This window comes from Vibrio coralliilyticus ATCC BAA-450 (genome assembly GCF_000176135.1).
Taxonomy (GTDB): domain Bacteria; phylum Pseudomonadota; class Gammaproteobacteria; order Enterobacterales; family Vibrionaceae; genus Vibrio; species Vibrio coralliilyticus.
Genome location: NZ_ACZN01000016.1, coordinates 346029 through 461371 on the forward strand (window position 1 = coordinate 346029; position 115343 = coordinate 461371).

General features: G+C 46.0%; 98 protein-coding genes and 1 pseudogene. 50 read left to right on the top strand and 49 right to left on the bottom strand.

Annotation, left to right across the window (positions count from 1 at the left end):
• Positions 1 to 355: 355 nt before the first annotated feature.
• Together arfB and VIC_RS12760 are read right to left on the bottom strand one after the other, a co-directional pair.
• Positions 356 to 769 carry an alternative ribosome rescue aminoacyl-tRNA hydrolase ArfB gene (gene arfB, locus VIC_RS12755; protein ID WP_006960314.1) on the bottom strand — a complete coding sequence of 138 codons (414 nt, stop codon included), beginning with the start codon at positions 767 to 769 and terminating at the stop codon, positions 356 to 358.
• Between the two features lie 96 nt (positions 770 to 865).
• Positions 866 to 1294 (bottom strand): PACE efflux transporter, encoded by a 429-nt coding sequence (locus tag VIC_RS12760; protein WP_006960316.1) that lies wholly within the window; start codon positions 1292 to 1294, stop codon positions 866 to 868.
• Between the two features lie 91 nt (positions 1295 to 1385).
• On the opposite strand from VIC_RS12760, the gene VIC_RS12765 reads away from it, so the two are divergent.
• The gene (locus VIC_RS12765; protein ID WP_039951903.1) at positions 1386 to 2267 is read left to right on the top strand and encodes a LysR family transcriptional regulator; all 882 of its coding nucleotides are present in this window, start codon (positions 1386 to 1388) and stop codon (positions 2265 to 2267) included.
• A 6-nt stretch (positions 2268 to 2273) separates the two neighbouring features.
• Here VIC_RS12765 and VIC_RS12770 read toward each other — a convergent pair whose 3' ends face one another.
• Entirely contained in the window at positions 2274 to 2885 is a 612-nt protein-coding gene (locus VIC_RS12770) for a LysE family translocator (RefSeq protein ID WP_006960318.1), read from the bottom strand.
• A 103-nt stretch (positions 2886 to 2988) separates the two neighbouring features.
• Between VIC_RS12770 and VIC_RS12775 the strand changes: the two genes are divergently transcribed.
• A complete protein-coding gene (locus VIC_RS12775) occupies positions 2989 to 3864 on the top strand; it encodes a LysR substrate-binding domain-containing protein (protein ID WP_006960319.1) in 876 nt (291 codons plus the stop codon).
• An 8-nt stretch (positions 3865 to 3872) separates the two neighbouring features.
• Here VIC_RS12775 and VIC_RS12780 read toward each other — a convergent pair whose 3' ends face one another.
• On the bottom strand, positions 3873 to 4433 hold the full coding sequence (locus VIC_RS12780; RefSeq protein WP_006960321.1) for a TetR/AcrR family transcriptional regulator: 561 nt from the start codon (positions 4431 to 4433) through the stop codon (positions 3873 to 3875).
• Between the two features lie 91 nt (positions 4434 to 4524).
• On the opposite strand from VIC_RS12780, the gene VIC_RS12785 reads away from it, so the two are divergent.
• Together VIC_RS12785 and VIC_RS12790 are read left to right on the top strand one after the other, a co-directional pair.
• Entirely contained in the window at positions 4525 to 5055 is a 531-nt protein-coding gene (locus VIC_RS12785; protein ID WP_006960323.1) for a dihydrofolate reductase family protein, read from the top strand.
• A 205-nt stretch (positions 5056 to 5260) separates the two neighbouring features.
• Complete coding sequence (locus VIC_RS12790; protein ID WP_006960325.1) at positions 5261 to 6415, top strand: histidine decarboxylase; 1155 nt, start codon at positions 5261 to 5263, stop codon at positions 6413 to 6415.
• Positions 6416 to 6457: 42 nt separating this feature from the next.
• On the opposite strand, the gene VIC_RS12795 is transcribed toward VIC_RS12790, so the two are convergent.
• Complete coding sequence (locus VIC_RS12795) at positions 6458 to 6781, bottom strand: HdeA/HdeB family chaperone (protein WP_006960328.1); 324 nt, start codon at positions 6779 to 6781, stop codon at positions 6458 to 6460.
• Positions 6782 to 6938: 157 nt separating this feature from the next.
• Here VIC_RS12795 and VIC_RS12800 point away from each other — a divergent pair, with 157 nt between their 5' ends.
• Entirely contained in the window at positions 6939 to 7190 is a 252-nt protein-coding gene (locus VIC_RS12800) for a hypothetical protein (RefSeq protein WP_006960329.1), read from the top strand.
• A gap of 96 nt (positions 7191 to 7286) precedes the next feature.
• Positions 7287 to 8756: a winged helix-turn-helix domain-containing protein gene (locus tag VIC_RS12805; protein WP_006960331.1), complete on the top strand. Its 1470-nt coding sequence runs from the start codon at positions 7287 to 7289 to the stop codon at positions 8754 to 8756.
• 56 nt (positions 8757 to 8812) lie between these two features.
• On the opposite strand, the gene VIC_RS12810 is transcribed toward VIC_RS12805, so the two are convergent.
• Complete coding sequence (locus tag VIC_RS12810; RefSeq protein ID WP_006960333.1) at positions 8813 to 9553, bottom strand: TerC family protein; 741 nt, start codon at positions 9551 to 9553, stop codon at positions 8813 to 8815.
• A gap of 579 nt (positions 9554 to 10132) precedes the next feature.
• On the opposite strand from VIC_RS12810, the gene VIC_RS12815 reads away from it, so the two are divergent.
• The gene (locus tag VIC_RS12815) at positions 10133 to 10669 is read left to right on the top strand and encodes a mechanosensitive ion channel domain-containing protein (protein WP_006960335.1); all 537 of its coding nucleotides are present in this window, start codon (positions 10133 to 10135) and stop codon (positions 10667 to 10669) included.
• A 67-nt stretch (positions 10670 to 10736) separates the two neighbouring features.
• Entirely contained in the window at positions 10737 to 11117 is a 381-nt protein-coding gene (locus VIC_RS12820) for a VOC family protein (protein WP_006960337.1), read from the top strand.
• A gap of 46 nt (positions 11118 to 11163) precedes the next feature.
• On the opposite strand, the gene VIC_RS12825 is transcribed toward VIC_RS12820, so the two are convergent.
• The 5 genes from VIC_RS12825 to VIC_RS12845 all read right to left on the bottom strand — a co-directional run bounded on the left by VIC_RS12825 (position 11164) and on the right by VIC_RS12845 (position 15880).
• Complete coding sequence (locus VIC_RS12825; RefSeq protein WP_006960338.1) at positions 11164 to 11841, bottom strand: hypothetical protein; 678 nt, start codon at positions 11839 to 11841, stop codon at positions 11164 to 11166.
• Complete coding sequence (locus VIC_RS12830) at positions 11828 to 12763, bottom strand: hypothetical protein (RefSeq protein ID WP_006960340.1); 936 nt, start codon at positions 12761 to 12763, stop codon at positions 11828 to 11830. The genes VIC_RS12825 and VIC_RS12830 overlap by 14 nt, the downstream gene beginning before the upstream one ends.
• 7 nt (positions 12764 to 12770) lie before the next feature.
• The gene (locus tag VIC_RS12835; RefSeq protein ID WP_006960342.1) at positions 12771 to 13448 is read right to left on the bottom strand and encodes a hypothetical protein; all 678 of its coding nucleotides are present in this window, start codon (positions 13446 to 13448) and stop codon (positions 12771 to 12773) included.
• Between the two features lie 93 nt (positions 13449 to 13541).
• Positions 13542 to 14843, bottom strand: a complete 1302-nt coding sequence (locus VIC_RS12840) for an alpha/beta fold hydrolase (protein ID WP_006960344.1) — start codon at positions 14841 to 14843, stop codon at positions 13542 to 13544.
• Between the two features lie 92 nt (positions 14844 to 14935).
• The gene (locus VIC_RS12845; protein ID WP_006960346.1) at positions 14936 to 15880 is read right to left on the bottom strand and encodes a LysR substrate-binding domain-containing protein; all 945 of its coding nucleotides are present in this window, start codon (positions 15878 to 15880) and stop codon (positions 14936 to 14938) included.
• Positions 15881 to 16005: 125 nt separating this feature from the next.
• Here VIC_RS12845 and VIC_RS12850 point away from each other — a divergent pair, with 125 nt between their 5' ends.
• The 6 genes from VIC_RS12850 (at position 16006) to VIC_RS12875 (ending at position 23041) form a co-directional block, all read left to right on the top strand.
• Positions 16006 to 17442 (top strand): Mur ligase family protein, encoded by a 1437-nt coding sequence (locus VIC_RS12850; protein WP_006960348.1) that lies wholly within the window; start codon positions 16006 to 16008, stop codon positions 17440 to 17442.
• Positions 17439 to 18623: a D-alanyl-D-alanine carboxypeptidase family protein gene (locus tag VIC_RS12855; RefSeq protein WP_006960350.1), complete on the top strand. Its 1185-nt coding sequence runs from the start codon at positions 17439 to 17441 to the stop codon at positions 18621 to 18623. The genes VIC_RS12850 and VIC_RS12855 overlap by 4 nt, the downstream gene beginning before the upstream one ends.
• The gene (locus VIC_RS12860) at positions 18623 to 19840 is read left to right on the top strand and encodes an MFS transporter (RefSeq protein ID WP_006960352.1); all 1218 of its coding nucleotides are present in this window, start codon (positions 18623 to 18625) and stop codon (positions 19838 to 19840) included. The genes VIC_RS12855 and VIC_RS12860 overlap by 1 nt, the downstream gene beginning before the upstream one ends.
• Before the next feature lie 44 nt (positions 19841 to 19884).
• Positions 19885 to 20520: a type B chloramphenicol O-acetyltransferase gene (gene catB, locus VIC_RS12865; protein ID WP_006960353.1), complete on the top strand. Its 636-nt coding sequence runs from the start codon at positions 19885 to 19887 to the stop codon at positions 20518 to 20520.
• 162 nt (positions 20521 to 20682) lie between these two features.
• The gene (locus VIC_RS12870) at positions 20683 to 21531 is read left to right on the top strand and encodes a pirin family protein (protein WP_006960355.1); all 849 of its coding nucleotides are present in this window, start codon (positions 20683 to 20685) and stop codon (positions 21529 to 21531) included.
• A gap of 277 nt (positions 21532 to 21808) precedes the next feature.
• On the top strand, positions 21809 to 23041 hold the full coding sequence (locus VIC_RS12875) for a hypothetical protein (protein WP_006960357.1): 1233 nt from the start codon (positions 21809 to 21811) through the stop codon (positions 23039 to 23041).
• Positions 23042 to 23083: 42 nt separating this feature from the next.
• Here the strand turns inward: VIC_RS12875 and copI are convergent, their stop codons facing one another.
• The 6 genes from copI to VIC_RS12905 form a co-directional block, all read right to left on the bottom strand.
• Complete coding sequence (gene copI, locus VIC_RS12880) at positions 23084 to 23629, bottom strand: copper-resistant cuproprotein CopI (RefSeq protein ID WP_019275418.1); 546 nt, start codon at positions 23627 to 23629, stop codon at positions 23084 to 23086.
• A gap of 62 nt (positions 23630 to 23691) precedes the next feature.
• Positions 23692 to 26820 carry an efflux RND transporter permease subunit gene (locus tag VIC_RS12885; RefSeq protein ID WP_006960362.1) on the bottom strand — a complete coding sequence of 1043 codons (3129 nt, stop codon included), beginning with the start codon at positions 26818 to 26820 and terminating at the stop codon, positions 23692 to 23694.
• A 2-nt stretch (positions 26821 to 26822) separates the two neighbouring features.
• Positions 26823 to 28529 carry an efflux RND transporter periplasmic adaptor subunit gene (locus VIC_RS12890; protein WP_006960364.1) on the bottom strand — a complete coding sequence of 569 codons (1707 nt, stop codon included), beginning with the start codon at positions 28527 to 28529 and terminating at the stop codon, positions 26823 to 26825.
• A 10-nt stretch (positions 28530 to 28539) separates the two neighbouring features.
• On the bottom strand, positions 28540 to 29931 hold the full coding sequence (locus tag VIC_RS12895; RefSeq protein ID WP_006960366.1) for a TolC family protein: 1392 nt from the start codon (positions 29929 to 29931) through the stop codon (positions 28540 to 28542).
• A gap of 51 nt (positions 29932 to 29982) precedes the next feature.
• Positions 29983 to 30360: a hypothetical protein gene (locus VIC_RS12900; protein ID WP_006960368.1), complete on the bottom strand. Its 378-nt coding sequence runs from the start codon at positions 30358 to 30360 to the stop codon at positions 29983 to 29985.
• A 68-nt stretch (positions 30361 to 30428) separates the two neighbouring features.
• A complete protein-coding gene (locus VIC_RS12905; protein ID WP_006960370.1) occupies positions 30429 to 30866 on the bottom strand; it encodes an acyl-CoA thioesterase in 438 nt (145 codons plus the stop codon).
• Between the two features lie 170 nt (positions 30867 to 31036).
• On the opposite strand from VIC_RS12905, the gene VIC_RS12910 reads away from it, so the two are divergent.
• Positions 31037 to 31801 carry a ferredoxin--NADP reductase gene (locus VIC_RS12910; protein WP_006960372.1) on the top strand — a complete coding sequence of 255 codons (765 nt, stop codon included), beginning with the start codon at positions 31037 to 31039 and terminating at the stop codon, positions 31799 to 31801.
• 3 nt (positions 31802 to 31804) lie between these two features.
• Here VIC_RS12910 and VIC_RS12915 read toward each other — a convergent pair whose 3' ends face one another.
• The 3 genes from VIC_RS12915 to ppsA form a co-directional block, all read right to left on the bottom strand.
• The gene (locus VIC_RS12915; RefSeq protein ID WP_006960374.1) at positions 31805 to 32140 is read right to left on the bottom strand and encodes a hypothetical protein; all 336 of its coding nucleotides are present in this window, start codon (positions 32138 to 32140) and stop codon (positions 31805 to 31807) included.
• A gap of 131 nt (positions 32141 to 32271) precedes the next feature.
• Positions 32272 to 33642 (bottom strand): YjiH family protein, encoded by a 1371-nt coding sequence (locus VIC_RS12920; RefSeq protein ID WP_006960376.1) that lies wholly within the window; start codon positions 33640 to 33642, stop codon positions 32272 to 32274.
• 469 nt (positions 33643 to 34111) lie between these two features.
• Positions 34112 to 36484: a phosphoenolpyruvate synthase gene (gene ppsA / locus VIC_RS12925; protein WP_006960378.1), complete on the bottom strand. Its 2373-nt coding sequence runs from the start codon at positions 36482 to 36484 to the stop codon at positions 34112 to 34114.
• 174 nt (positions 36485 to 36658) lie between these two features.
• Here ppsA and ppsR point away from each other — a divergent pair, with 174 nt between their 5' ends.
• Complete coding sequence (gene ppsR / locus VIC_RS12930; protein ID WP_006960380.1) at positions 36659 to 37492, top strand: posphoenolpyruvate synthetase regulatory kinase/phosphorylase PpsR; 834 nt, start codon at positions 36659 to 36661, stop codon at positions 37490 to 37492.
• A gap of 43 nt (positions 37493 to 37535) precedes the next feature.
• On the opposite strand, the gene VIC_RS12935 is transcribed toward ppsR, so the two are convergent.
• From VIC_RS12935 to VIC_RS12950, 4 genes are all read right to left on the bottom strand, one after another.
• Entirely contained in the window at positions 37536 to 37940 is a 405-nt protein-coding gene (locus VIC_RS12935) for a hypothetical protein (protein ID WP_006960381.1), read from the bottom strand.
• 181 nt (positions 37941 to 38121) lie between these two features.
• A complete protein-coding gene (locus VIC_RS12940; RefSeq protein WP_006960382.1) occupies positions 38122 to 38853 on the bottom strand; it encodes a substrate-binding periplasmic protein in 732 nt (243 codons plus the stop codon).
• Between the two features lie 61 nt (positions 38854 to 38914).
• Positions 38915 to 39814 (bottom strand): DMT family transporter, encoded by a 900-nt coding sequence (locus VIC_RS12945; RefSeq protein WP_006960383.1) that lies wholly within the window; start codon positions 39812 to 39814, stop codon positions 38915 to 38917.
• Between the two features lie 148 nt (positions 39815 to 39962).
• Positions 39963 to 41672 carry a phospho-sugar mutase gene (locus VIC_RS12950; RefSeq protein ID WP_006960384.1) on the bottom strand — a complete coding sequence of 570 codons (1710 nt, stop codon included), beginning with the start codon at positions 41670 to 41672 and terminating at the stop codon, positions 39963 to 39965.
• Positions 41673 to 42068: 396 nt separating this feature from the next.
• On the opposite strand from VIC_RS12950, the gene coxB reads away from it, so the two are divergent.
• From coxB to VIC_RS12975, 4 genes are read left to right on the top strand one after another with little or no spacing between them, the layout of a single operon-like run.
• Complete coding sequence (coxB, locus tag VIC_RS12960) at positions 42069 to 43184, top strand: cytochrome c oxidase subunit II (protein ID WP_409459727.1); 1116 nt, start codon at positions 42069 to 42071, stop codon at positions 43182 to 43184.
• Entirely contained in the window at positions 43181 to 44848 is a 1668-nt protein-coding gene (gene ctaD / locus VIC_RS12965; RefSeq protein WP_006960386.1) for a cytochrome c oxidase subunit I, read from the top strand. Before coxB ends, ctaD begins: the two co-directional genes overlap by 4 nt.
• Before the next feature lie 10 nt (positions 44849 to 44858).
• Positions 44859 to 45461, top strand: a complete 603-nt coding sequence (locus VIC_RS12970) for a cytochrome c oxidase assembly protein (protein WP_006960387.1) — start codon at positions 44859 to 44861, stop codon at positions 45459 to 45461.
• Positions 45458 to 46342: a cytochrome c oxidase subunit 3 gene (locus tag VIC_RS12975; RefSeq protein ID WP_006960388.1), complete on the top strand. Its 885-nt coding sequence runs from the start codon at positions 45458 to 45460 to the stop codon at positions 46340 to 46342. Before VIC_RS12970 ends, VIC_RS12975 begins: the two co-directional genes overlap by 4 nt.
• A gap of 12 nt (positions 46343 to 46354) precedes the next feature.
• Here the strand turns inward: VIC_RS12975 and VIC_RS12980 are convergent, their stop codons facing one another.
• Positions 46355 to 46594: a DUF2909 domain-containing protein gene (locus tag VIC_RS12980; protein ID WP_006960389.1), complete on the bottom strand. Its 240-nt coding sequence runs from the start codon at positions 46592 to 46594 to the stop codon at positions 46355 to 46357.
• On the opposite strand from VIC_RS12980, the gene VIC_RS12985 reads away from it, so the two are divergent.
• From VIC_RS12985 to cyoE, 4 genes are read left to right on the top strand one after another with little or no spacing between them, the layout of a single operon-like run.
• Positions 46584 to 47333 carry an SURF1 family protein gene (locus tag VIC_RS12985; protein WP_039951909.1) on the top strand — a complete coding sequence of 250 codons (750 nt, stop codon included), beginning with the start codon at positions 46584 to 46586 and terminating at the stop codon, positions 47331 to 47333. The genes VIC_RS12980 and VIC_RS12985 overlap by 11 nt on opposite strands.
• Positions 47326 to 47874, top strand: a complete 549-nt coding sequence (locus tag VIC_RS12990) for a hypothetical protein (protein WP_006960391.1) — start codon at positions 47326 to 47328, stop codon at positions 47872 to 47874. The genes VIC_RS12985 and VIC_RS12990 overlap by 8 nt, the downstream gene beginning before the upstream one ends.
• 21 nt (positions 47875 to 47895) lie before the next feature.
• Positions 47896 to 48930, top strand: a complete 1035-nt coding sequence (locus VIC_RS12995) for a COX15/CtaA family protein (protein WP_006960392.1) — start codon at positions 47896 to 47898, stop codon at positions 48928 to 48930.
• Positions 48927 to 49823 carry a heme o synthase gene (gene cyoE, locus VIC_RS13000; protein WP_006960393.1) on the top strand — a complete coding sequence of 299 codons (897 nt, stop codon included), beginning with the start codon at positions 48927 to 48929 and terminating at the stop codon, positions 49821 to 49823. Before VIC_RS12995 ends, cyoE begins: the two co-directional genes overlap by 4 nt.
• A gap of 13 nt (positions 49824 to 49836) precedes the next feature.
• On the opposite strand, the gene VIC_RS13005 is transcribed toward cyoE, so the two are convergent.
• From VIC_RS13005 to VIC_RS13020, 4 genes are read right to left on the bottom strand one after another with little or no spacing between them, the layout of a single operon-like run.
• Complete coding sequence (locus tag VIC_RS13005; RefSeq protein WP_006960394.1) at positions 49837 to 50751, bottom strand: amino acid ABC transporter permease; 915 nt, start codon at positions 50749 to 50751, stop codon at positions 49837 to 49839.
• A 56-nt stretch (positions 50752 to 50807) separates the two neighbouring features.
• The gene (locus tag VIC_RS13010; protein WP_006960395.1) at positions 50808 to 51647 is read right to left on the bottom strand and encodes a transporter substrate-binding domain-containing protein; all 840 of its coding nucleotides are present in this window, start codon (positions 51645 to 51647) and stop codon (positions 50808 to 50810) included.
• 12 nt (positions 51648 to 51659) lie between these two features.
• Positions 51660 to 52457 (bottom strand): amino acid ABC transporter permease, encoded by a 798-nt coding sequence (locus VIC_RS13015; RefSeq protein ID WP_006960396.1) that lies wholly within the window; start codon positions 52455 to 52457, stop codon positions 51660 to 51662.
• Complete coding sequence (locus tag VIC_RS13020) at positions 52454 to 53173, bottom strand: amino acid ABC transporter ATP-binding protein (RefSeq protein WP_006960397.1); 720 nt, start codon at positions 53171 to 53173, stop codon at positions 52454 to 52456. Before VIC_RS13020 ends, VIC_RS13015 begins: the two co-directional genes overlap by 4 nt.
• A 307-nt stretch (positions 53174 to 53480) precedes the next feature.
• Between VIC_RS13020 and aroG the strand changes: the two genes are divergently transcribed.
• Positions 53481 to 54533 (top strand): 3-deoxy-7-phosphoheptulonate synthase AroG, encoded by a 1053-nt coding sequence (gene aroG / locus VIC_RS13025; protein WP_006960398.1) that lies wholly within the window; start codon positions 53481 to 53483, stop codon positions 54531 to 54533.
• A 202-nt stretch (positions 54534 to 54735) separates the two neighbouring features.
• Positions 54736 to 54975, top strand: a complete 240-nt coding sequence (locus tag VIC_RS13030; protein WP_006960399.1) for a hypothetical protein — start codon at positions 54736 to 54738, stop codon at positions 54973 to 54975.
• Positions 54976 to 55021: 46 nt separating this feature from the next.
• Here VIC_RS13030 and VIC_RS13035 read toward each other — a convergent pair whose 3' ends face one another.
• The gene (locus tag VIC_RS13035) at positions 55022 to 57079 is read right to left on the bottom strand and encodes an alpha-amylase (RefSeq protein ID WP_006960400.1); all 2058 of its coding nucleotides are present in this window, start codon (positions 57077 to 57079) and stop codon (positions 55022 to 55024) included.
• A gap of 130 nt (positions 57080 to 57209) precedes the next feature.
• Complete coding sequence (locus tag VIC_RS13040; protein ID WP_172855162.1) at positions 57210 to 57608, bottom strand: helix-turn-helix domain-containing protein; 399 nt, start codon at positions 57606 to 57608, stop codon at positions 57210 to 57212.
• 95 nt (positions 57609 to 57703) lie between these two features.
• On the opposite strand from VIC_RS13040, the gene VIC_RS13045 reads away from it, so the two are divergent.
• Positions 57704 to 58612 carry an aldo/keto reductase gene (locus VIC_RS13045; RefSeq protein ID WP_006960402.1) on the top strand — a complete coding sequence of 303 codons (909 nt, stop codon included), beginning with the start codon at positions 57704 to 57706 and terminating at the stop codon, positions 58610 to 58612.
• A gap of 46 nt (positions 58613 to 58658) precedes the next feature.
• Here the strand turns inward: VIC_RS13045 and VIC_RS13050 are convergent, their stop codons facing one another.
• Positions 58659 to 60248 (bottom strand): EAL domain-containing protein, encoded by a 1590-nt coding sequence (locus VIC_RS13050; protein WP_006960403.1) that lies wholly within the window; start codon positions 60246 to 60248, stop codon positions 58659 to 58661.
• A gap of 350 nt (positions 60249 to 60598) precedes the next feature.
• On the opposite strand from VIC_RS13050, the gene VIC_RS27140 reads away from it, so the two are divergent.
• Both VIC_RS27140 and VIC_RS13060 read left to right on the top strand, forming a co-directional pair.
• Positions 60599 to 60853, top strand: a complete 255-nt coding sequence (locus VIC_RS27140; protein ID WP_006960404.1) for a retention module-containing protein — start codon at positions 60599 to 60601, stop codon at positions 60851 to 60853.
• The gene (locus VIC_RS13060) at positions 60804 to 73829 is read left to right on the top strand and encodes a retention module-containing protein (protein WP_006960405.1); all 13026 of its coding nucleotides are present in this window, start codon (positions 60804 to 60806) and stop codon (positions 73827 to 73829) included. The genes VIC_RS27140 and VIC_RS13060 overlap by 50 nt, the downstream gene beginning before the upstream one ends.
• Positions 73830 to 73898: 69 nt before the next feature.
• On the opposite strand, the gene VIC_RS13065 is transcribed toward VIC_RS13060, so the two are convergent.
• Positions 73899 to 75227 (bottom strand): anaerobic C4-dicarboxylate transporter, encoded by a 1329-nt coding sequence (locus VIC_RS13065; protein WP_006960406.1) that lies wholly within the window; start codon positions 75225 to 75227, stop codon positions 73899 to 73901.
• A 419-nt stretch (positions 75228 to 75646) separates the two neighbouring features.
• Here VIC_RS13065 and VIC_RS13070 point away from each other — a divergent pair, with 419 nt between their 5' ends.
• The 12 genes from VIC_RS13070 to VIC_RS13125 all read left to right on the top strand — a co-directional run bounded on the left by VIC_RS13070 (position 75647) and on the right by VIC_RS13125 (position 88383).
• Positions 75647 to 76111, top strand: a complete 465-nt coding sequence (locus VIC_RS13070) for a low molecular weight protein-tyrosine-phosphatase (RefSeq protein WP_006960407.1) — start codon at positions 75647 to 75649, stop codon at positions 76109 to 76111.
• Between the two features lie 210 nt (positions 76112 to 76321).
• A complete protein-coding gene (gene wecB, locus VIC_RS13075) occupies positions 76322 to 77440 on the top strand; it encodes a non-hydrolyzing UDP-N-acetylglucosamine 2-epimerase (RefSeq protein WP_006960408.1) in 1119 nt (372 codons plus the stop codon).
• Positions 77441 to 77457: 17 nt separating this feature from the next.
• Entirely contained in the window at positions 77458 to 78699 is a 1242-nt protein-coding gene (gene vpsB / locus VIC_RS13080; RefSeq protein ID WP_006960409.1) for a UDP-N-acetyl-D-mannosamine dehydrogenase VpsB, read from the top strand.
• A gap of 65 nt (positions 78700 to 78764) precedes the next feature.
• Positions 78765 to 79898, top strand: coding sequence for a VpsD family glycosyltransferase (locus VIC_RS13085; RefSeq protein ID WP_006960410.1), 1134 nt, complete (start codon positions 78765 to 78767; stop codon positions 79896 to 79898).
• Positions 79895 to 81325, top strand: coding sequence for an oligosaccharide flippase family protein (locus VIC_RS13090; RefSeq protein ID WP_006960411.1), 1431 nt, complete (start codon positions 79895 to 79897; stop codon positions 81323 to 81325). The genes VIC_RS13085 and VIC_RS13090 overlap by 4 nt, the downstream gene beginning before the upstream one ends.
• Complete coding sequence (locus VIC_RS13095; protein WP_006960412.1) at positions 81315 to 82559, top strand: VpsF family polysaccharide biosynthesis protein; 1245 nt, start codon at positions 81315 to 81317, stop codon at positions 82557 to 82559. The genes VIC_RS13090 and VIC_RS13095 overlap by 11 nt, the downstream gene beginning before the upstream one ends.
• On the top strand, positions 82552 to 83052 hold the full coding sequence (locus VIC_RS13100) for a serine O-acetyltransferase (protein WP_006960413.1): 501 nt from the start codon (positions 82552 to 82554) through the stop codon (positions 83050 to 83052). Before VIC_RS13095 ends, VIC_RS13100 begins: the two co-directional genes overlap by 8 nt.
• A gap of 11 nt (positions 83053 to 83063) precedes the next feature.
• Positions 83064 to 84392 (top strand): phenylacetate--CoA ligase family protein, encoded by a 1329-nt coding sequence (locus VIC_RS13105; RefSeq protein WP_039951912.1) that lies wholly within the window; start codon positions 83064 to 83066, stop codon positions 84390 to 84392.
• Positions 84368 to 85477, top strand: a complete 1110-nt coding sequence (locus VIC_RS13110) for a glycosyltransferase family 4 protein (protein ID WP_006960415.1) — start codon at positions 84368 to 84370, stop codon at positions 85475 to 85477. Before VIC_RS13105 ends, VIC_RS13110 begins: the two co-directional genes overlap by 25 nt.
• Entirely contained in the window at positions 85474 to 86640 is a 1167-nt protein-coding gene (locus tag VIC_RS13115) for a hypothetical protein (RefSeq protein WP_006960416.1), read from the top strand. The genes VIC_RS13110 and VIC_RS13115 overlap by 4 nt, the downstream gene beginning before the upstream one ends.
• Positions 86637 to 87368, top strand: a complete 732-nt coding sequence (locus VIC_RS13120) for a WecB/TagA/CpsF family glycosyltransferase (protein WP_006960417.1) — start codon at positions 86637 to 86639, stop codon at positions 87366 to 87368. The genes VIC_RS13115 and VIC_RS13120 overlap by 4 nt, the downstream gene beginning before the upstream one ends.
• Before the next feature lie 196 nt (positions 87369 to 87564).
• Positions 87565 to 88383, top strand: coding sequence for an RbmA family biofilm matrix protein (locus VIC_RS13125; RefSeq protein ID WP_006960418.1), 819 nt, complete (start codon positions 87565 to 87567; stop codon positions 88381 to 88383).
• Between the two features lie 217 nt (positions 88384 to 88600).
• On the opposite strand, the gene VIC_RS13130 is transcribed toward VIC_RS13125, so the two are convergent.
• Positions 88601 to 89815 (bottom strand): glycosyl hydrolase family 28-related protein, encoded by a 1215-nt coding sequence (locus VIC_RS13130; protein ID WP_006960419.1) that lies wholly within the window; start codon positions 89813 to 89815, stop codon positions 88601 to 88603.
• Positions 89816 to 90084: 269 nt separating this feature from the next.
• On the opposite strand from VIC_RS13130, the gene VIC_RS13135 reads away from it, so the two are divergent.
• The 4 genes from VIC_RS13135 to VIC_RS13150 all read left to right on the top strand — a co-directional run bounded on the left by VIC_RS13135 (position 90085) and on the right by VIC_RS13150 (position 96070).
• Positions 90085 to 92934: a beta-prism lectin domain-containing protein gene (locus VIC_RS13135; RefSeq protein ID WP_006960420.1), complete on the top strand. Its 2850-nt coding sequence runs from the start codon at positions 90085 to 90087 to the stop codon at positions 92932 to 92934.
• A 237-nt stretch (positions 92935 to 93171) separates the two neighbouring features.
• The gene (locus VIC_RS13140; protein ID WP_006960421.1) at positions 93172 to 94167 is read left to right on the top strand and encodes a S1 family peptidase; all 996 of its coding nucleotides are present in this window, start codon (positions 93172 to 93174) and stop codon (positions 94165 to 94167) included.
• Positions 94168 to 94234: 67 nt separating this feature from the next.
• Positions 94235 to 95224, top strand: a complete 990-nt coding sequence (locus tag VIC_RS13145) for a S1 family peptidase (RefSeq protein WP_006960422.1) — start codon at positions 94235 to 94237, stop codon at positions 95222 to 95224.
• 177 nt (positions 95225 to 95401) lie between these two features.
• The gene (locus tag VIC_RS13150) at positions 95402 to 96070 is read left to right on the top strand and encodes a LuxR C-terminal-related transcriptional regulator (RefSeq protein WP_031342955.1); all 669 of its coding nucleotides are present in this window, start codon (positions 95402 to 95404) and stop codon (positions 96068 to 96070) included.
• 51 nt (positions 96071 to 96121) lie between these two features.
• Here VIC_RS13150 and nadE read toward each other — a convergent pair whose 3' ends face one another.
• Positions 96122 to 96949, bottom strand: coding sequence for an ammonia-dependent NAD(+) synthetase (gene nadE / locus VIC_RS13155; protein WP_006960425.1), 828 nt, complete (start codon positions 96947 to 96949; stop codon positions 96122 to 96124).
• A 110-nt stretch (positions 96950 to 97059) separates the two neighbouring features.
• Between nadE and VIC_RS13160 the strand changes: the two genes are divergently transcribed.
• The gene (locus VIC_RS13160) at positions 97060 to 97572 is read left to right on the top strand and encodes a nicotinate-nicotinamide nucleotide adenylyltransferase (protein WP_006960427.1); all 513 of its coding nucleotides are present in this window, start codon (positions 97060 to 97062) and stop codon (positions 97570 to 97572) included.
• A gap of 30 nt (positions 97573 to 97602) precedes the next feature.
• Positions 97603 to 98091, top strand: coding sequence for a hypothetical protein (locus VIC_RS13165; RefSeq protein WP_006960429.1), 489 nt, complete (start codon positions 97603 to 97605; stop codon positions 98089 to 98091).
• 34 nt (positions 98092 to 98125) lie between these two features.
• Here the strand turns inward: VIC_RS13165 and VIC_RS13170 are convergent, their stop codons facing one another.
• Both VIC_RS13170 and VIC_RS13175 read right to left on the bottom strand, forming a co-directional pair.
• Positions 98126 to 99985, bottom strand: a complete 1860-nt coding sequence (locus VIC_RS13170) for a putative bifunctional diguanylate cyclase/phosphodiesterase (RefSeq protein ID WP_006960431.1) — start codon at positions 99983 to 99985, stop codon at positions 98126 to 98128.
• Between the two features lie 111 nt (positions 99986 to 100096).
• Positions 100097 to 100990, bottom strand: coding sequence for a LysR family transcriptional regulator (locus VIC_RS13175; RefSeq protein WP_006960433.1), 894 nt, complete (start codon positions 100988 to 100990; stop codon positions 100097 to 100099).
• A gap of 113 nt (positions 100991 to 101103) precedes the next feature.
• Between VIC_RS13175 and VIC_RS13180 the strand changes: the two genes are divergently transcribed.
• Both VIC_RS13180 and VIC_RS13185 read left to right on the top strand, forming a co-directional pair.
• On the top strand, positions 101104 to 102282 hold the full coding sequence (locus VIC_RS13180; RefSeq protein ID WP_006960436.1) for a multidrug effflux MFS transporter: 1179 nt from the start codon (positions 101104 to 101106) through the stop codon (positions 102280 to 102282).
• Between the two features lie 63 nt (positions 102283 to 102345).
• A pseudogene (locus VIC_RS13185) lies at positions 102346 to 102698 on the top strand (hypothetical protein).
• Between the two features lie 55 nt (positions 102699 to 102753).
• Here the strand turns inward: VIC_RS13185 and VIC_RS13190 are convergent.
• The 9 genes from VIC_RS13190 to norR form a co-directional block, all read right to left on the bottom strand.
• Complete coding sequence (locus VIC_RS13190) at positions 102754 to 103377, bottom strand: glutaredoxin domain-containing protein (protein ID WP_006960438.1); 624 nt, start codon at positions 103375 to 103377, stop codon at positions 102754 to 102756.
• 52 nt (positions 103378 to 103429) lie between these two features.
• Positions 103430 to 104320, bottom strand: a complete 891-nt coding sequence (locus VIC_RS13195; protein WP_029236124.1) for a DMT family transporter — start codon at positions 104318 to 104320, stop codon at positions 103430 to 103432.
• A 144-nt stretch (positions 104321 to 104464) separates the two neighbouring features.
• On the bottom strand, positions 104465 to 105388 hold the full coding sequence (locus tag VIC_RS13200) for a DMT family transporter (RefSeq protein WP_006960440.1): 924 nt from the start codon (positions 105386 to 105388) through the stop codon (positions 104465 to 104467).
• Between the two features lie 199 nt (positions 105389 to 105587).
• Positions 105588 to 106922 carry an MATE family efflux transporter gene (locus VIC_RS13205; protein WP_039951913.1) on the bottom strand — a complete coding sequence of 445 codons (1335 nt, stop codon included), beginning with the start codon at positions 106920 to 106922 and terminating at the stop codon, positions 105588 to 105590.
• A gap of 52 nt (positions 106923 to 106974) precedes the next feature.
• Complete coding sequence (locus tag VIC_RS13210; RefSeq protein WP_006960442.1) at positions 106975 to 108894, bottom strand: monovalent cation:proton antiporter-2 (CPA2) family protein; 1920 nt, start codon at positions 108892 to 108894, stop codon at positions 106975 to 106977.
• Complete coding sequence (locus VIC_RS13215; protein WP_019275992.1) at positions 108891 to 109511, bottom strand: NAD(P)H-dependent oxidoreductase; 621 nt, start codon at positions 109509 to 109511, stop codon at positions 108891 to 108893. Before VIC_RS13215 ends, VIC_RS13210 begins: the two co-directional genes overlap by 4 nt.
• A gap of 81 nt (positions 109512 to 109592) precedes the next feature.
• Positions 109593 to 110225 (bottom strand): HAD family hydrolase, encoded by a 633-nt coding sequence (locus VIC_RS13220; RefSeq protein ID WP_006960444.1) that lies wholly within the window; start codon positions 110223 to 110225, stop codon positions 109593 to 109595.
• Between the two features lie 21 nt (positions 110226 to 110246).
• The gene (locus VIC_RS13225) at positions 110247 to 110606 is read right to left on the bottom strand and encodes a glutaredoxin family protein (RefSeq protein ID WP_006960445.1); all 360 of its coding nucleotides are present in this window, start codon (positions 110604 to 110606) and stop codon (positions 110247 to 110249) included.
• 105 nt (positions 110607 to 110711) lie between these two features.
• Positions 110712 to 112301, bottom strand: a complete 1590-nt coding sequence (gene norR / locus VIC_RS13230; protein WP_006960446.1) for a nitric oxide reductase transcriptional regulator NorR — start codon at positions 112299 to 112301, stop codon at positions 110712 to 110714.
• Positions 112302 to 112545: 244 nt separating this feature from the next.
• Between norR and hmpA the strand changes: the two genes are divergently transcribed.
• Entirely contained in the window at positions 112546 to 113718 is a 1173-nt protein-coding gene (gene hmpA / locus VIC_RS13235; protein ID WP_006960447.1) for an NO-inducible flavohemoprotein, read from the top strand.
• A 38-nt stretch (positions 113719 to 113756) separates the two neighbouring features.
• On the opposite strand, the gene VIC_RS13240 is transcribed toward hmpA, so the two are convergent.
• The 3 genes from VIC_RS13240 to VIC_RS13250 form a co-directional block, all read right to left on the bottom strand.
• Positions 113757 to 114293: a hypothetical protein gene (locus tag VIC_RS13240; RefSeq protein WP_039951915.1), complete on the bottom strand. Its 537-nt coding sequence runs from the start codon at positions 114291 to 114293 to the stop codon at positions 113757 to 113759.
• Positions 114286 to 114825 (bottom strand): YaeQ family protein, encoded by a 540-nt coding sequence (locus VIC_RS13245; RefSeq protein WP_006960449.1) that lies wholly within the window; start codon positions 114823 to 114825, stop codon positions 114286 to 114288. Before VIC_RS13245 ends, VIC_RS13240 begins: the two co-directional genes overlap by 8 nt.
• Before the next feature lie 74 nt (positions 114826 to 114899).
• Complete coding sequence (locus tag VIC_RS13250) at positions 114900 to 115109, bottom strand: cold-shock protein (RefSeq protein WP_006960450.1); 210 nt, start codon at positions 115107 to 115109, stop codon at positions 114900 to 114902.
• Between the last annotated feature and the right edge of the window lie 234 nt (positions 115110 to 115343).

Genomic DNA, 115343 nt, shown 5'->3' on the forward strand with positions numbered 1-115343 from the left:
GCTACTGGTTTTATATTTTGGTGAAAGGCAGTAGATCACAAATGATGAATGCAACCAATGTGATATGGAAAATTGAACGGCTTGAAAAGGTGGCTTCACATGAGGAAGTGTGGTGGGAGTTGTTGCGACCTCTCGTTGCACTCTATGCTTCGGTGTTAGCTGAACGAGCAACTCATCACTTAATAAATCGATGAGTTGCTGGCGTAACTATCTTTAATATTTTTAAAGTTAAGGGTTGATGCCTGCTTAACCTTCTGAAGGCAGGTTTCTCCAAACACTAGTTATGTTGGGTAAGTTTGGTTATTTATTTGAGTCTAGTAGGCCGCCCCAATCTTGAAGGGGTATTAAGGATATTTTAGTGGCTCACCTTACCGCGCAAGGATTTAGTTTGTGATTTTATCCCTTTGGCTTTTAGGCGTCTTTCTTTCGAAGCTCTTGTAGGTTTGGTTGCGCGGCGTTTTTTCTGTACAACATTAGCTGAGCGAATCAGTTCGGCGAGCCGATTAAGTGCGTCTTCTTTGTTCTGCTCTTGAGTGCGGTATTGCTGCGCTTTGATGGTGATAACGCCTTCTTTCGAGATTCGTGAATCATTTAAGGCCAGCAAGCGCTCTTTATACACCGCAGGAAGTGTTGAGTGCTTAATATCAAACTGCAGGTGTATCGCAGAAGACACTTTGTTCACATTCTGGCCACCGGCACCTTGAGCGCGGATTGCCGTTAGTTGAATCTCCCATGCCTGAAGCGTGACTGTGTTTGAAATAGTGAGCATTAATGAAGTGGATTTGCGGAGTAATAAGCGAAGTGTAAAGCGAATAGCGGCTAAATACCACGAGCTTTGATAAAACCAAAGCCCGTGAATCTGTGTTTATGCTGAAGTGGCTAGTCGCTGAGCGGTAATACGTTGACGAATAGTGTCGTAAACCCAGTTGAAGCCGATGGAGTAAAGGACGAAAAAAATCACCACGCCAATATCCATGACTAATACTGACCAGAATCCGAGTTGCAATGTCCACATTAGAACTGGGAAAGAGATGATCATCATGCCTAATTCGAATCCGAGCCCGTGCAGAATACGTACTTTGGCGGTTCGCTTACTGCGGTCTGCGCCGAATACTTTGTCGTAACCATAGTTGTAAATGTAGTTCCAACCCATCGCTATCAGCGATAGTGCGATTGCAAGCCCCGCCATTTTGCCCGCGCCGTTTCCAGTGATCAGCGTTGCTAGCGTCGCCATTAAAATCAAGGCAACCAGTTCAAATAGCACCATATGTAGAATGCGTTCTTTATGTGACATTGTTTCTCTCTCACTTATGTACTGATTATTTGCTATAAATAGTATCGATATTTATGATTGTATAAAGATAGTAACTATCACGAATGATGATATGTATAACATTGAGCAACTAAGGATGTTTGTTGAAGCCGTTGAGCAGGGCTCCTTTTCCGCCAGCGCGAGAAAATTGGGCAAAGTGCAGTCAGCGGTGAGTCAGGGAATCAACAATCTAGAGATTGATCTGAATATTCAGCTATTTGATCGTTCGACGCGTAAGCCGACGCTAACCCGTGAAGGGCGTCAATTGTTTAAGCAGGTCAAAGCGATTGTCTTGCAGGTGGAAGAGCTGAACGCCTCTGTGGAATCGATTGAAAACGGCGATGAGGAACTAATTCGCCTTGCCGTGGATGATGCGCTCATGGTGCCGAACTTTCCGAAGATACTTCTCCAGTTTGCTGAGAGATTTCCGGCTACAGAGATTGAACTGATTTCGACCGCCAGTATGGATGTCGTCGAGTCTTTGACTTCACGTCAGGCAGACATTGGCATCATGTTTACTGATTTGGATTTTAGTCAGGACATTCACCCGTGCTTTATTGGGCATTTACCGTTTAAAGCGATCTGCCATCCTGCTCACCCTCTGGCTGAGCTGGATACGGTCACGATCACTGATGCCATCAAATACCGTCAGTTGTTACCGCGTGGTGACCAAGGCGCTACCCTACAGCAATTTCCCGTGCTGGCGTCCAAGGTGTGGTGGTCAAACAGCTTTAGCTCGATCAAGCACACTATTCTGCATGGCAACTTAGGTTGGTCCTATCTGCCTGCTCACATGGTGGATCCTGCTATTGAGTCAGGCGCCTTGGTTGAGTTGCATGTTTCGATTGATCACAAAACTTGGAGCCCACCTGTGGATGTGGCGACCTTGAAAAGTTCAGGTAAGGGGCCGGCACTCTTATGGTTGGAAGAGCAACTCAAGCAACTGCTTGACTGATCCTTATCACGCTTTGGTTGCCAATAAGGCGCCGAAAGAGACAAGCGCAATGCCGCAGGCTTGTTCTAGCCTTTTCTTCAATTTCAGCAAGCGCGTTTGAAGTGTTGGCGAAGTCAACAGGACGGCCACTAAACCAAACCATAGCCCGTGGAGCAGAATCATATAGCCACCGTAAAACAGCGCTAGAGTCATTTCTTCGCCGTTTGGAGAAATGACTTGGCTAAAGATACTGACAAAAAACAACATGGTTTTTGGGTTCAATGCGTTACATAGCCAGCCTTGCAATGCATAGCGCCATTGAGCTTGATGGCTGTCCATGCCTGCTTGTTGCTCTAATTCGTGGCTGCTGGATAAAAATCCTTTTATACCTAGATAAATCAGATACGCAGCGCCGAGATATTTCAGACATTGGAAAAGAAAAAGGTTTTGTGAAATTAAGTAACCAATACCTAGAATAGAGTAGGCGATGTGAACCGTAATCGCGGTACTAATGCCAATGGCTGTCCAAACACCTGCCGCTCTTCCTTGTTGAACACTGTTCCTCAACACTAAGACAAAATCCGCACCGGGACTAATGACAATAAAGAAACCGAGCACGGCTAAACTAACAAATTCCATTGTGAACCTTTGTATATTGTTTATAAGATGCAGCTATTGTAGGAAGCTTTCCTCCTTTCTATAATCGAAACTATCGCCAAAGACTTGTGAGATAATTTCACATATGCGTCACCTTAAAGCGTTTCACGCATTCCACATCGCCGCATCGTCCAGCAGTTATACTCAGGCAGCAGATCAGCTCAATTTGACGCATGGGGCCGTCAGTAAGCAAATCAAGACATTAGAGCAGTATTTGGATAAGCGCCTGTTTCACAAACAAGGCCGCAATGTGGTGCTAACGGAAGAAGGGCAACTGCTCAAGAGCTATACCGAGCAGGCGTTTGGCGCTTTATCGGCAGGTGTTGCCAAGCTAAACAGCCTCGATGCTCACTCTTTGGAAGTGTCTTGTGAGCCCACTCTTACCATGCGCTGGCTGATGCCCAAGCTGGACGAATTCTATTCTCAAACAGGGACAGATGTCCGCTTATCCACGGCAGGCGGCCCAATCAATCTCGTCAATGCGGGGCTGGATGTCGCGATTCGTCGTGATGATTTCCCGATCCCGTCGCACTATCAGATAACTCCTTTGGTGGAAGAGTGGGCGGGGCCAGTGTGTACCAAAGAATACTGGGAGAGCATTCAAGGTGATATACAAAATGCCAAGGTGCTGCATTCTCAAACGCGTTTAACAGCGTGGCAAGAGTGGTTAAACGCTTCGTCTCTCTCAGGAGTCACAACAAAATCCCAGCAAAGCTTTGCTCATTTCTATTTTTGTTTGCAGGCGGCAAGTGACGGGCTTGGGATCGCTATAGGTTCTTACCCACTGGTACACCATGACATTCAGCAAGGGCGGTTAATTGCGCCTTTGGGGTTTTCTCTTACTGGGCACAACTATGTTGCCATCCAGGCTGCCGATCATCATTCGCCACTGAGTGCGCCATTCGTCAACTGGCTTAAATCGGAAATGATTGACTGCTTACCCTGTCACTGCGCAGCATAGCTCCTACGTTATTGACCAGACATTAAAGCTCGGCAATAGAGTGAAAGCGGCCCTGTCATCATGTTTTCATCGAGTTGGTCGGTGTTAGGGTTGCAGTTAAGGGCTAAAGCAAACCCGTGTAGGTAGTCCGCCAAAAGATCAATGGCATTACGCTCTTCCGCTTCGCTTAAAGACAATGGCGCGATAATAGATTTGAAACGCTCAATGAAGACCATCGCTGGGCTGACAGATTCCATGCTGAGCAACGTGGTCAATAATCCTGGATAGCTCTTCAACAACTGGACATAGCTGGTTGCTAACTGCGTGAGCTCATGCTGCCAGTTTTCGTTAGTTTTAGGCAGATAGATGTCTTCAATCAAGGAAACTGTGATGGCTTCCAGCAGCGCATCTTTGTTTTTGAAATAGTAATAGATGGCCATCGCGTCGACATCTAACTCGCTGGCAAGTGCCCGTATGCTGGGAATTTTTCCTTGCTCTTTCATCATTGATTTTGCAACCGAAAGAATACGTTCCTCACCCAATTGAGCTTTTTCTCCTGCTGGTCTTCCGCGTTTCTTCTTGACAGTCATTTTGTTATCTCGTTATAGTATTTTCATTAATTCTACATTGTAGAATTAATGGTGTCGAGTTCGTTTTACCTATCACTATCGGAGCTGTTTTATGTCTAACATCGTGTTTATTGCTACTAGTCTAGACGGGTATATCGCGGATAAAGAAGGTGGCCTTGATTGGCTGCATTCTGTCTCGAACCCAGACAATCATGACATGGGGTTCTCCGCAATCATGGAACGCGTCGATGCACTCGTGATGGGGCGAAATACATTGGATGTGGTTTTAGGCTTTGGCAGCGAGTGGCCTTATTCCAAACCTGTTTTTGTATTGAGCAATACAATGGACAAGGTGCCGGAAGGTTATGAAGACAAGGTCTTTCTGGTCAAAGGTGAGCTGAAGGATGTATTGAATGAATTGAATGCTCAGGGCTACAAAGATCTCTACATTGATGGTGGAAAAACAGTACAAAGCTTCCTTCAGCAAGACCTGATTGATGAGATGGTCCTAACTACTATTCCAGTATTACTTGGTGGTGGCGCGCCGCTGTTTGGTAGCTTAGTGAAACCATTGAATTTCAAGTTGCATAAGAGTGAAACCCATCTAGGTGCTATTGTTCAAAGTCACTATTTAAGGGCCTGAAAAAGCGCAGATACATCAATGTTTTTAACTAGAAATAATTGATATATATAATATTTTAACAACTACTCTCTTAGTCTTTCATCAGCTAAATGTAGTGGTTTTCTATCGCCAGTCACACATCCGAATTTAGCGTTCGATTTATTGTTGTAATTGCTTGTTGAAAAGGGCATTTAGACGTCGATAAATCGGACGTAAAGGATTGAACATGCCACTTTCTTATGATGATACTCAAAGACTTAGGGAGTTTTACAAAGTTTGCCTCGACAGCCAACATCAGATGTTGGGATATCCAGTTGCGACAGATTACGACTATCAGGACCTATCGTCTTTCTTCCAGTTTTCCATTAACAATGTTGGTGACTGGGCGGAAACGTCGAACTACCCAATGAATACCTTTCAGTTTGAGCAGGATGTTGTTGAGTACTTTTGTCAGCTGTTTCATACCAGCACAGAAAAAGCTTGGGGCTATGTCACCAATGGTGGCACTGAAGGCAATATGTACGGATGCTACTTGGCACGTGAACGCTTCCCTGACGGTGTAGTGTACTTCTCTAAGGATACTCACTATTCGGTGATGAAGATTGTTCGCTTTCTCAACGTCGAGCACTGTGTTGTAGAGTCTCAGGCGAATGGCGAAATGGATTATGACGCGCTAGAGTCCGCTCTTAAGGAAAACCCGAATAAACCACCAATTATCTTCGCCAATATTGGCACAACCATGTCCGGAGCAATAGATAACTTAGAGCAGATTCAGGCTCGATTGTATAACGCAGGCTTTAGCCGCGATCAGTACTACTTACATGCGGACGCCGCTTTTCATGGCATGATCATTCCTTACGTAGACAACCCGCCCAAGTTTTCATTCAGAGACGGCATTGACTCAATATCTGTGTCTGGCCATAAGATGCTGGGCTCACCGATTCCGTGTGGCATGGTGCTGGCCCTAAAAGAGCACACCGATAAGATCAGCCATCAGATTGAATACATTGCTGCACCAGATAAAACGCTGACGGGCTCGCGTAATGGCTTAACGCCTTTGTTTCTGTGGAAGTTTATTCGAAGCACCAGCGAACAAGAAAAAAGAGAGCGAATTCAAAGCTGTCTTGAACTGGCAGAAGAAACGGTTCAGGTACTTAACAAGCATAATATTCCAGCCTGGCGAAACGCCAATTCAACCATCGTGGTATTCCCTAAGCCTTCTGAAGCGATTTGGAGAAAGCACCATCTTGCCGTTGCAAATGGTATGGCGCACATCATTATCGCAGGTCAGACAGTGAGAAATCGGAGTAAGCTGAATCAGGTTTTGGATGACTTGATGAGTGAGCAAGCCTATACAGAGATGACACTCTCCGAAGAGTAAAAATGAAAAGGGCCTGAGCGCCCTTTTCTGATAGCGGATAATTTATGAGTGATGCTCGTCGACAACGATATCATGCAACATGATATCTGGTGTGTCTCGGCATTGCTGCGCCAGTTCATCGATATACGCTTCAATTCCGTTGCTTTCAATAATAACGGCGACTTCATCCGTGTTGTAATTCCATGACAAGAGATATTCCATCACGACAGGTTGAGTCTGCAATTCCAGTTCGTTGAACTGCTCACAGGTCATTTTATCGACGGAGAGTATCTCCTGATCCTCGCACTCGGCATAGCTTTTTACGCTGCTGTAGCCAACAACACCAAATACCGCTGCAAGTATGAGAACGGTGAAAGGCTTTTTCACATCTATCTCCTTAGGACTATTTAATTAAGGCAACAGACTAGTGTGTAACAAGATAAAAAAGATAAAACTAAGATAAACAAAACATCCAATTTTCGTCATATCCTTATGAATTATTTAATTATTCTATTTTTATGACATGCGTTAGTGGATGAATAGAATGCTTTCTCTTTTCGGTATTCGTGGAGCCTTGGTTCCGAACTTCGATGGTAATGAGATGCTAAATTTAACCGCTAAAACCTTGTCTGTTGTCGTTCTTGCCTTTGGTGTGAACGATGTTGGGCTGACCAGTGAACAGGATGAATTACTGAAGCTACCAAAACCTATTTATGGACTGGATATAGAAGATCTTCACATAGAATTGATTCGATCAGAGTCTGCTTTTGTGAGCCATTGGGTAGAACGACAATGAAGTCGATAAGAATTGATAATAAATCCAACAAAATCATCTAATTGTATACTATCTTTAATCTGAATTAACGAAATAATAGGGGCGAGATTTCCAAATATGTTAGAGAAAGGTACCTGTTTTATTGTTGATGAATGGCGCTTTGTTCCAAACGAAGGGCAGATTTTTTTTGCTGACGAAACGGTTAATATTGATAGAAGGCTATCTAAGCTACTTGAGTTCTTTTGTCAGTATCCGGGGCAGACACATACTCGTGATGAATTGATCGAGCATGTCTGGAATGGAACAATCCTGACGGATCAGGTCGTGACCCAAGCAGTATTTGAGCTGCGCAAGGTCCTTAAAAACAAAACGGAATCTCACAAAAATTATGTTGTGACTGTGCCAAAGCGCGGTTACAAGTTTGACGCTGAAGTGACAGTCGAAAAGCTGGAAGTATCGTCGCCTTCAACAGCTAGTGACTTGGTAGAATCGGACGATGAAGTTGTGGCACCGACGACTTTCGTCGCTGACAAACCTGCACGCTCCAAGCGTAGCTATCTTACCTGGGCTTTAGGTGTGGTTGTGGTGCTGCAAGCCAGCTTCATCGCCAATCACTGGGCAAACTCCACTTCAGAAGCTGACCACCAACATCAAGCGGTCGATAACATTCAGCACTATGAATCACGTTATGTGGTGCTTAATCTCAGCCCTGAAATTGAAGAATCTCCGGAGCTGTATGGCATGGTGACCAAGTTCATGGAGTATCTCGACTATTACAGCAATATTCGTATTGTGAACGAAGAGCCTCATTCTAAACTGGCTGCGGTTGAGCTGAGCTTCAAGCTCAAGCAAGGCAAGGATGGCAAGCAAAAGCTGGCGATGAAGTATTACAATCGCGTATCTGAGCAAACACATTTAAATCGACGTTATTCCACTGACCTCTCTCTATTTCATGCGACCTTTTTGGCAATGCTGGATGACGTACTGAGCTCGATGTTCATTGAGGTGCCTAAGCGCGATATTTTACTCACGCTAGAGGAAATGCCACGTGACCCACAGACGCTCGAAAATATGATGAATGGCATTGGCTTATTGTACAAAAATTTCGACTTTATGGGGTCTTTGAACCGATTCAGAGCCGCGAAAGAAGCGTCACCTGATAATTCGATGGTGATTGCGGTGAACTACATCGGAGAGGTGATGAATGTGTTCTTTACCGATGAGGAAAATAAGAGTGCAAAGATTGCTCAGCTCAATCAGCTTTATGAACCCGCATTAGTTGAGAGGCTGCAGGAAGGCGCTTCACCAAGAGTTTATGAAGCTAACGCCATTATGGCACTGACTAAAGATGACCCTAGGCTTGCTTCACGTATTTTGTTATCCATGCCTTATCAGCAGCAATCTAATCTGACTTACATTTTGCTGGCAAAAGCAGAAGAAGCGAGAGGAAACATTGGTGGTGCTAAAGAGCTGTACTTAAAAGCGACTCAGAGTAATTCTTCTATGCGGGCGCTCAATCTGGCAGGGCCACTGTTTTTTGACAGTAACTTAGACCCTATTCTCGAAGATATAAGCCCAGAGCAGTAAATGAAAAAACGCCGGAGTGATTCCGGCGTTTTTGTTTCTGTTTGATAGTCGAGGGCTTAGCCCAACTGATTCAAATCATTTGCAGCGTTAACCTGACTGTTGCTCGCTTTACGCTTGCTCAGCAAGATATGGCAACCTTCCAGAATCAATCCGAATGCCATCGCGACGTAGACATAACCTTTGTTGACCACAATACCTACCCCCTCGGCAATCAATAACCCACCAAGAAGCACCAAGAACAGCAGCGCTAAAGTTTTTAGCCCAGGGTACTTCGATATTGCCCCCTGAATTTTATCGGCGAATACCATCATGATTAATGCTGAGATGATGATTGCTGCGATCATGATATTGATGTCGTTAGTCAAGCCTACCGCGGTGATGATTGAGTCGATAGAGAATACGGCATCCACCGCAATGATTTGTAGAATGATGACGGCCACACCAGTGCTTAACGTACGCGAATGGGCTTGGGTCTTCGCCCCCAACCAATGCCACAATTCGTGCAAACTTTTAAGCAGCAAAAACAGCCCACCCAACAGCAATATGAGCGCCTTACCTGTGAAGTCATATTCACTGATGGTGAGCAAAGGTTCTGTCAAAGACATCAACCAGCTGATTGAGAACACCAAGCCGATTCGTGACACCACGGCGAGGCCGATACCAAGGTTTCGCACACGCCTGCGAAGGTGGATCGGGAGTCGTTCACACAAGATGGAAATGAAAACGATGTTGTCGACACCGAGGATAATTTCCAGTGCCAGCAAAGTGCCGAAGATAATGGCAATGTCTAAATTCATAGTGATAACCAGTTAACGATTAGTTAGAGGAGGTAGCAAACGTACGCAGCCCAATCAGAAGCATTACAACGCCAACAACCTAGTTGTTGTTGGCTGTGATATTTAGTTCGGGACGGTACCGATAGGGTCGACGATTGCCCAGAGCATAAGAAGTTGGGTGATCAAAAGGCTGAGCATTGTCGATTAAGCTTGCACGCGGCTAGCTCGATATTTTTTACGTAGCTGTGCGGCAAGAACAAAAAGCAATTTAATAGCGATAAAGGTCATAATAGATTCCTGGTGTAGGTTGAACAGGAGTGTATTATTTCCTAATCCGAACGGGTTTTAATTACCGAATCGTTAGCAATATCTCATCAAGCTATTTGCTGGGAATAAAAATATAAATTCTTATATATCAGTGTTTTGATATTTATTTTATCGGTACTTTATCTGTTTAACTGACCTAAAGGTGGGTGCAGTGAGCTTATGTGGGAGTCTTGTTCCTCTTAGATAGTGATTTTATTAAATGGCTATCCACCGTTGATAAATTTTCAGTGCAGTTCCTGCATGATTGAATCCAGAAATCGAGAGGAGATCATCATGCTGGAAAATGTGGCGAGGTTTTTTGCGGTGCTTAAGGAGTACGATATTCTGCTCGCACTGACATTTATCATTATCTATTGGATCATGGTTCGTTTTACGGACAAAGCGATCACGACGCTGGCGGTTGCTAAGAAAGTTGGCCTAAGTCGTACCCTGTTTATTAAGCGTTGCTTCAGCCTGATCTACTTCGGTTTCCTATTCGCTGTTTATCTAATTGCTAGTGGGATTGGCTATGGAAGTTTTTCAATTTTTCTTTCGTCTGTTTTTACTGTTCTTGGTGTTGGCTTTATTGCTCAGTGGTCAATCTTGAGCAACATTACAGCCAGCTTTCTGATTTTCTTTGTTTTTCCATATCGGATTGGCGATGCGATTAAAATTGCCGACGGGGAAGATATTGAGGGGACCATTCTCGATATACGTATGTTTCATACCCTGATTAAACACCCTGAAGGCAATGTGATTACTTACCCTAACTCCCTCTTGCTGCAAAAGAGCGTCACTAAATGTTTCGATTGTGCGAATGAATCGTCGTAAGTCCACGCTATCAACTGGGATGGTCTACCTTTAACAGACCGGGCGGCGCACAAAAGGAGAACGGACTATGCAAACAAATCCGGTAGGTTGGTTTGAGATTTATGTTGACGACATGGATCGAGCGAAGGCGTTTTATCAAACGGTTTTTGATGTCACGCTGGAGGAGATGAACGATGATGCCAAAATGGGTGTGGAGATGTGGCTATTCCCTGCTGTGATGGAACAGTATGGTGCGGCAGGCGCATTGGCGAAGATGGAAGGTGTTTCAGCAGGCGGCAACAGCACGATGGTGTATTTCTCGTGCCAAGATTGCAGCGTTGAAGAGGCCAGAGTCGCTGACGCTGGTGGGAAAGTTGAACACTCCAAATTCTCTATTGGTCCTCATGGCTTTATCGCCGTGGTGTCGGACACAGAAGGGAATATGATTGGCCTTCACTCAATGGCTTGATAGCCATTCGCTTCCCTCCGTTTTGCTGTGAGGGAAGCAAACCACCTTATTCCCAAGAGTAAGTCGTTTTCTTGTTGGGCTTACGCTTCTTCTCAACCTCTGTCGCACAGAGATAATCTTCACGAAAATCAGGATTGTCTTTCATCTCCAATGGGACAAATAGTCGGATCTTCGTCCCTGCGACGACGACAGTTCGATTTCCCATCACGGCGATATCACCACGATGCAATCTGATACCTTTCATGGTTTTCACCGATGCGCTAGATGAGGAAAGCACCACCGGATAGCCAAACAAGGTCAGTTCTTGATTGGTCAGAGTGACGGTCTCTTTGAATGTCACCTCAAAATACTGTTCTTCAGAACGGATAATACTTTCCAGTTCACGCACTTTATCTTCAACCGACGCGGAAAATACCCACTGGCCGAGAATCGTTTCCCATTTGCCGCCGAGTCGCAGACATTTCTTGTAAAGAAATTGATTTTTACGGCCACTGCTGAGCGTGCAAATGTCGATACTGCTTTGCTCTTCAAGGGGTAGTGTGAGCTTAAAAATGGCTTCGTTGGAGTAGTACTTGTATTTGTTTGAGACTTCTTCAACATGCAGCTCAACTTCACCGAGCGGCAAGTCACGACTGTAATCGTCAATGATGATTTTACAATGCGAACGCCCAGTGGAAGCGAGAAAGAAATCTCGCTCTTTCTTCAGAATATTAAAGGTTCTCATTGTCGCCGTTTGTTTCTCGTAGAATCTGTTCCATCAAAGCTTGTTGCTCACGATCGATCGTGTCTTGTTTAACTGGTTTCGCAGGTTCTGTCACCTCTTCCCATGTCGCTTCCGACGCGTTTTCTGCCGACGTGCTTTCACCCGCCCCACGCAGTTTATCAATACGAGAAAGAATGCTGCCGACTTTTCCGCTAGGCCTTATACCTTGTGTCATTCGGCGCTCAATTTCACGATCAGTTTCTGTTGGCTCCACTTTGAGCACGTTCTGTTCGACGTCTTTTTCTCTTTGGTCGAGTGTCTGATCGAGGTTGTTCTGCACTTCTTGATACGCGTTGATGTATAGCACTTTGAATTCTTCGGCGAGATTTTTCTCAGACAGCGATTTCAGGTAACTGTTTTTACGGTTAAAGATGTACTTTTCAACGCGAGTTTGCGGATCTTTCTTAATTAAAATGCGATGGCGAGCTTCAAGAATTTCGTTGTTGAGCGGAAGGTCTTTCAGCATAGAGAGCAGAGCCAACGCGGGTGGCCACTCTTTACCTGCCACCAAACGCTCACGTAGATGATGAACAATGCGCTCAACATCATCGATGGAAAGCTCAGAGGCAAACGCCGCAAATTCATCATCCGGCTCTGAGCCGTACATGTGAGTGAACTGAGTGGAGAAGTTCTCCTGCATTTTGCCAAAGAAACCCATGATGTGCTTACGTTGTTCTACAGAGTAGGGACGAAGCACATCCTTCAAATCCTGATTGAACTCGCTGCTGACTTGCATCTGGTTCGAAGTAGTTGCAGGCGCGGCAGGCGTTTGAGTTTGCTGAACAACGGGGATGCTAGGTTTGGTAACCTGTTGAGTTGTTTGAGCGGGCTTATCCTGACTTTTTTGCTTCCAAGAAGAGGCGATCTCGTTGATATCTTTCATCTTTTACCTAGTCGTCAAAATCAAAGTTGAAGTTCGCCATCTTTTTCTTGAAGGCTTGGTTGGGTGACATTTTGGTCGCTGCAGGTTTTTTATTACTAAAGCCTTTACCTTGTCCGTAACTCTTTTCCGTGTGCAGGTGGGCGTGAAGGCGACTGTTAAGGTCATCCTGACTCATCAGTGGCTGACCAATGGCCTGAACTTTTTCCACAAAGCTTGCCCAGACGTTGGTCTGATTGGCGAAACCAGTGCGGAACATAATGACTTCTGCCCACGACTCGATCACATTAGGTGACAGTTCAGCAAGGTTGATCATTTTGCCATTGGAAGCCGATGGATTGAGTGGCTTCACCTGCGTTTTATGGAATTGCGGCACTTTGGCGATCGGCTCTGAGGTGGCATACACAGGAATAGAGTGCTGGTTACCAACGTTGATTTTGCACTTGATGTTCCCCTGCTTACGGGTATACGTCTTGCTTAGTGAAATAATGGCTTGTTCAACCGCCAGTTTGCCAAGGACATGGTCAATTGTGGATTCAGAACCGTTGGTCATTTCCTGCAACTCCGCCATGGTGGTAATTACTGCACCGCTGCGATCGGACAATTCTGCCAGAGCGAGCAAGATGAGCTTTTCTTCCATAGTGACACAAGCATGAGACCAAACTCGTTCAATAAATTTTGAAGACATGTTCTGAATCCAGAAATAACAGACTAATAAGGAAATTATACGATTTGACAGGGCGAACACCAACAATTGATCTCAGTGTTCGCCTTGATTTCGTTAAACCAGCGTGAGATTGGCGGCAGTTTGTTCACCCATCTCGAACAGTTTGTCGAAAATACGTTCGCCATCGGCTCTAAGACCGTTGTGCTCGTATTCGTTTGTTATCCACGCTTTAGCATTGGGCATCATTGCCAGAGTTTCGCGGCTGATGTCCATTTCAACAAACATATCATCGGCGTAAACCGCGCAGCTGACCGGTACTTTGTTGTTTGAAAGCTGCTCAGCACTGTATAGCGGTGCCCAGTCTTGCTTTTCTGCCAGTATGTCTGCGGCTTGCTTGAACGGTTTTAACGTTACATATTGGTCAAACATCCAAGGGAATACCATTTCGCCAGTAAAGTAAAATGGCTGCCCCGACTGATAATTAAACGCCTGATGATCTTGACGAACGCGGTGCGCACTCCACTTTGAAGCAAAACCCTGACAGTAGATAGACTCGTGCAAAATGGCATAAATCGGATTGGTCTGGAAGTTTTGTTCCATCAACATACTATTGAGGAATTCATAACGAAGTTGAGGCTTACCATTCACGGTAATGAATGCGTTTTCAAGCAAGTAGTAAGTGGGTAGGAAAGTATCACTAACGCCAAAGTTAATTCCAATTTGCTGGAATTGTTCAACGGTAAAACGCTGGCCATTGGGCAGAAACTCTTCATTTTGCAAAAGATGATCAGCAATCTGCTGACATAGCTGCTGAGCTTTCGGGAACTGGCTAAAAAACGCTTGGTTCTTTTCCATCGTGCGCTTAAACGTCGCACGATAGACATCGTCTGGGTGGCGGGAAACAGAAGGCACGCCGCCTGTGATGTAGCTTCTCGACAAGCTGTCTGGGAACAGAGACAGATAAGTCAGAGAACAGAAGCCACCAAAGCTCTGGCCTAGGATAGCCCATTTATCGACACCGAACTGTTCACGGATGAATTCCGCATCTCGCACTATGTTGTCAGCGCGAAAATGGCTCAGATACTCTGCTTGTTGTTGTGGCTGTAAATGGGCCAATGTTTGGTGATTAACAACCGAACTGTTACCAGTGCCCCGTTGATCAAGCAGCAACACGCGGTAGTTTTGCAGCGCGCGTTTTATCCACCCGTTATTGCCGTTTTGGCGTGGTGATGGAAACCCTGGCCCACCTTGAAAATAAACCAGCCACGGTTTAGACGAATTCTTATCTTCAACGAGAGACACTTCACGCGCAAAGATATCAATCTGTCCTTGTGCTGGGTTTGAGTAATCCAGTGGCACTGAGAATGTGTGGGGGATGTAATGCAGTCCTGCGTCAATAAATGCTTGAGCGTTCATTATTATTTCCTTTTCTGAAGTCGGGCTACTTTACTCTGGTTGAAGCGGATAACCAATCCTATCAGGTCAATTCTGAGCAAAGGATAGCGCGCCTAATTGGACGTTGTCTGCAGGGCCGCCACTTTATGCTGGATGACTTCTTTGACCCAATCCGATAACCAGAGAATTCTCGGGTGGTGGCTGTCTCGGGTGAGTGTGACCATTTCGATATCAAAATCAGGAATATTGATAGGTGGTGGGCAAAGAGTGAGGTTGTCGTCGATCAGTTCAACCCTTCCCACCATTTCTGCCATGACAGCAAGCAAGCGACGGCCAGTGAGCATTCTTCGAATCGTGAGAAAACGGGTGCTACCCAACACCACATTCCGTTTGACCCCCATACTCGATAATGTGGCGTCAACCTTAGTAGTCAGCTCCTGACTGGCCGTTATGATCATTTGCGGCGTGGCTAGGTAGGTCTCTAGGGAGAGTGGGAGCTCGGAACCCAGCACTCTGTTATCAAAGATGCACAAATGTTTCTCTCGGTATAGAAAGGTCGAGGTGACTTTTGGAGGGAGATCTGAAAACACGCCAATACACAGGTCTACTTCTTGTTTCTCTAATGCCTCAACACAGTTGCTGACATCAACAGGTTTGAACAGCACCTTGGCATTTGGCGCTAACTGTTGCAACTTATCAAACAGTTCTGGGCCATACACTTGTTCCGCATAATCGCTCAAGCCAATTTTGAAAGTGCCGTCGAAACTGTCAGCTTCAAACGCGGCTTTAGGCATGATGTCCTGACTGAATATAGATAGGATCTGACGAACTTTAGGTTCAATTTCCATCGCTCTCGTCGTCGGAGTCATGCTGCTGCCGCCTCGTTCAAACAAGGGGTCGTCCAGTAGCTCCCTTAGCCTTTTGAGGTTGTAACTTGTTGCAGGTTGACCAAGATGAAGATGTTTTGCCGCCGCCGAAACACTGCGGTGCTTGTATAGGGCGTCGAAGGTCAGAAGCAGATTAAGATCTACGCGTCGCCAGTTGATGTTGTCGCTCATTTCATTCAAAGCAGTGATTAACCATGAATATCAATGTAGTCGATGTAGATGATAAAATCATTCGATTTCACTGATTTTGTTTCACTTCCTATACTCGAAGTAATTTCGTTAATGGGAAGAACTCTATGCCAACCCCAGCCATCAACTCACAGATAGAAGTTTTAAAATCTCTGCCAGTCAACCAGTTCAAAACGAACAGTGCGCAGATTGAAGTTAATGATGTATTTGTATGTCGTGAAGGGATCTCCCATGACGGACACAGTTATGCGCAACAAGCGGTCGGTCGGGGTGCTGTTGCGGTGATTGCGAATCGTCCGTTAGATATTGATATTCCGGTAATAATGACCGATAGCTACTATCAGAGTTTAGCGTTAGTGAAGGCTTACTATGGTCACCCCCACCAGAAAATCAAGCACATAGGCGTCACTGGAACCAATGGTAAAACCACCGTGTCTCACTGTCTTAACCAGATCCTGAACCAGACAACGACGAGTGCTTACATCGGAACGCTGGGCGCGAAGTTGGCGGGTAGCGATTACCCGCTTGAGAACACAACCCCCGATGGTGTGACGTTACTGAACCTCTTCCATCAGATGGCGCAACGCGAAACTGAATTCAATCTTATGGAGCTGAGTAGTCACGCTCTAGCACAGGACAGAGCCGGATTTGTGTCGCTGCAGATTGGTATCATCACCAATATTGGCCGCGACCATCTCGATTATCACAAGACTAAAGATGCTTATGTCCAAGCCAAGTTGCAGTTGATTGATCGTATTGCACCCAATGGCACGGCGGTGATCAACCTTGATGACCCGCATGCAGCAGCGGCGATTGAGCGAGCGAGTGGGCGAGTGAACGTGGTGACTTTTGGTATTGAGAATGCTCAAGCGCATGTTTTCGCCACCAATGTACGTACTACTCGTTTTGGCTCGTGTTTTGAACTCCGAATTGACGGCGAGTGTTTTGATGTGAACTCTCAAATGCCTTTCACGTTCAATGTCGAAAATGCTTTGGCGATTGCAGCGAGTTTACTTTCACTCGGTTGGCAATCTAGTCGGATAGCGGCCGCATTGCAAACCATAGTAGCGCCCGATGGCCGTGCTCAGTTCTTGTCGCTTAACAATGGAGCGACCGGATTGGTGGACTATGCACACAATGCTGATGGACTCAGTAAGCTGCTGGAAGACGTTCGACCTTATACCAAGGGGCGTTTAATCGTAGTGACCGGAGTAACGGGAGATCGGATTCAGGACGCGAGTGGCATTGGCGTTCTGTGCTCGCAACTGGCAGATACGGCAGTTTTTACCTCAGATAACCCCATGGGTGTCGATCAGGAAGACATATTTCGAGCACTCACATCGCAAGTGTCCAAAGTTCCGCATTTTGAAATCAGTGACAGAGCTGAAGCGATTGAATTTGCGAAGCAATTGAGTGTGGCCGGTGATTTGATCGTGGTGTGTGGAAAAGGCAGTGAAACTCACCAGTACATTTCAAATGGCAAAGGAGACAGACAACAATATATCGGTGATCTCGCGGCGCTGAGTAGTGAGGTGGCAAAATGATCAAATGGACTCAACTTTGTGCCTTGCTCTGTACTCTGGTCGTTGCCTCCGCGGAGGCTGTTATTACACCTGATGCACCACAGATTAATGCTAAAGGTTATGTCGTAATGGATTACCACTCCGGTCAGGTAGTTGCGTCACAAAACCCAGATACGCCTTTGGCTCCTGCGAGTTTAACCAAACTTATGACGGCGTACGTTGTTGGACAAGAGATAAACGCTGGTCGCCTTAGCTGGGATGACAAAGCGACAATCAGCCGTAATGCATGGTCGGTGAATTTTCCGGAGCCATCCAAAATGTTCATCAAACCGGGTGACGAAATCAGCATTCGTAACCTGATGTTGGGCGTGATTGTGCAATCGGGAAATGACGCTTCGGTTGCGCTAGCTGAGCACGTAGCAGGCAGTGAAAGCGCTTTTGTTAGCTTGATGAATGGTTGGACGCAGACGCTTGGCATGGAAAACACACAGTTTATCAATGCGCATGGCTTAGATGGCGACAATATTCAAACCACACCAAAGGATATGGCGAACTTGATGCGCGCGATCATCAAGGACGTGCCTGAGGTCTATAAGCTATATCAGGAGAAGAAATTTACTTGGAATGACATCGAACAGTACAACCGAAATAAGCTGTTATGGGATCGCTCACTGAATGTGGATGGTGGTAAAACAGGTTATACCGAAAACGCGGGGTACAGCCTTGTCTCGTCTGCGACAGAGGGGCGGATGCGTTTAATTTCTGTGGTGATGGGTACACCAAGCCAGCAGGCGAGAACCAGCGCTTCACGCAACTTACTTGGTTACGGCTTTCGCTTTTTTGATACCGTCCAAGTGGCGAAAAAAGACGAAGTTATTATGCAAAGCCGAGTGTGGAAGGGAGCTGAGGAAAACGTCCCTGTAACGGTGGCAGAAACTGTGTACTTGACCTTTCCACGTGCCATGAAAGACTCGCTCAAGCAGGAGGTGGTCGTCGAATCCCAGTTACAGGCACCGATTGCAGCGGGAGACTCTCTGGGGCAGGTCATCTGGAGTCTCAACGGTGAGAAAGTGTTTACTGCTCCCGTCGTAAGTCAGGTCGGGGTGGACCAAGGCTCATTTACCAGTCGGCTGATGGATACCTTCCAACTCTGGCTACGTGCTTTGGTGTCAGGCATTAAAGCGTTTTGGGAGGGAGAGTAATGACCGTTGCTTTGAAGCCTTCTACCTTGTGGCAGAACGTGAATTATGTTCGCTTACTGTCTGCGCAGGTGATATCCCTGATTGGCACAGGAGTGAGCTCGGTATGCTTAGCTTTACTCGCTTATGATTTAGCGGAAGAAAATGCAGGGGCAGTACTGAGCATCGCTTTCGCCCTCAAGATGCTGGCCTATATTGGCTTAGCGCCAGTATTTGGTGTTTTGGCTCACAAGTTGCCCAAGCGCCAGACGCTGGTCGCTCTGGATATCATCCGTGCCCTTATGTTTGCTTGCCTCCCTTTCGTCACTGAAGTGTGGGAAGTGTACGTGTTGATGTTTGTTATCAATGCATGTTCGGCAGGGTTCACACCAATGTTTCAGTCCACTTTGCCACAGGTTTTACCGGATAAAGATGATTATGCTCGAGCGCTCTCATACAGCCGATTAGCTTATGATTTAGAACAGATTTTTAGCCCAATGCTCACTGCATTGTTGCTGAGTGTGATCAGTTTTCGTCAGCTGTTTATGCTTGATTCGATGACTTTCTTATTGTCTGGCGTACTGATCATTCTATGTACCCTACCCAAAAGGAAAGAACTGAATGTTCAGCCAAAAAAACTCTCTTTTCGCTCAGTGTTAAGTGGAATTTCAGCGTATTTAGAGCAGCCGAGTCTGCGTGCACTTTGGTATGCCTATTTGGCAGCTGCGTCTGCTAGTGCCATGGTTTTGGTGAATACTGTGGTCTATGTACACGACATTCTGCATGGGAGCGAGACCCAAACGGCGATGGCCATGTTAGTGGTTGGATTAGGGTCCATGCTGGTAGCGATTTTTCTTCCTCGACTCCTTAAACATCATCAACCACAGCGCTACCATTTACGCGGTTTAGTCTTTATTGCTCTGGCGTTTTTGGCCGGAACCTGGACACCAGGCTGGATTGGTTTTGGCTTGATGTGCTTTGCGCTGGGTATCGGAATGTCATGCATTCAAACGACATCTGGGCTCATTATTAATGCCGCAGTCGAAGGTAAAGAGAGTGGTGAATATTTTGCCGCGCATTTCTCGTTGACTCATTTTTGGTGGTTGGTGACATATTTGAGTGCAGGCCTGTCAGCGAAATGGCTTGGCCTAGCGGGCGCTTATTGGGTGATGCTTGGTCTATGTCTTGTCAGCGTTGCGTTATATCTGGTTCAGACGAGAAAGAATGCTTGGGGGCAATAGAGTGTTGGTGTAAATTGTCCGAAAAACAATCAGGTACCACCATAATGCAAAACTATTTTGACTCGCCTTTCGCGGGTAAACCGATTGCTGAACAAATTACTAACCCTAACATTGTCGTTGGCAGACACAGTTACTATTCAGGCTACTACCATCAGCACAGTTTCGATGACTGTGCTCGATATCTTTCTGCTGAGCGTGACGATGTCGATAAACTGATCATTGGCAGCTTTTGCTCTATCGGCTCCGGTGCAGTGTTTATGATGGCTGGCAATCAAGGGCATCGTACCGACTGGGCAAGTACTTTTCCTTTCTTTTATCAGGACGATTCAAATTTTGCTCAAGCAAAAGATGGCTTTCGTCCGGCAGGTGACACTGTGATCGGCAATGACGTGTGGATTGGCTCTGAGGCCATGATCATGGCAGGAGTCAATATTGGCGATGGCGCGGTGATTGCCAGCCGAGCTGTGGTAACAAAAGATGTTGCGCCTTATGAGATTGTTGGCTCAAATCCAGCCAAGCACATCAAGTTTCGTTTTAGCCAAGAAGAAATCGCGCAGTTGTTAGAAATGCAATGGTGGCACTGGCATGACGAAGAGCTAAAGGGAGCGATGGAATGGTTGTGTTCCAAAGATATCGCTGCGCTTCATCGCTATTGGCAGAGCTACATTGCTGCTTCGTGACAGTCAAAATACAAATCTAAGTGGCTTCTCATTCGAATAGGTCTTGCAGAGGCAACCGCATTGAAGGCATTCAAAAATTTTGAATAAGTAGCTCGAATCCTTGTGCTCAAGTTTCAATTTGAGGGCGATAGACTGTAGTCATCGCTCTTGAGGAGAAAGAAAATGAGCCAGCTTCGCGAAATCCGCCAAATCATTCCAGCCTATGCCACGTCCGATGGCGATGGTGTCAAAATTAGCCGCGTGGCGGGGTTTAATAACGCAAGTTTCTCGCCATTTCTAATGATGGATGAGCTGAAATCCGATCAGCGTTCCGACTATATAGGCGGTTTTCCTCCTCATCCGCATCGCGGCATTGAAACGCTGACCTATATGCTCAAAGGTCATTTTCAACATAAAGATCATATGGGAAATGTGGGTGAGTTACGTTCTGGTGGCGCTCAATGGATGGCAGCAGGCCGTGGTGTGATTCATAGTGAAATGCCTATCATGCAGGATGGCGAGTTGCATGGATTCCAAATTTGGATAAATCAGCCAGCGCGCGACAAGATGAAACCCGCTCAGTATCATGACTTTCAGCCTGAAACCATCACAGAATATCAAGATGAGAGCGTTGGCGTATTGCGCGTTTTAGCTGGTGAGGTATCCGTTGAAGGCAACGTACAGCAAGGGCCGCTGAGCAAAACCGGAGTGCCGTTATCAGTTTCAGACTGGCGTTCTGAAACAGCGCAGAAGATTAAGTTACTTACGCCGCAGAAATTTAACATGATGCTTTATGTTTATCAGGGCGAAATTAGTGTTAAAGAACGCAGGGTGCAACAAGGTGAGATGGCGCTTTTGTCTTCTGGAGAAGTCGCTGAGTTGAATGCAAACAGCACAAGCGGTGTGCTGATTTTCCTAGGTGAACCCATTGATGAGCCCGTTGTGCACTATGGCCCGTTCGTGATGAACAGCATGCAAGAAATTGAACAGGCGCTCAGTGACTACAACAACGGTGAGTTTGAAAAATATTGATATTAAACCATATGAATAGATAGTTGCACTATTTCGTCTAAACTTTACGTATTAGCTCCTGAGCTTGGGGGCTATAAAACGCAAAAAGCGAATAATCCACTGCCATTCACTTTTTGTTTTGCCACGTGTCTAAGATACGTGGCTTTTTCTTTATTTACTTCTTTTGATTTTTTAGAAAACCCCTTTGACCTACTTAAAGGTTAATCATTGTTAACTATTAATGATTACTCCGTTTTGTCTCTATGCTCGGAAGATCAACTTTGAACAGAGTTAAAGTATGTCTACCCCCTCCTCGTTTACGATATTACGCCGAGCGTCTCTTTTCTTTATCACCACTTTGAGCCTGATAACGTGGCCATCTGCTTGGGCGGCGTGTCCGGCCGGCAGTCGGGTTGGAGATGCGAATTGGCAGTTTGATATCAGCCGGTATGACCAACGATTTCCGCTGAGCATCGAATGGGCAAAGGCTGGAGTCAGAGGGGGGATCCCGTGTTTTGAACCTGAACGAGTGGTTGCGAAGATAACGCCTAAGGATGATATTCAAACGGCAATTGATAAAGTAGCAAGTGCTGGCGGAGGAACAGTAATACTGGAAGAGGGTGTTTATCTGCTGGATACAACGGTGGAGATGCGCTCAAACGTAGTATTGCGCGGCAGCAGCAAAATAGAGACACAAGTTCTGGTAACCATGCGTAATACTTGGCAAGGCTATGGTACAGATAGATTTGCTTTCCAATTCTCGGATGTTTCTGGGGCGGGTTTGGAGAACATGACGATTCAGCTTGCGGTTGACGGATTTGAGCCTCTAGATAGAAACAATTTCGATGAGCCTCATGTTGAATCTGCGTGGCCATTTACCAATGACGTCAAAGTGGCTCGAACCGGAGACAAAAACCAACCTGTATCAGATCCAAACCTCTATGTCGGCTTGGTTAAGTTTTCTGAAAAGAGTCATGATTCTTGGGTACAAGATACCCGCATGTTGGAAGCAGGGACGAATCCCATCTTTGCAGCTAGCGATACCTCACACCTGACATTTCGCGGTAATGATATCTACCGCTGCTACAACAAGGGAATCAATGGTCACTGTTATTACGATATACGCGGCCAGTACATTTTAGTGACGAACGAGAGGGTGCGAAAAATTCGCCATGTTACTCTGCATCAGCAAGCCAAATACAATGTGGTTTATGACAATCACCTTGAAGTGGATGTAAACTTTCACAATGGTGACGGTGGGAAAAATTTAGTTGAAAACAACCTGATTCAGTTACCGTGGAGCCATCATTGGCCTTTGATTGCGACTGGGGAGTTGGGCAAGCATCAAGCTCCGGGAGCTGAGAATCTGATTTACCGTAACAACGTGGCACATCTAAGAGAAGGAAAGAATAATATTCCCAATTCCGAAAAAGTTTATACGTTAGCGGGCTTTGATGAGGTTATCGCGTTACCGAGTCACCTACAGCAACCCAAAGCTGGCACTTTATATCCGATGAAGCACTTTGACTGACATCATACGGCCTGCCAGCAACAGCTGGCAGGCTGGGGTGCGTTACAATACTGCTGATTTGACCATGCCAGCTTCCGCGTGTCCTGGGATGTTGCAGGCAAACTCAACGTTGTTGTCACCATGGAAATGCCACAGTAACTGTTTGGCTTTGCCCGGAGCAACCGTCACTGTACTGCCAGAATCATGAGCGTGGTTGCCCATTTTCTTCATCATCTCACGGTGCTTGAGTTGCTCTTGTGCTGAGCCTATTGAAAACTCATGGTCGATTTTCCCTTTGTTCATAACCACAAATTGGACTACGTCATTCGGTTCTATATCCACCTCTTTTTTGAATGTAATGCTCATATCATCGTCTAGGATCACGTGGACCACTTTGTCCGGTTTAGCACCTTTGGCAGGCATACCGACATCGGACATCTCGTCCATGTTCATTTGTGAGTGGTCCATCCCCTTCATATCGCCCATCATTTTCGAATGGTCCATACCTTCCATATTCATTTTGGAATGATCCATGGATGAGTGATCCATTTGAGCGAGAATTTGAGTGCTAGCCAGAGTCAGTGCAAGTGCCAGAATTGTTTTTTTCATCATTGTTTCCTTAAGTAGTAGGGTGCCCCGAAGCACTGAGCTACGGGGACATGGTTCTATGGTTATGAGTGACGTGAGATTTCTCTTTGTTTCCACAATTTGAAAATGGCCGGTAGTACCAGAAGCGTGAGTAGCAGCGCCGATGCCATTCCACCAATCATAGGGGCGGCGATTCGTTGCATGACTTCAGAGCCCGTACCTTCGCCGTACATGATTGGCACAAGACCTATGATGACGGTCAGAACTGTCATCATCACAGGTCGAACTCTGAGACCTGCGCCGTCTCGTATCGCCATCGACAGATCATCGGAAGTAATGGCGTGATTCTGCTCTTGGGCATCCAGCTTTTTGTAGTGCCAGGCTTGGTTGAGATACACCAGCATGATGACGCCAATTTCGACGGCGACACCCGCGAGGGCAATAAAGCCGACCCCAACGGCAATCGAGAAGTTATAGCCGAGGTAATGCATCAGCCATAAGCCACCCACCATGGCGAGAGGGAGAGTCATCATAATGACCAGCACTTCGCCAATGCGACGGAAGCTGAAGTAAAGCAGCAGCATAATGATCGCCAGCGTAATCGGTACCACGACACTTAAGCGCTCTTTCGCGCGTTCCATATATTCATACTGACCTGACCAAGCCAGAGAATAGCCAGCGGGCAGATTGAGCTGATCAGCCACGACTTGTTGTGCTTCGGCAACGTACGAACCGAGATCTCGTCCATCGATATCAACGAATACCCAGCCATTAGGGCGAGCGTTTTCTGTTTTGATCATCGGTGGGCCGTCTTCGTAACGAATATCAGCAACATCAGCCAGTGCGATACGAGCGCCATTTGGAGTAACCAGAGGTAGGTTCTGTAGTTTCACCACTGAATCACGGTAGTCCTGCGGGTATCGAACATTAATCGGATAGCGTTCCAGCCCTTCTATAGTTTCCCCAACGTTCATGCCTCCCACCGCAGTGGAAATCACGCGTTGCACATCTTTTATATTGAGGCCGTAGCGAGCGGCAGAGCGACGCTTAATATCGATAGTGACGTATCGTCCTCCAGCGACACGCTCAGCATAAACAGACGCCGTACCATTGACCTGATTGAGAATAGGCTCCAGTTCTGCCCCGATTTGTTCAATGACGTTAAGGTCAGGGCCTGCAATTTTGATCCCAATAGGCGTTTTAATGCCAGTTGCCAGCATGTCGATGCGGGTCTTGATTGGCATGACCCACGCATTGGTTAGCCCGGGGAACTGCACGAGATCGTCAAACTCTTTGCGCAGCGATTCGGTGGTTACGCCTTCACGCCATTGTTCGCGAGGTTTCAGCTGTATGACGGTTTCAATCATGGTCAGTGGTGCTGGGTCGGTTGCGGTTTCGGCTCGTCCGATTTTCCCCCATACCGTCTCAACCTCAGGGACGCTCTTAATCAACTTATTGGTTTGCTGTAACAGCTCGCGTGCTTTACCAATTGAGATGCCCGGATAGGTGGTCGGCATGTACATCAAATCACCCTCATCGAGTGGAGGAATGAATTCGCTGCCAAGCTTACTGGTTGGATAGTAAGCCGATGCCATAAGTCCCATCGCAATGACGATCATGGTTTTAGGGTAGTTCAGGCTCAGGTTGAGCAAGGGTTTGTAAAGCGAGACTAACCCTTTGTTGACTGGGTTTTTGTGTTCTGGGAGCACTTTGCCACGAATGAAATAGCCCATCAGAACAGGCACTAGCGTAATCGCTAAGCCAGCGGAGGCTGCCATGGCGTAGGTTTTGGTAAATGCCAGTGGTGAGAACATTTTCCCTTCCTGACCTTCCAAAGCAAACACAGGAACAAAGCTCAACGTGATGATTAGCAGAGAAAAGAACAGCGGTGCGCCGACTTCCTCTGCAGCCTTGCCAATGACTTGCCAGCGATTCTTATCGGTGAGTGGAGTGCGTTCAATGTGCTTGTGAACGTTTTCTATCATCACGATTGCGCCATCGACCATGGCTCCAATGGCGATGGCAATACCGCCCAATGACATGATGTTGGCGTTAATCCCTTGCCAGTGCATGATCACAAACGCAGTCAGAATACCCACCGGTAAGCTCAAAGCGATTACCAGAGATGAGCGGATATGGAACAGGAACAAAGCACAGACAATCGCAACCACGATGAACTCTTCAGCCAGTTTCTTCCATAAGTTTTCTACCGCAGAGTCGATCAGCGTAGAGCGGTCATACGTTGGTACGATTTCGACTCCCTCAGGCAAGCTGCGTTGCAGCTCGGTCAGTTTGGCTTTGGTTTTGGCGATCACTTCACTGGCATTTTCTCCGAAGCGCATCACGATCACGCCACCAACTGTTTCCCCTTCACCGTTGAGCTCAGAAATGCCACGACGCATTTGTGGGCCAAGGTTAATATCCGCGACATCACCCAACAGAAGCGGGGTGCCTTTTTCGGTTACCTTGAGTGGCAGTGAGCGGATATCTTCGATGCTAGTCAGGTAGCCCGTGGTGCGCACCATGTGTTCAGCTTCGGCGACCTCAATCACGGAGGCACCTGTCTCCTGGTTGCCGTTTTGAATCGCGTTGTTGACTTGCTGTAATGTCAGGTTGTAAGCACGCAGTTTGGCGGGGTCAATCTGTACCTGATATTGTTTGACCATGCCACCTACAGTGGCAACTTCCGATACTCCATCAACGGTTTGCAGTTCGTACTTGAGGAACCAATCCTGCAAGCTGCGTAGCTGGGCTAAATCGTGTTGCCCGGTTTTATCCTGAAGAACATAGCTGTAAACCCAACCAACCCCAGTGGCATCAGGCCCCAGCGTTGGTTTGGCATTCGAAGGCAGGTTTGGTGCGACTTGGCTGAGATACTCCAGCACGCGCGAGCGGGCCCAGTACATATCGGTGTCATCATTAAAGATGATGTAGACATAGGAGTCCCCAAAGAAAGAGTATCCCCTGACGGTTTCTGCACCGGGTACAGCCAACATGGCAGTGGTTAATGGATAAGTGACCTGATCCTCGACCACCTGAGGTGCTTGACCCGGATAGCTGGTTTTGATGATAACCTGAACATCCGATAAGTCAGGAATTGCGTCTACAGGCGTATTCTTTACACTGTAAAGGCCAGCCAAAACAATAGCTAAGGTGGCAATCAATACTAGGAGTCTATTACTGATTGACCAACGGATAATTGCATTGATCATCGTTAGCCCTCATCCGTTACCAATTGCTTGAGCAGGTAATCTGCACCTTGTCGTTCAACTAGAAATCGAACGCGCTGACCTTCCTCAAAACCTGATAGATCCACTTCATCGCCAACGGAGAAGTTCATCTCACCGGCTTGCCAGTTCCACTCCGCGACAGGGAGGTGGTTTAAGGTGATCATGCCAAAGTCGGCCATCAGCATAGAAATATCGCCTTGCAACCAAAGCTCGCCAGCAACAACAGAGTCATCCACTTTGTAGTCGACGATTTCGTACTGGCCAGACTCGGTTTTTTGCATTTCAAACTCTATGCTTTGACCTGTTGTGAATGCACTCGCATCGACTTCTTTAGCAAGAGTAAAATTCATCACCATGCCCGGCCAATCCCATTCTGGTACTGGCTGGTGGTTGATCGTCAACATGCCATGATCAGCCATGACATCGGTGATCTCTCCCTTAGCCCAAACGGTCTCCTCATCTGGCTCAACACCATTAATGCGCGCAAGGTCGGCAGACTGGCTGGATTCGGAATCGAGCATAAAGTGTGCGGAAGTCACCACTTGATCGTCTTGGGTTAAGCCCTGCAAAACTTCAACCCGATCTCCGGCTTCGCGGCCTGTTTCGATGCGAGCAGAACGATATTTGCCTTCACCTTCTGACAGCACAATGCGAGCCATGCCGCCTGAGCGTATCACCGCAGATTTAGGAATAGTCAGTACCGACTCTTCACTTACAGGTTGAAGAGCAATGTTGGCGAACATATTGGGCTTGAGTTCGCCATCTGGGTTAGGGAATTTAAGTCTGACGCGCAGAGTACGAGTATTAGGATCAAGAATCGGGTAGACGTAGTCGACCTTACCCTGCCATTCGTTGCCCGGAATAGCATCCAATGTCATCGAAGCTTCACTGCCAGCTTTAATCCATTGCGCCTGACGCTCGAACACTTCTGCATCTACCCAAACATTGTTCAGCGGGCCAGCGCTGATCACAGCTTGCGCGGGTGACAAATACCCCCCTTCGCGAATGCTTAAACTTGCAATCACACCGTTAGCCGGTGCCTTTATTTCTATCGTTTGTGACGCTTTACCGCGTTTTAGAATCGCCTTAATCTGTGCACGGTCTACACCTAGTGTCACGAGTCGTTCAGTGGCTCCTTTGACTAAGCCGGTTCGACCGGTTCGAGAGGCATTAAGTAACTCTTCCTGCGCTTTCACCAACTCAGGTGAATAGAGCGTAAACAGCACATCGCCTCTGTTGACTTTTTCACCGATCGCATTGATGAACAGTTTTTCAACCCAACCCGCGACGCGTACGTTGGTTTGCCACAGCTGGCTTTCATCAAACGCGATGTAACCGACCGTTTCAATGCGAGGCGAGAGAGGTTCTAGGGTTACGGGTTCGGACTTGACGCCGAGGTTGTTTTCTACCGAAGGATCAATCGTAATGGTTCCGGGTTTATCTTGCTCTCCCGCCATGTCTTCGGCGTAAACTGGAATTAAGTCCATGCCCATTGGTGACTTACCGGGCTTATCTCGCTTGTAGTTCGGGTCCATCGGAGCAACCCAGTAGAGAGGTTCAGCAGAATCAGAAGAACCAGACTCAGCCTTGGCGTCCATTCCCATGCTAGATCCGGCTAGGAAATGATTAGCGGAATAGCCCAGCGCGCCTCCTACCAACAGAGCGATAGCAGCGATTTGTAATGTTTTCATGTCAGATACCTTATTCTTGTTCGCCTTGAGCCAAAGTGACTGGCTCAACTTGATAATCAAAACCGTCCAGTAGGGCAGCTAAGTTGCTGTTCACAATGTTTAAATCTGCAATCAGACGTTGCTGTTCGAGTTGCAGAGCAAGTTCATCGGCAGAGGCCGTAATGACATCGTTAAACTGAGACGTGTTGTTCTGATAACCTCGCTCAACCGCGCGAATTCGTGCGTTGGCCTGAGGAAGAAGGGTGGACTGATACCGTTCTAGTCGTTGGGCTAAATTGGTTCGGTCGACAAGTAAGGCGTTGACTTTGGCATTCATCTGAGCGAGTAACGTGTCTTTCTGGGACTTGGCCGCGCCGACCTGATACTGGGCCGCAGCGAGATTTCTGTCCTGACGGTTTCCCGTGAACAGAGGAATGTCCATGGTCAGATAGGCACTAACTAAGTCTGATGCAGGTTCTCCCATCATACCGTTGGCCTGACGGTAGGCATACATGACTTCAACGCCAAACTGAGGTTGGTAAGCCTGCTGTGCAATTTCAACCTGAGTTTCGGAAGTGGATATGGTTTGGCTGGCCATTTGTACCATTGGGTGCAGGCTGAGCTGCTGATAATACTCGGAGCTTGCTAGGTTCTCGTTCAGCTGTTGGTCGAGCTTGATCCAGTTAAGCTGATTGGATGCGCTGACGTTCTGAATCTGTTCAGACCAATTGGCTCCCAACCATTCGGAAAGCTGGGCCATCAAGCGCTGTTGCATCTGCTGATTAGCCTGAAGCTTCTCATCCAGTTTGCTCACTTGAAGCTGAGCATTGAGCAGATCCTGAGCTTCACTTTTACCAATCGAATAGTTGGTCTGAATGAAGCTTTCCATTTCTTTGAGCAAACGACGGTTTTCCAGCATGATGGTTTTCGCCTGCTGCTGGTAACCGAGTTCAAGCCAGAGTTGGGTCATGCTGTTAATGACATCCAGTTCTCGGGCATCAATTTGTAAACCGACGCCATCCGCTTGTTGATTGCTTTTCTTTTGTTGTAACTCCAGTGTCGAACCACGCTCAAATTGTTGCATCAATCCGACGGAAATGTTCGTCATCGGATCTTCGTCGAATTTGAAGCTGTCTACAGGTAGGCCACCGAAGCCAACTTTGATTTTGGGGTCCATTAGCGTGGCACTGGCAACGCCGGTCTCGCGCAAAGCTTGTGACTGAGCAAAATATTGCTTTCGATTGCTGTCGTTATTGAGTGCCATGCTGATCAATTGTGATAGCACGGCTTGCGGCTGGTGAGTCTGCTCTTGCAAGTTGCTTGCTGATACAGGCGCAAACCAGACCGCGGCGCTGACAGAAAGCGCCAGAATCCTTGGTTTGATTTTCACTTTATTGTCCGTTTCCGAGTGCCTGACAGGCACGAAAAACCATCTCCCAAAGCAATAGGCTGGGAGTCGATAACAGAGAACGGATTACGCTATCGGAGGGCGATAGAGTGAGCTTAAACGGGTAATGACCTGACCTTGGACATCTGAATGGATCAGAGCCAACTGAGTCGAGATTAGTAGAGGTTTATCAATTCGGGGAATGGGGGCGAAAACCGTTGCGCACATCATGCTACAACAGTTATGAACCATCTCTTCGCTGGTTTCACAATGATCTGAAGGGATTGAAGAATCTGTCAGCGCTGGGCTCATGTTCATTGCCATGCCACAGTGAGCCTGCTTGCTACCGGAATCGCTGAGCATTTCGAACGTCATTAGGGTTTCGCTAGTAGCAAAACTGGATACCAACATGGCGCTCATGCTGATAAATAGAATCCAGTATTTACGAATCGAAGGGAAGCCCATACGTAACCTAAAATGACTATAACCCGGCTAGCATAAAGCTTCCCCTAGGGGGAAGGTCAAGCGGTGTATTAGGATTCTGCCGTCGCTTCTAAATTTAAAATGGACTGTTTGATTTGCTCAGGTAAGTTTGCTTTGCAATTGTTTTTAAAATCAAACATCACACAGGTGGCGCGCCCTACGGTACTGACTTTACCTACTTTCTTGCTCACAACCTGATACTCCATAGTGAATCTGTCTTCCTGAATGTCGACGACTTTAGACCCTATCATCAGAGTGTCTGGATAGGTGATGGGCATTTTATAGCGGCAGCTTGTTTCGCCCAATACTGGGCCGATATGGCTTTGGCTTAGGTTGACGAGAAGATTGATGTGCTCAAAGTAGTCGAGCCTTGCGGTTTCAAAGTAGCGAAAGTAAACCACATTATTGACGTGTTGGAGAGCATCCATTTCACCCCAAGCGACCGGAATTTCTGTGATGACCGGAAAGTCTTTCAGTAACGATTCCATGCGTGTTCCTTGCATTGGTTTTTAAAAGAGCTTTTATTCTAATGCTGAATCAAGTGGTTTTGTGAAAATGTTATCAAAATGTGATCTTTAATGACTAAGTAAAGGCCCGTCTTTACTTATAAAGATCAGAGGAGTAGGTTTTAAAGAGGTAACCTGATGGAGGATCTGCAATGACCGCACCCGATGGTTTTAATCTCGCCAAAGTAGATAAGCGCACTGACTGGACGTCAGAGCTATTCAGTTTACGTCTTACTGGCGCGCCTCTCACCTTTAAAGCGGGCCAATTTACTAAACTGGCCCTGTATGACGACGATGGTCAATTGATCAGCCGAGCGTATTCAGTCGTCAACGCACCACTCAACAGCAGTGATATGCTGGAATTTCTGATTGTTTCGAACCCTGAAGGCAAACTGACGCCAAAACTGCAGCACTTGAAAGAGGGAGACTCGGTATACGTAGGCGCTGCCGCTTACGGTGATTTGATTTTGAGTTCTATTCCTAAATCGACTCAGGACTTATGGTTGCTTTCAACGGGGACGGGTATTGGTCCTTTCCTATCGCTACTCGATGACATTAACGTTCGCCCCGGATATGAAAAAATTGTTTTAGTCCATGGCGTTAGGCATGAGAAAGACTTGGTCTACCGCTACTTGATTGAGCAGTTAGTTGACCAATATGAAGGTCGCCTGAGTTATGTGCCTGTTGTATCGAGAGAGCAGCACCCAAATACGCTATATGGCCGCATTCCTCAGCTGTTGGATCAACGTGAGATTCAAGAAAGAGCACAGGCAGAGCTCACTCAGGAGAACAGTTTTGTCATGCTGTGCGGAAACCCAGAAATGATCAAAGAGACCACCAAGACTCTGCAAGGGTTTGGGTTAGAAAAATTCCGTCGAGCGACGGGAGGCAACATCACCTTTGAGCGCTATTGGTAGGGCTCAATTATCGTAGGGAACTTGTTTGAGTTTCCACATTTCAACTGTGTGCTTGGTTTTATCACATAATCCAAGCAGGATTTGATATTTAGGATCGTAAGGTTCGCCAATGTAAGTTGTCCTGATCAACTCATTGGTTTTTAAATCCACTTGAGTGACAACCCGACCTTTAAAGTTTTGGAAGATCACAAACTGCTTGCTTTCATACACCATCTGCTCGCGATAAAACCAAAAGTTGTCAGCAGTATGGAGTAGGCGACATTTCAAAGGCAAAGAGCTCGCATCGACTGTTGGTGCGGGCGTTGTCAGCAATAGCACGTGCAAAAGTAAAGGGCTCATCTCTCCCTCCTTTACCACCTCTCAAATTAACTTAAGTATAGGTAAGAGACTTTATTTTGCTGATCTAGGTTGGCAGGTAAAACAAAGGCCCTGAAAGGGCCTTTGAAAAAAGATTGATTTGCAACCTGAGATTAGAAAATCAGATGAGCAATACCGGCAATTACAGGCAGTGTGATTAAGGTACGTAGAATGAAGATGGCAAACAGTTCAAAGATGTTCACTGGGATACGGCTGCCAAGTAACAGCGCACCAACTTCAGACATGTAAATCAGCTGAGTGACAGACATAGCAGCGATGACGAAACGTGTCATTTCGTTATCAATAGACGACGCTAGAATCGCTGGAATAAACATATCAGCAAAACCAACCACGATAGTTTCAGAGGCCGCTGCCGCTTCTGGGATGCCTAATAGCTCAAGGAATGGGATGAACGGTTGACCCAGGAAGCTAAACACCGATGTGTACTCAGCAATCACCAGAGCAATTGTACCTAGGCCCATTACTACAGGTAGCACGCCAAATACCATGTCTACCGCGTTACGCACGCCTTCACCAAAGACATCTTTAAATGATTTCACTTGGCTCGCTTTCGCCAGTGCCAGCTCCATACCCCAAGACACGCTTGTATGGCCTGCAGGAATAGCATCGGCATCTTTTGCTGGCTTAGTGCCATCGATGAAAGCGTCTTTCTTCATGCTTAGAGGAGGCAAGCGAGGAATGATGATCGCTGCCACAATACCCGCCAGACAGATTGCACCGTAGAAAGGTAAGAACAAGTGTTCCAGTTCAACCTGAGCAAGAACGACTAAGCTGAACGTGATGGATACCGCTGAGAATGTGGTACCCACGACAGCCGCTTCGCGCTGTGTGTAGAATTTGTTTTCGTATTGCTTGCTGGTCAGCAGGATACCGACTGAGCCATCGCCAAGCCAAGAAGCCATACAGTCGATAGCACTACGACCTGGTAAGTTAAATACAGGGCGCATCACTTTACTTAGCAGCGTGCCAAACAGCTCTAGCAAACCAAAGTTAAGTAACAGTGGGAGCAGTAGACCCGCAAATATAAATACCGAGAATAGCGTTGGTAACAAACCTTCTAGTACTAGGCCGCCAGTATTTTCTTCCCATACGGCTTCAGGGCCGACTTGGAAGAAGGTCATCGCAACAGCAAGACCACCAATAACACGCACTGCCAGCCAAAGAGGGCTTGGGTTAAACAGGCTGTTTAAAAATGGGTTGTTAGCAATAAATGCAGGGTTCTTAATACGGCATAACAATGATGTTGCCGCCATAAACAAGATGATAGACGTGACCATGCCTACTAGGTGATCACCAAATACAGCTTGGATGGATTTTGCCAGTACAGCGACTGGAATGGTGATATCACCGTCATAGCTAATCGGCGCCATGAAAAGAAACAGACCCAGTAAAGAAGGGATAAAGAACATCCAAAAGTTGCCTTTACCTTTCGTCTGTTTGATAGATTGAGCGTTATTCTGCATTACAATTCTCGTGTTACTACTAGTCAATATGATAGGCCAATCCACCTGGCATATATATTCACTATACATCTGCATTTAATCATCGGGCGCAAGCCTACTGTCTTTCGAATACCTTTGCAATACTATTCAATAAAAACCGCTAAATATTCACGATTAAATGTGCTATTTTCGTTCAATGGTGGATTTTTGTTTTGCTGATGTTAATTTGATTGAAATTATGTTGCAACCGTGAACTGTGTGTGGTCTTTATTTTTATTTTGAATAATAGAGGTGGGACTCATAAATTCAGTGTTAAGTCGCTAGGCAGGGCAAGGCGTTGAGCGTTTTTAGGTGTATCAAAGTGGGTAGAGAGGAAAATGCCGAAATCGGATAAATAGACATTTTGAGAGAATAAAGTCAGCGATTTAATCGTGAAATTAAAAAACCGCCCAGTCAGACTAGGCGGTTTTTACTCAGTTATCGTGTCGTTTTATTTGCCGCTTACCTGACCAAGTTTCAGCCAAGTATCAATCACAGTATCTGGGTTAAGTGACACTGAGCTGATCCCTTGCTCCATTAGCCATTCAGCCAGATCATCATGGTCAGATGGACCCTGACCACAAATACCGACGTATTTACCAGCTTTAGTTGCAGCATCGATAGCCATTTGTAGCATGGCTTTAACAGCAGGGTTGCGTTCGTCAAACAGGTGAGCCACGTCGCCTGAATCTCGGTCTAGGCCCAGTGTTAGCTGAGTCATATCGTTAGAACCGATTGAGAAGCCGTCAAAGTACTTGAGGAACTCGTCTGCCAGCACAGCATTAGACGGTAGTTCACACATCATGATGACTTTAAGGCCCTGATCGCCACGGCGCAGATCGAACTTCGCAAGAAGATCGATAACCGATGCTGCCTCGCTTGGAGTACGCACAAATGGGATCATGATTTCAACGTTCTTCAGACCCATCTCATTGCGAACACGCTTAATCGCCTGAGTTTCTAGCTCGAAGCAGTCTTCAAATACAGGTGAGATATAACGTGACGCACCACGGAAGCCCAGCATAGGGTTTTCTTCGTGCGGTTCGTAACCTTTACCGCCAACCAGGTTGCTGTACTCGTTGGACTTAAAGTCAGACATACGAACGATGACACGTTTTGGCCAGAATGCTGCAGCGATAGTCGCGATACCTTCAGTCAGCTTGCTGACGTAGAAATCGATAGGATCTTTGTAGCCACGGATACGCTGAGTGATTTCTGCTTTTAGCTCGTCACTTTGTGCATCGAAGTTCAGCAGTGCTTTCGGGTGAATACCAATCATCTTGTTGATGATGAATTCCAGACGCGCCAAGCCAACACCTTCGTTTGGAATCTGCGCGAAGTCGAATGCACGATCTGGGTTACCGACGTTCATCATCACTTTAGTTGGCAGCAGTGGCAGTTCATCAACCGCAGAGCGCTTCACTTCGAAGTCCAGCTCACCTTGATAAACGTAACCTGTCTCACCTTCAGAACAAGAGACAGTAACGGTAGCACCGTCTGTCAGCTTTGATGTGGCATCGCCACAACCAACGATTGCGGGAATGCCGAGCTCACGCGCGATGATGGCTGCGTGACAAGTACGGCCACCACGGTTAGTGACGATTGCCGAGGCCTTCTTCATCACTGGTTCCCAATCTGGGTCAGTCATGTCAGTGACCAGTACATCGCCATCTTGAACCAAAGACATTTGGTCTAACGAGTCAACCAGACGTACTGGGCCAGAGCCGATACGCTGACCGATAGCACGGCCTTCGACCAAAACTTCTGCTTTGTTGTTCAGCTCGTAACGCTCAATCACGTTCTGTTCGCTTTGAGAACATACGGTTTCTGGGCGAGCTTGAACAATGTAAAGCTTGCCATCAATACCATCTTTCGCCCACTCGATATCCATCGGACGCTGGTAGTGCTTTTCGATGATCATCGCTTGTTTTGCCAGTTCTTTGATCTCTTCGTCATTAAGAGAGAACTGCTCACGCTCTTGTGCTGAGGTATCAATGATATCGACTTGCTTACCAATTTCTTGGTTGGTCGAGTAGATCATCTTGATAAGTTTAGAACCGAACGTCTTCTTAACAATCGGATGCTGACCCGCTTCAAGCATTGGCTTGTGAACGTAGAACTCGTCCGGGTTTACTGCACCCTGAACGACCATTTCCCCTAGACCCCAAGAGGAAGTGATGAACACAACCTGATCAAAGCCAGATTCAGTGTCTAAGGTGAACATAACACCTGAAGAGGCTTTATCTGAGCGTACCATGCGTTGGATACCCGCAGACAGCGAGATACCACGGTGGTCAAAACCTTGGTGCACACGGTAGGAGATAGCGCGGTCATTAAACAGAGATGCGTAAACGTGTTTCGTTGCTTCAAGTACAGCATCGATACCTTTTACGTTAAGAAACGTTTCTTGCTGGCCCGCGAATGAGGCATCCGGCAAGTCTTCAGCAGTTGCTGAAGATCGAACGGCGACTGAAAGCTCGGTATTACCTTCAATCAGTTCTTGGTAGTCGTTACGAATATCCTGCTCTAGGTCAGCAGGGAAGGGAGCTTCTAAAACCCATTGACGGATGGTGGCACCTGTCTTACGCAGAGCTTCTACATCCTCAACGTCTAGTTCATCGAGCAGTTGGTGGATTCGTTCATCCAGACCTTCATAATCAAGGAATTGGTTAAACGCGTAAGAAGTAGTCGCAAAACCATTCGGTACTGAAACGCCAGCATTCGATAGATTTGAAACCATTTCTCCAAGTGAAGCGTTTTTACCGCCGACCTTGTCGACATCTTCCATGGATAGGCTATTGAACCAGAGGGTGTTCTTTTGCATGTCTTTCTCCAGAAACATTGCAGCTTTGTAGGGATAGGCAAACGATTACGCATGGGCTCAAAAAAATTCTCAACAAATTTTCAAAGCTGTGGGGGGCGTAATTGTCAGCCGGGTTTTATTATCGATATTATGGTGTCCATCCTACTCAAAAGAATTTTAAAGTTTAAATAAAAGATGCAAATTGATATTCAAAGTCGTGATGTATTCTATGTTTCTGACGGTACGGCCATAACATGTGAGACATTAGGCCATGTTGTTTTGGGTCAATTCCCGTTTAACGCCAACGAAAAAACGTTTCCGTTTGTCGAAAGTGAAGACAAATTAGCTGATCTACTGAAAGAGATTGAACAGTCTTACCAAGAGAGCGGTGTGAAGCCTTTAGTGTTTTTTTCCATCGTTATACCGGAGATCAAACAGAAACTATTGGAAGCCCCTGCATTCAGTTACGATGTGTTGGCGAGTATCGTCCAACAGGTTAAAGATGATATCCAGATGGAGCCAAAACCGAAGTTGCAGCGATCGCGCAGTGTAGGCAAAGATTCTGACACCTACTTTGACCGCATTGCAGCAATTGAATACACCTTAGCGCATGATGATGGCATTACGCTCAAGGGAATGGACGAGGCAGACATTATATTGTTGGGCGTTTCTCGAAGCGGTAAAACGCCAACCAGCCTTTATATGGCGATGCAATTTGGTCTACGAGTCGTGAACTACCCATTTATTGAGGAAGATATTCGTCGTCTGAGACTGCTGCCAGAATTCGAAATCCATCGCCATAAATTGTTTGGTCTGACGATAGATCCTGAAAGATTGACGGAAATTCGCGAGAACCGTTTGGCAGGCAGTGAATATGCGAGTACAGAACAGTGCATCAACGAGTTGGAAAGTGTTGAGGCTTTATTCCGACGTGAAGCCATTCCATATATCAATACTTCATCGTTGTCGGTAGAAGAGATTTCAACCCGCATCCTTGAAAAAGCGGGCCTGAGAAGACGGCTACTGTAAATCAAAGAAGCTGGGGCAGTGAATGCAGGCTGCCCCGAACGACTTATTTGAATGAGTAGGTGACGCCAAATGAAGCTCCGACACCGAAATCCAAGCCGTCACTAATACCTAACTCTGGGTGCACCTGCGCATAGATTTCCCATTTGTCTGCAAAGTGAACTTCAACACCTAGTGGTAGGCGTGCACCAAAGTCATCATCCCATTCGTAGTAACCTCCAGCGCCTAAAAACCAGTTGATATCGGTTTCTGATTCTATGTCACCACGCTTAAATACGTAGTCCATGGCCATGCCATCATTTCCTGCCGTCATTCTAAAAGTGCTATTAAGATCGAAGATGACGCTCAGGTCTTGATCATAACCAAGGCCGACGGAGATGTTTGGGTCTTCAGCGGCAATACTGTTTGACGATACTGCGGCCAGCGCCAGTATAGGTAATAACTTTTTCACTAATCTGTTCCTGTTGTTGAGTAAAAGCGCCGCATGCTGCTGCATGGGCTGTGGTGAGCAGATTAGTGAGCTGGATGAAAAATGTTATCAAAGTTCAGTCAGTTATATATTTTTGATAATAATTTTATATATCACTTGTTGGGATTATTGGTGGGCTAAGTGCTAAAGTTCGGGTCGATATTTAATTGGTTTGGAATCTTCTCAAGCCTTTATCGAGGATATTCCGCAGAGCTGGACCATGTTCATATTGTTTGGAAATCAACATGTAAAATTTATGCTTAGGCATATTTGGAATCGGCTTAGATTCGATCTCTTCACTTACGTAAGTAATACCCCAAATGCTTTTAATTCCTTCGAGTATCTCCTGCCAAGATAGAATAACGTCGCATCTTTGTTCTTTGAGCTCTGTAACGAGTTCATGCATGTTGTGAGAGTATTGGTCAACATTTTTAAGCCAGAAATCGCCATAGTTGTAGCCGTGGATCCCACAGACCTTGTATTTATCTAACTCCGCGACGCCATCAATGTTTAGTCCTTGAGGAAATCTCGACTTTTTATATAAGTAGTGGGGAGTGACGTGATAGTACCAAGTTGTATACAGGTAGTGCTTGGCACGCTCTTCTGAGTGTGAAGCGCTGACTGCAATTTGGAATTCACCGCTCTTCGCACCTTTAAGGCAGCGGGTCCATGATGTCATGGTGAAATTGAAGGTGATGTTTTTAGGTATCAAAACCTCGTTAAGAACCTCGAGATCGAAGCCTTTAACGTCTTCTCCATCTAGGTATGTATAGGGAGGCCAGTCGATAGAGTCGCCGCAGATACTAAGATGTTCGTCACGGAGTTCTATCTCCGTGGCGAGGGCTTTAGAGCTGGTTAGCAGAATCAGAAAGCAAAAACATACTCGTAAATTCATTGCGGGGTGTTTTCATTATCATCGTTAATGACAAGTATAGACACCCCGAGAGGGTTTGAAGCTATTTCGCCCGTTGGAACGGTGGCTTCAAATGTTGCCCAAAGACGTTGATTAATGCGCCAATGACAATCAACGAGCCACCCAAATATGTCCAATAGGATGGGATTTCGTTGAACACCCAAGCACCAAGTAGGGCCGAAAATACAATTTGCACATAGGAATAGGCTGAGGCTTTGCCTGCGGCTTGAGTCTGCATCGCTTTGGTTAGCCCGTATTGACCTATCTGAGTAAAGACGCCAACTAGGATCAGCATCAAGGTCAAAAATAGACTTGGCCATACAAAATCATCGCCTATCAACATCATCGAGGTTGGTAGGGCCATCAGTGGAAAATAGAAAATAATCACTGAGCTATCTTCTGTCTGGCTTAATCGACGGACAATCACATAAGCAATAGAGCTACCAAAGGCACCAAGTAGTGCCATCATCACGCTAAACAGCGGTAAGTCTGAGCTGGAGCCTGTTTGCATGCTCGGCTGAACCATCACACCTAAACCCACTAAACAAAGCGCGATGCAGATCATAGTCGAAAACTGAATGCGCTCTTTGAGAAATAGCACACCAAGTAAAGCAGTAAACACAGGGTGCACATATTGGAGGATAGTTGCTTCTGCTAGTGGAAGTGTTGTCACTGAATAGTAAACACACATGAGAGCGACCGTGCCGACTGCGCCGCGAAGCATTAACAAGGGCTTATTGTGCCCCCATACTGAAATGCGCTTGCGTTTGACATCTAGGTAACTGATCACCAGCGAAACTAATGCCCTTGCGGCAACAATTTCAAACACAGGAATACCATAGTTGCTGACGTATTTGACGCAGGCCGACATTAAGGCAAAGCCAAGCGCCGAAAGCAGCATAAAACGCACCCCAACAGGGATGACAGATAAAACGGTATTCATGACGATTCAATCACTAGAGGAAAGTGGAAGCCAAACTTTAACATATTTGTCAGTTTGAAGGTGTTTGGGGATTGAAATAAGAGTAGAGATATAGAAAAAGCGGCTAACCAGCCGCTTTGTAAACAGGTACTTTCGAGACGATGACTCGTTAGTGATCCAAACTTGTTTGGTGCTCACTGATCAGCATATCCAGCGCTAGCTCAGCTTTTTCTTCCGCGACGGAAAAGCTATCTGCTGCATCAAATGCTTCGACGACTTCGTAATAGCACTTCAGCTTAGGCTCCGTGCCTGATGGACGAACGATGACACGTGCACCGCCAGATAGGTGATAGATCAAAACGTCACTGGCTGGTAAGTCAATAGATTCAGTTTTTCCGTCTGCAAAGGTGCGTGTTGAAGATTTCAAATCTTCAATCACTTCGACTTTACGGCCCGCGATTTGATTTGGCTGCGCAGCTCGTAGCTTGTCCCCAACAGGTAGTGCTTTTGGATCGAGCGCGGTGCTATGCTGAGCGTTGATGTACATACCGTGCTCGCGATAAATGCTTTCCAATTGATCCCACACCGTTTTCCCCTGACTCTTTAGCTCGGCGGTTAGCTGAGAGAAAGCGACCAAAGCAGACAAGCCATCTTTATCCCACACTTTATTACCCACGGTGTAGCCTAATGCTTCTTCATAAGCGAACAAGAATTGCTTCTCTGTGGTTTGTTTTTGCATGGCGATATTAGTCAGCCATTTGAAACCTGTCAGAGTTTGGTAGTACTCAGCGCCATGAGAAAGTGCAATCTTCTTAAGCAATGTTGAAGACACGATAGTATTACCAATCAACTGTTTGGTTGCATCAGTATGGCTGAGTAGGTAGTTGCCAAATAGAGAACCCACCTGATCGCCCGTTAGCATCTGGTATTCGCCATCAGGTCGACGAGCAGCGACCGCAAAACGGTCTGCGTCTGGATCATTGGCACACGCGATGTCGGCGTCATTAGCTTTCGCCAGCGCGACCACCATATCCATAGCACCAGCTTCCTCAGGGTTAGGGAAGTTCACAGTCGGGAAAGAGCCATCGGGGTCACGTTGCTCGGCAACGCTGTAGATTTTGGTGAAGCCTGCATCTTTTAGCAGTGTTTCTGCCATGTCAGCACCTACACCATGCATTGCGGTATAGGCGACGCCAACCGCTTCTGGCTGTTGATGATTAGCCAGCAGTGGGTTGCCATTCATCGTTTGGCGATAAGTCTCGTAGTAATCTTCTTTTAGCCACACGAGAAGATCATGCTTTTCTGCATCATCAAGATTCATCAGAGGGATGGGTTTTGTGGCGGCTTCGTCGATTTCTCCAGCAATACCAGAGTCATGAGGAGGAATAATTTGAGCGCCATTTTCCCAATACACTTTAAAGCCGTTGTACTCGGGTGGGTTGTGGCTGGCTGTGACGACAACAGCAGCGGTGGCATTAAAATGACGAACACCAAATGCAGCGATAGGTGTCGCAGCAACATCGTGTGTCAGGTATACCTTGATGCCTAAAGAGGTCAATACAGAGGCGGTATCATGAGCGAATTGCTTTGAATCTGGGCGTCCATCATACCCAATGACAACGCCACGTTTTACTGCATCTTGAACGTGCTTAATAAGATAATGACCAAGCCCGGTAGCCGTTTCCTGAATAACAAGTCGGTTCATTCGATTTGGACCACAGCCAACTTTTCCTCGTAAACCAGCAGTACCAAACTCCAACCTCTGGCTAAATCGGTCAGCTAATTCTTGATATTGCTCTTTATCAATCAAGTGTTGAAGTTCTTCACGAGTACGTGGATCCGGATCTTTTTCCAACCAACGAGTAACTTGTTCCATCATAACTTATTTCTACCTTTAACTATCGTTATCCCAAGTGTATGACATTTGGGAAATAATGGATGGATATTAAGTGATATTGATTATCATTTGCGAGAGCGCAATCGCTAAACCAATTATTGTGATCAATCTTCAATTTAACCTGCTCAAGTTAGCGACATTTCCATTAGCACTTTCTTGCACAATTAGTAAACGCCAACTAGCTTTTATTAACATAACTATAACAAATTACATCGAATTTGCTGTTTACAAGGAATTTTCCGCACCCTTTGGCCCACTAGGACTTTTTTGCGTCATTCAGGCTAAAGGGCGCCTTGGATAAATCATCAGAGATGATGCCTCAGGCAGAGGAGAGGTCTTTTGAAAAGATTACAGGTTTCACTGTGGCAACTGATCAATGTGTTGTTTGTTGGTTTTGCTACTTCAGTCAACGCTGAAGAGAACACCTTGAACATGACCAGAGGTGTGACAGGCATCAGTAATGAAGTCTATGACTTACACATGCTGATCTTCTATATCTGTTGCGCTATTGCCGTTGTGGTATTCGGGGCAATGTTCTATTCCATGTACCATCACAGAAAATCAAAAGGGGCAGTGGCGGCTAACTTCCATGAAAGTACCAAAGTGGAAGTGATCTGGACGGTCATCCCCATCATCATTCTGGTTCTCATGGCAATTCCGGCGACTCGTACGCTTGTCGCCATGGAAGATACGTCCCAATCCGATCTGACGATTAAGGTCACTGGCTCCCAGTGGAAGTGGCACTACAGCTACTTCGGAGAAGACGTTGAGTTTTTCAGCTTGTTAGCAACCAGCCAAAAAGCCATTGATGGTATAGAAGAAAAAGGCGCACATTATCTTCTTGAAGTTGATAACCCTCTCGTGTTGCCCATCAACCGAAAAGTACGATTCCTCCTGACTTCCGATGATGTAATTCACTCTTGGTGGGTACCTGACTTTGCAGTGAAGAAAGACACGATCCCGGGCTTTATCAACGAAGCGTGGACGCGCATTGATGAGCCCGGTGTTTACCGTGGCCAGTGTGCAGAGCTATGTGGCCGAGCACATGGATTCATGCCCGTTGTTGTTCATGCCATGGAAGAAGACAAATACGATGCTTGGCTATTGGCGAAAAAAGCCGAGATAGAGCAAGCGAAGCAAGAAGCGGCAGCATCTCTAACCGCGTCACTATCGCAAGAAGAACTGATGACGATAGGTGAGAAGGTTTATGTCGACCGATGTGCCGTCTGTCATCAGGTGAGTGGCGCGGGTATTCCAGGAGCTTTCCCTGCGATTACAGGCAGTAAGATCGCGACGGGCGATGTTGATACTCATATTGATGTGGTGGTTAACGGTCGGGCAGGGACTGCAATGCAGGCTTTTGCTAATCAGCTTTCGGACAAAGAAATTGCGGCTGTGGTGACGTACCAACGTAACGGTTTAGGAAACAGTACGGGTGATGTGGTGCAGGCATCCGATGTGAATGCATTTAAGGCATCCAAGGAGGGGCAATGAAAACGTCCAAACCTGAGTCAATGAATTCTGAATCAGTAAAATCAGCGCCAGCGGCTGATGCCGAGTTAGGAAGAGCAAACAGTGCGATTGCCATTGATGAACACGATGATCATGAGCATCACGAAGCGCCTTCTGGCATAACCCGCTGGATTTATTCGACCAATCACAAAGACATCGGGACGCTTTACCTTTGGTTCAGTTTCATTATGTTCCTGACCGGTGGAGCCATGGCGATGATCATTCGCGCCGAGTTGTTCCAACCTGGCCTGCAATTGGTCGAGCCCCAATTCTTCAACCAGATGACGACCGTGCATGGTTTGATCATGGTGTTTGGTGCGGTCATGCCAGCCTTTACTGGCTTAGCAAACTGGATGATTCCGATGATGATTGGCGCACCAGATATGGCGTTACCACGGATGAACAACCTCAGTTTTTGGATCTTACCTTTTGCGTTCTTAATCCTGATTGCTTCGTTATTTACGGAAGGTGGGGGCCCTGATTTCGGCTGGACTTTCTACGCGCCGCTTTCTACGACTTACGGGCCTGACAGTACGGCGTTGTTTGTATTCTCAGTTCACATCATGGGGATTAGCTCGATCATGGGCGCGATCAACGTGATCGTCACTATCGTCAATATGAGAGCGCCGGGAATGACTTGGTTCAAGATGCCGATGTTTGTCTGGACTTGGTTGATTACTGCTTTCTTGTTGATTGCCGTCATGCCTGTACTGGCGGGGGCGGTGACTATGGTTCTGACTGACAAGTACTTTGGCACATCATTCTTTGATGCCGCAGGTGGTGGTGACCCTGTGATGTTCCAGCATATCTTCTGGTTCTTCGGTCACCCCGAAGTGTACATCATGATCTTGCCTTCGTTCGGTATTGTGTCGGCCATCATCCCAGCGTTCAGTGGTAAAAAATTGTTTGGTTACCACTCGATGGTGTACGCCACTTGTAGTATCGCGCTGTTGTCCTTCTTGGTTTGGGCACACCATATGTTTACAACAGGGATGCCTGTGTTTGCCGAACTCTTCTTTATGTATTGCACCATGCTGATTGCGGTGCCCACTGGGGTCAAAGTGTTCAACTGGGTGGCTACGATGTGGCGGGGTGCGATGACATTCGAGACACCGATGTTGTTTGCCATTGCTTTCATTATTCTGTTTACCATCGGTGGGTTTTCCGGTCTTATGCTGGCGATTGTTCCTGCAGACTTCCAGTACCACGATACGTATTTTGTGGTCGCGCATTTCCATTATGTGTTGGTCTCAGGAGCGGTATTCTCGATTATGGCCGCTGCTTACTATTGGTTACCGAAATGGACAGGGCATATGTATGACCATAAGTTGAGCTTGTGGCATTTCTGGTGCTCAGTGATTTCGGTCAATGTCTTATTCTTCCCGATGCATTTTCTTGGCTTAGCTGGGATGCCACGACGCATTCCTGACTATGCGATTCAGTTTGCCGACATCAATCAGATAGTGTCGATTGGTGGTTTTGCCTTTGGTTTGTCTCAGCTCATTTTCCTCTGGTTAGTGATTAAATGTATCCGCGGAGGAGAAAAAGCTGAGGCAAAACCGTGGGATCGTGCTGAAGGGTTGGAGTGGACAGTTCCAAGCCCAGCACCGCACCATACATTCTCTACCCCACCGAAAGTGGATTGAGGGAAGCGCTATGGATGGACAACAGCAATCCAATAACAAATTAACCTTGAAGCTGCTGGCAGCAGTGGTGGCAATGTTTGGCTTTGGTTTTGCGCTTGTCCCGTTATATGACGTGATGTGCGAGGCTTTAGGAATCAACGGAAAAACAAATACTGAGTCTGCGCTACAGCCACAGGGTATGGTTCCTGACACATCACGTCTTATTCGAGTTGAGTTTATGGCACACAGAAATCAGGGTATGCCTTGGTTGTTTGAACCTAAGCAACAGTCAATGGATGTGCATCCCGGAGAAGTGATTCAGACGGCCTACATAGCAACAAACCAGTCATCCATAGCAACTATCGGTCAGGCTGTTCCTTCAGTGTCTCCGGGTATGGGCGCGTCGTATTTCAACAAAATTGAATGTTTCTGCTTTAATCACCAACCACTGGAAAGCCTGGCGAAGGCCGAAATGCCTTTGATCTTCTACATTGAGCCAGATATTCCAGAGTCGATTCATACATTAACGCTGTCGTATACCCTCTACGACATTACGGATAAGGTTCCTCAACCCGTTGAAGTAGCACGAATGGAACCGAGTGGCGACCTCACACAGCAAGGAGCTAAGCCATGAGTTCAAAACATCAATCATATTATGTTCCGGCTCAAAGCAGCTGGCCAATTGTCGGAGCGGTTGCGCTGTTTCTTATCGCGGTTGGCGCGGGGATCACGGTGCAGAACATGGCCGAAGGTGGAGAAGGCAGTATCTTCGGTAAGTTGATTCTTCTGGCTGGATTCCTGTTCCTGCTCTACATGTTTGCGGGTTGGTTTAGCAATGTGATTACCGAGTCGATGACAGGTAAGTATTCTGAGCAAATTTCTCGCTCCTTCAGGCAAGGAATGAGTTGGTTCATCTTCTCTGAAGTGATGTTCTTTGGCGCCTTTTTCGGAGCACTGTTTTATGCGCGCATGATCTCAGTGCCTTGGTTGGGTGGCGCGAGTAATAACGCGATGACTCATGAAGTTTTGTGGCCCGCGTTTGAAGCACTTTGGCCACTGACGACCACACCTGATGGTGTCACAACGACGGCGATGGGATGGCAGGGGATTCCGCTGATTAACACCCTGATTCTTCTGACTTCCTCTATCACTTTGCATATGGCCCATACGAGTCTTGAGCAGAACAAACGTATGGCGCTCATTGTATGGCTAGAAATTACGATTGTTCTGGCTGGATTTTTCCTTTATTACCAAGGTGTTGAGTATGCCCATGCTTATCAGGACCTGAATCTTACGCTGCAATCCGGAATATATGGCAACACTTTCTTCTTATTAACCGGCTTTCACGGTATGCACGTTTTCTTAGGGACAACGTTCCTAATCATACTGCTCGCCCGTGTGGCAAAAGATCATTTTACTCCTAAGGATCACTTCGCGTTTCAGGCAGGCAGCTGGTACTGGCACTTTGTCGATGTGGTTTGGCTATGTCTGTTTGTTTTTGTTTATGTGCTGTAGGTGTGTTCGCCCTTAGTAAGGACGAACATTAGGTTCAATAAAACCTGTAAGAAGGGCGGCGATCAATAACACAACGGCAAGTGCAGAGAGGAACACCCGTCGGCCAAGGTAATAACTCATAGGCTTATCTTGGCGAGGCTCCTCATCACTTTCAGGCTGAGGCCCTTTCACCATTTCGAGCATCGCTCTTGCGAGGTTTACGATGATAAACAGTAGTAACACTACCAACAGCGATTTGAAGATGAATACCATAAAGTCTTCCTTATCAGTTCAGATGAAGTCGTACTCGTTTTGGGTTGGTCTGTTATTAACTGTGGTTGCCTTTTCTATTTTGGTCAACTTAGGCTTGTGGCAACTATCGAGAGCTGAAGAAAAGCAGCAAATGGAGCGGTTTTTGGATGCACGAGAACAGGCCCCTGCAATCGATATTACTCAGCTAAACGTTACCGAGACCCGCTACCTTACAGGCATGCGGGTTACCGCTGAACTATGGCCTATCGAGGGCAAGTACCTATTGCTCGATAATCAAACCTATCAAGGTGAAGTTGGTTATTTGGCTTATCAGCTTATGGAGTTTGGGGGTGATCGTGCGGTTTTGGTGGAACGCGGCTTTATTCCTTCAAAGGGCCAGCGAGGCAACTTGCCCAGCGTTGACTGGCTGAACAGCCCACTGATATCAGAAGCGAGAGTTTACCAGCGCTCTTCGAACCCGCTGAGTGATGAGCTGTATATTGAGCCGGGTGTTCCGCATCGAATTCAAAATCTCAATATTGCTGAACTTGAACAATATTGGCAGCACCCAATAGAGCCTTACATTTTACAGCCCCGCACGTCAGATTGGCCCTATGGGCAGCCTTGGAAACCTGTCCCGCTGGGTTCCGCTAAACACACAGGATATGCCGTTCAGTGGTTTAGTATGGCCGTGGCTCTCGTGTTGTTGAGTGGTTGGGTTTTTATCAGAGCATTAAAACAAGGAGGTCAGGATGGCTAATCCAGTTACAAGAGGCAGAATCATTCTGGTTGCCTTGGTACTAATGTTTGCTTTGCCCGCAGTCATTGCTAAGACATTTCTCGCCAATCATTGGTATGAATCTGGCGTGACGAACAAAGGCGAATTGATTGAACCAAAGCAAAGTTTTGATGGACTTGGAATCAGCAACCCTTATGCAAGCGAGCAATGGCAATTGGGGTACTTAATTCCGCAGCAATGTGATGAATTCTGTCAAAAGCAAGTGTACTTGCTAGGTCAAAGTCATTTAGCGCTGGGCAAATATCAGAGCCGAGTCGCGCCTGTGCTGCTTGTCTCTGAGCTCAGTGATACATCGGTATTGGAAAAGGGTGGGTTTGAAGCCATCAAAGTGAATCAAGCCTTCCATCAGGTTGTGTCTGACTTTGAGTACGTCATTGTCGACCCATTGGGCCAATTGGTGATGCGTTATCCCAAAGTGGAATCACAAGACGATTTGGTCCGCCAAAGCAAAGATGTACTAGCGGACTTAAGGAAACTACTTAAGTTATCAAGAGTAGGCTAACAGCAGGGAAGGAGTTTGGTTATGGGATTGACCAATTTAGTTCGCCTAAGTCTCGTATTGACGTTCATTGTCATCATGCTTGGTGCCTATACCCGATTGGCTGACGCTGGACTAGGATGTCCCGATTGGCCGGGATGTTATGGCCAGTTGACCGTACCTAACGATCAAAAAGAAATAGCACTGGCAAAATCCTTGTATCCAGAGCTCACTGTTGAAGCGAATAAAGCTTGGCTGGAAATGATCCACCGCTATTTTGCGGGCACGCTGGGTTTATTGGTGTTTGCTATTTCATTTCGAGTGATTAAAGAGAAGTCGTTGCCTTATGGCCTGCCGATTGTTATCTCTTTAGTGGTGGTTTTTCAGGCGCTCTTGGGTATGTGGACGGTAACCATGAAGTTGATGCCACTGGTGGTGATGGGGCACCTTCTTGGAGGGTTTACACTGTTTTGTCTACTTGCGCTTCTGTATTGGCGGCTACTTGATCGCAAGTCACATATTGAAGCCGTCCCTCATGTATCTGGTTGGCTAAAGTTTCTCGCCCCTGTCACTTTGTGTTTTGTTGTTATTCAAATAGCCTTGGGCGGCTGGACATCATCCAACTATGCCGCCCTAATGTGTACAAGTTTACCGGTATGTGAAGGGAACTGGACAGAGCATCTGGATTTTGACCGCGCTTTTCAGTTGATACAACCCAAGCAAGAAACCTACGAGTTTGGCACGTTAGACTATGGCGCTCGCATGACGATTCATGTAACGCACCGATTTGGTGCTGTGCTGGTGGCTCTGTTGTCCATCAGTTTACTTTGTGCGTTGCTATGTGCCAGAAATCCTAAGCTAACAAGTGCCGCTTTCAAAGTGGGTGTGTTGCTGATTCTACAAATCAGCTTAGGTATTGCTAATGTCTTACTTAGCTTACCTCTTGTGGTGGCGGTTGCGCATAACCTAGTCGCTGCTTTGTTGCTGCTTTCAGTCCTCCATGTCAATTATCTGCTGCGGCAGAAAGTCACTGCTAATGCCCATTCCACTCGATTTTTTCGTAAGGAGAGTTCGCGATGAGTAATTCTATCAGTCACATCTCTGAACAAGACCGATCATTATGGCGAACCTACCTCACTCTGACTAAGCCGAAGGTGGTTGCTTTAATGCTGCTTACCGCTCTGGTCGGAATGTGTTTAGCGGTGCCAGGATCACTACCTGTTCAACAATCAATTCTTGGTATGTTGGGGATTGCTTTGATGGCAGGTTCTGCTGCGGCATTTAACCACCTGATTGACCGACGAATTGATGCGGTTATGGCTCGAACATACAAGCGACCTCTGCCGTCGGGTGAACTCAATGTGCGCAATGTGTTTGCGTTCGCCACTGGAATCGGGCTCGCCGGATTTGTGGTCTTGTATGTCTGGGTTAATGCGTTGACAGCTTGGCTGACTTTTGCCAGTTTGCTGGGCTATGCCGTTATCTACACCATGTACTTAAAGCGCGCTACGCCACAAAACATCGTCATTGCGGGGATTGCTGGTGCGATGCCGCCGTTACTTGGTTGGACGGCTGTCACAGGTGAAATGCATGCTAATGCCTGGCTGCTTGTGATGATTATCTTTATATGGACCCCTCCGCATTTTTGGGCATTAGCGATTCATCGCAAAGAGGATTATGCCAAAGCCGATATACCAATGCTGCCTGTCACGCACGGTGAGGAATATACGAAAACATCAATACTGCTTTACACCGTATTATTACTTATCGTTTGCCTGTTCCCTGTGTTGGTTGGGATGGCAGGAGTCTTCTACCTAGCCTCCGTAACAATACTGTCTGCGCTGTTTGTCTATCACGCTTGGAAGCTGAAATTTGGTACTGACGAGAAGCAAGCCATCAAAACATTTAAGTTCTCTATTTGGCACCTGATGTTGCTGTTCTCAGCGCTATTAGCCGAGCACTATTTGATTTGAGAGAAGTACCTGTCTAGCCATTTGCTTGATGTTTTAATGAATGACGCTCAAGCCTTTTAAACAAGGCGGAAAGCGTCAGGCAAAATATCAGGTAAGTGGCGCCTACAATTAGCCAAATTTCAAAGATAAGACCGGAGGAGTTTGCCATCTCTGTGCCAACGAAAGTCATTTCTTGAATCGAAATCAGTGACACAATCGAGGTATCTTTGACTAATGAAATGGCTTGTCCGGCAAGTGCAGGAGTAATTGCGGCTAATACCTGAGGGGCGATTACCAAGCGGTACTTAGCCCAAGTGGACAGCCCTAATGCGTCCGCCGCTTCCCATTGTCCTTTTGCTATGCCAGCCAAACCTGAACGTACTATTTCAGCAACATAGGCAGAGGAAAGGATCCCGACACAAAGTACGCCAGACAGTAGATTTTCCCATAGGGACTTAGGCCCGAACAACATCGACTGCAACGCATTCGCATCTCCGGAGTTCTCCCTTAGAACTCCTTCCAACCCGATAGCGGGAATGAGCTGATTTGAGATAAAAAAGTAGAAGATAAACACAAAGACCAGCGGGGGAATATTTCGGATTAACTGAATATACACATTGGCCAGTGAACGAAATACGTAAATGGAAGAATGCCTAGCTACACCAATGAGTGTTCCCAGGGTTAGTGCCAGTAGCATTCCCCAAACACTGAGCCGTAATGTCGAGATCACACCCTGAATGAAGTAGGGCAACGACCCATCAGAGCGTGAAGTAAAGATCAGCGTGAATGCTTCGCTCCATCGCCAAGTGTAATTCACTCCGATAGAAGCACGTTGGTAAAGCCAGAATCCAAACACAGCTAAAGCAAGCAATAAAACCAAATCTAGCTTATTGAAGCTTAAGCTGGGTTTTCTGTCCTGACTGGCGGTCAGTAAATTCGATTTATTCACCTAACGTCCTGCTAATCTTTATGTCTCATCAATCATTCTGGGTTTAAGAAACGTGGTTATTGGCCCGTTGCAACTTGCTGCTGCCAGTCGAGCGTCGCGAACCAGTACTCGTATCTTTGCTCAAGCCAGCCATCCTCGGTACGGGCTTGTATCCATTGGTCGAAGAAGGCTTGTTTGTCGCTTTCACCAAGACGAACGGCGAAAGCCTCGTTGCCCTTAGACAGGCGCTCATTAAACGGGATAAACAGTTTGTCGGCATTCTTCACAGCTTCATGTTCAGGTTTAGGGCTAGAAGCAATCACAGCGTGAGCGTTACCATTGAGGACTTCCTGAAATGCTTGAGCATCATCGTCGAACTGAAGAATCTTAGCTTTCGGAAAAGCCTCTCGAGCGACTTGTACCGTGAAGGCGCCACGGCGTGCAGCGATTTTAACGCGTCGAGAATTGAAATCGCTCATTTCAGAAAAGCCTGAAGCCAGTTCTTTATTGGCAGCCACCTGAACACCAGAGTGTGAATAAGGAGTGGTAAATAAGACACTCTTAGAGCGTTCGGGAGTCACGCTCATGCCGCCAATAATGACATCAAATTTTTTCGCCAGAAGCGCTGGAATAATGCCATCCCAAGCGGTGGGTACAAATTCGACTTTCCAGCCAGAATCCGCGGCAAGACGTTCAGCTACATCGATTTCGAAGCCGATTAAATCCCCTTGCTTGTCGCGCATTGCCCATGGGACAAAGGTCGACATTCCGACGCGTAAGGTGCCGCGCTCGTTAATCTTATCCAAATTTGGGGTTTCACTGGCGAGCGTTGGTAGCGCTACTGCTAGCCCAAGCAAAGCGGTAATCGCTTGCTTGAAAGCTCTCAACGAACGAATCTTTTGTCCTAAGTGTTTCATTTGATTTCCTTATTATTGAGCACGCCATTGGGCGCCAAGTTTGTGTTCTAGCCAAGCGGAGATTCCCGAGAGTGACAGTGTGAGCAAAAGATATATCGCTGCCACGCTAAACCAAATTTCAAATGGCATAGCGGTTTCCGAAACAATGTTTCTTCCTTCTGTCGTCAGGTCGAATATGGCCATTACGCTGACAATTGATGAATTCTTAACCAGAGAAACCACTTCATTGGTCAAAGGCGGTAACGTTCTTTGCAGTAATTGCGGGAAGATAACGTCGTAGTAGGTAGAGAAAGGGCTGAGTCCAAGGGAGCGAGCAGCCTCAAACTGACCTTTAGGGATGCTGTTCAGGCCTCCACGAAAAATCTCAGCGGTGTAGGCACCCTGGAAAAGTGAGAGCGCCAAAATCGCAGTCGCGAATCTATCAAGGCCGATCACAGGCCCAAAGACGAAATATAAAAGGTATATCTGAACCAGAAGCGGCGTATTGCGAATCAGCTCAATATAAGTATTTGCGATGGTTCGACCTACAACAGACTGAGAAAGCTTAAGCAAAGCCGTCAGCATTCCAATCAGCAGAGTAAACAATAGGCTCCATGCCGATATCTTGATAGTGACCCACAAGCCTTCGAGCAGTTCAGCAGGCCACCACTCACCATCTTCATAGAAGGCGATATAGTCAGGTACTCGGTGCCATTGCCATTGGTAATCTATTGCTTTCGCACCCGAATCCAGCAGCCACCACAGCCCTAAACCTAGTATTAGGATTTGAGCGAAGGCGGACAAAACGGGCTTTAAAATTCGGCTAATCATTGGTGGCTCAGGATTTGCTCCAGAAACTGTTGTGTTCTAGGGTGTTGCGGCGTACTGAACAATTGCTCAGGAGTAGCCATTTCGAGTATTTCTCCCTGATCCATAAATATCACTCTATCGGCCACCTTTCGGGCAAAGCCCATTTCATGTGTTACGCATATCATTGTCATGCCATCTGTAGCTAAATCTGTCATGACTTCCAAAACTTCTTTGATGGTCTCTGGATCTAAAGCGGAGGTTGGCTCGTCAAACAACAAAATCTCGGGCTTCATACACAAAGAGCGTGCAATCGCGACACGCTGCTGCTGCCCGCCAGACAATTGAACGGGATATTTGTTTGCCTGTTCCGTGATGTTGACGCGATCTAGAAAGTGCATGGCTGTATCGATAGCTTGTTGTTTCGACTGCTTCAATGTGCGCATCGGTGCCAGCGTCAGGTTCTCTAATACGGTTAAGTGAGGAAAAAGATTAAAATGCTGAAAAACCATGCCGACTTTTCCCGGTGAGACAGAGGTCAAAGGCTGGCCGAGTACTTGAATATTGCCATTTGAGATGGTTTCCAACCCGTTAACGGTTCGAATTAAAGTCGACTTTCCAGAACCAGAAGGGCCACAAACGACTAACCTCTCTCCTCTCTGTACTGAGAGGCTAATATTCTTCAGTGCCTGAAATTGGCCGTACCACTTGCTGACGTGTGTAAAATCGATGGCGCTCATGCCGATTCTTTATATGCATTTATTTGTATTTCCACCTTAACAATATCAAGAAGATATTGCATCTCATGTGGTTCAAATAGAGCTAGAAAGCCTGATATTGCTCACTCTTTATCGTATGTAATTTAAATTTTACATGCGGTGTAAAATGTAAAAATAGAAGAAATATTGCCTTTTGGTTTAAAAAGTGGTTGCAAGCATCGTTTTTGATAGATAAGTTACAGGGAAGATGAAAAACAAAATAGAGCATTTATGCACCACTAATTTTTGGTGCGGTGTTCAAGCTAAGAGAAATAGGAAGACGTAAGCAATGTTCCAGACTGATGATGTACGAATTAGCAAAGTAAAAGAATTATTACCGCCAGTGGCTGTTTTAGAGAAGTTTCCGGCGACTGAAACTGCGTCTTCAACGACTTTTCGCTCTCGTGAAGCAATCTCTAAGATTTTAAACGGCGATGATGACCGCCTGCTGGTTATCGTTGGTCCTTGTTCTATTCACGATCCTGAAGCAGCAATCGAATACGGTAAGCGTTTGAAAGTATTGCGTGATGAGCTGGGTGACCGCCTAGAAGTCGTGATGCGAGTTTACTTTGAGAAGCCACGTACAACTGTGGGTTGGAAAGGCCTGATTAATGACCCGTACCTGAACGACACGTTTAAGATCAACGACGGTCTGCGCATGGGTCGTAAGTTGCTGCTGGATCTAACTGATCTTGGCCTACCAACGGCAAGTGAATTCCTTGATATGATCACTCCGCAGTACGTTGCAGACTTAATCAGCTGGGGTGCTATCGGCGCACGTACAACTGAGTCTCAGGTACACCGTGAACTGGCTTCTGGTATCTCTTGCCCAGTCGGCTTCAAAAACGGCACTGATGGCAACATCAAAATTGCATCAGATGCAATCCGCAGTGCGAGTGCTTCTCACCACTTCTTGTCAGTCACGAAGTACGGTCACTCAGCAATCGTTGAAACTGCTGGTAACCCAGACTGCCACATCATCCTACGTGGTGGTAAAGAGCCTAACTACAGTGCTGAACATGTTGGTGCTATTAAATCTGAACTTGAAGCGTCAGGTCTGCCTCAGAAGGTGATGATCGACTTTAGTCATGCGAACAGCTCGAAGCAGTACCAGCGTCAGATGTTGGTTTCGGAAGATGTAGCGGGCCAAATTTCTGCAGGTGAAGATGCTATTTTTGGTGTAATGATTGAGTCGCATCTTGTTGAAGGTCGTCAAGATCTTGTTGATGGTCAAGCTCCAACTTACGGTCAGTCTATCACTGATGCGTGTATTGGTTGGGAAGATACTGAAAAGGTTCTTCGTCAGTTAGCCGATGCTGTAGAAGCTCGTCGTAACAAATAACCTATTTCTTATTTGTAAGAAAAGCTCCCAAGTCGGGAGCTTTTTTCGTTTTAGGGGTTTAATTGAACACTGTTTAATATATTATGGAAATCAAACTTATCGACCCCAATGATTCATGAAGCGAACGTCAACGACTATCTGGACTGTCATACTATGCTTGGCTTTATCCCCATGGACTCACGCGGCCCAAAGCGAGAGTGATTTGTTTATTTACACTCTGCCCAAGTACGATGACTCGCGCAATGTGATGAATCAAGACCCGAATGATGCGAAGGTTGATACTACGCCGCCGTCTCCTACCTTGAAGCTAGATTACGAAGTCCCTTGCGATCTCAAATGTGGTATCGGTCATACAGGGCTGTTCTTACTTTATATTGCGGCTGAAGGGCAGAAAGATCAGCAATATCGATATTCATTGATGAATCCAAACTACGAACCTTAATCTGACTAATTTGAACAAGGGCTCTCGGCAGAGAGCCCTTGTGTATTTATTTACCAACGAAACCTACAACAACCGTGTCGCCTTCCAAACTCCGAGAGAAAACATAGGCTGAATTGTTGCCAATTTCTTTGTGTATACCAGCTCCTATTGCTGGGTGGGATTGACGGAACTGGCCTAACGTTTGCCAGTGCTTGAGAAGTTGTTGGCGCTCTTTGCTTAGCTCCCACAGCATGTCTGAGCGAGTGCCCTGATGGAAGTCATCAGCATAGGGGCCTAAATCTCTTCCCACTTCATCACCGTAGTAAACCTGAACAGCGCCGGGGCTAAGTAATAAAGCGTTGGCGGCGTTACGCTGCATCTCAATCGAGTTGAAACGACTGAAAAACAGTTCTGTGTCGTGTGAAGACATGTAGCTGACAGGGGTAAAATCTGGCGTTTCTTGCATTGAATCGGCGTAGTTTTGATAGGTCTCCTGCATTTGGCTCAGACAAGCAGCGCCTTTGTCGAGTTTCTTCTGCATATCAAAGTTGATTAGCGCATCGAAACCTTGGTCAGCATAAGGAGAGCGGTAAGCAGAATGACCCCAGACTTCACCCATCATCCAGAAAGGTTGTCCGATCTGATTATCATTGGCACGCCATTGCTCAAGGCTCTTTGTTGCCTCGTTTTTCAACCGTTTCCACACATCTCCTTCAACGTGCTTAACGGTATCAACTCGAAAACCATCAATACCAAATCGTTTGACCCAGTCTGTTTGCCACTCGATGAGATAGTCGGATACAGTGTAGCTTTCGCGTATTTGAACGCGGGTTCCTGGATTGTTGAGTAACCATTTTGGTGGCGTAACGTGCTGCTCAGACTCGGTCAAAAAATCAGGTAAGCCGGCTAGTGTCATGGTGATGTCGCTTGAGCCGGGTTTGCTGTAGCCTGGCAGACCTGCACGAACCCAGTCTTTACCCCACCACTGATGCCAGTTAGAACTCGTGTAATCAACGGAATCATTAAAGCTATGCCAGTTCTGCCCTGATTTGGGTGCCCAGTCTTGCCACTTATCGGGCATATTATCGGTGTTAACAACGTTTATGTTGTCGAACTGTAAGTCTGCCAGTGTCGAGTAACCCGAATGATTGACCACGGCGTCTAGGAAGATACGCATACCGCGTTTGTGAGCCTCTGTGACCAGCTGCTTTAGATCCTCTTCATTACCAAAGTTCTGATCGATTTTGGTGAAATCACGAGTCCAGTAACCATGGTAGCTATAGAATGGAAAACTGCCTTTCTCTCCACCACCGACAAAGCCGTGGACTTGCTCTACGATAGGAGAAAGCCAGATCACGTCAGTGCCAAGGCTTTGAATATAGTCGAGCTTTTCGGTTAGTCCTTTAAGATCCCCTCCATGAAAGGTGCCGATCTCTTGTTTGCCATCTTTCTTTCGGCCATAGCTTTGGTCATTGGATGTATCTCCGTTGTTGAATCGATCCACCATGGCGAAATAGATATTGGCGTTTCGATAGTCGAATTGCGCAGAGGAGGCGCTGGCGTCGGCCTGTTCAAGTAGAACAAGTCCACCACTGTTCGGGGAGGGCTTTAATCTGACTTGGTCGTTTTGCACGGTAACGAGTTGATTTGAAAATACTTCTCTTAATTGAGTACCATCAGTGAAGGTGCCACCTAAAGAAAGTGTCACCTCTCCACCTTTGTATTGCTCGCAAACGACATCAGGGATAGATCGGGTAAACTTCTTGGCTGCCACTTTCTTAGTTTCTCGAGCTATCGTGATCGTGTGTTGGCCCTCATCGTAGGCAAATGAGTAATCACCACTGAAGCGAATTTTGACCGATAATTCAGTGTCGCTGCTGCAATTGAGGCTCAGTGGTTTACGAAACTTAACTTTCTGTTCTGCTACTGATGGGCACGTACCATCAATCCCCGATATACTGACTTGATAAGTTTCTTTTTTGAGTGGCAGGACCAATGGATCCGATGCGCTTAAAGGGAAATCCCGACTTGTGGTGGTGGTTGAAATGGTGAGAGTCGGCGCGGCTATACTTGCTGAACTGATTAGGGCAGTCAGCACAGCAAGAGATACATGTGTTTGCTTCACGTTCATTCCTTGATTGTTTTTTAAACAAGGTTAAACGGATTACCTCAAGCTGACATCATTCCCCTAATCTACGCCCCAAAATTTGCTCAAAATCACAGCAGTCATCCTTTATGTTGTACGAATGACAGTTTCAGCGTTGTGCCTTTATCTGGAGGTTTAAAAATTGCACCATGGCAGATTCATCCAGGTAGCCATCGGCTTTCTTGTGACCTCGTAGATATTGATAGCCTGCAATGACATGGCGGTGTGGTTCGTGGTCTTTTGGCTCAAAGCCATTGACGTGTCGATAGGCCATTATATAGGCGTCCATGTCGACCACTTCAGCTTGTCTATATAGATACCCGCAGCCAGTAGCCAGCCATTCAAGTGAACAGTTGGCTTTCATGGCTATCTGATTAGCTTTCGACAAACTCGGTTCACTCCCGTTGAGGTATTTGCGAATCAGGGCTTCTGAAAGTTCTACTCGGCGAGCAAAACCAGAAACCGACTCCTCACCAATCAATTGTTTTAGCCGTTCGGAGAAACTCAATTTTTCGTACTCTGGTTCGAATTTGTTGTCAGTATACGTTGAGCATTGAATTAAACAAGAATACTGTAAAGGCAGTTTTTATTAGGAGGTAAGTGATGGTGTCTAAAGTCACAATTGCGCCGCAAGGCCCGGAGTTTTCTCAACTGGTTCAGGGTTACTGGCGCCTTGCAGAATGGGGTATGACGCCTCAGCAAAGATTGTCGTTTCTCAAGCAACATATTGAGTTAGGTGTTACAACAGTCGACCATGCCGATATCTACGGCAATTACGAATGTGAAGCTCTATTTGGTGAAGCGTTAAAGTTAGATCCTGCCGTCCGTGATGAGATTGAGATCGTCACTAAGTGTGATATTAACCTCTGTACTGACAAATTTCCTCAACGCAAGGTGAACCACTATGACACCAGTGCGGGGCATATTTATGAATCTGTTAACAATTCGCTTGCACGTCTGAACATCGAGCAAATTGATGTCTTGCTTATCCATAGACCTGATGTACTGATGGATGCGGATGAAGTGGCTGATGCGTTTAATGAATTACACAAAGTTGGCAAAGTGAAGCACTTTGGCGTGTCTAACTTCACTCCAAGTCAGTTTGATCTTCTACAATCTCGTGTGGCCAAACCGCTCGTTACTAACCAGGTTGAAATCAATCCATTGAATTTTGAAGTTGCCCATGATGGTACGTTAGATCAGCTTCAAATGAAGCGCGTGCGACCAATGGCGTGGTCTTGTCTCGGCGGCGGGAGCATCTTTACTGGTGCAACCGAGCAGGCACAACGTGTTCGTGATGAGCTAGAAGCAATCCGATGTGAAGTAGGTGCGCAGAGTATTGATCAAGTGATCTACGCATGGGTAAATAGACTGCCATCACGACCTCTGCCTATTATTGGTTCAGGAAAAATTGAACGCGTGAAAAGCGCTGTTGAAGCGATGGACATTGAGCTCACTCGTGAGCAATGGTATCGCGTTTGGGTAGCCTCTAAAGGTCATGGTGTGCCATAGGCCACTCAAAAGGAAGCAAAAAGGAGCCAGCTAAGCTGGCTCCTTTTTAGTAACAGATAGAACGATTGGCAAAACGAACACTAAACGGTGTGACCGTATATTCGACAAGTGCCTCCGGCTTTATCGGCCTCGAATAGTAAAAACCTTGGATGTAGCGGACGCCAAGCTCATTCAACTGGCTGATCTGAAGTTCGTTTTCTACACCCTCAGCAATAACCTTCATGTTCAGTTCTTTTGCTAAGCTCACCATAGACTGAATAACAGGTTTAATATGGGTGTCTGCGCCTAAGCTGTTAATGAAAACCTTATCTATTTTCATCACATTAAACTTGTGCTGTCTTATCAAATTTAACCCGGAATATCCGGTACCAAAATCATCCACAGCGACTTCAAATCCAAGCTGGCTTATACGTTGCAAAGAACTGAGAGCGTCTTTAAGTTGATCGACAGGGAAATCAAGGTTTTCCGTCACCTCTATTAGAATGTGCTGCACGTAAGCTGGGTTTTCTTTGGCGTAAGACTGTAGAAAAGCCATGAAGTCAGGCTTGAGTAATGATGTACGGCTTAAGTTTATACTAATGTAATGATTACCCAGGTTATGGCCATTCTGTGTTAGAAACCCTGTCACCGATTGAAAGGTGTGGCGAGTCAAATCATCAATGAGATCCAACTTCTCTGCGAGTGGAATAAATATTTCAGGAGAAATGCGGCCTTTCAGCGGGTGATTCCAACGCAGCAAGGCTTCACTACCGACCACATTGCGTGTTTCGATATCCACAATCGGTTGCAAATACAGTTCGATCTGACGCTCGCTAATGGCTTTATTCAAACAGAATTCGATCGAATGCCTGACAAGAGTGTGATGGCGCAGCAGGATATAAATCAGTGACAAGGCGAAAGCGAACAACACGACCTGCCAAATGTTTTGTTGGTAGTGGTGAAGATAGGCGGCGGTATCAAGCTGGATTTTGACCGACAACGGATAGAGTTGTGATGAGAAGTTGAAAGGCGTGGTCATATATTCAGAAATCTGATGCTGTCCTTGAATACTGCGGCTGAGAACCTGAATCTGATACCCGTAGTGTTGATTGTCTAACAGAGAAGACGTTTGTTGCAGAAACTGATTAGGCGGAAGCAACGCGTTAATACCTGTTCCGTCATCGGAAGAGACATAAATGAAAAATGAATTGAGTTTGCTTTTTGATTTGGTCAGCGAAATGGTGATGTTATTTGATGACTCTGAAATGCGTTGCAACACGGAAGAAAATAAGCGGATACGGGTTGGTCCTTCGTTACTGGTGCAGTAAACATGGGAGCCTTGATATAAGCCAATCTCTTTAATCATATCAGAGTGGAACATATGAGCACGAAGAGCGAGTTTGTCTTCTTCGCTACACGAAGCGCTCACATTCTTCTTTAGGATGATTAATTCGCTGGCTACTCGGTCGATATAATTTTCCAACGTGGTCACTGAGTGATTGCCGTCGAGAACGGCCTGTTCTCTCGTTTGATGGTAGTTCCAAATAAACGACACGATAAATACTGCCCCAAATATGCCCGCTATGGGAAATAAATTGGGTAAGTGCGCAAAAACTTCTCTTCCATTAGCCAAGTAACGCTGAATTTTGTAATTCATGAAGACATCAATGTCCGTATAGTATTTTCTTTACTTTAAGAGTTATCTATCAAAGATGATGTTTTTCATAGCCTTATTTTGGCGTTTAACGTATTTTTTAATCTATTTTCTCACTTGTGAGACTTTTGGCGGCGAGCATGAGTTAACTGTTGAATATCATGCAGTTAGCTGAGGGGTGACAGTGTGCAATTAGGTCTATACTTACTCTAATAGCGAACAACGGCCATATTGCGGAAATAAGCACTGGAATCACGTACAAATTTTGATATTTTTGTCGCCAATACGCTTGTTAAATATTATTAAAATTCTTAATTGCTGTTGACTTGCTGAGTCAGATTGAGGGGATAAGTATGGAAGTCGAAATTGTACGCCAGACTCGCATCGTTGAAGAGGTAAATGGTGATGTTATTGCCGTGAAGCCAGACGGTGCTGCGAGAAAAGTCATTCAAGGCGAGACTATCCAGTCGAATGAAATTATGATCACCGCTCGTAATGCCTCCGTGGTGTTAAGTGCGGACGGTGTTCCCTCAGAGATTGACGAAAATAGCATTTCTCTTGGATTTGGAAAGCGCAGAAACAGGTGCATGGCATGTTGCGCCAGTTGATGGAGATGTTGAGTTTGATCTTGACCAGCTTGGTGAAGGTGCTTTAAGTGAAGACGATATTGCGGCAATTCAAGGCGCAATTTTAGACGGTGCTGACCCGACTCAAATTCTAGAAGCAACTGCTGCGGGAGCAGGTGGTGCTGGTTCCGCTAATGGTGGCTTTGTAACCATCGACTACAATGGCACCGAAGTGTTAGCAAGTACTTTCTTCGAAACATCTGCGCAAGCACAAGACGATGCAGAAGAGACAGAAGATGAGCTAAGAACGTTAGTATTTGCTGCTGGTGGTGAAAGCATTTCAGAAGCGCTTGTTGAGGGCTCTCTATCATCTGGTACTTACCCCCAATCAGAAACAGCAACAGTCACCATCTTTGCTGGTGACCTTCCCTTAGATGCCGATAGTTTTGTCCCTGAACCTGCTTCACTCGCTAGCTTATTGGCTGAACTCAATTCTGATATCACATCTTCAGGCGAAGCCGTTACGTTTACTTATGATTCTGCCGAGAACGCTATTATCGGTGTCAACGCTCAAGGTGAAGTGTTGCGCATTGATATTGATACGACTCTGGTCGGCAAAGATGTCAGCCTTGAGCTGGCCACAACAGTAAGCCAGCCTATTGATCATGTAGATTCTGTTGGTGGTGGACAAGTTGCAATCAGCGATGATCAGATTTCAGTCAGCTTTGATATCACAGGTGCTGATTCAGGTGGTAACGCTATTCGAGCTCCTATCGATGCTCAGGTTTCAATTGGAGATGGCGTTAATCCAACACCTCAAGCGACGAATGTTCAGAACGTCGAATCTGATTCAACGTTAATCCAAGGCGCATTCGTTGAAATTGGCAGTGATGCACTGGCCTCAGTAACGTTTGACAGTTCTGCACTTCAGCAATTTGATGGCTTACTCAGTGACAATCAAACCACGACGGCAACGCTGTCAGATGACGGGACAACAATCACGTTAACGGCTGATGGTTCAGGAGATACCGTACTGACGGTTAGCGTTGATACGCAGGGGCAGTATGAGTACCAGCAGTTTAAGCCTTTGGAACACAATGGCTCTGATACGATTTCTCTTTCGCTGCCTACCACTATCGTAGATTACGATCAGGACACGGTAACCAATGACCTTAATATTGAGATTACTGACGGCGACAACTCTGTTATTACTAATGTTGATGGGTTGAGTCTTGATGAATCAGGTGTTGCTGGTGGTTCGCAAGTGGGGACTGCTGTGGTTTCGGGTAGTGGTTCTATTACAGCCACCGCAGGCAGCGATATTATCGATCACTTTGAGTTGGAGCCTAGCGAATTTAATACCGATGGCTCACTGACTTCACAGGGGCAGCAGGTCACTCTTGAACTAACGGCTAATGAGAACGGTGTTCGAACGTACGAAGGTGTGATTGAGCTCAATGGCAGCCGTGTCACAGTGTTCGAAATTAAGGTGGATTCACCTGCGCAAGGTGATTATGAGTTCGCGTTGTTTGAACAGCTTGATCATTTAGGTGCGAACGATGAGTCATTGACGATTGAACTCCCAGTTTACGCGGTTGATGCGGATGGTGACCGTTCTGAATTAGCGGGCGGTACGGGTTCCGAGGAAGCGGGCAAAATTCTCATCCAAGTGAAAGACGATGCACCGACGATTAGCAGCGCTGACGCCTTGACTCTTGACGAAGATGACCTCGCTTCAGGTTCCTCACCAGACGTGGCTTCTTTGACGGCAAACGGTCAGTTTACTGTAACTGAAGGCGCAGATACGGTAGTTGAATACCGACTCGATACGAACTCTAATCCAGTATCAGGTTTGAAGTCCGATGGCTTGGCGGTATCGCTGAATGAAACCTATGACAGCGCAACTAATACCTATACCTATACCGCTTCAACGTCTGCTCAGGATGTATTTGTCCTGACGATAAAAGGAGATGGCACCTACTCATTTGAGTTGAAAGGACCGATTGATCATGCTGCGAATGCTGATGATAAAACATTGAATTTCGCGGTTATTGCCAAAGATAATGATGGTGATACTGCTGCGCAAAATATTTCTGTCAATATTGTCGATGATGCTCCTTCGATAACCCATGCTGAGGCGTTAATCCTCAACGAGAATGACTTAGCCAGTGGCACTAGTCCAGACGCGACACGCGTGAGCCAAGATGGAGACTTCACCACGCTTGAAGGGGCGGATAAGGTCGTGAGCTACAAGCTTGACCTGACCACTAACCCGATTGATGGCCTGACTTCTCAGGGCAAAGCGGTGACGCTCTCTGAGTCCATCGATGCTGATGGTGTGGCGACGTACACGGCTTCAAGCACTGATGGCGATGTGTTTGTACTGACGTTACGTCCTGATGGCAGCTACACCTTTGAGCTGAAAGGTCCGATTGACCATGACGCTAACAGCGACAGTGAACGCCTTGATTTCACGGTGGTGGCGACCGACACTGATGGCGACACCGACCGTATTACCATGCCTGTGACTATTGGCGATGATAGCCCGAACATCGCATCGGCTGAGGCGTTAATCCTCAACGAGAATGACTTAGCCAGTGGCACTAGTCCAGACGCGACACGCGTGAGCCAAGATGGAGACTTCACCACGCTTGAAGGGGCGGATAAGGTCGTGAGCTACAAGCTTGACCTGACCACTAACCCGATTGATGGCCTGACTTCTCAGGGCAAAGCGGTGACGCTCTCTGAGTCCATCGATGCTGATGGTGTGGCGACGTACACGGCTTCAAGCACTGATGGCGATGTGTTTGTACTGACGTTACGCCCTGATGGCAGTTACACCTTTGAGCTGAAAGGTCCGATTGACCATGACGCCAACAGCGACAGTGAGCGCCTTGATTTCACGGTGGTGGCGACCGACACCGATGGTGACACCGACCGTATTACCCTGCCTGTGACCATTGGCGATGATAGCCCGAACATCGCATCGGCGGAGGCATTAATCCTCAATGAGAATGACTTAGCCAGTGGCACTAGCCCAGACGCGACACGCGTGAGCAAAGACGGAGACTTCACCACGCTTGAAGGTGCGGATAAGGTAGTGAGCTACGAGCTTGACCTGACCACCAACCCGATTGATGGCCTGACTTCTCAGGGCAAAGCGGTGACGCTCTCTGAATCCATCGATGCCGATGGCGTGGCGACCTACACGGCTTCAAGCACTGATGGCGACGTGTTTGTACTGACGTTGCGCCCTGATGGCAGTTACACCTTTGAACTGAAAGGTCCGATTGACCATGACGCTAACAGCGACAGTGAACGCTTTGATTTCACGGTGGTGGCGACCGATACCGATGGCGACACCGACCGCATTGCGCTGCCAGTTACGATTGGCGATGATAGCCCGAACATCGCATCGGCTGAGGCGCTAATCCTCAATGAGAATGACTTAGCCAGTGGCACTAGCCCAGACGCGACACGCGTGAGCAAAGACGGAGACTTCACCACGCTTGAAGGTGCGGATAAGGTAGTGAGCTACGAGCTTGACCTGACCACCAACCCGATTGATGGCCTGACTTCTCAGGGCAAAGCGGTGACGCTCTCTGAGTCCATCGATGCCGATGGTGTGGCCACCTACACGGCTTCCAGCGTAGATGGCGATGTGTTTGTGCTGACGTTGCGCCCTGATGGCAGCTACACCTTTGAACTGAAAGGTCCGATTGACCATGACGCCAACAGCGACAGTGAACGCTTTGATTTCACAGTGGTGGTGACCGATACCGATGGCGACACCGACCGCATTACTCTGCCTGTTACGATTGGCGATGATAGCCCGAACATCGCCTCGGCGGAGGCGTTAATCCTCAATGAGAATGACTTAGCCAGTGGCACTAGCCCAGACGCGACACGTGTGAGCCAAGACGGAGACTTCACCACCCTTGAAGGTGCGGATAAGGTCGTGAGCTACGAGCTTGACCTGACCACTAACCCGATTGATGGCCTGACTTCTCAGGGCAAAGCGGTGACGCTCTCTGAATCCATCGATGCCGATGGTGTGGCCACGTACACGGCTTCAAGCACTGATGGCGATGTGTTTGTGCTGACGTTACGCCCTGATGGCAGTTACACCTTTGAGCTGAAAGGTCCGATTGACCATGACGCCAACAGCGACAGTGAGCGCCTTGATTTCACGGTGGTGGCGACCGACACCGATGGTGACACCGACCGTATTACCCTGCCTGTGACCATTGGCGATGATAGCCCGAACATCGCATCGGCGGAGGCATTAATCCTCAATGAGAATGACTTAGCCAGTGGCACTAGCCCAGACGCGACACGCGTGAGCAAAGACGGAGACTTCACCACCCTTGAAGGTGCGGATAAGGTCGTGAGCTACAAGCTTGACCTGACCACCAACCCGATTGATGGCCTGACTTCTCAGGGCAAAGCGGTGACGCTCTCTGAATCCATCGATGCCGATGGCGTGGCGACCTACACGGCTTCAAGCACTGATGGCGATGTGTTTGTGCTGACGTTGCGCCCTGATGGCAGCTACACCTTTGAACTGAAAGGTCCGATTGACCATGACGCCAACAGCGACAGTGAACGCTTTGATTTCACAGTGGTGGCGACCGATACCGATGGCGACACCGACCGCATTACTCTGCCTGTTACGATTGGCGATGATAGCCCGAACATCGCCTCGGCGGAGGCGTTAATCCTCAATGAGAATGACTTAGCCAGTGGCACTAGCCCGGACGCGACACGCGTGAGCAAAGACGGAGACTTCACCACGCTTGAAGGTGCGGATAAGGTCGTGAGCTACGAGCTTGACCTGACCACCAACCCGATTGATGGCCTGACTTCTCAGGGCAAAGCGGTGACGCTCTCTGAATCCATCGATGCCGATGGTGTGGCCACGTACACGGCTTCAAGCACTGATGGCGATGTGTTTGTGCTGACGTTACGCCCTGATGGCAGTTACACCTTTGAGCTGAAAGGTCCGATTGACCATGACGCCAACAGCGACAGTGAACGCTTTGATTTCACGGTGGTGGCGACCGATACCGATGGCGACACCGACCGCATTACATTGCCTGTTACGATTGGCGATGATAGCCCGACAATTCGCTCTATTGACCCATCAAGCACGTTTGTCGTTGATGAAGATGATACGGCAGCAGGTTCTGATTCGTCTGGTGCAGTCGCCGTTGCGACAGGTAGTTTTGTCACCTCACAAGGGGCTGATGGTGTTGTTGCCTATGAGTTGGTGAATATAGCTGATACGCAAAATGGTCTAACGTCTAATGGGCAAGCCGTTACGATTTCAGAGGTGAATGGCGTTGCCGGCGCGACCACTTATCAAGGTGTGGCTGGCGGTCAAGTGATCTTCACTATAGTGCTGTCTGACAACGGTGATTACACTTACACCCAATTTAAAGCTTTGGACCATGCACAAAACAGCGATACGTTGACCATTCCGTTCGATGTGGTTGCGATTGATAAAGACAACGACATCTCACCTGCTGTCCGCCTACCAATTGCAGTCATTGATGATCAACCTGTACTAACGGGGACGACAGGGGAAACATCTGTCGACGAAGATGACCTAGCGGGTATCGGCTCGGATCGCTCAGAAGACACCACGATTAATGGTAACTTCGTCATTGCTGAAGGCGCTGACAGTGTTGTGGAATATGAGTTAACTAATGCAGATGATACGTTAGATGGTTTGTCTGCTGACGGCGAAGCGCTTGAGTGGGCTGCTGTCCAAACCAGTGGCACGACGTTCACCTATACAGCAATGACTGAAAATGGTCATGAGCCAGTATTTAGAATTGTTTTTGATACATTAGACAACAGCTATCAATTTGAATTACTTAAACCTCTTGATCATGCAGACGGTGCGGGTGAAAACAGTGTCCAAATAGACTTTACAATCAAGGCGACAGATTTTGATGGAGATGAGTCCGCTGCGATTACTCTACCTATTACCGTCGTCGATGATGTCCCATTGTTGACTGACCACTCGATTTCTAGAGTTGAAGGTAGTGGTTTCAAGAGAGTGAATATGTTTGAAGCCTCCACTGATAAAGGGGCTGATGACGCTGCTATTACGATGATTGAAGGGACTACAGACGGTACTTCGGTGATTAAATTTGGCGGTGAAAATGGTACCTATGTCGATAGTGTCGATATTCAGTCTGGCAATCAAACGATCAAAGTTTACGAAGAGTACGATACTGGTAACGGAACAAGAGATATCCGCGAACTGGGTGAGTTGAGAGTCAACTCTAATGGTGACATCCGTTTCAAAGCGTACGATAACCTAGAACATGATGGTGATACGTTTGATTTTAGTATTGATGTGACTGCGACGGATGGAGACAAAGATACCTCAACGGCGCAATTGGATCTGACCATCGTCGATAGAAAAGCGTCAGCAATCGCGCTCAAAGTTACGACTTTCGAAGAATCTGGTCGTGATCCGTCGATTGACTACGATCCAAATAATCCGAATACCGTTGATACCGCTAACGTTCAGGATAACCAGAGCGGCATCACGGGTCTTGACTCTCCAACACAGATTTTGCTTCAAGCGAATTTGTATGATGCGGATAACAACGAATCTATCGGTGGTATGACGATCAAGGCGGGAGATCACCACGGTACCTTCTACTACTTTGACGGCAGCCAATACGTCGAACTTGAACCAAACAACAGAGGCAAAATCTACATTGATGGCTCTTTGATTGATCAGACATCGAGTGTGAATGGCGATGGCGATCAAATCACCACGATCACTAACCTGTATTTTGTACCAGACAGAAACTACTCGACCGATGAATCAGGTATCCAGATCAAGTACCAGCTTGAAATTGACAACGATGGTACGTTGGATCATAAGCTGAATTCGAGCTTCAGAATTGAAGTGGAAAGTGTCGCCGATATTGCCACCTGGGATGATGCCAATAGCACCTACGAATACACGCTAACAGAGGATGGGGCTCATCAGACGCTCAACTTGAGTGCGGTGACACAAGATACCAGTAATCCAGAGACGATTACGTACCGTCTTGAAGTGACTCAAGGTCAAGGCGAGTTTGAGTTACTGGATGCATCAGGAAACGTCATTGCAGAGTCATCTCCAGGCGTTTATCTGATCAGCTCTGATGACATCAACAGTGTTCAGCTAAATCCGAGGGATAACTTCTCTGGAGCGATTAAGTTTGACGCAAAAGCATTGACCGAAGAAAGCTCCAATGCTGTTTCTGGCAAAGAAACTGCCGAGTCCGTGGTTCAAGAGCTGGTATTCAATGTTACGCCGAAGGCAGATGAGAGTAGCTTCTCAGTCAACCGTATCTCAATCTTTGAGGATAATGCGGCGAGCCAGAACACAGTCGATCCCGATACCGATCATGAACCGTTTACACTCGATAAAGTCATCACGCTCAATTCAACGGTTGACATTGATACTCCGGGAGATACTTCTGAAGTGCTGTATGTCCGTTTATCTGATTTCACTGACGAAAATGGTCAGCCGCTAACTGGCTTTGAAGTACGTTGGGTGAGTTCAGGTGATCCGCTAACGCTGATTACGGATGGTAGTGAAAGCTATTACGAGATTGCACAATCTGATTTGGATAAAGTTGAAATTCAACCGCCACTACATTCCAACGAGAACTTCACCTTTGAGGCCACAGGTGTTGTGAAAGATACCGCAACACTTGGCGATGGCTCTCAGGTTACCGATGTGGTCGAAATGGGTGCGGGTAAAACCGTTCATGTGTCGGTGAAAGGTGTCGCTGACATCCCTTACATCCCAGATGTACCAGATGTTCCTGACACTGGTGCTGAGCTTGATACTTGGTACAGCTACACAGACGGTAATGGCAATGCAGGTGCGCAGGTTGTCATTAACGAAAACTCCAGTATTGAGCTGAGTTTTGCCGTCCTGTCGGGTGAAGAAAAAGATGGTGTCAATGATAACTCTGAATCGATAACGGTACTTCTCTCGGATATTCCTGATGGCGTTCAATTGTACGACAGTAATGGTGGTGCAATTGACTTGGTATATGTAGGTAGTGATGCTAATGGCCCTATTTATCAGGCCAATATTACTCAAGAGCAATACAATTCAGGTATTACGGTTGAACCGCCAAAACATTCGACGGAAGACATTAACATAACGACGAAAGTTATCGTTACGGAGAATGACGGCCACATCAGAGAAGTTGACGGCAGTATTCTGGTTAAAGTTGTTCCTGTTATTGATGCCGGTGGTAGTGATGACGCTTACAGTAGGACTTCTACAGGTAACGAAGACAGCTTTATCGTCGTCCCTTGGAATCTGCAAAATGCAGAGAATCCTGACAGAGCACCAGATACCAATGATCGTGATTATGAGTTCGTCTCATCCATTACTATTTCAGGTTTCCCTGAAGATGTTGAGATTACGATTGATGGCGTTCCAGTGGCTAACTACACAGGCGGCACCGCGATTTATGATGACGTTACCAATACATTGACGATCACTGGGTTGGACGAAAACTCCAGCCAACCTGTCGTGCGTGTTAAGCCGCCAGAAGACTCTAGCGTCGACATGAACTTACAGACCAAATTGGTCATCGAAGAGCATGACGCCGATAATAATGGGGACAGTGTTGCCCCTAAAGAAGTGACGGGTTCACTCACCGTTGTGGTTAGGCCAATTGTTGAGAGTGATGGTGATCTTCAGGTTAAATCTAATAATGCTGTTGTTACCACGATTGACGATGCAGATGATGATGGTCGTATAGACTTCACTATCAACGATCAAAATGGTGATGCGAATGTTATTGTCTTTGAAGATCTTGATCCGAGTTCGGATGAACTAGTCAAAGAAGTGGTGGTTCGTTTTGTCGGCATTTCAGGTGATGACTTGGATCAGCTGTTTGTCACAGGTGCTGTCAACAATGGTGACGGCTCTTGGACAGTGACGGATGAAGAAAACTTCAGCATTGTCGCCCCTGATGGCCTTAGTTACACCGATAGCAATGGGTTACCGAGCAGTACCTTGACGGTTGAGTTTGTCGCTCAGGTTTACGATAAAGGTGATGAAAACGAGAATGGCCCAGTGAGTCAGAAATCGACCACTGTGGATCTTACTTTCCCGACTGATGTTATTGATCAAAACAGCGAAGCTGCGGTTATTGAGCAAGTGACGACTCCAGACGCCATTATCACAGGAGTCGAAGACAACTACGTTGACCTTAGTAGTCAGCTAAGCAATGTTGTCCAAATTGGTGTCGATGGTAGTAATATCAGTACTGCTGATCATGTCGCGGATCAGCTCACGATAGTGATTGATCCAAGCGATATTCCAGCAGAAGTGAGTGGTTTGAAAGTGATCGGAGCGGAATACGATTTCGCTAATAACCTTTACCTGTTCGAAGCAACCGTCAATCCTGATGGCAGTATTTCGATTCCTGATGGCCTCAAACTAGAGCTGCCAGAGGATTATGCTGGTGACTTCAACTTACCGATTACCTTTGTCACTACGGATAAAGCGTCCGGTGATGAGAATCGTGTCGAATTGAATATTCCTGTCGCAATAACACCGGTAGTTGATATAGCGCCGGGAGCGGGCGAGCAGGGTCAGCCTCTCGACAGCGATGTCACTCCTGAAATAAGCCTGAGTGCGACTTCAGTTGAAAAAGGCACGGGTACTCAGTTGGACGCTAATGCACTGGAAGATAATCTTATTAAGTTAGATCTTGATATTGATTTGGCAGATGTTCGCAACGATAGTCACCAAGGCCAAGAAACACTGACGAGAGTTGAAATCACGTTACCTGATTCTAGCTTGGGTTATTTCGCTGATGTGAATGGTGACCCTATCCAACCAGACAGCAGTGTGTTTGTCGTTGATTCTAACGATCCTGTGGTTATTCAGGCGGCATTAGATGGCTTGTACTTTGTACCTAAAGAGAACTATCCGACGGACAGCAGTGGCAATTCAATCTCCTTTACAGTGAAAGGCACGGTGGTTGACCAAACCACTTTTGATACCACAGGTACGACGCAAGTTTCCAATACGAGTAGTGAGCGCACCTTCACGCAGAACGTGGACATTGATATCACGCCAGTCCTGGATCCTGTCACTATGCCAACCGCAGCGGACAATATCGTTGTGGTTGGTGATGAAGATACCGACATTTCGCTCACTTCAGGTGGTTCTGGATTGTCGATCGCATTGAATGACACGGATGGCTCAGAGCAATTCCTTTCAGCCAAACTAACGGGTGTGCCTGATGACTTTACGGTAACCAGTACTTCGTCTGACTTTGTAGTTAAGAACAGTGGTGGTGGTGAATGGGTTATTCAATTGACTGACCCGAGCGTAACAGAAATCGATCTGTCAGCGATTTCGATTCGCCCAGCAGAGCATTTCAGTGGCACTGCCAATATTGGAATTACTGTGTTTACGCAAGAGCAACTGTTACAAGAGCCTACTGCACATCAAGGGCAATTCACCATTGATGTTACCCCTGTTGGCGATGTGGTAGACATTGACCCAACAAGCAGTGTGACTGGTAATGAAGGTGAGAATATCGACATTGCTATAAACGCGAGTATCGTTGATAAAACCGATCTGTTACCGGGTGATTCTGCTCAGGATCAGCCAGAAACATTGTTAATTACTGTTGAGCAAGTACCGGACGGTGCGACGATTTACTACCCAGATGGTGTGACACCTGCGAACAATCTAGGCAATGGTAAATGGGAGCTGCGTGTCGATGCTCAGGAAGTCGACAAGATTGTGTTTAATTCCGGGGATCACAACAAAGGAACTTGGAATGAAGATAGCCTGAAAATTACCGTCCAATCGGTGGATAAAGATGCGGATGGCAATGAATATCTTGGTCCGACAACGAATCAGGTCTTTGATGTCGCCGTTGATGTTGAAGCGGTGAATGACCGCCCAGAGTTCAACAATATCGCTGATATTCAGACCGCAGAAGATACTGTCGTGGCGATTAAAGGCTTCACGGTGTCCGATGTGGATTCTAGCCTTGATGATCCCGATGCTGAATACACGTTGACTTTAAATGTAGATAGCGGCGAGCTATTCCAAAACACCACGATAGCAGCTAACAATGGGCTCACCGTCTCGGTGGATGCATCAGGCCAGACTGTGACAATTACGGGTAAAGTCGCTGACATCAACTCGGCTCTTGCTCAAGACCTTGTCACATTCAAGCCGGATGAAAACAGCAATGATTTGATCGACACTGATGGCGTTAAAGTGACGGCCCACATCGACGATCAAGGCAATGTGGGTTCGGTGGATGCTGCAAACCCAGACACCTCAAACACCAACGAAACGTCATTCGTTATTCATGTCTCTGAAGTGAATGACGAGCCTCAAGCTGGCGATCTTGACCTAGGGGATATTCTTGAAGAAGGCAGTATTCAGATCACCGCCGCGCAGTTGATTGCCGCCAGCAATGACATTGATGGTGATGATTTGGTGGTTAAGTCCATCTCTGTCCCCGCAGAGCAAGGTACACTGACTCTTAACCCAGACGGTGTTTCTTGGACGTTTACGGCAGCAGATGACTTTAATGGTGATGTGTCCATCAGCTATACCATTGAGGACAATGGTGCAACGAACGGAGTCAATGACTTCCTTCAAGATACAGGTACGGTTTCATTGTCTGTGATAGGGGTAAATGATAAGCCTGAGATTGATGTGGACGACATTACGACCATCATCAATGAATCTTCGGGCCAGTTGATCAGTGGAATCTCCGTCAGCGATGCTGACTATGTTGACGCATTTGCTAATGACGCCATGACTGTCACGCTCAGTGTCGATTTTGGACAGCTGAATGTAACCATACCTGCGGGCTCTTCTATCACAGCGACTCCGTCGTCAGGCAGTTCAATTACACTGACGGGCACTATTGGTGAACTGAATACCCTGCTGGATTCTCCATCTGCTGGCACTGGTGTAACCTTTGATGCGACGCACGCCCCATCTGACAGCGTGACGCTTGCCATTACTGCGACGGATTCAGGCAACCCTTCAGGCATGGTGATGTCGGAGACAACGCAAAAACCGATCACGATTACGCCTGTTGCAAACGCGCCAACTCTATCGATTGCGCCAGATAACAATTATGTGAAGAACATTAATGCCAGCCTAACAGCAAGCAATAATGGTATCGCTCTACTGGGGATCGTTGCGGCACTTACGGATGTCCATGAAGCTCTATCTCTGGAGTTGTCGGGACTTCCTGCTGGATCAACGGTGGAAACATCGTCAGGAACGCTGGTTCCAGTGGACGGTAAAGTTGTCGTGCCTGCAGATGATATTGATAGCGTCTCTATCGTCGGTGCACAGGAAGGGGCACATACCATTCAATTGACTGCGGTGTCGACTGAAACGGATAGCTCTACGGCTGAATCAGCACCTATTGATATCAACCTTAACGTGACCAATGATATCTCCGATATTGATGTTTCTTCCTCTAGCCAAGATAACCAGCTATTGGGAAGTGACGAAGGTATCGAGTTGCAGGCGGGTTCCGGTGACGACCGAATCGAAGGAGGAACTGGCAATGATACGCTTATCGGTGGTGCTGGTGACGATATTCTTGATGGTGGTTTAGGTTCAGACATTCTGACAGGTGGAACTGGTGAAGATACCTTTATTTGGCATGAAATTGATGATGGTGCGACGGACACTATTACCGATTTCAGTATTGCTGAAGGAGATCAGATTGACCTGCGTGAAGTGTTACCTGAACTGAAGCAAGCTAATGTGGATATGGATACTTTACTGTCCCATTTGGATGCAAAGTTAGTTGATGGAGATGATATTGAACTTAAAGTGCACCCTGATGGTAATGGAAATGGTGAGCAAACTATTCTGGTGGAGGATTTAGGTCAACAAATTGACTTCAACAGCATGGATTCCTCGCAAATTATATCGACCTTGCTTGATCAGCACATTATCGTCCACGATCAGTAATTCTGAATATAAAAACGCCCTCAACCTTGTTCAGGCTAGGTTGAGGGCGCTTTGTTTTATCTCATGCTTTTAACCGATAACAACCTGGCCTAGCACGTATCCTAGGCAACATGCCCCAATCACACCTATCAAGCCGACAGACATAAATGAGTGGTTGAAATACCACTTACCGATTTTAGTTGTACCGGAAGTATCAAAGTTTACCGTGGCGATATCTGAAGGGTAATTTGGGATGAAGAAATAGCCGTAAACGGCAGGCATCAAACCAATCAATAGGGCAGGATCTAAGCCGAGCCCTAGACCGACAGGGAGCATCATACGAGCAGTCGCTGCTTGAGAATTGACCACAACAGAGACGATGAACAGTGCCAGAGCGAATGTCCAAGGGTAGCTGGTCACCATTTCGACGATACCTGAACGGAATTGAGGCATGGCATATTTAAAGTATGTGTCGGACATCCATGCAATACCAAAGATGGCAATAGCTGCGACCATACCAGACTTAAATACCACGCCGTTGGGGACATCGCGGGGGTCGGTTTTGGTTGCCAGCAAGATTACACCACCAAAACACAGCATCATCATCTGGATAATGACGGACATTTTTATTGGCTTATCGCCCTCAACAACGGTGCGTATTTCCGGCACCATCGCGATAATGACAATGGTTATGATGGAGGCAAGGAAGATCAGCACTGCGTTGCGAGCAGATGCAGGTAGCACTTCGTCGAGAGAAGTGGCTGTTGTGCTCTCGATACGCTTGCGCCATTCGGGATCTTTGAGTCTCGCCTGATACTCCGGGTCATCATCCAGTTCCTTTCCTCGTTTTAGGCTATACAGGGACATCAGCAGAGTGCCAAACAGCGTTGCGGGAACTGTCACCATCAGGATGGACAGTAAGGTGATGTCATGTTGAATATCGGCAAGCTGAGCGAGGTAGTAGACCACAGCCGCCGATATAGGTGACGCGGTAATCGCTATCTGAGAAGCCACTGAAGAAGCAGCCATGGGTCGCTCAGGACGAATACCATTTTTCAACGCCACATCCCCAATGATAGGCATGATCGAATAGACAGCATGACCAGTACCTAAGAGAAAAGTCATTGAGTAAGTGACGAAAGGGGCGATGAGTGTCACGCGTTTGGGATTTTTGCGCAGAAGTCTCTCTGCCACTTGCAGCATATACTTCAGGCCACCAGCAGCTTCCAAGATAGAGGCACAGGTTACCACCGCAAGGATTATCAACATGACCGTCACAGGTGGCGATGTTGGTGGCATCTTAAAGATGAAGACCTCGATCACCAACCCAATTCCTGATACGACACCTAAACCGATACCACCATAGCGTGAACCGATATAGAGCATTAACAGCAGGAAGAGAAACTCAAAATACAACATAGAGTAATTCCTTAAAATTATTGTGGATAATGACATTGTCAGAAGCTGACGGATAATTTCTTCGCTGATGGTCACACAATACAGATGAGCAAAAATGGAAAGTGCTTTCTAAGACGTTGCTCACAGGGATATCAATGCAACTTACTGACGGTTAACAATAATTTCACATAATTGGAACGCTATAGATAAGTAGCGGCTAAGTTGTAATGTGCTTTTGGAAAGTCGTTCTTCTTAGTAGAAGAATGGATTTGCATACAAGTGTGGCGGATTATAATTGGAATAATAACTCAAATATTGTTTAGCAATTATTTTATATACTCAAAATTGAGACAACTTAGATTACATCAATAAGATAACCTATAGCCGATTTATAGTTTGGGAAAAATATATATAAAATTTGGTTAGTCGCTATGGAAAGTATGCCTTCGATCCTTATTGTTTGTATGGGTAATATATGCCGATCACCACTTGCTGAAGCTGTTCTGAAAACAAAAGCACAGCAGCGTGGCTTAGTACTCAATATTGCCAGTGCTGGAACTATTCGAGATCAGGTTGGCAACTCGCCAGACAGACAGGTTCAATCATTAGCGAGCCAGCACGGTTATGACCTGAATGGTTTGACTGCAACACAAGTGACGAAAAATGATTTTTCTAACTATGACATGGTGTTAGCAGCAGATAAGGCAAACTTGGCTGCGTTATATGACCTCTGCCCTAGGGAGTACAGAAACAAACTTGCGTTGTTTCTTTCGTATTCCGATGTTGATGAAAAAGAAATCCCCGACCCATATAAAGGGAGTCAAGTTCGTCACCAGAAGGCCTTTGAGCTGATTGAACAGGGAAGTGATGGTGTACTTAATTATATTACGTCAATAGCGGCATAAATTTAATTTTTCCAGTTATTAAAAATGAGACACACCAGAAGAACTGTTTATTAATTGATATTGAGTCTTTCTTATATATAAGACTCATTTTTTATCTTTGTATTTATTTTCCTATTGTCTTGCCGGGCTCAGGTTCGGTTGGGTAAGTATTATTTGAATTTTTATCGATAGCGATAAATGACTCTTGGCTTAATTCAGGGAACAAGTGTTGTGAAAAAGGTTTTGATTACGTTTGGTACGCGACCAGAAGCAATAAAAATGGCGCCTTTGGTTCATCAAATGAAAAGTGATTCTCGATTTGAAACCAAAGTATGTGTAACTGGGCAGCACAGAGAAATGCTGCATCAGGTATTAGAGCTTTTCCACGTCGAACCGGACTATGACCTCGATATTATGGAACCGGGTCAAACACTGACAACGGTGACAACCAAGATTTTAACTGGGATGGAAGAGGTTCTTAGCGAATTTAAACCTGATGTTGTTTTGGTTCACGGTGACACGGCAACAACTCTGGGTGCGACGCTCGCCTCGTATTACCAGCAAATTCAGGTTGGCCATGTTGAAGCTGGTCTTCGAACTGGAAACATCTACTCTCCATGGCCTGAAGAAGGGAACCGAAAACTTACAGGTTGCCTAACGAAATTCCATTTCGCGCCCACAAAAACCTCTTTACAGAATCTGGTTGATGAAAACGTGCCTGCCACGGATGTTCATGTGACGGGTAACACGGTTATCGATGCGCTGTTCATGATTCGCGACAAGATTGAAAACGATTCAGATCTTAGAGCAACACTAGACAGTGTGTTCCCAATGCTTGAGTCCGACAAGAAACTGATTCTGGTGACTGGTCATAGAAGAGAGAGCTTTGGTGGCGGCTTTGAGCGTATCTGTCAGGCGCTGTCTGATACGGCATTGCGTCATCCAGATTGCCAGATCTTGTATCCGGTTCATCTAAACCCGAACGTACAAGAACCAGTCAATCGCTTGCTCAAAAACATTCCAAACATCCATTTAGTGGAGCCTCAACAGTATCTGCCATTTGTTTATCTGATGAATAAGGCTCACATCATATTGACGGACTCTGGCGGTATACAGGAAGAGGCTCCATCTCTCGGTAAACCCGTTTTGGTTATGCGAGATACCACCGAAAGACCTGAAGCTGTGGAAGCAGGAACGGTCAAACTGGTAGGTACGGACAGCGATTTGATTTGTCGCGAGCTCACTCAGCTTTTGACTGATCAAACAGCCTATGAATCCATGAGTCAGGCCCACAACCCGTATGGTGATGGGCAGGCTTGTCAAAGAATTGCAGATATTTTAGCGCTTTAAAGATTAAGGAACACACAATGTTTAACAAGGTTTCAGTTGTAGGCTTAGGCTATATCGGCTTACCAACAGCTGCGGTTATTGCTTCACGCGGAATTGAAGTTATCGGTATTGATGTCAATCAGCATGCGGTGGACACCATCAATCAAGGTGAGATTCATATCGTTGAACCGGATTTGGATATCGTTGTTCGCAGTGCGGTAATGACAGGTAAACTAAAGGCAACAACCGTTCCTGAAGCAGCCGATGCGTTTATGGTTGCGGTTCCAACACCATTTAAAGGTGACAACCACGAGCCTGATTTGAGTTACATAGAAAGTGCCGCAAAGGCAATTGCACCAGTGCTTGAAAAAGGCAACTTAGTGGTTTTGGAAAGTACGTCACCAGTGGGTGCTACTGAGAAAATGGCTGGCTGGTTAGCGGAAGCTCGCCCTGACCTGACGTTCCCACAGCAAAGCGGAGATGCTGCTGATGTTAAAGTTGCACATTGCCCTGAACGTGTTTTGCCGGGTTATGTTCTACAGGAACTGGTGAGCAACGATCGCGTGATTGGCGGCATGAGCGATGCCTGTAACAAGCGTGCAGTTGAACTATACCAAACCTTTGTGCGCGGAGAATGTATTCTTACGAATTCTCGTACGGCGGAAATGGCTAAACTGACTGAAAACTCATTCCGTGATGTGAACATTGCTTTCGCCAATGAACTGTCCCTTATTTGTGAAAAGTTGAAGATCAATGTTTGGGAATTGATCAAGCTTTCTAATCGCCATCCACGCGTAAATATTCTTAATCCAGGACCTGGTGTCGGTGGACACTGTATCGCTGTTGACCCATGGTTCATCGTCAACAGCTGCCCAGATGAAGCAAAAGTAATTGCAATGGCTCGTGAAGTTAACGATGGCAAGCCTCTTTGGGTGATTGATCAGGTTAAACAAGCTGCAGATGAATTTAAAAAGCCAGTGATCGCGTGTTTAGGCTTGGCGTTTAAAGCCGACATTGATGACCTGCGTGAGAGCCCTGCGCTGGACATTACCACTCAGCTTGCCAATGAAAATGTTGGGCAGGTGATTGCTGTCGAGCCTAACATTTCTTCGCTGCCGGAAAACCTCGTTAAAGCGGGAGTTGAATTTATGGATCTGGAGCGTGCTCTTGAAGTAGCGAATGTGGTTGTGGTCCTTGTCGATCATAAGCAGTTTAAAGCCGCAGACAAACTCGCTTTCAGTAAGAAAGTGGTCATTGATACAAGAGGTGTTCTGGCGTGATATGAATCAGAGAGTGAAGCGGCTCAGTCATTCACTCTCTGAGCCTTCTCGCTAAAGGTTCGATGATGAAAAAAGTCCTACTAGTGATGCCATTGAGTACCCTTAAATGGGGAAGTGATAACGCCGGTGGCGTTGACTCCGTCTGCCAGCAAATAGTTCAGTCACTTGAGCTCAGCGCGCCTAAAGGTTTTGAGTATGAAATTCTGGCGATCAAAGTGGGTTCGTCGCAACAAGAGTTAAACAAAAGAATTCAACTCAATGAGCGAACTCATATCACTTTCATACCCAAGAAAGGGAAAGTATTTGGACTACCTGTGCCAGGGTTTGTTTTTCAGAACGTTAAGCTAAGTGAGCTTGCTCGTCGCTTTCAACCGGATGTGATTCATAGCCATCTACCGAGCCTTCCACTACTGCCAAGTCGTAAAGCCAGTTCAGTAATTACACTGCACTCATTAGGAAAGGTAGGTCGAAAAAGTCGCAGTTGGCTCAATAACTTAATTTTTGAAACTTTACTGCCTGCTTTCAGTTTGCGCTCTGCTGATCGATTAACTTGCGTGGGTGATATCTTGCTTGATGCGCTACCAAATAGGATGCATGAGAAGGCGTACAAAGTGGGTAATCCGGTTAATGATGTCTACTTTAAGCAAACAAAACGAACAACGTCAGACGCATTGCGCTTGGTGACCTGTTCTTTAATTACACCTCGCAAACAAGTCGATCAGATCATTAGGCTGCTGGCTCGGTTAGCGAATACTGTTAACGTTGATCTAAAAATCATTGGCCCTGTAGATGAGAGCTACGCGAGAGAGCTTAACACTCTTGCTGAAGAGTTAGGCGTCGCAGAAAAAATAGTTTGGCTTGGCCCGATGAATGTTGAGCAGATCAAACAAATGTATGCAGACTCTGATGTCGGAGTATTTCTTTCCCGTGAGGAAACGTTTGGACTTGCGCCATTGGAAAAACTTGCCTCTGGCCTGCCTGTGATCGCGACCGAAGTGGGTATCTTGCAGGAAGAACGAGCCTATTTCCGTGCTGCTGGGGTGCACTACACATCGGCCGACGGATCCGACGAGGAAACTGACAACGTTTTGCAGTTTTTGCACAACCTACCTGTGGTGGATACCGAATCCTTGAAAGCGAAGTTTTCATCACGTGCAGTGGTCGATGAATATCAAAAGCTCTACGGAGAGTTGTTGTGATTAAAAAGCTGCTCACTTATGCTCCTGTTCAGCTCTTTTCTGCTCTAAGCCTATTTACACTTATTGCAGTACAGACTCGCTTTCTTTTGCCGCAAGAGTACGGCTTTCTCGCTGTCTTGATGGTGATTGTAGAAGCGTCACGTTCAGTATTAGTTCAGTGGATCAATAACTGCCTTATTCGCTTCTATCCGAGTGCGGAGCAGGATCGGCAAAAGCAGATCAGCGCGACAGTTGTTCGTTGGTTGATTGGCAATATTCTCTTCTCTTTCTTTGTCATTGGTGTTTTGGTCGCGTTATTGACTGAGTTTGAATGGCGCGTCTTTTTCGCGGTTTACGCCTTTTTTGTCGCTAAAGCTCTTTATCTGTTTTCGATTGAGTATGCGCGTGTGAACCAAAAGTCCGGCCACTACCGCCGGTCTGTAATGACTCAAGCAGTCCTGTCGATACTCACAACCGTGTTATTCCTATCATTTTTTCCCGCTTTAGAAATGGCGTTGCTGTCTTTAGTCGTGAGCTATTCGATAGGATCTGCGATGTGTGTTGGTGCTGGAGCGTGGCATCGAAAAGTGACGCCTGAAACTGCGCTTAAAAAAGAGCTGTTCTCCTACGGCGCACCGCTTATGTTGTCTGGCCTGCTGGGCATACTGGCAGCGAGAAGTGATCGTCTTTTTATTGCCAATCTCACTGGGCTTGAACAAGCAGGGCAGTATGCCGCGATTGCGAATCTATTGTTCGGCATTATGGCGTTGGTTTTTATGGCTATTGCTCTACCGCTTTATCCAGAACTCACCAAGCTTACCGAAGACAGAACACGCCTAATTGCAAAGCACAAGATGTATAGCGGATTACTGTTTGCACTCAGCTTGCCCGCGACTACTGGTCTGTGTTTGCTAGCTCCGGCACTAGTGGGTATTTTCCTTGGTGACGCCTACGCAGATATCGACCTAACAACGTTTTATTTGGTCGCCGCTGCCGCTTTACTGTTTAACTTACGTGCGCATTTCTTTGATCATGGTTTGCAGTTCACCCTACAAACCAAGTACGTGCCTTTGATTATGGCGACTGTTTTATTCGTTCAAGTGCTGGCAGCTTTTGCTCTTATTCCTCAACTTGGCGCGCAGGGAGCAGCAATCGGCATTCTATTGGCCATGTTTGTTGGCCTGTTGCTAACCGCCTTTGTTGGTTGGAAGGCTGGATATCGATACCCGGCTCCTCAATCTGCGCTAAAAACAGTTACCGCATCAGGTGTGATGGCGTTAGCGATTCTTGTTGTCCAGCCATTCCTTGGGCAAATTAACGATGTCTTGGCTCTAATTGTCTCGATTAGTATTGCTTTAGTCGTATATGGCTTAGCGCATTTGCTGTTGAACAGCTTTGAGGTTCGCTCATCTCTACTCAAGCTAAGGAGTAGACAACGTGCTGTCTAAGATCTATTTATTGCCTTTTATCGCAATTACATCTGCGATTCTTCTTGGCGGTTACATGTTAGAAGATCTTGGGGTGCCGTACGTATCTCAAGGGGGATCACCGCTGTTTAAGATCCATTTGTACTCTTATCTGGTTTTGATGGGGTTTGGGTTGGTTTTTCTGTTTGATGGGGTGAAAGGAATTTCTCAACGGTTAGGCAGCTATTACCGTTTTTGGCTGATTGCTTTGGCATGTAATGTTTTCGTGATCCTATATGGTTTTGCCATTCATGGTTCTTCAGGGATGGCCTATTTGGTCAATACGTTTTTAGCACCAGTTTTGATCGTGCCGTTACTGGCTTACCTTAGTGATAATCAAAAATCGTTTCTGCTCAAACTGATTGCCTATCTAATATTACTTAACTCGCTTGTGGCTGTGATGGAATACATGCTCCATTTTCGTCTGGTCAAGGTTGAGTTCCAGGAGTTTTCATTCTTTCGCTCAACGGCATTTCTTACTCACCCTCTTAACAATGCGTTGATCACGGTCAGCATTGCGCTACTCATCGCCAACAAAACCAAGCTACCAAGTTTTGTGTATATGTTGATCGTTGCGTTAGCGTTATTCGCGTTTGGTGGTAGAGCTGCGTTAGCCATCTTTATTTGTGCGGTATCCGTGTCTTTTGCTCCCATGCAGTGGAAAGCCATCACGCAGGGCATCCCTGACAATAAACAAAAAATCGCATTATTCATGCTGATTGGATATTTCGCTTTCTGGGCTGGTGCGTACCTGCTTGTTGAGTCTGGAATTACGGAACGAATTGCATCAAAACTCTATATTGATGGCAGTGCGTCAGCACGATTAAACGTGTTTTACCTCATTGATCAACTTAGCCTTCGTGAATGGTTGCTGGGTGCAAGCCATCGTTTGATGGAATCCATTGAGCTTTATATTGGCATCAATGTAATCGAAAACTATCTCATTGGCTGGATATTCACCTTTGGACTCGTAGGAACTATTCCCTTGTTCTTAGTGGTTTATGTACCACTTACTTATTTTGCGATGACAGGAAACCTTATTGAAAGAATGAGCGTTTTCTCTTTTGCTGTAATCAGCATCACTAACAACTCTCTGACGACGAAAACACCGACCTTGCTATTGCTTTTCACCTGTTTGTACTTAAGCAAGTCATTGAGAGAAAAGTTGTCAGCTCCTCAAAATTTTCAATTAAATTCGGGTTACTCACATGCCTAATGCTATTGCCATCTATCGAATTGCTCGCTGGTTTTATCTGAAGAAAATCCCGCTGATTCCAAAGCTATTCCAGCTGTTTATTTTTATGTTCTATAACTGCCGAGTGCCCGTTAAGTGTCATATTGGTAAAGGAAGTTTTTTCGTCGTTAAAGGTATCGGCGTATCGCTGCATGACAAAACGGTAATTGGCGAGCAGTGCAGTATTGGTATTGGTTGTAAAACGGTGGGTAAAGGGCCGTTTAAAGAAGTCCCTAATGTCGGTGACCGTGTGTTTATCGGCCCAGGAGCAGTGCTGGTTGGGCCGATTGTGGTTGGTGACAACGCGATCATCGGCGCAAACAGTGTGGTGACAAAAAGCGTCCCAGAAGGTGCCATTGTTGGTGGGATTCCAGCCAAAATTATTGGATGGGTAAAAGACAACGATTATGACATCCATGACAATCGTTCTGACGTTGAAGGGACAGCCCCATTCCTTCAGGACCTCCGTGGTTAGGGGATAGTAACGTGTACACCTCGTCGATATATAAGAAATCGCCAATATTTATTCAGAACGTAATGGTGTCTTTACGAGACCTAGTGCGTGCAGCCATTCGTAGTGAAAAACGTGTCGCAGGCTTGAAGGGGCAACTTAGAGAAAACGAATACTCTCATGATGCACTCAAGATCTTTTGTGATTCGCAACTTGAAGCGGCATTGTTACGCGCAAAAAGCACTGCTGCTTACGGAACACATCAACAGCTAGACCAGTTTGCGTTTATTGACAAACAAGATGTCAAAGCCTCACCGGACGCTTTTCTCAACACACAGCTCAACCCTAAAGTGACAGTGAAGGGCAGTACTAGTGGCACAACAGGTACGCCTCTATCGATCCCACAAGACCTCAATTCGGTGCTTAGGGAGCAGGCGTTTGTCTCTCGTCATTTAGAGTGGGCTGGCTACCAAAAAGGCGACAAGCGAGCGTGGATTCGCGGTGATGTAGTCGTGCCACTATCTCAGAAAGTTGGCCCTTATTGGCGCTATTCAGTTTTTGAAAACATGATTCTAATGTCGTCGTTTCATCTGACAGCGGATGCGATTCCGGGTTATCTGACAGCAATGGAAGACTACGGTGTCGATATTATTCAAGCGTACCCATCCTCAATCGCTACGCTAGCCAAGTTCCTAGAAAGCAAGGACTTGTATTACCGAGGCAAATTGAAATCGATCGTGACCTCCTCAGAATCTCTCTCACAAGAAGATCGAGAAGTAATTGAGAAACGTTTTCAGTGCAAGGTGTTTGATTGGTATGGGCTGTTTGAGCGTGTCGCAGCGATTGGTAGTTGTGAACATGGCAATTATCACCTTATTTCTGATTATTCGCATGTTGAATTTCTAGATAGTGGTGATGGCAAGCACGAGATTGTTGGCACGAACTACAACAATGCACTTTATCCCCTCGTACGCTACCGCACTGGGGATCACGTTGTTTTGGCAACTGAACAACGTTGCCCATGTGGAAGAACATACCCTGTTATTGAGAAAATCGAAGGACGCGTTGGTGATTTTCTGCTCGGTGAAGATGGTCAGAAAATCCATATTCTTAACCACATACCAAAAGGTATAGAAGGTTTAATAAGCTGCCAGTTTGTTCAAGAAAAAGCAGAATCAATCAAAGTATTAGTTGTCGTTGACCAAGCCAAGTTTACGACGCAGCAGGAACAGCAACTCATCGCCAACACTAACGAGCGTGTAGGACAAAGCATTACAGTCGATGTTCACAGAGTAGATGCATTACCGAGAACGAAAAATGGCAAGGTGCGTCAGGCCGTATGCAGCGTGGAGAGCAAATTTTGAAAAAGACCATCAATCTGACCATTGCAACTGATATCAAAGGGCAGGGCGGAATTGCAACTGTATTGGGCGTTTACCAACAGTCCGGTTTCCTTGCTGACAATGCGGTAAGGCTGATTGCAACTCACTCTACCAACAATCGACTTGGTCGCGTTGGAGCATTACTGCTTTACATTAGCGCGTTAGTTAAAGTCTTGTTCTATTTTGCGTTTTATCGTGTCGGGTTAGCACATATTCATGTTGCCTCAAGAGGAAGCTATTTGCGGAAATCAGTGCTTGTGAGGTTGATTAAAGCACTGGGTGGCAACGTGATATTGCATTTGCATGGCGCTGAGTTTCGCGATTTCTATGCGAACGAGTGTGATGAGAATAGAAAGAAGCACATTCGTGACACATTCGAAATGTCGGATGTGGTTATTGTGCTCTCCTCTCAGTGGATCGATTGGGCAAGAGCGACTTTTCATCGCTCAGAGCACTTCCAGTTGGTCTATAACGCTGTGCCATCACTTGAGCTTGAAGCATCGTCTACATCTTCTTCAACCATCAGCTTTCTAGGAAGAGTGGGTGAGCGTAAGGGCGTTCATGACCTGCTCAAGGCCATGGTTAGAGTCAAACGACACTGCCCTGACGCTAAGCTTATGATCGGAGGTGACGGTGACGTTGAAAAGTACCGTGCGATGGCAAGGGATTTAGGGCTTGAATCCCATGTGGAGTTTTTGGGTTGGGTTTCTGGTCAACGCAAGCTCGACGTACTGAGACAGACTCAAATCTATTGCCTGCCTAGCTATAACGAAGGGTTTCCAATGGGTGTATTGGAAGCGATGTCGGCTGGTATTGCCGTGGTGTCCACTTTCGCTGGTGGTATTCCTGATGCGATATCTCATGGCAAGGAGGGCACTCTCGTAGAAGCTGGGGACTCAGAGGCCTTGGCTGATGCGCTTATTGAACTATTGATTAATCAAGATATGAATCAAAATTATACCCAAAACGCAAAACAAAAATTTGATGAACACTTTTCTGTGCAAGCAATTATTCCTCAAGTGCAACGTATTTATGATGCCGTGCTTCTCCAAAGGAGCCGCGCATGATTACTGATATTCGTTGCTCACTTTTAGACGATGCCACTCACAATGATTTTGCCGGTTTTGATCCGTTTGATGGATTAAATGCTCGCCTTTTCGATATTTTCCCACGGTTGCGTAATTCGCTATTCGGCCTCGCATGGATTCAGATTTTCAAGCGCTCGAGTATTAATATGCGTCACCTTCTTGGGGTACCAAAGAAGCGCAATCCCAAAGGCGTTGCTTTGTTTATTTCAGGGATGTTAGAGCAATACCAGACCACTCATGAAACTCACTTACTTGAAGAAGCCCAGAAATTGGCTGACTGGTTGTTGGAGCATCAGTGCTGCTCGAAAACTTGGGGTGCTTCTTGCTGGGGGTATCATTTTGATTGGAAAGCCCGGGCATTTTTTGTACCCAAGGGTAAACCCAACGTCATATCAACCATCTACGTAAGCAGAGCTTTGTTCGACCTTGGAAAGCTGACCAACAACCAACGCTATGTTGATGCAGCATGTTCCAGTGCAGAGTTTATTGTTGAGCATTTATACACAGAAGATCAGCAACGACAATTTTTTGCTTATATCCCAGGGGAAAAAGCATTCGTCCATAACGCAAGTTTATGGGCCGCTGCCTGGGTTGGATTTGTTGGTTCTGAGACAGACAACGCGAAATATCAAGAACTTGCTAGAACTGTGGCTTGGCAAAGTATCAATGAGCAGTCACCTGATGGCAGTTGGGTATATGGTGCACGCAGCCACCACCAGTTCATTGATGGTTTTCATACAGGTTATAACCTTGAAGCGTTATACGAACTCAAACATTCGCTGCAAACCGACGAGTTTGACGAGTCGATTGATCATGGGTTGGTTTACTACAAAGAGCATCTTTTTGAAGAAGATGGTACGGCTAAGTACTACAACAATAACCGCTACCCTCTTGATCCGCATTCAGTAGCCCAAGCTGTGATCACCTTAATTAAGGTCGGTGGAGAGCAAGACGATTTAGACATGGCAGGTAAAGTACTCAATTGGTCTGTCAAAGAGCTTTATCTTTCAGATAAAAAACAATTTGTTTATCAAAAGACCGCACGCACAACTAACGCAATTAACTATGTGCGTTGGACTCAAGCTTGGATGTACCTGTCCATGAGTATTTATTTAAAGAATCAGAAAGGAGAAAAGTCATGAGTCGAGTGACATTCTTGGGAAGCCCAATGGACACAATGACCATGGCTCAAACCGTAGAGTCAATAAAAGATCGTATTGAATCCGGAGAGTTTACTCAACACGTGGTTGTGAATGTTGCCAAACTGGTAAACATGAAAAAAGATCACGAGCTGGCAAGATCTGTGACTGAATGTGACATCATCAATATTGATGGTATGGGTGTCGTGTGGGGTGCAAGGTTTCTTGGTCATCAGATCCCTGAGCGAGTCGCGGGTGTCGATCTGTTTCATCATCTCAATGCTATGGCTGAGGCTGAGGCGTTTCCTGTATTTTTCCTAGGAGCAAAACAAGAAGTTGTAGAGAAAACGGCGCAAGTCATGAAAGCCAATCACCCCAACCTCAATATAGCTGGATATCACCATGGCTATTTTTGGGATGATGAAGAAGCTTTAGTAAACAAAATCAAGGAGTCAGGCGCAAAATTACTATTTGTAGCTATTACATCGCCAAAAAAAGAAAACTTCATTAATAAATGGCGGGATGAGTTGGGCGTGGACTTTGTTATGGGAGTAGGAGGTACATTTGATGTGGTTGCGGGTAAGGTTAACCGCGCTCCGATTTGGATGCAAAATGCTGGATTAGAGTGGTTATATCGAGTTATTCAGGAACCAAGAAGAATGTGGAAGCGCTATTTGGTGACTAACTCAAAGTTTGCTCTTTTATTACTGAAAGAACGACTTGGCAAATAATCAATCCTGTCTATATAATTCTTAATGTGACTTTTGTCACTAAAGTAATGTAACAACTGAAAACATTTTCTTTGATTAATAAGTTTAATTATTACCCAAGGTGTTATTGGTTTTTTGTTTGAATGCAAAACACTCAGTTGTTACGCTTTGTTCTGCCGTACTAATCAAATCTATTTATTAACATTTTGGTGTGAAAATGAAAAAACTAATTATCGCTCTACTTTCGGGTAGTATAGCGCTGAGCACTTCTTTGTCTGTATTTGCTGTTGAGAATCAAATTGCGAACGAAGAATTTCTTCTTGATGCACAAATTCAACTTTCTAAAAATCAGGTACCGACAGAAGGTGGGTATTTGTCTGCAAGTATTGATTTAACAAATATTGGTGATGGAGATGCCAGCCTTAAATATTGGGTATCTGTAAAAGGTCCCAAAGGTATTGTATTTCCTGCTAAGTCAGTTGTTGGTGTTAATAGTTCTGAATTTGACAGTGAAAATATTGAAGAAGGGTCTGCACTACATATCGAACGTGGTATTTGGGTACGCGAGTATATGGATGATGGTTTATATCAAGTAGCTGTCGAAGGTGTTAACGTTGAAACGGGTAAAACTTTCTCTAAATCAGAGACGTTTGCTAAGGGCGTAAGTATTGAACAGCCAGCGGCTATCGATGGCCTGATACTAGAAGCATTTGCTGTTAACGACACGATTTTCCCTAGTGAAGGTGGTTATCTGATTCTCGACCTGCAAGCTCATAATACCAGAGATCAATCTGCCAACATTGAGTTCTGGGTAACTGCTGTTGGTCCAGACGGCTTGGCAATTCCTGTTCACGCTCGTGTACTTAAATCGGTACCAGCTCTGGAGGAACTTAGTATTATTCGTGGCTTCACTCTGGACGCTAGCTACCCGGATGGCGAATATACTATCGTACCGCAACTATATGATGTAGATAGTGGCAAACGTGTTGAAGGTGCAATTAAAGTTTATAAAGGTGAACGTGCCGTTACTGACTAAATCTTTCGTATATCCATCATTTCATATTCTGTAGCAGGTATCTTCCTGCTACTTTCTTCATCCATCCCTTCTAAATACCTACATTAGTTTAAGTACTTCCCCATGTAATATTCTCAATATTTTTAAATTCATGTATTTTCATAGCAGGTGCCTCTAATTAAACTCACGAATTAAAGTACGCTTCCACTTGTCACGTGAAGTATCAAACGTTAGAGAGCTAGTTTCCATCGACCTTTAGCGTTTTGGTATTTTCTTCTATTTTTATTTTTTCGGATGACGTATCAATAGAAAGAAAATCGCATCCTGACTCCCCGTCGTACTCGTTACCAACAATATTTACGTTTTCAAATGAGTAGCCACTTTTCTGACTATAAGTTCGAATGATCTTTTTATATTTCTGCTCATTTGTTCCTTCACAGGTAATGTTGGAGAAACGATTATGTGAGACGGAAATATTTTCCACTGACTTTGTCGGTGACTCGTTCGCGGAAAAACTTTGTAGCCTGATCCCCATCGTACTATCGGATACATCGTTATTATGAAACTCAACATTACCCCAGTGTACTGGCTGTTCAGCACGTGTATTGGGGTACACATTCATGACGTAACCGGTGATATTGTCGAATTTATTGTCTTTCACCGAGACATCCGTGTAATAGCTGACTTCTAATGCCGCGCTACTAATATCTTTGAAAGTATTGTGAAGAACAAGAGCACCCTGAACTTGGTGTCGGCTTGAAAGCTTTAGAGTACATCCCTGAAATAGATTGTATTCGAAAGCGATGTTTTGTGTGCCGGGTGCACTAGAGCCCTGAGTCGCCTGCGTGGTGGTGACTTGGCTGCAGTTGCGAAATGTGTTGGCGAACAATGTCGCATCTTGCGAAAGAGACTCCCCTTGATTCGGTCCGGTTGTGACTCTTAATGCCGCGTCACCAAAATTCTCAAACGTATTGTTCGATAGATGGGAGCCAGACGTACTGGCGAGATAAACGCCTTGCTCGCCCCAAACCTGTTTGATGTCACCATTATTTAGACCGATAAAGTGAAGACCACTTATGAATATGTTCTGAGTTTCTTTTATATAAAGTAGGTATTCACCAATAAAATCAGCGCACTTACGCAATACCGCTCCTTGGCTACCAATTAGGGAGATTTGCTTGGTGTTGGTTAAGTACAGCGTTTGACACACATCATATGTGCCTTCAGGGATGACGAGAATGTCCCCAGGGTTTAGAGAAGAGAGGGCGCTCTGAATTGCCTGGCTATCGTCTTGGGAATCGTTACCAATGGCACCAAACTGATCCAGTCTGTACACCTTGTCCTGAGATAACGTGGGCAGAGCAAAAAGAGCGATAATGACGAACAAAGGTATTTTCATAATAAACTGACCTAGCTTGGGCATCGGTACGTTTTCTCGAATTATGGCTGCCATTCTATACGCCGCTGGATATTGAGATAAAAGTTTTTATCTTTTGTCTGTTAAATGAAGCGGTATCCCAATTTAAATGTCTCGTTTCTAAGATGTCTCATTATTGAGGCGTGATATTCTCGCCTAATTGTTGAACAGACCAAATTCCATACAGATAATTTGCGCGAATCAATCCTAACCGCTTATTTCTGGATTAAGCAACGTAACAGAAGAATTACGCCAGTCTTGAGCAATACATTAATTTGGCAACAAATCAGCAAAGGGTGTTCTTAATGGAACGTAAATTATTAGCAGTGGTATTTGGCTCACTTGCATTAGCCAACATCAGCTTGCCTGCCCATGCATCCGAACCTATGGGATGTATTATCAGTCAGCAGTCAGGGGAGAAGTATTGCCTTAAAGCGGGAGAGCGCTCAGGTTATTCACTTCCAAATTGGATCTATGCGCACCCGGTCGATGTTCTCGCTCCGAGTGGTGTTTCTGTTATGTTGAGTGACTGGGATAACTTGTCATACAACAGACTAGCCGTTTTTGACTCTTATACGTCAAACGAACAACTTAAAAATGTGAAAGCGTATAACGGTCGTTACTTAGACTTTTCTAAGCCTCGTTCGATGCGTGTATTGGCGTCGGAGCAATACCCAGAAGCATGTATTGTCAGCCTAGAGAATGATGAACGTTACTGTCTAAAAGAAGGACAACGTTCAGGTTACTCGTTACCTGAGTACATTAAAGGTCATGAAGTTGAAGTCCGTGCTCCAGAGGGGCTTGGGGTGATGCTAAGTGATTGGGACAACCTATCTTACAATCGCCTAGCGGTATTTGGTGGTTACAAGTCTAATGCTCAGCTAGAGTCAGTTAAAGCGTACAACGGTGAAATCCTTGATTTCTCAAACCCACGCTCTATGCGAGTTTTGGCTTACACTGAGCCAGATAAGAAAATCGAGACTGAGCTGAAATGGTCTTGGCAGGGTAGCAGCTTTAAACCCGAGTCTGATCAGGTAATGGTAACGCCAGTTACCGCTCAGCTTAATGACGACAACGGTGATGGTCGAATCGATAACCAAGACGTCGCAGATGTGATTGTTGTAACGTTTGAAGGCCGCAATTATTCAAGCGGTGGTCTTGTTCGAGCACTAAGTGGTGTGGATGGTTCCGAGCTATGGAGCTACGACAATGGCGGTGTTATTGCAGATGCTCGCTACAGTCCTGCTGTTGCCGATCTTGATCATGACGGTGTGGTGGAAATTGTCACGACCAGTACAGGCAGTGACTTCATCAAGGTGCTAGATAATCACGGTAATGTGAAGAAGCAGATTGCGACTATTGAGTCTGGCTGGAGAACAGTCGGTGACATCGCATTAGCAGACTTGGATGGCGATGGTGATATTGAAATTCTGTCTGCGGATGGCGTCTACGATTATCAATCTGGTCAGCTAGTGTTTAGCCATACTTGGTCTCCAGCATCAATCAGTGGTGATTTTGACGGTGACAACCGCCAGGAAGTGTTTGCTGATGGTACTTTATTCCAAAGCTCTGGAGCTGTTGATTGGCAGTACAGCGCAGCTGATAAAGTATGGTTCTCTTCATTGGTCAACCTAGATTCAGATAAGAACCCTGAGTTGGTCGTCTCTGTTCCGGCAAGTTACTCGTCGGCTCAGAACAGCTCACTTGCAGTGTTGGAGCATGATGGTTCAACTAAATGGGAAATCACTAACGAGAACAACCCAGGTGGCGGCGTTCAAGCTGTTTCAAGTTTCCTAGCTGCGTACAGTGAGTCAGTGACTCAGCAATCGGAAGTTTTTGGTTACGAGAAAGGCAATGTGGAGTCGGCACAAGTCGGTAATGACAGCCTGCTCTATGTCCGTTCTGGTGCTGCAATCGATGCGATTGGTACGGATGCCCATAACACGATTGGTGGTAATGGCGGAGCACTTCGTGATCCTATCGATCTTTCAAATGTTACGGCAATTGACGTCACATACGGCAAGTACTTCTGGGGTGGTCGCCATCTCCTGGCAATGGAATTCTCTCTGAAGAATGGTTCATCAGTCATGGTGGGATCTAAAAACTATGGCTACCATCTGCAAACCAAGCGCTTTGTTCTTCCTGAAGGTGAGAGCGTTACGGGCGTTAACGTTTGGTCGCAAGGTTGGCTGGTTGAAGGCGTACAGTTTGAAACGGCAACGACAGCAGGTACAGACAGCATCGGTATTGTTTACGCAGGTTATAAAGCCGTTGATATGTACAATGCTAAAGGCGAGTTAGTTTGGTCTGTTGAAAACGACGATATTGGTAGCGGTAAGATTGGTGTCTCTGCGTACGACTTTGATGCTGATGGTATCGACGAAGTGCTTGTACAGGATCATTTCAAAGTACGAATCCTTGACGGTCAAACTGGTAAAGAGTTAGCTGTTATCGATAACTCAACCGGAACTTTGTGGGAATACCCAATCGTTGTTGATCTAGAGGGTGATAACAATGCTGAAATGATCGTGGTCGCAAACAACTACGACGGTAAGTACAGCATCAACAAGGGCGTGTATGTGTATCAGTCTGCTCAGGATGACAAACCATGGACTAACGCGACGCGCATCTGGAACCAACACTCGTTCAACCTAACGAATATTACACAGGCGGGACAAATTCCTGAAACGTATCAGCCAAGCTGGCTAAGTCACAACACTTACCGCTCGAGCACGCTACGCGCAGGTAAAACGGAGTTTTCTCCTATCTTTGGTTACCCGAATGGTGATGTACAAAAAGCGGAAGTGACAGCGAGCAACTTGCTTTACGTACGTTCCGGCTTAGCGATTGATGCAGTAGGTACAGAGCTTAATGCGCTAATTGGCGGTAACGGAGGCGCGCTACGTAGCCCTGTTGATTTGAGCCAAGTAGAGAGCATCGAAGTCAGCTCGGGCCACTACTACTGGGGTGGTAACCATATCGTTGCGTTGAAGTTTAAGTTCAAGAATGGTTCTTCAGTCATGTTGGGATCTAAAGGCTACGCTTCGCCAATCAAAGTCGAAACTTTCGATATCCCTCAAGGTAAGCAGATCAAAGCAATCAATGCTTGGACTGCGGGTTGGTTAGTCGACGCGATTCAGTTCGAACTGAACTAATTGCCACTTAAGCTAGTACATATAATGCCAGTCAGATTCTCTGACTGGCATTTTTTATCCTCATTTTGTCGAAAGTAGCTCGACATATCAGTTTCTATAGTAGATATGAGTCTTAACCAAGTTAACACTTTGGGTCAAAAGATAGCCCGAACGCATGAAATCTCTCGACGTAAGTAATTTCTGATATGTACTATCAGACCTGATATTAATGATAATAATTCGCATGGAAAATTTTGTATGAGAAAGCTATCCATACTTTTACCGTTTGCATTGTTTGCCAGTGGTTATGCTCAAAGTGCCGAGATTTCGCCCTATATAGTGAACGGTAGTTACGCTAACGTAACGACATACCCCTCGATAATAAGCTTGTTTAAAGATCGTATTGATTATGACAACAAGTATTATGTCGGAAGTTACTGTGGCGGGACGTTACTAAATGATCAGTATGTTTTAACTGCTGCGCATTGTATTTATGGTGACGAAGAAAAGCAGTTGTTTACCTCCGCCGTACCAAAGCTTCAAAACGAGTCAGATTTTCCATATAGCGTCATTGAACGTGTGATGGTAAATGAGATTTACTATAAAAGTACCTATAACGATTCGACTTTAACCGATGATATTGCGATTTTGAAGCTTGCAACCCCTATGCAAACATCAAGTTCAGCAGACTACGTAGTTAGAGTTAGTACTGGTGATGATACTACATATAGAAGTACCTCTGAGACCTTTCACGCGGTCGGGCACGGGAATACAGAACCTGGAGCGGACAATAATGATAATCTGCTATTCACTCAACTCCAATATGTAGCCAACTCATCTTGTAATGTTTACACAGGTGTTGATACCAGTGCTAACCTTTGCATGGGGTGGCCAACACCAAGTAGCAATGGTCTCGATAATGCTACTTGTCAAGGAGACTCGGGAGGCCCGCTATACTGGTTGGATGGCAGTACCTACAAGCAAGCCGGTATTACAAGCTTTGGTCCTGCAAGTGGGTGTGGAAATCCTGCAGTTGAACCTAACTCAGTGTTTACTGAGGTTTTAGATCACGAAGCATGGATAGTCTCTGTGCTTAGCGGCTCGGAAACGCCTGTTCGGACTATTAGTGACTCAGATCGAACTAGTTATTTAAATTCAACGAACTCTTCTGGAGGCGGTGGCGGCGGTTCACTTGGCTATCTGTCTTTTCTATTGATAAGCGCCGCCTTATTTAGAAGGAAATTAACAAGTTAGAATCTAAACCGTTTGCCCTTTCGTAAGCTAAACTTAATGTTGACGGATGCGAAAGGGAGACGGGAAAATGAAAAATCCAATTTGGTTCCTTAGCCTAATACTGGTTAGCTCCCGATTGCTGGCTGTCGACGTATCGCCTTATATCGTGAATGGCAGCAACGCGAATATCGTCAATTACCCATCTTTTGCCAGCCTTTTTTACCGCAACGGAAATACTTACAGTACCTCGAGTTATTGCGGCGCGACTATGATTAACAGCCAATACGCGTTGACCGCGGCTCACTGTATTTATGGTAATGAAAGTACCATGTTATATACGGTTGTCGTCCCCCAGTTAGAAGATGAAACGAATTTTTTATCTACTCAACAAGCAAAAGCAGAAGAGTTTTATTATCCGGATGACTACATTGATTCAGGCTCTGAGCTGTGGCCCAATGATATTGCGATTATAAAACTTGAATCTCCACTGTCCGTATCTGATTACACCTCTCTTCTAAATACCACTCTCAATAACAACTTTCCCAGCTCAGCAGACTACAAAGCGATTGGACATGGTCTGATAGAAGGGGGAGGAAATGGAACCCAGCTTTTGGAAACGTCGCTAGACTATATATCGCTTGCTAGCTGTCAAACGCAGTACAGTAAAGTAACCGATAAACAAATCTGTTTTGGCGGGCCTCAAATTGGCAGTTATCAAAACTCCACGTGTAATGGTGACTCAGGAGGGCCAGTCTATTGGTTCAACGGTGTTCAATACATACAAATAGGTATTACTAGTTTTGGTCCCAGCACTTGTGGAGACCCATCCTTGAATGTCACTTCTGTGTTTACCGATGTCTATGACTACATTGGTTGGATCAACAACGTCATTAATGGGCAAGTCACACCAAAGTACTATGTTACAACCGTTAACGGGAATAGGGTGTTGAATAGTAATGTGAATGGCAACTCTGTCGCAGCGACTTCGGGTGGCAGCAGTGGGGGCTCGCTGCACTATGCCGCTTTATTGATGATGATTGTAATATACTGTCGAAGAAAACTGACCTCAGCTCACTGATTTAGCCTGATGTTAGCTAAATAAAATCGTTCTCAAAAGTGAGAATTGTGCGTAAATAATTGAAAGATATCTTCTTAATGGTGTATTTAGCCAGCGAACAATGATTTGCTATGTTGACTAATTTTAACTAAACGATAGTTTTAAATTACATAATAAGTTGAGCCGGAGAGTTCGCAGATGGCAAATAAATGTACCCACGAGATAACACTTCTTTCAGATGTAAGCATGCAGTCTAGATTGTTTAAAGACTCTTTGGAGCAGGGCATTCAGTTAAACGTGTCAATTGTTCCGGTTGAAGAACTTGAAGCGTGCGAAGGTGAGACTTCCGTTCTCGGCGACTATATTCTGTTCGACTATCATTATTTGGATGATGAAAAGTTCGATTTCTATAATCAAGTTCGATCAAAAAGTTATAAGAATTCTAAAGAGATAGTCATTAATTGCCCGAAGGATGTCCCATCCACTCAACTTTTCAAATGGCGTAATTTGGTCGGTGTGTTTTATGTCGATGATGACATCTCGTTATTGCTCAAAGGCATGGAAAAGATCATGCAAGATGAGATGTGGTTATCAAGGAAAGTTGCGCAAGACTATATTGAACACTTCCGCTGTGCTAACAGCGTCACCACATCACAGGCATACGCTAATCTGACTAAACGCGAGAAAGAGATCATGCGCTTACTGGGCCATGGTGCATCCAATCTACAGATTGCAGATGAGCTGTTTGTCAGCGAAAACACGGTTAAGACACATCTACACAATATTTTTAAGAAGATAAATGCCAAGAACCGTTTGCAGGCTTTACTGTGGGCAAACAACAACATTGCGCTAGAAGAAAGAGTCTAGAAGCGTTTAAGGTAGCCATTAAAAACGGGAGCTGAGAGCTCCCGTTTTTTATTAGTCGTATATGGTTGGAATAGGTTGACGCTTATGCTGTGTGGCTTTGTAGATTGCGACCAACCTGTCTGACGCTTCCTGTGATACTGGCTTACCTTCTAAGAAGTCATCAATCTGATCATAAGTGAGATTAAGAGCATCTTCATCGGCCTTTTGTGGAGCCAATTCTTCAAGGTCAGCGGTAGGTGTTTTCTTTACAAGAAGCTCTGGTGCACCTAGTGTTGCTGCAACTTCACGTACCTGACGCTTGCTCAAGCCAAATAACGGGGCAAGGTCACATGCGCCATCACCGAATTTGGTATAGAAACCTGTGATGTTTTCCGCTGAGTGGTCTGTCCCAAGTACTAATCCACCAACATAACCGGCAATTTCATATTGAGCGACCATGCGAGCACGTGCTTTTACATTGCCTTTGACGAAATCGATCTTAGATGCCTGCTGAGGCAAAAGTTCAGTATGAGCGAGTGCTTCGCGGGAGGCGGCGTGCAGGCCATCAACTCCAGCTTTAATATTGACGGACACAGAGTGAGTTGGCTGAATGAACTGCAACGCTATCTGGGCTTCATCTTCATCTTTTTGTTCACCATAAGGTAGACGAACTGCGATAAACTGGTATCCGCCATCGGTTTCTTCATTCAGCTCATTGACGGCAAGCTGTGCTAGACGACCACAGGTTGTTGAGTCGACACCTCCACTGATACCCAGTACTAACGCTTTGCATCGTGCTTCCTGCAACTTGCGCTTAATAAATTCGACACGACGTGATATCTCAAACTGAGGGTCGATTGATGGCAATACGCGCATCTCGTCGCGAATTAGCTGTTCCATTATGTTTCCTTCCTGCAAGCAATGATTTTTAGAAAATAATGGTAATATCATACCTAAATGAACAGATTAGAAAACTGTGAACAGTGATTTCACAATCATCAGGAAAGAAAATGAACAAAATCGCAGTATTTGGCAGTGCATTTAACCCGCCGAGCCTTGGACATAAGAGCATTATTGATTCGCTTATGCATTTCGATAGGGTACTGCTACTTCCTAGTATTTCTCATGCTTGGGGTAAAGAGATGCTTGATTATCAAGCACGTTGTGAACTGGTGGATGCATTTATTGAAGACTTGCAGTCGAGCAATGTCGTGCGGAGTACTGTTGAAGAGACGCTTTATCAGCCAAACCATAGCGTAACGACATTTGCGGTTTTAAGTGAATTGCAGCGTCAATATCCAGAATATGAAATAACTTTCGTAATTGGCCCTGATAATCTTTTTAATTTTGCTAAATTTTATAAAGCGGATGAAATACTTAATCGCTGGTCAGTGATGGCATGCCCTGAGACCGTGAAGGTACGTAGTACGGACATAAGAAAGGCAATAAGTGATAAAAAAGACATTAATTCACTTACTACGCCTAAAGTTTGCCAAATGTTGGTCGAAAAAGGGTATTATTAACGAATGCTGTACTAATTATTTGGGGTGTGAATGAAAACTCATGCATTGATATTGCTAGCAAGTCTGGCTTCTTCAACTATTGGTGCATGTGAGCTATATAGCTCTGGCTATCAGTCTGATTCGGTTTTATTTCATTCCTCACAAGGTGTGTGTTTTTCCTTACTTGACGGTATTCAATACACCGCTGACAAACTGGATGCGTTCGATGACTGGGTATCAGAGGAACAATCTCCAGATTATTCTTCTTATTGGTCTGATTGGGTTCTGCAAACAGAGACTAACCCTATACTGAGTCAAAGTTTAGCCTCTAATTATATTGGCATTGGCGTTTGGGTACCGTCTGAGTTGGAAGATCAGATTAATGTCTCTGATACAGAAAATTGGATCATGAGCCATGGCCTTCAACTCAGTCTAGGCTTCGGTGATAAGAAGCCGGGAGAGCCTCGACTCCGATTAGATTATCGCTGGCACGATGACTACGAGCGCGATGTTATCATGCAGCTTGAGTTACCTTTCTAATGAAAAGTGAAATGGACGCAGCGAGCGTCCATCTTTAAGATTTGAACATGTTCACGACGGTTGGTGGTTCATCCTGAACGGTGTGTGAAGCCTGTATATCAATAATCGTTTTAGGTTTCTCTGGGCGTGAGTAGAAGTAGCCCTGAATCTGATAACAATCCATCTCATGCAATTTCTCTAACGCTTCTTGGCTCTCCACTCCTTCAGCCACTAAATCAACTTTGAGCTGTTTAGCAAGCTGAATAATCAGCCAGACTACGCGTTCCGATGTTTCGTTACACAGCATGTTGCGAATGAAAGTTGCGTCAATCTTAATACAATCAATGGGGTAACTGTGAATGTAGTTAAGGCTTGAGTATCCGGTACCAAAGTCATCCAGTGCAACGGTAAAGCCTAATAGCCGTAACTGGTCCAGAATAAATCGAATTTCATTGGTCTGAGACAGTAAGACGGTTTCGGTTAGCTCAATCGTAAACTCATTAGGTTTGAAGCCATAACGGTGGATGGTCGATGTGAGGTGCTTTAAGTAACGATTAGTATCATTGAGTTCATGCGCTGAGCAGTTGATTCCAAGTTTGACCTTGTAACCAAGGCCTTGCTCAAGTTCCTGCTTTGCCTGACAAGCGAGATCGACAATACGTTCTCCCAACTCCACAATCAAACCTGACTGCTCAGCTGCTTCTATGAATTCCAATGGGGAAATCATTCCAAGTGCGCTGCTTTCCCACCTAGCGAGGATTTCAAAGTAATCCCAGTGTTCTTGGTTTCGACGCACTATAGGTTGCGCTAGCACATAGATTTCGCTGGGATTAAGGTTCGATGGTGAGAGCTCGTTGCGCAGTGCGTCAATGACCATAGTACGTCGATAGTATTGCGCGCTGAGGTGGGTGTCATAACATTGCACTTGAGAGTTTCTTGACTGCTTGCAATCTTTCAGAGCTAAGCTGGCGTTGAGGATGAGCTGATCGGCAGTGAGTCGATTATCTGATTTTCTCGCAATGCCTATGCTGACATTGACTTTGATATTGTGTGCAGGGTCTTTATAACCGGACTCCAACTTGTGCAATATTAAGCGGCACACTTCGAGCGGGTCTCTATTGTACGTAATAAAGGCAAATTCGTCCCCCGCAATTCTAAAGGCTAACTGTCTGTCCTGAATCGAGGTTTCAATCGCCTTGGCAACAAACTTAATAACTTGGTCACCGATATAGTTGCCGTACAAGTCATTGATGGACTTAAAGCTGTCAATATCGACATAGGCTAGAGTGAATGAGTCTCCACTGGTTTCCGACAATCTTTCGAGCTTGTCGGATAAAAAGCTTCGATTGAGCAAGCCTGTGAGATTGTCGTGCGATACTTCATAGCTAAGTTGATTGACGAGACTCTCCGATCGTGCCGAGAGCCACTTAGCTCTCAAGCTATGCACTACGACATTAGCGAATAGAGTGTGGTAGTAAATCAACTCTTCACTTTGCTCAATTGGGGTTCTAAAGGCTGATAGCAAAATGCCAAGCACATCTCCAGAACGAGTTCTCAGCGGAATACCAAGGTAAGCCTCAATATTATTCTCTCGAATGTAGATATCTTCAGGGAAGTCTTTTGCTACACCTTTGGGGTAAAGTACAAAGTCAAGATCTGACTTGCTAACGTGTGCGCTGGGAGTTCCTCTCAGGGCATAGGAGAATGGTTTTTTTAAAGCGCTATCGCTAGCATGAGATAACATATGAGCATTGGAGTTGAACTTATCAATCTCTATCACGCAGGTGCAAAAAGACTCAAAATGCTGATGGAGCACTAAAGTGACCTGATCGAGTAGCTGCGCACCGTCTAATTGAAGAGTTTGATTAACCACATCTAAGCTAATAGACGTAGTTTGTTCATGTAACCTAGCCATTTGAGTACCCTACCTTATCGTGATTTAAATCACTTATTTGTTGGTATTGGTTCAATTAAAATATGGTACAGATCTCATAACAATTCAAATTGGAAGGAGATATTTCTTGGCTTAATGCTCTTCCATTTGTTCTTTAGCTAAACGCTCTTTAAGGTAGTCGAGAAACAGTTTTGTCCTAGTATGTTGATAGTCCAGCTTAGGATAATACGCGTAAACTGTTGCTTCATCAGCAGTTATTCGGGGTAGGATACGTTTTAAGGTGCCAGCTTTTAGTTCATCTTTTATCATCACATCGTTGGAAATTAAAATCCCCATAGCATTTTTAGCGGCGTAAAAAAGTGCTTCGGGGTTAGTGGTTGCAAGATTTCCTGACAAAATGATCTTCTTTCCATTCGTCAGTGTTATTTCACGATGTGGCCGTTCTCCCCATATTAGCGTGTTGTGTCCAGTCAACTCATCAACCGATTGTGGTTCACCGTATTTATCCAAATATTCAGGCGAAGCGTAGAAGCCTGCTTTGTGCTCGAACAGTGCTGAGGCTTTAAAACTGAGTGAATTAAGCTGTTCTATCTCACGGCTGATGAACAGATCAAGGCTAAGTTCAGGCAGTTGGCCAGGGGTAGTAGTGATCAATTGGATGCGAATGTCTGGATACATTTGTAGAAAATCATCGAGATACTGAACCAGAAATTTGGATCCAACTGCAATGGTGGCACCAATTTTTAAAAGCCCCGCTGGTGTCTGGTTTACTGAACGAGTTTCATCGACAATGGATTGCCAGCCATCAAGTTGGACCTTAGCTCGCTCATAGAACAGCGCTCCGGCTTCGGTTTGAGTCACGGTTCGGGTAGTGCGCTTGAGAAGTTGAACCCCAATCCTTTCTTCCAGCCAATGGACACGCTTGCTGATCGCTGAGCTGGTGGTATTCATTTTTCTCGCTGCGCCGTTGAAGCTGCCTTCGTCTACCACACGAATGTAGCTTTGAACACTTTGTATCCAGTCCATGATTTCCTCCCATTAATTCTTTTTGGGAACTAATTAGTTTCCAATTGAGGATATTATCATTCGTTAGCGTCGAATTTAAACTTTATTGCATAAAGAATAAACGAGGTGACGCTATGAAAAAAACGCCGATTCTGCTGGCGATGATGATAATTGCGACGGGTCAGGTAGGTGTGAGTATCTATCTGCCATCATTACCGATGATCAGTGAAACGCTTCAGGTTAACCAAGCTGATGTCCAACTTCTTGTGACGCTGTTTTTAGTTGGCTTTGGTGCTTCGCAGTTGTTTTATGGCCCATTATCGGATGCTATCGGACGTCGTCCGGTGTTTCTGCTCGGGCAAGGGATATACCTGATCGGAACCGTGATTTGTTTGCTGTTTTCTCATAACTTGTGGATTTTGGTGTTGGGGCGTCTTCTACAGGGCCTCGGAGCGGGCAGCGCGTCTGTATTAGGCAGAAGTGTGCTTCGTGACTGCTATGACGGTGCAGAGCTGACCAAAGCTTTATCTTACGTTTCTGTCACGGCTTCGATCATGCCTGTGATTGCGCCTGTCTTCGGTGGCTGGGTGGCATTTTATCTGGGTTGGGAAGCTGTGTTTATTTTTGTTCTGGTCTACCTAGCCGCAATTTTTACACTGGGTTACTTCATCTTACCTGAGACAATGAACTACGGTCGAACATCATTCAAGGTAGGCCAAGTGGTCAAAAACTATGGAGAATTGATCACCAACAAACAAGTATTGAGTAGCGCAAGCTACAACTGGATTACTTACCTTGCTTGCATGGTTTCCTTGTCTGTAATGCCTTTCATGTTACAGCATGAATTGGGCTTAACGGCTGCCGAGTATGGTTCAGTCATGGTGATACCGTCCGCAGGGCTACTGATTGGTACACTGGCATTGAATGTCCTTAATCGCTATTTGAGTACACAACAACTCATGGCTCTCGCTATCTTCATCATGATGGCTGCTGGAGCTTGGTTGGCGGTGACTGGGTTGACGCTGTTCAATATTGTCTGGGCCTTTACATGGATGACGATTGCACAGGGGTTGTCTTTCCCTCTCTCAATTAGCATGTTGCTTGCGCCACATAAACGGCAGGCTGGTTCTGTATCTGCTCTGACAGGAGCAATCCAGATGTGTCTTGCAGGGGTGTTTGGGGGTTATTTAGTGGAGAATTGGATACAAAGCCAAATGGCATTAGGTGCGTTTTATTTGATATCAGCAAGCCTGTTGGCAATGGTGCTTTACTCGAGTCGGGTTCGGCCAGTGACACGCCAAGAGTTTGCTTGAAAGGAGTAAAACCCCTGCTACAATGCGCCTCAATGATTGAACTGACGATCTGAGAGGTCGACGATGGAACACAAACAATTCGAAGAGTTAGTCACTGCGCTTTGTGCAAAAGAGAACTACCGCAAGCACTTGAAGTGTTGAAACAACATGAAAATGAAGAAGTTGCTGAGGCGGCGCAGTCTCTAACAGGTCAGTTTGCTTTGGCAGAAGTTGACGGTGAACAACGCATTTACCATGTGACGATGCAAGAAAATGAGCAGGGTGAAGAGCAAGAATACGTTGAGCATGTGATGAATGAAGGCGATGACGTGATTCGATTTGTTGCTTGGTTCTTTGAAGTGATGTTTGATGTGAAACGTAAAGATACCTATCAGGCTGCAGGTAAAACGTACCAACAACCAAAACGCGCGAAATAGTCGAGTTTACGCTTCCTATAAAAACAAAGCCCCATATTTGGGGCTTTGTTTCTTTTTAACCAACAGAGCTTTGGTTGTTGTCCATGGTCACTACATTATCGGGCACATTACTTAAGCCTTTTTCTGCCAGCCAAGCTTGCAGATTGTCGGCGCCGCCAATGTAATGACCATCAAGCCAGATCTGGGGAACGGTTACCGGTGTTTTTTCGCCGATAATGGCTTTCACTTCTGGGATCATGCGATACAGAGCCGCACTGTCTTTAACGACGTCGTGATACTGGTAATCAATCCCAGCGTCATCAAGTAATTTCTTGGCTTTCACGCAGTAAGGGCAGGTCGCTTTTCCGTAGACAATGTTTCCTTTCAACGTATCGCGTTTAGTCCACTCTTGAATAATAGACTGTACCAACACACCGCGATTCAAGGCTTCACCTTGGCTGACCACCTTGCCTTCGACCATAAGAATAGGAGCATGCCAGGCTCCAACCTTCAACGGTTCCCACCAATGAGAGAGCCAATCTTTCACTTCCAATTCAACGGGAACATCGACCAGTTCGTTCTCAAATGTATCTTTGAGAATGTCTTTGGTCAGGGTACATTCGCCACATGGAATTTTTACACTGAACGGTCCCCAACTGCCGGCCCAGCGATATAGTGTTACTTTGATTGGATCTGTCATAGAGCTCTCTCCCTTAAATGCCTTTAACTAATAGAACGGCGCGCGCTGATATTTATTTCAATTTGCGGGATTTTTTTGATTCCCATTGAGTAATAAAAGCGACAGAAGCAATGATGATCGCAGCCCCTAGCCACAGTCTGCCTGGTGGTACCCAACTAAATACAATCCAACCTGCCAGTACATTTAATGGTAATTTCGCGTGGTCAAATGGCTGAACAAACGAAGCATCGGCGACTGAATACGCTTTTACAATAGCCCACTGTGCCAAAGCTGTCAGTGCTCCAGCGGCGAATAGCACCAGCCAGATCGTACCGCCAGTTGGCGTCTGCCAATCTGGAATTGCTAGCAAGATATTAAATGGTGTGATGAGGATCAGTAGGTAGACCACCATCGTCGATGGGGAGTCATCGGAGGATAGTTTTTTGACCATAAGTGAATAGCAAGCCCAGAAAAATGCAGCGCCCACTGGGAGTAAAGCGGCCCAGTTAAAGCCATCAGCCCAAGGTTCAAGGATGATCATTGCCCCAATAAAGCCGGACAGTGTTGCTCCCCAACGTGCAATACCTACGTTTTCTTTAAGAATTAGCCCTGAGCCTACCGTTGCAAAGAGTGGTGAGGTCATCAGCAGTGCGATCCCCTGCCAAATTGGTACCGGGTAAGCTAGCGCCCAGAGCCACAATTGAATACCGATAACCGATAGAAAAACCCGGAAAATGTGCATTCCGAGATGTTCAGTACGCAGAGAGTGTCTGATACCCAATGTTTTTAAGTAGGGCAGAATGACAACCAACGCAATCGCATATTGGATCAATGCGACAGTAGTGGAAGACAAGCCGAAATTAATACTAGCAACCTGAGCGAGGCTGTTAACCAAGGCAAAGGCTAAACCAGCTGTGAGCATCCAGCTCGCGCCCTGAATAGGATGGTGGGGTCTTGAAGCCATAATTGTTGTGTTAAGGAATGTAGTAGGCTGAATCATACGATGTTCTTTGTAGTACGTCATCTATCTATCTTGTTGTACTTCATCAAAAAAACTGAAGAAACAGCCTGTTTTATTGTGCGGTGTCGTATCATTAGCGACGACGGACTAGTCGGTTTTGGGTTTATTGAGCAGGTAAACCGAAAATACGACCAAAGTCATTCCCATGGCATGCCAAACAGTAAATGCTTCCCCTAATACGAGTACTGCAGATATCGCAGTGATCGCAGGGCCAATATTACTGGTTAGGCTCAATTGAGTCGGTGTTAAGCTCGCCATCGCGGCCGCAATCAAATAGGAAGGAACAACCGTACAAAAAATACCTAATGTAACGCCGATGGTAATTAGCTCTGAGCTCCAACTGTAGATTTCTGCCTGACTTAATAGCAGGTGAATGACGATTGCGACTCCGGCACTGCCCATGCCAATGCTCGTGAACAGAGAGCTACCCATTCTTGAGATGAGCGGCTTACTCCACACAAGATAAAAGGCGAACACTAAGGCCGACGTGATGGCGAGACCGCTGCCGAATAAAACAGAGCTGCCAAGGGTGTTAAAGTCATGGACAAAGATCAAAGAGATACCAATATAGCCAAGCAATGTGGTCACAATGACCCGACGGCTTGGGACCTGCCGATACAGAGCCCAACTAATGAGCACGACAAAAGTGGGGAACAAGAAAATCAGTAGTCGCTCTAATTGAGCAGAGATGAACTCCAATGAGGCGATATCCAGATAGCTGGCGATGTAGTAGCCCATGATACCGATAGCCACGGCTTTAAGACCATGTTGCTTGGCCTTGGTACGATTGTCTGGTGTGCGACACAAATACACCAACATGGCCAGATAAAGCGGCAGAGAGCTAAATGCACGCAGTGCCATGATAGAAGTTGCGTCACCACCGTATTGGTAGGCGATCTTGATCAGTACAGGTTTGATGGAGAAGAGCAGACAACCCGCTAGAGCCAGCAACAGGCCAACTTGAGTGGCGCGAAAAGCAAGAGGTCGAATTGTCTGGGTGTTTTCGGTCATTAATCTCGTATCCTTTATTGAGAGTTGGGCTACGAGAAGAATTAGGCTGGCTACGTGTTCTCGTAGCCAGGCACAGGTTTACCTACCGGCTACAGGCAATGAGAAGGAGCCAAAGGTAAGTAAACGAAATTTGCATCAGAGATATTCCTTAGTGATGAAAAACCAGATTAACCAGCATAGTTAGGAAAGGCAATCAGTTTTATCGCTCAAGATTGGCTTCAATCTGCCTCAATGCTTTTTGATACATTAGCCATGCACAGATGCCAGCTAATAGGTTACCAACCATAGAGCCCCAAAATAGCCCCTCTATTCCGCCAAGATGTGCACCTAGCCAAAGGCAAGGCAAAAAGAACGCAAATAAACGCAACGCTGAAATGGTTAAGGCGGTGTAGGATTTACCTAATGCATTGGCAATGGATACCATTAGCATGCAGATGCCTAGTGGTCCGAGGCTGACAGGGACAATCAATAAATGCCAGATTAAAATCTCAGTGACTTGAGATTCGCTGGTCATCAATGAAGCTAGCCAATCTGCAAACAGCCATGTAAAGGCGGCAATCAGTAGTTGAAATCCAATCACAAATTGGCTGGCAATAACCACTAGTCGACGTATATCAGTGATGTTTTTCGCCCCTAATAATCGACCGACCATTGGTGGCATAGACATCGTAAGAGCAAGCACAGAGACGATAGCAAAAAACTCGAATCTAGATCCCAGTGCCCAAGCGGCGACTGCAGCAGTGCCAAACCCTGCGAGTAACTTGGTTGCTAACATCGAAGACAAAGGTGGTAGCAATTGGCTGATCATCGCTGGTCCCATGATATTACCAATCGACTTAACACTTTGAGTGATGTTGAGGTCATGCCAGTCAAAGCTCATCCAATGTTTGCGTGTGACTTTAGGTGCAACGATTAGGATACCGATACCAAAGGCGATAATGGTTGCGATGGCAGCGCCGTTTAGCCCGAGATCGAGAGTAAAAATGAAAATTGGATCTAGGATCAGGTTAAGTACACTGGTGACCATCATCATTGTGCCTGGCAGCATAGTATTACCATTGGCTCGGCAAACACTGTACAAGAAGTAGAGTAGAGCGCCTGTCCAAGCACTGACTAGCCAGTAAATCCAGTAGCTGTCAATTACAGGAAAGAGAGTTTCGGGTGCACTGAGTAACTGCAGGATCGGGACTCGAATGAGGTAAATAAACACAGAGATAACCGCAACACCAATTGTCCCTATGGCAATCACTAACCCGCCAAGCTGGTGGGCAAAGCGTGTGTTGTTAGCCCCAATAGCCTTGGCGATTACGGCGGTTGTTGCGATACCTAATCCGACTTGAATGCCGATGATGATCATTTGAATAGGCAAGGTAAAACCTTGTGCTGCAAGCGGCAGTACGCCAAGCTGGCCGATGAAAGCACTGTCGACCAACTGAAAGCTCATCAAAGACAGGACACCAAATAGCATTGGCCATGTCATTTTGAACAGCTGTTGACCCAGAGATGGGGAGTTTTCAATGTTTGTAGCAGTCATATCATTCAATCATTCTGTAAAAGAAAAACCGAGGCAGTGCCCCGGTCTCAACTTATTCTTCCTTGAACTCTTCAGCATAACCTTTGGGTGGCGGTGTCCAGCCTCGCTCACCACCCTCATGTTTGTCTGAGCGATCGGTATTCATCGCCAGCTTTATTTGCTCTTCGAGGTGCATAAAGAGTTTTCGGTAGTTATTATCAAATCGTTCGCCTTCAGAGTCATCTTCCCATGCCTGATAAAGCATGTCGGATTTCTTGTCTTCAATTCGGCGATACGCAGCTCGTTGTTGCTCTACATGAAATGGGTGGTATCCCAGAGATTTCAAGGCCTGTGCTCCAAGTTCAAGCGCAGAATGGTAAGTTTCTGACTCGATAATGTCAGCGCCAGCCTGACGTAATAGGTAGCCATGGCCTCGGTCGAAGGCACGGACCAACACTTTGATCTTTGGATACGTGTGTTTGACGTACTTGGTCAGCTCAACGCTGGTTTCAGGGTTATCAATGGCTATAACCAGCATAGAGGCTTCTTCAATACCAGCCGTGTGAAGTAGGTCAGGCCGAGTGGCATCACCAAAGTAAGCTTTGGTGTCGATACGTCTTACGACATCAACTTGATCAGCCTGATGATCAAGCACCACAGTTTTGACCCCATTAGCGACGAGTAATCGATTTACAATTTGTCCAAAGCGGCCGATACCCGCAATGATGACTGTGCCCTTTTCTTCAATTTGATCGGCTTCACGGTCATTCGACTCAAGTTCAAACCTTGGCAAGATGACTTTATCAAACAGGATAAATAAACCCGGAGTCAGGAACATCGACAGGGCGACCACCAGTGACAGAGTTTGAGCAATATCTTGTGGAATGACATGATTCTGCACCGTAAAACTGAGCAAGACGAAACCGAATTCGCCCGCTTGGGCTAAGCTGAGTGTAAACAGCCACTTGTTGCTGTTTTTAATACGGAATATCAGTGCTAACACGTAAAGAATAGTTGCTTTGAGTAACATTACGCCCAGTGTTAAACCGATGATAAGTGCAAAGTCGTCGAACAGGATACCAAAATTGATACCAGCACCGACGGTGATGAAGAATAGGCCTAATAACAAGCCCTTAAACGGATCGATGTTGGACTCAAGCTCGTGGCGAAATTCACTGTTTGCCAGAACCACGCCTGCAAGGAAAGTCCCGAGTGCAGGGGACAGACCAACCAAGCTCATCAGCGCCGCGATACCGACAACTAACATTAACGCCGTAGCGGTAAAAATTTCACGAAGCCCTGAACTAGCGACGAAACGAAACAGTGGACGACTTAAATAATGTCCTCCAACGACCAGGCCAATAACAGAGCCGATAATCACCAAGGCATACGCCCAACCCGGTAGACCTGCGACTAAACTGAGTTCATCGTGGTGATCGGCTGCACTGCTGACTGCCGCCTGAGCTTGTTCCACCAACTCGGGGAGTGCCAATAGTGGGATAAACGCCAGCATAGGAATGACGGCGATGTCTTGAAACAGCAACACTGAGAAGGCATTCTGTCCCCCCTCTGTTTTGTTTAGACCCTTTTCATTAAAGGTCTGTAATACAATCGCTGTTGAAGAAAGTGCGAAGATCAAACCAATCGCAAGGGCAATGGTCCATGGTTGGTCAAACAGTAAAGCCACGCCCATGATTGCCGCTGTGGTTCCTCCGACTTGTAGACCTCCTAAGCCAAGCAAGCGATTTCTCATTGACCAGAGCATCTTTGGCTCTAACTCAAGGCCGACCAAAAACAGCATCATGACAACACCAAATTCAGCAAAATGCTGAATGGTCGTTGTTTCTTCTCCAACTAAACCTATGATTGGTCCAATGACGACGCCTGCAATTAAATAACCGAGTACAGAACCGAGCCCAAGTCGCTTTGCAATAGGAACAGCGATGACAGCGGCAACAAGATAGATAAATGCTTGTAGGAAATAACTGGTCATTGTAAACCTCCTACAATGATTTCATCCAAACAGTGGCAGAGCTTTTCGACTTTTGAAGCTTTGTCGTAATCGACTCTATCTTCAACCAATGCCGATAACAGTGCTTGCCAAGCCTCAACATGTGTTTTGATACGACCATCTTCTTTCGCGGTACGAGCACCAAACAGAGCAAATGGAGCAAGGTATTCCATACCTGTCAGCGTCGCCATTTGTTCAAGAGGTTGGAGTAATTCACGTATGGTGAAGTGGTTGTATCCTTCTGTTTGGTACGCTTCTTCTTGACCACCCGCAGTGAGAGCACAAAGAAACTTTTTACCGTGTAATGCAGTGCCATCGTGGCCATACGCAAAGCCGTACTCCAATACCAAGTCTTGCCACTCTTTTAAAATTGAAGGTGTTGAATACCAGTAAAGCGGGAACTGAAATACGATTACATCGTGGTCGAGTAAGCGTTGCTGCTCACGATCAATGTTGATGTTGTAGGTCGGGTATTCGTAATACAGATCAACCGCAGTGACACCTTCGACCGCCTGACAGGCTTTAAACAGTGGTTGGTTAACTTCGGAGCGACGCTGAGAGGGGTGGGCATAGAGCACTAAAACTTTATTCTTTGACATTATCCAGTTCGCAGATCTTAGGTTTAGAACTTTATTGTTGCACACAGATCAACTTTTAACCATTGGTTACTTTTTGGTAAGTCATGAAATAGTTTCAGTTTTTTGTTGATAAAAAGTTGAGAACAAGTCCAATAGGTCGTTGAGATGATTTACAGTCAATGAGGCGTGTTGAGTAAATGTACTTGGTTTACCATGAGTCACGAGACAAGACGGCATACACGCGTTGCTTGCTGCCTGTAGGTCATAGACATAGTCACCTACGTAGAGAATTTGTTGCGGATCCAATTGCCATTCTTTTGCGAGTGCAAGAAGCGCATCTGGTGCTGGTTTAGGCGGGAAATGTTCACGACTGATTACACGCGAAATATTGAGTTGGTTATGCTCGATTTTTCGTTGTGAGGCTTGTTGGCAGTTGCGAGTAATAATAGCGGTGTGAAGGTTATGATGTGTGATGAAGTCAAGCAAGTCGTGACAGCCGGGCATCGGAGAGGAGTGATCGGCATCATCCAATTCATGTTGCAGTATCAACTGTTTTGCTCGAATAGCTGATTGAGAGCAATCCAATTCGTCAATGAAGGTGAGCAAGTCGACTTCTTTTGGACAGCCGACTTGTGTTCTTAACCAATGAAAGTCCAAGTTTGAGGTGACTAAGGTGTTATCTAAATCAAAGACAATGGCTTTGATTTTGCTGATCTCCAGAGTCACTACATTCATGGCATTTTCCTTCAGTTAGTTTTAGGCAAATTCCTGCTCTAAGTAAGCAACAATATCAGAGGATTCATACATCCACTCGACCTTGCCTTCTTTCTCGATTCTTAGGCATGGCACTTTGATTTTGCCACCGCCAGCTTCGAGTTCAGAACGGTGTGCCTGATTTGTTTTGGCATCGCGCAGCTCAATATTGACTGATTGGCGCTTCATAGCACGACGAACCTTTACGCAAAATGGGCAAGCTTCGAATTGGTACAGAGCCATAGACTGGGCTTTGTCATTGACGGCTTGCTGACTCTCTGCCGAGCGTTTTACACCTTTTGGTGAAAAGACAAAGTTAAGCAATAGGATTACGCGGCCTAAAAACCAACGGATAAACTTCATAACATTCCTTTACAATACAACAAATAGGGTGACTTTAGCGTGGGTTGTCTCACCCACTTTTTATATCGTGACTAACTAGTGTTTGCATTGTAACCAAGTTGTTCGTCAATTAGTACTTATCTTATGCTGCTTCGTAACTGTGATACCTAATCGTTTTGCTAACCGCGTCAGATTCGCTCGGTCAGTTTTAAGCTGTCTTGCTGCCTTTGCCCAGTTAAAGTCGGCATCGGTCAAGGCGAGTGTGATGATGTGTCGCTGGTACTCTTCCGTTGACTCACGAAGTCCTTTTGTCCAATCGATGGATTCCGTATGTTTAGTTGCAACGACGCTGCTTGGCGACTCTTCAACAGGCAGAGAATGGAGCTCACCGATGTCATCAATGGAGACTGTGATCAGTTTGCCGTTGTTGCCTCTCGCTCTTGCTTTCAGCGCCGCTCGGTTAATCACATGTTCTAACTCACGAACATTGCCCGGCCAGTTATAACGCGATAAGAGGAGTTGAGCCTCTTTGCCCAGCTTGATTTGGACGATACCAAGCTTACGTCGCGCTTGTTCGAGGAAGTAACCCGCGAGAAGAACAATATCACCTTCGCGTTGACGAAGTGGTGGGACGCTGATCGGATACACGCTAAGGCGATGATAAAGATCTGAGCGAAAACGACCTTCGCTGACTTCTTCTTTCAAATCACGATTGGTCGCGGCCAAAACGCGAACATCAATTGTCTCCACTTTATCTTGACCAACGGGTTGAATCTCGTTGTTTTGCAATGCACGAAGAATTTTGCTCTGTGCTGTCAGAGGCAGTTCACCAATCTCATCAAGAAATAGAGTGCCGCCGTCTGCCAAGGCAAATTTGCCTAGCCGCGATTTATCGGCTCCCGTAAACGCTCCTTTAACGTGACCAAATAGTTCACTTTCTACCAAGTTTTCAGGAATGGCTGCGCAGTTGACATAAACAAGAGGCTGCTTACGGCGATTGGATAGGTGATGAAGGCTTCGAGCGACAAGCTCTTTACCTACACCAGTTTCGCCATTGATCAGAATATTGAAATTGGATGGAGCGACGACATCGATATCGGACTTCAGCGTCGTCATTTTTTCGCTGGCACCGATGATCTCGCCGCCTTCACGCTCCCATGCATCCTCATTGAGTTCTTCGAAACGTTGTTGAGTCTGCTTAGCTTGTTGTTCTAACTGACTAACGGTCATAGCAACTTTGAGAGTTGATGCCACAATCGCCGATAGAGCGTCTAAACTGCGAGTAGGGATTTGGTCAAAGACATTAGGTGTTAGGCTGTCCAGAGTCAGAATGCCAAGCAGTTTGTCAGCATAGAGCAGAGGAAGGCCCATACAAGCATGCATTGGCAAATCGCCATCGTAATCAAGCAGTAAGTTATCGAACGGATCGGGCAGTTCGCAGTCTGCGTCGAAACGCACAGCGGCTTTTGAGGCACAGATTGCGTCAAAGCGAGGATGTTCGTCGACCTTAAAGCGACGACCCAGCGTATCACGTGTTAAGCCCTGAATGGCTAAGGGGACTAAGGTATCTCCTTGCAAAGAAAGCAGCGCCACACTGTCGCATTGGATGGCTTTGCGAATAGCATCAAGCAGTTTGTTGAAACGATCGTGCTCATTGTGGCCTGTGGCTAGGCCGATGGTCATATCGATTAAAGTCGAAACAGAGATATCTTGCATGGTGCGGTAGGGCTCCAAATGACAGTAGGTGACTCCTCACAGAACGATGTGAGCTAAAAGTAACCAGTGCTAACGTGTAATTATTATATTTTAGAGTCATTTCGACATATTTCAACTAGGTCATTATGACTTTTTGATAGTGAATAATGCTCGATAATCCAAGTAATTAGGAGATGTTTAAACTTGGCATCAATCGTGCTCTTAGAAGGGAAAAAGATAATACCCATATGAGGAGAAAATAAAGATGCTTAACAACCAACATATCGAAGTCGTAAAAAGTACTATTCCTTTGCTCGAAAGTGCCGGCCCGGCTTTAACACAGCATTTTTATCAACGAATGTTTTCGCACAACCCAGAGCTTAAAGATATCTTCAATATGACGCACCAGAAAACGGGCCGTCAAAGTGTTGCTCTATTTGAAGCGGTAGCGGCTTACGCCAAGAATATTGAAAACCTTGAAGCACTGACATCAGCGGTTGAGCGTATTGCTCATAAACACACCAGCTTTAACATTCAAGCTGAACACTACCAGATTGTTGGTCATCACCTAATTGAAACGTTACGTGAATTGGCGTCAGAGGCATTTACCAAAGAAGTGGAAGAGGCATGGACGGCAGCATATCTGTTCTTGGCAAAAGTGTTTATTGATCGTGAAGGCGAGCTGTATCTTCAGCGTAAGCAAGCCATTGGTGGCTGGGAAAACGCACGTCAGTTTGTGGTTAAACAGAAGCAACCTGAATCAGAATACGTTACCAGTTTTGTTCTTGAACCAAAGGATGGTGGTGATGTGTTGGATTATAACCCTGGTCAGTACGTTGGTGTTGAAGTTAAGCCGTCTGCAGGCGAGCACAATGAAATTCGTCAGTACTCTCTGTCTCAGAAACCTAATGGCAAAAACTACCGAATTTCTGTTAAACGTGAAGTTGGGGAACACAATGGGTTGGTATCTAATTTCATGCATGATGAAGTAAATGAAGGCGATACAGTTCATTTATATGCACCGGCAGGTGATTTCTACTATCAAGAAAAAGACGCGCCAGTGGTTCTGATTTCTGCCGGCGTTGGCGCGACGCCAATCCAGTCGATGCTGCAAACATTGGCTGCGGCTGATAAAAAAGACGTCTCGTACCTTTACGCTTGTAATAGCGCTGATCAACATACCTTCAAGAGTGAAACAGAACAGCTGATTTCACAGCGCGGTTGGCAGCAGTTTACATGGTACTTAAACGATCAGGCTCATTTCGAAGGACAGATGAACCTGTCTTTAGTGGAACGCGAGTTACCGTTAAGCAGTGCTGACTTCTATCTTTGTGGGCCGGTCGCGTTTATGGAAGCGGTGGTTAAGCAGTTAGAAGGATTGGGTGTGACAAGAGATCGAATTCACTACGAAGTGTTTGGACCTCATACCTATCTTTAAGATTGATAAAGGGCTTCCCATTGGGAAGCCCTTTTTAATCAACCGAAGGTGCGTTTGAACCAACTCCAAATAGGGTTGCTTCGTTGCGTTACTGGGGAATTGTCGCTTCCCAAGTAGTAGCTCGCGAGATACTGTGTCCGGATGGCATTTACATCTAGACCAGAAAGGTCGTTTTGTAGATTAGCGGTTGTTTCAGCGTGGTCATTAGCCAGGCTGAAATCCATTTTCAGATAACCCTGAATATAGAGCCAGACATGTGTTACCAGAGTCAGCATTTGATAATCTTGATACTCGAATCGCTTGGCATTTTGCTCACCAAGGTTATCGTGTAATGCTTTCCACATGGCTTGAACCGCTTCTCGGTTGGTTTCAACACGAGACAGGCACTCAATATGCGCTTTCGTCATGATGCCGAGTAAATGGGATTCATCGGCGCTATTGGGTTTATTCTGTTTTACTTTGTCAAATAAGGCCGATTGTTGCTGCAAAAACTGCTGCCACAGTTTGGGATGCTCCTTTACGACGTCCAGCGACTCTGCGCTAATAGCTATGAATGCCTGTTCCAGATCAGTCATTAGATTGTAGAGTCTCGATCTGAACTTCAAATGAGCCTTTGTCACAGTCAATGAACAAGCTGCTGCCAGTAATCATGATGGACAGATCCATTCCGCGTTCAACTACTTCGGACAAAGCATCAATGCCTTCTGCACTGAGTCGGTATATGTTGGCGTCATATTGGTGAGATTTGTTTTTGGTTTGCGCCCACCAGACGTCAGATTTGCTGGTAAAGGTGAAGATGTCGACTCTCTTTGCTAAGCGAGTGGCTTTCTTAATGCGATCAAGGGATGGTTCACCAATTTCAATCCAGTGTAGGATCGTATCATCAAGTGCTTTGATCCAGAGGTCCGGTTCTTCAATCGAAGATAGGCCTTTAGTGAATGCAAGTTCCGGTTGATATTGAATACAGTAAGCCAGAATACGCGCCATCATTCGCGGAATGGTTTCTGATGGGTGCTGAGCGATAGTCAGTTGCGGAGAATCGTAGACGTCACGGTTAGTGTCCGAGAGCGAAATTCGAAACTTATAGATAGTGGGTTTGAGTGCCATAGTCGTTTACTACACATAAAAAAATAGCCAGCTTTAAGCTGGCTATTGTAAAACTTTATCTAGCTAGTTGAAAATTAAACTAGTTTGATGTTCTCAGCTTGTGGGCCTTTTTGACCTTGAGATACAGTGAACTCAACTTTTTGACCTTCAACTAGAGTACGGAAACCGTCGCCAGTGATTGCAGAGAAGTGAGCGAAAACGTCAGGGCCGTTTTCTTGTTGGATGAAACCGAAGCCTTTAGTTTCGTTGAACCATTTAACTGTACCAGTAACAGTGTTAGACATAATGTATATCCTTGATAAATCTTGTAAAAGCCATGACGGCAACGATAGCGTGGAAAAGGAGATTGCTATTGCGCACGACGTTACGGAAGAAATACAAGAAATCCAACGAAACGGCGGAATAAAAACAAGAACCGTTTTCTAGCTGCCGTCTAGTCTAAAGCTAAGTGGCACTAAGTCAATAAAATTCATATGATACTTTTTCGTTACCATGCTCTTTTCATTCGAAATTTGCGC

Excerpts from the sequence above, each read along its gene's own strand:
- copI (WP_019275418.1), bottom strand. The coding sequence starts at position 23,629 with ATGAAAAAAACAATTCTGGCACTTGCACTGACTCTGGCTAGCACTCAA.
- ppsR (WP_006960380.1), top strand. The coding sequence starts at position 36,659 with ATGCAAATTGATATTCAAAGTCGTGATGTATTCTATGTTTCTGACGGT.
- VIC_RS13145 (WP_006960422.1), top strand. The coding sequence starts at position 94,235 with ATGAAAAATCCAATTTGGTTCCTTAGCCTAATACTGGTTAGCTCCCGA.
- VIC_RS13065 (WP_006960406.1), bottom strand. The coding sequence starts at position 75,227 with ATGTTGTATTTTGAGTTTCTCTTCCTGCTGTTAATGCTCTATATCGGT.
- VIC_RS12915 (WP_006960374.1), bottom strand. The coding sequence starts at position 32,140 with ATGAGCCCTTTACTTTTGCACGTGCTATTGCTGACAACGCCCGCACCA.
- catB (WP_006960353.1), top strand. The coding sequence starts at position 19,885 with ATGCAAAACTATTTTGACTCGCCTTTCGCGGGTAAACCGATTGCTGAA.
- VIC_RS12890 (WP_006960364.1), bottom strand. The coding sequence starts at position 28,529 with ATGAAAACATTACAAATCGCTGCTATCGCTCTGTTGGTAGGAGGCGCG.
- VIC_RS12885 (WP_006960362.1), bottom strand. The coding sequence starts at position 26,820 with ATGATCAATGCAATTATCCGTTGGTCAATCAGTAATAGACTCCTAGTA.
- VIC_RS12990 (WP_006960391.1), top strand. The coding sequence starts at position 47,326 with ATGGCTAATCCAGTTACAAGAGGCAGAATCATTCTGGTTGCCTTGGTA.
- VIC_RS13135 (WP_006960420.1), top strand. The coding sequence starts at position 90,085 with ATGGAACGTAAATTATTAGCAGTGGTATTTGGCTCACTTGCATTAGCC.
- VIC_RS13070 (WP_006960407.1), top strand. The coding sequence starts at position 75,647 with ATGCCTTCGATCCTTATTGTTTGTATGGGTAATATATGCCGATCACCA.
- VIC_RS13170 (WP_006960431.1), bottom strand. The coding sequence starts at position 99,985 with ATGGCTAGGTTACATGAACAAACTACGTCTATTAGCTTAGATGTGGTT.
- VIC_RS13245 (WP_006960449.1), bottom strand. The coding sequence starts at position 114,825 with ATGGCACTCAAACCCACTATCTATAAGTTTCGAATTTCGCTCTCGGAC.
- VIC_RS13220 (WP_006960444.1), bottom strand. The coding sequence starts at position 110,225 with ATGAATGTAGTGACTCTGGAGATCAGCAAAATCAAAGCCATTGTCTTT.
- VIC_RS13085 (WP_006960410.1), top strand. The coding sequence starts at position 78,765 with ATGAAAAAAGTCCTACTAGTGATGCCATTGAGTACCCTTAAATGGGGA.
- VIC_RS13120 (WP_006960417.1), top strand. The coding sequence starts at position 86,637 with ATGAGTCGAGTGACATTCTTGGGAAGCCCAATGGACACAATGACCATG.
- VIC_RS12970 (WP_006960387.1), top strand. The coding sequence starts at position 44,859 with ATGGATGGACAACAGCAATCCAATAACAAATTAACCTTGAAGCTGCTG.
- VIC_RS13110 (WP_006960415.1), top strand. The coding sequence starts at position 84,368 with ATGCAGCGTGGAGAGCAAATTTTGAAAAAGACCATCAATCTGACCATT.
- VIC_RS13240 (WP_039951915.1), bottom strand. The coding sequence starts at position 114,293 with ATGACTGATCTGGAACAGGCATTCATAGCTATTAGCGCAGAGTCGCTG.
- VIC_RS12780 (WP_006960321.1), bottom strand. The coding sequence starts at position 4,433 with ATGACTGTCAAGAAGAAACGCGGAAGACCAGCAGGAGAAAAAGCTCAA.
- VIC_RS12870 (WP_006960355.1), top strand. The coding sequence starts at position 20,683 with ATGAGCCAGCTTCGCGAAATCCGCCAAATCATTCCAGCCTATGCCACG.
- VIC_RS13115 (WP_006960416.1), top strand. The coding sequence starts at position 85,474 with ATGATTACTGATATTCGTTGCTCACTTTTAGACGATGCCACTCACAAT.
- VIC_RS12905 (WP_006960370.1), bottom strand. The coding sequence starts at position 30,866 with ATGGAATCGTTACTGAAAGACTTTCCGGTCATCACAGAAATTCCGGTC.
- VIC_RS13125 (WP_006960418.1), top strand. The coding sequence starts at position 87,565 with ATGAAAAAACTAATTATCGCTCTACTTTCGGGTAGTATAGCGCTGAGC.
- VIC_RS13175 (WP_006960433.1), bottom strand. The coding sequence starts at position 100,990 with ATGGACTGGATACAAAGTGTTCAAAGCTACATTCGTGTGGTAGACGAA.
- VIC_RS12760 (WP_006960316.1), bottom strand. The coding sequence starts at position 1,294 with ATGTCACATAAAGAACGCATTCTACATATGGTGCTATTTGAACTGGTT.
- VIC_RS12945 (WP_006960383.1), bottom strand. The coding sequence starts at position 39,814 with ATGAATACCGTTTTATCTGTCATCCCTGTTGGGGTGCGTTTTATGCTG.
- VIC_RS13200 (WP_006960440.1), bottom strand. The coding sequence starts at position 105,388 with ATGACCGAAAACACCCAGACAATTCGACCTCTTGCTTTTCGCGCCACT.
- VIC_RS12810 (WP_006960333.1), bottom strand. The coding sequence starts at position 9,553 with ATGAATTTAGACATTGCCATTATCTTCGGCACTTTGCTGGCACTGGAA.
- VIC_RS12975 (WP_006960388.1), top strand. The coding sequence starts at position 45,458 with ATGAGTTCAAAACATCAATCATATTATGTTCCGGCTCAAAGCAGCTGG.
- VIC_RS13015 (WP_006960396.1), bottom strand. The coding sequence starts at position 52,457 with ATGATTAGCCGAATTTTAAAGCCCGTTTTGTCCGCCTTCGCTCAAATC.
- VIC_RS13045 (WP_006960402.1), top strand. The coding sequence starts at position 57,704 with ATGGTGTCTAAAGTCACAATTGCGCCGCAAGGCCCGGAGTTTTCTCAA.
- VIC_RS12995 (WP_006960392.1), top strand. The coding sequence starts at position 47,896 with ATGGGATTGACCAATTTAGTTCGCCTAAGTCTCGTATTGACGTTCATT.
- VIC_RS13210 (WP_006960442.1), bottom strand. The coding sequence starts at position 108,894 with ATGACCAGTTATTTCCTACAAGCATTTATCTATCTTGTTGCCGCTGTC.
- VIC_RS13195 (WP_029236124.1), bottom strand. The coding sequence starts at position 104,320 with ATGGCTTCAAGACCCCACCATCCTATTCAGGGCGCGAGCTGGATGCTC.
- VIC_RS12980 (WP_006960389.1), bottom strand. The coding sequence starts at position 46,594 with ATGGTATTCATCTTCAAATCGCTGTTGGTAGTGTTACTACTGTTTATC.
- VIC_RS12790 (WP_006960325.1), top strand. The coding sequence starts at position 5,261 with ATGCCACTTTCTTATGATGATACTCAAAGACTTAGGGAGTTTTACAAA.
- VIC_RS12840 (WP_006960344.1), bottom strand. The coding sequence starts at position 14,843 with ATGAACGCTCAAGCATTTATTGACGCAGGACTGCATTACATCCCCCAC.
- VIC_RS12830 (WP_006960340.1), bottom strand. The coding sequence starts at position 12,763 with ATGAAAGATATCAACGAGATCGCCTCTTCTTGGAAGCAAAAAAGTCAG.
- VIC_RS12845 (WP_006960346.1), bottom strand. The coding sequence starts at position 15,880 with ATGAGCGACAACATCAACTGGCGACGCGTAGATCTTAATCTGCTTCTG.
- VIC_RS13215 (WP_019275992.1), bottom strand. The coding sequence starts at position 109,511 with ATGTCAAAGAATAAAGTTTTAGTGCTCTATGCCCACCCCTCTCAGCGT.
- VIC_RS13160 (WP_006960427.1), top strand. The coding sequence starts at position 97,060 with ATGAACAAAATCGCAGTATTTGGCAGTGCATTTAACCCGCCGAGCCTT.
- ppsA (WP_006960378.1), bottom strand. The coding sequence starts at position 36,484 with ATGCAAAAGAACACCCTCTGGTTCAATAGCCTATCCATGGAAGATGTC.
- vpsB (WP_006960409.1), top strand. The coding sequence starts at position 77,458 with ATGTTTAACAAGGTTTCAGTTGTAGGCTTAGGCTATATCGGCTTACCA.
- VIC_RS12910 (WP_006960372.1), top strand. The coding sequence starts at position 31,037 with ATGACCGCACCCGATGGTTTTAATCTCGCCAAAGTAGATAAGCGCACT.
- VIC_RS12850 (WP_006960348.1), top strand. The coding sequence starts at position 16,006 with ATGCCAACCCCAGCCATCAACTCACAGATAGAAGTTTTAAAATCTCTG.
- VIC_RS13250 (WP_006960450.1), bottom strand. The coding sequence starts at position 115,109 with ATGTCTAACACTGTTACTGGTACAGTTAAATGGTTCAACGAAACTAAA.
- VIC_RS13165 (WP_006960429.1), top strand. The coding sequence starts at position 97,603 with ATGAAAACTCATGCATTGATATTGCTAGCAAGTCTGGCTTCTTCAACT.
- arfB (WP_006960314.1), bottom strand. The coding sequence starts at position 769 with ATGCTCACTATTTCAAACACAGTCACGCTTCAGGCATGGGAGATTCAA.
- nadE (WP_006960425.1), bottom strand. The coding sequence starts at position 96,949 with ATGGAACAGCTAATTCGCGACGAGATGCGCGTATTGCCATCAATCGAC.
- norR (WP_006960446.1), bottom strand. The coding sequence starts at position 112,301 with ATGCAAGATATCTCTGTTTCGACTTTAATCGATATGACCATCGGCCTA.
- VIC_RS13225 (WP_006960445.1), bottom strand. The coding sequence starts at position 110,606 with ATGAAGTTTATCCGTTGGTTTTTAGGCCGCGTAATCCTATTGCTTAAC.
- VIC_RS13180 (WP_006960436.1), top strand. The coding sequence starts at position 101,104 with ATGAAAAAAACGCCGATTCTGCTGGCGATGATGATAATTGCGACGGGT.
- cyoE (WP_006960393.1), top strand. The coding sequence starts at position 48,927 with ATGAGTAATTCTATCAGTCACATCTCTGAACAAGACCGATCATTATGG.
- VIC_RS12940 (WP_006960382.1), bottom strand. The coding sequence starts at position 38,853 with ATGAATTTACGAGTATGTTTTTGCTTTCTGATTCTGCTAACCAGCTCT.
- VIC_RS13150 (WP_031342955.1), top strand. The coding sequence starts at position 95,402 with ATGGCAAATAAATGTACCCACGAGATAACACTTCTTTCAGATGTAAGC.
- VIC_RS13205 (WP_039951913.1), bottom strand. The coding sequence starts at position 106,922 with ATGACTGCTACAAACATTGAAAACTCCCCATCTCTGGGTCAACAGCTG.
- VIC_RS13140 (WP_006960421.1), top strand. The coding sequence starts at position 93,172 with ATGAGAAAGCTATCCATACTTTTACCGTTTGCATTGTTTGCCAGTGGT.
- aroG (WP_006960398.1), top strand. The coding sequence starts at position 53,481 with ATGTTCCAGACTGATGATGTACGAATTAGCAAAGTAAAAGAATTATTA.
- VIC_RS12920 (WP_006960376.1), bottom strand. The coding sequence starts at position 33,642 with ATGCAGAATAACGCTCAATCTATCAAACAGACGAAAGGTAAAGGCAAC.
- VIC_RS12820 (WP_006960337.1), top strand. The coding sequence starts at position 10,737 with ATGCAAACAAATCCGGTAGGTTGGTTTGAGATTTATGTTGACGACATG.
- VIC_RS12860 (WP_006960352.1), top strand. The coding sequence starts at position 18,623 with ATGACCGTTGCTTTGAAGCCTTCTACCTTGTGGCAGAACGTGAATTAT.
- VIC_RS12835 (WP_006960342.1), bottom strand. The coding sequence starts at position 13,448 with ATGTCTTCAAAATTTATTGAACGAGTTTGGTCTCATGCTTGTGTCACT.
- VIC_RS12985 (WP_039951909.1), top strand. The coding sequence starts at position 46,584 with ATGAATACCATAAAGTCTTCCTTATCAGTTCAGATGAAGTCGTACTCG.
- VIC_RS13100 (WP_006960413.1), top strand. The coding sequence starts at position 82,552 with ATGCCTAATGCTATTGCCATCTATCGAATTGCTCGCTGGTTTTATCTG.
- VIC_RS13190 (WP_006960438.1), bottom strand. The coding sequence starts at position 103,377 with ATGACAGATCCAATCAAAGTAACACTATATCGCTGGGCCGGCAGTTGG.
- ctaD (WP_006960386.1), top strand. The coding sequence starts at position 43,181 with ATGAAAACGTCCAAACCTGAGTCAATGAATTCTGAATCAGTAAAATCA.
- VIC_RS12825 (WP_006960338.1), bottom strand. The coding sequence starts at position 11,841 with ATGAGAACCTTTAATATTCTGAAGAAAGAGCGAGATTTCTTTCTCGCT.
- VIC_RS12775 (WP_006960319.1), top strand. The coding sequence starts at position 2,989 with ATGCGTCACCTTAAAGCGTTTCACGCATTCCACATCGCCGCATCGTCC.
- VIC_RS12785 (WP_006960323.1), top strand. The coding sequence starts at position 4,525 with ATGTCTAACATCGTGTTTATTGCTACTAGTCTAGACGGGTATATCGCG.
- VIC_RS12805 (WP_006960331.1), top strand. The coding sequence starts at position 7,287 with ATGTTAGAGAAAGGTACCTGTTTTATTGTTGATGAATGGCGCTTTGTT.
- VIC_RS12800 (WP_006960329.1), top strand. The coding sequence starts at position 6,939 with ATGCTTTCTCTTTTCGGTATTCGTGGAGCCTTGGTTCCGAACTTCGAT.
- VIC_RS12815 (WP_006960335.1), top strand. The coding sequence starts at position 10,133 with ATGCTGGAAAATGTGGCGAGGTTTTTTGCGGTGCTTAAGGAGTACGAT.
- VIC_RS13010 (WP_006960395.1), bottom strand. The coding sequence starts at position 51,647 with ATGAAACACTTAGGACAAAAGATTCGTTCGTTGAGAGCTTTCAAGCAA.
- VIC_RS12875 (WP_006960357.1), top strand. The coding sequence starts at position 21,809 with ATGTCTACCCCCTCCTCGTTTACGATATTACGCCGAGCGTCTCTTTTC.
- VIC_RS13050 (WP_006960403.1), bottom strand. The coding sequence starts at position 60,248 with ATGAATTACAAAATTCAGCGTTACTTGGCTAATGGAAGAGAAGTTTTT.
- VIC_RS12765 (WP_039951903.1), top strand. The coding sequence starts at position 1,386 with ATGTATAACATTGAGCAACTAAGGATGTTTGTTGAAGCCGTTGAGCAG.
- VIC_RS27140 (WP_006960404.1), top strand. The coding sequence starts at position 60,599 with ATGGAAGTCGAAATTGTACGCCAGACTCGCATCGTTGAAGAGGTAAAT.
- VIC_RS12770 (WP_006960318.1), bottom strand. The coding sequence starts at position 2,885 with ATGGAATTTGTTAGTTTAGCCGTGCTCGGTTTCTTTATTGTCATTAGT.
- VIC_RS13020 (WP_006960397.1), bottom strand. The coding sequence starts at position 53,173 with ATGAGCGCCATCGATTTTACACACGTCAGCAAGTGGTACGGCCAATTT.
- VIC_RS13130 (WP_006960419.1), bottom strand. The coding sequence starts at position 89,815 with ATGGCAGCCATAATTCGAGAAAACGTACCGATGCCCAAGCTAGGTCAG.
- hmpA (WP_006960447.1), top strand. The coding sequence starts at position 112,546 with ATGCTTAACAACCAACATATCGAAGTCGTAAAAAGTACTATTCCTTTG.
- VIC_RS12855 (WP_006960350.1), top strand. The coding sequence starts at position 17,439 with ATGATCAAATGGACTCAACTTTGTGCCTTGCTCTGTACTCTGGTCGTT.
- VIC_RS12950 (WP_006960384.1), bottom strand. The coding sequence starts at position 41,672 with ATGATGGAACAAGTTACTCGTTGGTTGGAAAAAGATCCGGATCCACGT.
- VIC_RS12900 (WP_006960368.1), bottom strand. The coding sequence starts at position 30,360 with ATGGGCTTCCCTTCGATTCGTAAATACTGGATTCTATTTATCAGCATG.